Origin of the sequence: Flavobacterium sp. LS1P28, from assembly GCF_003970335.1 — a bacterium.
Taxonomy (GTDB): Bacteria; Bacteroidota; Bacteroidia; order Flavobacteriales; family Flavobacteriaceae; genus Flavobacterium.
The window spans coordinates 1-91,114 of record NZ_RYDI01000016.1 but is presented as its reverse complement, the minus strand read 5'-3'; the positions used below and the strand labels follow the sequence as shown (position 1 = coordinate 91,114).

81 protein-coding genes, 2 tRNA genes and 1 pseudogene are annotated in these 91,114 nt (G+C 35.6%); 26 read left to right on the top strand and 58 right to left on the bottom strand.

Going from position 1 to position 91,114, the window contains the following annotated elements; translation table 11 throughout:
• Positions 1-53 precede the first annotated feature (53 nt).
• The gene (locus EKL97_RS12365) at positions 54-1,433 is read left to right on the top strand and encodes a hypothetical protein (protein WP_126568986.1); all 1,380 of its coding nucleotides are present in this window, start codon (positions 54-56) and stop codon (positions 1,431-1,433) included.
• Between the two features lie 264 nt (positions 1,434-1,697).
• Here the strand turns inward: EKL97_RS12365 and EKL97_RS12360 are convergent, their stop codons facing one another.
• The 16 genes from EKL97_RS12360 to dnaE all read right to left on the bottom strand — a co-directional run bounded on the left by EKL97_RS12360 (position 1,698) and on the right by dnaE (position 16,537).
• Positions 1,698-1,961, bottom strand: a complete 264-nt coding sequence (locus EKL97_RS12360; RefSeq protein WP_126568985.1) for a hypothetical protein — start codon at positions 1,959-1,961, stop codon at positions 1,698-1,700.
• A gap of 57 nt (positions 1,962-2,018) precedes the next feature.
• Positions 2,019-3,002 carry a DUF3871 family protein gene (locus EKL97_RS12355; protein WP_126568984.1) on the bottom strand — a complete coding sequence of 328 codons (984 nt, stop codon included), beginning with the start codon at positions 3,000-3,002 and terminating at the stop codon, positions 2,019-2,021.
• Entirely contained in the window at positions 2,986-3,876 is an 891-nt protein-coding gene (locus tag EKL97_RS12350; RefSeq protein WP_126568983.1) for an AAA family ATPase, read from the bottom strand. Before EKL97_RS12350 ends, EKL97_RS12355 begins: the two co-directional genes overlap by 17 nt.
• A gap of 111 nt (positions 3,877-3,987) precedes the next feature.
• A complete protein-coding gene (locus tag EKL97_RS12345; RefSeq protein ID WP_233588583.1) occupies positions 3,988-4,332 on the bottom strand; it encodes a hypothetical protein in 345 nt (114 codons plus the stop codon).
• Positions 4,333-4,485: 153 nt separating this feature from the next.
• Positions 4,486-4,911: a hypothetical protein gene (locus EKL97_RS12340; RefSeq protein WP_126568981.1), complete on the bottom strand. Its 426-nt coding sequence runs from the start codon at positions 4,909-4,911 to the stop codon at positions 4,486-4,488.
• 55 nt (positions 4,912-4,966) lie between these two features.
• Complete coding sequence (locus EKL97_RS12335) at positions 4,967-5,338, bottom strand: hypothetical protein (protein WP_126568980.1); 372 nt, start codon at positions 5,336-5,338, stop codon at positions 4,967-4,969.
• A gap of 45 nt (positions 5,339-5,383) precedes the next feature.
• Positions 5,384-5,821, bottom strand: a complete 438-nt coding sequence (locus tag EKL97_RS12330) for a hypothetical protein (RefSeq protein ID WP_126568979.1) — start codon at positions 5,819-5,821, stop codon at positions 5,384-5,386.
• Positions 5,822-5,916: 95 nt separating this feature from the next.
• Complete coding sequence (locus tag EKL97_RS12325) at positions 5,917-6,126, bottom strand: hypothetical protein (protein WP_126568978.1); 210 nt, start codon at positions 6,124-6,126, stop codon at positions 5,917-5,919.
• Positions 6,127-6,193: 67 nt separating this feature from the next.
• Positions 6,194-6,514 (bottom strand): hypothetical protein, encoded by a 321-nt coding sequence (locus EKL97_RS12320; protein WP_126568977.1) that lies wholly within the window; start codon positions 6,512-6,514, stop codon positions 6,194-6,196.
• A gap of 28 nt (positions 6,515-6,542) precedes the next feature.
• Positions 6,543-6,932, bottom strand: coding sequence for a hypothetical protein (locus tag EKL97_RS12315; RefSeq protein WP_126568976.1), 390 nt, complete (start codon positions 6,930-6,932; stop codon positions 6,543-6,545).
• Between the two features lie 611 nt (positions 6,933-7,543).
• Entirely contained in the window at positions 7,544-8,752 is a 1,209-nt protein-coding gene (locus EKL97_RS12305) for a site-specific integrase (RefSeq protein ID WP_126568974.1), read from the bottom strand.
• Between the two features lie 288 nt (positions 8,753-9,040).
• Positions 9,041-9,114: transfer RNA gene (locus tag EKL97_RS12300), tRNA-Asp, on the bottom strand.
• An 86-nt stretch (positions 9,115-9,200) separates the two neighbouring features.
• The gene (locus EKL97_RS12295; protein WP_126568973.1) at positions 9,201-10,127 is read right to left on the bottom strand and encodes a DUF58 domain-containing protein; all 927 of its coding nucleotides are present in this window, start codon (positions 10,125-10,127) and stop codon (positions 9,201-9,203) included.
• Positions 10,128-10,290: 163 nt separating this feature from the next.
• A complete protein-coding gene (gene trxA / locus EKL97_RS12290) occupies positions 10,291-10,608 on the bottom strand; it encodes a thioredoxin (protein ID WP_126454285.1) in 318 nt (105 codons plus the stop codon).
• A 352-nt stretch (positions 10,609-10,960) separates the two neighbouring features.
• Positions 10,961-11,824, bottom strand: coding sequence for an outer membrane beta-barrel protein (locus tag EKL97_RS12285; protein ID WP_126568972.1), 864 nt, complete (start codon positions 11,822-11,824; stop codon positions 10,961-10,963).
• A 177-nt stretch (positions 11,825-12,001) separates the two neighbouring features.
• Positions 12,002-16,537 carry a DNA polymerase III subunit alpha gene (gene dnaE, locus EKL97_RS12280; RefSeq protein ID WP_126568971.1) on the bottom strand — a complete coding sequence of 1,512 codons (4,536 nt, stop codon included), beginning with the start codon at positions 16,535-16,537 and terminating at the stop codon, positions 12,002-12,004.
• Between the two features lie 639 nt (positions 16,538-17,176).
• On the opposite strand from dnaE, the gene leuC reads away from it, so the two are divergent.
• The 4 genes from leuC (at position 17,177) to leuB (ending at position 22,216) form a co-directional block, all read left to right on the top strand.
• A complete protein-coding gene (gene leuC, locus EKL97_RS12275; protein WP_126562146.1) occupies positions 17,177-18,571 on the top strand; it encodes a 3-isopropylmalate dehydratase large subunit in 1,395 nt (464 codons plus the stop codon).
• 180 nt (positions 18,572-18,751) lie between these two features.
• A complete protein-coding gene (leuD, locus tag EKL97_RS12270) occupies positions 18,752-19,348 on the top strand; it encodes a 3-isopropylmalate dehydratase small subunit (protein ID WP_126457513.1) in 597 nt (198 codons plus the stop codon).
• A 129-nt stretch (positions 19,349-19,477) separates the two neighbouring features.
• Complete coding sequence (locus EKL97_RS12265) at positions 19,478-21,058, top strand: alpha-isopropylmalate synthase regulatory domain-containing protein (protein WP_231507411.1); 1,581 nt, start codon at positions 19,478-19,480, stop codon at positions 21,056-21,058.
• A gap of 96 nt (positions 21,059-21,154) precedes the next feature.
• On the top strand, positions 21,155-22,216 hold the full coding sequence (gene leuB, locus EKL97_RS12260; protein ID WP_126454295.1) for a 3-isopropylmalate dehydrogenase: 1,062 nt from the start codon (positions 21,155-21,157) through the stop codon (positions 22,214-22,216).
• A gap of 97 nt (positions 22,217-22,313) precedes the next feature.
• On the opposite strand, the gene EKL97_RS12255 is transcribed toward leuB, so the two are convergent.
• Positions 22,314-22,676: an RNA recognition motif domain-containing protein gene (locus EKL97_RS12255; RefSeq protein ID WP_126454296.1), complete on the bottom strand. Its 363-nt coding sequence runs from the start codon at positions 22,674-22,676 to the stop codon at positions 22,314-22,316.
• A gap of 154 nt (positions 22,677-22,830) precedes the next feature.
• The gene (locus EKL97_RS12250; protein ID WP_126568970.1) at positions 22,831-23,307 is read right to left on the bottom strand and encodes a DUF6252 family protein; all 477 of its coding nucleotides are present in this window, start codon (positions 23,305-23,307) and stop codon (positions 22,831-22,833) included.
• Positions 23,308-23,507: 200 nt separating this feature from the next.
• On the opposite strand from EKL97_RS12250, the gene EKL97_RS12245 reads away from it, so the two are divergent.
• The 5 genes from EKL97_RS12245 to EKL97_RS12225 all read left to right on the top strand — a co-directional run bounded on the left by EKL97_RS12245 (position 23,508) and on the right by EKL97_RS12225 (position 27,812).
• Positions 23,508-24,062, top strand: a complete 555-nt coding sequence (locus EKL97_RS12245; protein WP_126454300.1) for a 30S ribosomal protein S16 — start codon at positions 23,508-23,510, stop codon at positions 24,060-24,062.
• A 15-nt stretch (positions 24,063-24,077) separates the two neighbouring features.
• Positions 24,078-24,602 (top strand): ribosome maturation factor RimM, encoded by a 525-nt coding sequence (gene rimM / locus EKL97_RS12240; RefSeq protein ID WP_126457515.1) that lies wholly within the window; start codon positions 24,078-24,080, stop codon positions 24,600-24,602.
• A 77-nt stretch (positions 24,603-24,679) separates the two neighbouring features.
• Positions 24,680-25,387 (top strand): tRNA1(Val) (adenine(37)-N6)-methyltransferase, encoded by a 708-nt coding sequence (locus EKL97_RS12235; protein ID WP_126454304.1) that lies wholly within the window; start codon positions 24,680-24,682, stop codon positions 25,385-25,387.
• Between the two features lie 372 nt (positions 25,388-25,759).
• Entirely contained in the window at positions 25,760-26,938 is a 1,179-nt protein-coding gene (locus tag EKL97_RS12230) for an acyl-CoA dehydrogenase family protein (protein ID WP_126568969.1), read from the top strand.
• A gap of 91 nt (positions 26,939-27,029) precedes the next feature.
• On the top strand, positions 27,030-27,812 hold the full coding sequence (locus EKL97_RS12225) for a DUF3050 domain-containing protein (RefSeq protein WP_126457517.1): 783 nt from the start codon (positions 27,030-27,032) through the stop codon (positions 27,810-27,812).
• Between the two features lie 85 nt (positions 27,813-27,897).
• Here EKL97_RS12225 and EKL97_RS12220 read toward each other — a convergent pair whose 3' ends face one another.
• The 7 genes from EKL97_RS12220 to EKL97_RS12190 all read right to left on the bottom strand — a co-directional run bounded on the left by EKL97_RS12220 (position 27,898) and on the right by EKL97_RS12190 (position 32,625).
• Complete coding sequence (locus EKL97_RS12220; protein WP_039110363.1) at positions 27,898-28,215, bottom strand: 2Fe-2S iron-sulfur cluster-binding protein; 318 nt, start codon at positions 28,213-28,215, stop codon at positions 27,898-27,900.
• A 174-nt stretch (positions 28,216-28,389) separates the two neighbouring features.
• Positions 28,390-28,629 (bottom strand): NifU family protein, encoded by a 240-nt coding sequence (locus EKL97_RS12215; RefSeq protein WP_126454312.1) that lies wholly within the window; start codon positions 28,627-28,629, stop codon positions 28,390-28,392.
• A 71-nt stretch (positions 28,630-28,700) separates the two neighbouring features.
• Positions 28,701-29,828, bottom strand: a complete 1,128-nt coding sequence (locus tag EKL97_RS12210; RefSeq protein ID WP_126454314.1) for an Mrp/NBP35 family ATP-binding protein — start codon at positions 29,826-29,828, stop codon at positions 28,701-28,703.
• A gap of 190 nt (positions 29,829-30,018) precedes the next feature.
• Complete coding sequence (locus EKL97_RS12205) at positions 30,019-30,348, bottom strand: MGMT family protein (protein ID WP_126568968.1); 330 nt, start codon at positions 30,346-30,348, stop codon at positions 30,019-30,021.
• Positions 30,349-30,397: 49 nt separating this feature from the next.
• Entirely contained in the window at positions 30,398-31,033 is a 636-nt protein-coding gene (locus tag EKL97_RS12200) for a LysE family transporter (protein WP_126457519.1), read from the bottom strand.
• Between the two features lie 45 nt (positions 31,034-31,078).
• On the bottom strand, positions 31,079-31,756 hold the full coding sequence (gene trmB / locus EKL97_RS12195; RefSeq protein ID WP_126568967.1) for a tRNA (guanosine(46)-N7)-methyltransferase TrmB: 678 nt from the start codon (positions 31,754-31,756) through the stop codon (positions 31,079-31,081).
• A gap of 359 nt (positions 31,757-32,115) precedes the next feature.
• Positions 32,116-32,625: a nuclear transport factor 2 family protein gene (locus EKL97_RS12190; protein ID WP_126568966.1), complete on the bottom strand. Its 510-nt coding sequence runs from the start codon at positions 32,623-32,625 to the stop codon at positions 32,116-32,118.
• Between the two features lie 582 nt (positions 32,626-33,207).
• On the opposite strand from EKL97_RS12190, the gene EKL97_RS12185 reads away from it, so the two are divergent.
• Positions 33,208-34,785 carry a murein L,D-transpeptidase gene (locus EKL97_RS12185; RefSeq protein ID WP_126568965.1) on the top strand — a complete coding sequence of 526 codons (1,578 nt, stop codon included), beginning with the start codon at positions 33,208-33,210 and terminating at the stop codon, positions 34,783-34,785.
• A 189-nt stretch (positions 34,786-34,974) separates the two neighbouring features.
• Here EKL97_RS12185 and EKL97_RS12180 read toward each other — a convergent pair whose 3' ends face one another.
• From EKL97_RS12180 to EKL97_RS12125, 12 genes are all read right to left on the bottom strand, one after another.
• Entirely contained in the window at positions 34,975-35,802 is an 828-nt protein-coding gene (locus tag EKL97_RS12180) for a Bro-N domain-containing protein (RefSeq protein ID WP_126568964.1), read from the bottom strand.
• Between the two features lie 189 nt (positions 35,803-35,991).
• Positions 35,992-36,306 (bottom strand): HPF/RaiA family ribosome-associated protein, encoded by a 315-nt coding sequence (locus EKL97_RS12175; RefSeq protein WP_126562155.1) that lies wholly within the window; start codon positions 36,304-36,306, stop codon positions 35,992-35,994.
• Positions 36,307-36,426: 120 nt separating this feature from the next.
• Positions 36,427-36,696 carry a hypothetical protein gene (locus tag EKL97_RS12170; protein WP_126457523.1) on the bottom strand — a complete coding sequence of 90 codons (270 nt, stop codon included), beginning with the start codon at positions 36,694-36,696 and terminating at the stop codon, positions 36,427-36,429.
• Between the two features lie 20 nt (positions 36,697-36,716).
• Positions 36,717-39,860 carry a DUF3427 domain-containing protein gene (locus EKL97_RS12165; protein WP_126457524.1) on the bottom strand — a complete coding sequence of 1,048 codons (3,144 nt, stop codon included), beginning with the start codon at positions 39,858-39,860 and terminating at the stop codon, positions 36,717-36,719.
• The gene (locus tag EKL97_RS12160) at positions 39,857-40,252 is read right to left on the bottom strand and encodes a (deoxy)nucleoside triphosphate pyrophosphohydrolase (RefSeq protein WP_231507410.1); all 396 of its coding nucleotides are present in this window, start codon (positions 40,250-40,252) and stop codon (positions 39,857-39,859) included. The genes EKL97_RS12165 and EKL97_RS12160 overlap by 4 nt, the downstream gene beginning before the upstream one ends.
• A gap of 333 nt (positions 40,253-40,585) precedes the next feature.
• Positions 40,586-42,688 carry a prolyl oligopeptidase family serine peptidase gene (locus EKL97_RS12155; protein ID WP_233588584.1) on the bottom strand — a complete coding sequence of 701 codons (2,103 nt, stop codon included), beginning with the start codon at positions 42,686-42,688 and terminating at the stop codon, positions 40,586-40,588.
• Between the two features lie 360 nt (positions 42,689-43,048).
• Positions 43,049-43,606, bottom strand: a complete 558-nt coding sequence (locus EKL97_RS12150) for a type 1 periplasmic binding fold superfamily protein (protein ID WP_126454339.1) — start codon at positions 43,604-43,606, stop codon at positions 43,049-43,051.
• 22 nt (positions 43,607-43,628) lie between these two features.
• Positions 43,629-46,013, bottom strand: coding sequence for a TonB-dependent receptor (locus tag EKL97_RS12145; protein ID WP_126568963.1), 2,385 nt, complete (start codon positions 46,011-46,013; stop codon positions 43,629-43,631).
• A 74-nt stretch (positions 46,014-46,087) separates the two neighbouring features.
• Positions 46,088-46,432, bottom strand: a complete 345-nt coding sequence (locus EKL97_RS12140; RefSeq protein WP_126457528.1) for a hypothetical protein — start codon at positions 46,430-46,432, stop codon at positions 46,088-46,090.
• Between the two features lie 156 nt (positions 46,433-46,588).
• Positions 46,589-47,578, bottom strand: a complete 990-nt coding sequence (locus EKL97_RS12135) for an aspartate-semialdehyde dehydrogenase (RefSeq protein WP_126457529.1) — start codon at positions 47,576-47,578, stop codon at positions 46,589-46,591.
• 365 nt (positions 47,579-47,943) lie between these two features.
• Complete coding sequence (gene mscL, locus EKL97_RS12130) at positions 47,944-48,360, bottom strand: large conductance mechanosensitive channel protein MscL (RefSeq protein ID WP_126457530.1); 417 nt, start codon at positions 48,358-48,360, stop codon at positions 47,944-47,946.
• 92 nt (positions 48,361-48,452) lie between these two features.
• Complete coding sequence (locus EKL97_RS12125; RefSeq protein ID WP_126568962.1) at positions 48,453-50,894, bottom strand: bifunctional UDP-N-acetylmuramoyl-tripeptide:D-alanyl-D-alanine ligase/alanine racemase; 2,442 nt, start codon at positions 50,892-50,894, stop codon at positions 48,453-48,455.
• Between the two features lie 223 nt (positions 50,895-51,117).
• Here EKL97_RS12125 and EKL97_RS12120 point away from each other — a divergent pair, with 223 nt between their 5' ends.
• On the top strand, positions 51,118-51,723 hold the full coding sequence (locus EKL97_RS12120) for a hypothetical protein (protein ID WP_126457532.1): 606 nt from the start codon (positions 51,118-51,120) through the stop codon (positions 51,721-51,723).
• On the opposite strand, the gene EKL97_RS12115 is transcribed toward EKL97_RS12120, so the two are convergent.
• The 6 genes from EKL97_RS12115 to EKL97_RS12085 all read right to left on the bottom strand — a co-directional run bounded on the left by EKL97_RS12115 (position 51,718) and on the right by EKL97_RS12085 (position 58,704).
• Positions 51,718-52,419 carry a porin family protein gene (locus tag EKL97_RS12115; protein ID WP_126454357.1) on the bottom strand — a complete coding sequence of 234 codons (702 nt, stop codon included), beginning with the start codon at positions 52,417-52,419 and terminating at the stop codon, positions 51,718-51,720. The two genes, EKL97_RS12120 and EKL97_RS12115, sit on opposite strands and share 6 nt — an antisense overlap.
• Positions 52,420-53,458: 1,039 nt before the next feature.
• Entirely contained in the window at positions 53,459-54,937 is a 1,479-nt protein-coding gene (locus tag EKL97_RS12105) for a Fic family protein (RefSeq protein WP_126553901.1), read from the bottom strand.
• A 617-nt stretch (positions 54,938-55,554) separates the two neighbouring features.
• Positions 55,555-55,642, bottom strand: a tRNA-Ser gene (locus tag EKL97_RS12100).
• A gap of 60 nt (positions 55,643-55,702) precedes the next feature.
• Positions 55,703-56,731 (bottom strand): asparaginase, encoded by a 1,029-nt coding sequence (locus EKL97_RS12095; protein WP_126553903.1) that lies wholly within the window; start codon positions 56,729-56,731, stop codon positions 55,703-55,705.
• Entirely contained in the window at positions 56,721-57,857 is a 1,137-nt protein-coding gene (locus EKL97_RS12090; RefSeq protein WP_126553905.1) for a 1-acyl-sn-glycerol-3-phosphate acyltransferase, read from the bottom strand. Before EKL97_RS12090 ends, EKL97_RS12095 begins: the two co-directional genes overlap by 11 nt.
• A gap of 67 nt (positions 57,858-57,924) precedes the next feature.
• A complete protein-coding gene (locus EKL97_RS12085) occupies positions 57,925-58,704 on the bottom strand; it encodes a TatD family hydrolase (RefSeq protein WP_126553907.1) in 780 nt (259 codons plus the stop codon).
• A gap of 155 nt (positions 58,705-58,859) precedes the next feature.
• Here EKL97_RS12085 and EKL97_RS12080 point away from each other — a divergent pair, with 155 nt between their 5' ends.
• Together EKL97_RS12080 and EKL97_RS12075 are read left to right on the top strand one after the other, a co-directional pair.
• Positions 58,860-59,297, top strand: a complete 438-nt coding sequence (locus tag EKL97_RS12080) for a retropepsin-like aspartic protease (protein WP_126457538.1) — start codon at positions 58,860-58,862, stop codon at positions 59,295-59,297.
• 28 nt (positions 59,298-59,325) lie between these two features.
• On the top strand, positions 59,326-60,081 hold the full coding sequence (locus EKL97_RS12075) for a hypothetical protein (protein ID WP_233588582.1): 756 nt from the start codon (positions 59,326-59,328) through the stop codon (positions 60,079-60,081).
• A gap of 55 nt (positions 60,082-60,136) precedes the next feature.
• Here the strand turns inward: EKL97_RS12075 and odhB are convergent, their stop codons facing one another.
• Together odhB and EKL97_RS12065 are read right to left on the bottom strand one after the other, a co-directional pair.
• On the bottom strand, positions 60,137-61,366 hold the full coding sequence (gene odhB / locus EKL97_RS12070; protein WP_126457539.1) for a 2-oxoglutarate dehydrogenase complex dihydrolipoyllysine-residue succinyltransferase: 1,230 nt from the start codon (positions 61,364-61,366) through the stop codon (positions 60,137-60,139).
• Between the two features lie 159 nt (positions 61,367-61,525).
• Positions 61,526-64,300: a 2-oxoglutarate dehydrogenase E1 component gene (locus EKL97_RS12065; protein WP_126568961.1), complete on the bottom strand. Its 2,775-nt coding sequence runs from the start codon at positions 64,298-64,300 to the stop codon at positions 61,526-61,528.
• Between the two features lie 120 nt (positions 64,301-64,420).
• Between EKL97_RS12065 and EKL97_RS12060 the strand changes: the two genes are divergently transcribed.
• Together EKL97_RS12060 and EKL97_RS12055 are read left to right on the top strand one after the other, a co-directional pair.
• The gene (locus EKL97_RS12060) at positions 64,421-64,963 is read left to right on the top strand and encodes a hypothetical protein (protein ID WP_126457541.1); all 543 of its coding nucleotides are present in this window, start codon (positions 64,421-64,423) and stop codon (positions 64,961-64,963) included.
• Between the two features lie 9 nt (positions 64,964-64,972).
• Positions 64,973-66,304 carry an alkaline phosphatase D family protein gene (locus EKL97_RS12055; protein WP_126568960.1) on the top strand — a complete coding sequence of 444 codons (1,332 nt, stop codon included), beginning with the start codon at positions 64,973-64,975 and terminating at the stop codon, positions 66,302-66,304.
• Here EKL97_RS12055 and EKL97_RS12050 read toward each other — a convergent pair whose 3' ends face one another.
• Both EKL97_RS12050 and EKL97_RS12045 read right to left on the bottom strand, forming a co-directional pair.
• The gene (locus EKL97_RS12050) at positions 66,305-66,655 is read right to left on the bottom strand and encodes a hypothetical protein (protein ID WP_126457543.1); all 351 of its coding nucleotides are present in this window, start codon (positions 66,653-66,655) and stop codon (positions 66,305-66,307) included.
• Between the two features lie 127 nt (positions 66,656-66,782).
• Positions 66,783-67,757 (bottom strand): polyprenyl synthetase family protein, encoded by a 975-nt coding sequence (locus EKL97_RS12045; protein ID WP_126568959.1) that lies wholly within the window; start codon positions 67,755-67,757, stop codon positions 66,783-66,785.
• Between the two features lie 201 nt (positions 67,758-67,958).
• Here EKL97_RS12045 and EKL97_RS12040 point away from each other — a divergent pair, with 201 nt between their 5' ends.
• The 4 genes from EKL97_RS12040 (at position 67,959) to EKL97_RS12025 (ending at position 74,245) form a co-directional block, all read left to right on the top strand.
• Positions 67,959-68,558, top strand: a complete 600-nt coding sequence (locus EKL97_RS12040) for a TetR/AcrR family transcriptional regulator (protein ID WP_126561481.1) — start codon at positions 67,959-67,961, stop codon at positions 68,556-68,558.
• Entirely contained in the window at positions 68,555-69,919 is a 1,365-nt protein-coding gene (locus EKL97_RS12035) for a TolC family protein (protein WP_126457546.1), read from the top strand. Before EKL97_RS12040 ends, EKL97_RS12035 begins: the two co-directional genes overlap by 4 nt.
• 5 nt (positions 69,920-69,924) lie before the next feature.
• The gene (locus EKL97_RS12030) at positions 69,925-70,992 is read left to right on the top strand and encodes an efflux RND transporter periplasmic adaptor subunit (RefSeq protein ID WP_126457547.1); all 1,068 of its coding nucleotides are present in this window, start codon (positions 69,925-69,927) and stop codon (positions 70,990-70,992) included.
• Positions 70,993-71,068: 76 nt separating this feature from the next.
• On the top strand, positions 71,069-74,245 hold the full coding sequence (locus tag EKL97_RS12025) for an efflux RND transporter permease subunit (RefSeq protein ID WP_126456161.1): 3,177 nt from the start codon (positions 71,069-71,071) through the stop codon (positions 74,243-74,245).
• 108 nt (positions 74,246-74,353) lie between these two features.
• Here the strand turns inward: EKL97_RS12025 and EKL97_RS12020 are convergent, their stop codons facing one another.
• Complete coding sequence (locus tag EKL97_RS12020) at positions 74,354-74,794, bottom strand: LexA family protein (protein ID WP_126561478.1); 441 nt, start codon at positions 74,792-74,794, stop codon at positions 74,354-74,356.
• Positions 74,785-76,059: a Y-family DNA polymerase gene (locus EKL97_RS12015; RefSeq protein ID WP_126457549.1), complete on the bottom strand. Its 1,275-nt coding sequence runs from the start codon at positions 76,057-76,059 to the stop codon at positions 74,785-74,787. Before EKL97_RS12015 ends, EKL97_RS12020 begins: the two co-directional genes overlap by 10 nt.
• A gap of 390 nt (positions 76,060-76,449) precedes the next feature.
• Between EKL97_RS12015 and EKL97_RS12010 the strand changes: the two genes are divergently transcribed.
• On the top strand, positions 76,450-77,121 hold the full coding sequence (locus EKL97_RS12010; protein ID WP_126568958.1) for a hypothetical protein: 672 nt from the start codon (positions 76,450-76,452) through the stop codon (positions 77,119-77,121).
• Between the two features lie 81 nt (positions 77,122-77,202).
• On the opposite strand, the gene EKL97_RS12005 is transcribed toward EKL97_RS12010, so the two are convergent.
• The 8 genes from EKL97_RS12005 to EKL97_RS11970 form a co-directional block, all read right to left on the bottom strand.
• Positions 77,203-78,186: a Gfo/Idh/MocA family protein gene (locus tag EKL97_RS12005; protein ID WP_126457551.1), complete on the bottom strand. Its 984-nt coding sequence runs from the start codon at positions 78,184-78,186 to the stop codon at positions 77,203-77,205.
• 138 nt (positions 78,187-78,324) lie between these two features.
• The gene (locus EKL97_RS12000) at positions 78,325-79,041 is read right to left on the bottom strand and encodes a DsbA family protein (RefSeq protein WP_126568957.1); all 717 of its coding nucleotides are present in this window, start codon (positions 79,039-79,041) and stop codon (positions 78,325-78,327) included.
• A 209-nt stretch (positions 79,042-79,250) separates the two neighbouring features.
• A complete protein-coding gene (locus EKL97_RS11995; protein WP_233588581.1) occupies positions 79,251-81,329 on the bottom strand; it encodes a TonB-dependent receptor in 2,079 nt (692 codons plus the stop codon).
• Positions 81,330-81,635: 306 nt separating this feature from the next.
• Entirely contained in the window at positions 81,636-82,040 is a 405-nt protein-coding gene (gene arfB, locus EKL97_RS11990) for an alternative ribosome rescue aminoacyl-tRNA hydrolase ArfB (protein WP_126457557.1), read from the bottom strand.
• A 13-nt stretch (positions 82,041-82,053) separates the two neighbouring features.
• Positions 82,054-84,174, bottom strand: a complete 2,121-nt coding sequence (locus tag EKL97_RS11985) for a DUF4301 family protein (RefSeq protein ID WP_126568955.1) — start codon at positions 84,172-84,174, stop codon at positions 82,054-82,056.
• Positions 84,129-84,758: a nicotinamide riboside transporter PnuC gene (gene pnuC / locus EKL97_RS11980; RefSeq protein WP_126561472.1), complete on the bottom strand. Its 630-nt coding sequence runs from the start codon at positions 84,756-84,758 to the stop codon at positions 84,129-84,131. Before pnuC ends, EKL97_RS11985 begins: the two co-directional genes overlap by 46 nt.
• Entirely contained in the window at positions 84,758-85,477 is a 720-nt protein-coding gene (locus EKL97_RS11975; protein ID WP_126553936.1) for a geranylgeranylglyceryl/heptaprenylglyceryl phosphate synthase, read from the bottom strand. The genes pnuC and EKL97_RS11975 overlap by 1 nt, the downstream gene beginning before the upstream one ends.
• Positions 85,478-85,625: 148 nt before the next feature.
• On the bottom strand, positions 85,626-86,255 hold the full coding sequence (locus EKL97_RS11970; RefSeq protein ID WP_126568954.1) for a 4'-phosphopantetheinyl transferase family protein: 630 nt from the start codon (positions 86,253-86,255) through the stop codon (positions 85,626-85,628).
• Positions 86,256-86,536: 281 nt separating this feature from the next.
• Here EKL97_RS11970 and ahcY point away from each other — a divergent pair, with 281 nt between their 5' ends.
• The 3 genes from ahcY to EKL97_RS11955 all read left to right on the top strand — a co-directional run bounded on the left by ahcY (position 86,537) and on the right by EKL97_RS11955 (position 89,710).
• Positions 86,537-87,853: an adenosylhomocysteinase gene (gene ahcY / locus EKL97_RS11965; RefSeq protein ID WP_126457562.1), complete on the top strand. Its 1,317-nt coding sequence runs from the start codon at positions 86,537-86,539 to the stop codon at positions 87,851-87,853.
• A gap of 96 nt (positions 87,854-87,949) precedes the next feature.
• The gene (locus EKL97_RS11960) at positions 87,950-88,519 is read left to right on the top strand and encodes a transposase (protein WP_255416344.1); all 570 of its coding nucleotides are present in this window, start codon (positions 87,950-87,952) and stop codon (positions 88,517-88,519) included.
• 126 nt (positions 88,520-88,645) lie between these two features.
• Positions 88,646-89,710 (top strand): serine hydrolase domain-containing protein, encoded by a 1,065-nt coding sequence (locus tag EKL97_RS11955; RefSeq protein ID WP_126553938.1) that lies wholly within the window; start codon positions 88,646-88,648, stop codon positions 89,708-89,710.
• 28 nt (positions 89,711-89,738) lie between these two features.
• Here EKL97_RS11955 and EKL97_RS11950 read toward each other — a convergent pair.
• A pseudogene (locus tag EKL97_RS11950) lies at positions 89,739-89,825 on the bottom strand (transposase); the annotation flags it as partial.
• A gap of 225 nt (positions 89,826-90,050) precedes the next feature.
• On the opposite strand from EKL97_RS11950, the gene EKL97_RS11945 reads away from it, so the two are divergent.
• Together EKL97_RS11945 and EKL97_RS11940 are read left to right on the top strand one after the other, a co-directional pair.
• Positions 90,051-90,389, top strand: a complete 339-nt coding sequence (locus EKL97_RS11945; protein WP_126553940.1) for a DoxX family protein — start codon at positions 90,051-90,053, stop codon at positions 90,387-90,389.
• A 7-nt stretch (positions 90,390-90,396) separates the two neighbouring features.
• Positions 90,397-90,735 carry a DoxX family protein gene (locus EKL97_RS11940; RefSeq protein ID WP_126457564.1) on the top strand — a complete coding sequence of 113 codons (339 nt, stop codon included), beginning with the start codon at positions 90,397-90,399 and terminating at the stop codon, positions 90,733-90,735.
• The last annotated feature ends 379 nt before the right edge of the window (positions 90,736-91,114 follow it).

Sequence of the window (91,114 nt, the reverse complement as noted above, 5' to 3'; positions counted from 1 at the left end):
CTATTGAAGAATTTAACAATCAAATTAATTACAAAAATGTAGCTTAACTTAATGTGCAGTTTTTATTTGCATATCCAAACACTAATATTGGAACTGCATTAATCTTAAATGAATTTAGTGCTGACGAAATCAAACAATTTTCAAAAAGATTTAGAAACAAACCTGATATTGAAATTGAGGTTGTTAATAAACCTTTTATTCCAAAAGGAAGTTCTGTAAATCTCTCCAATATTAATAAGCAACGAGAGTACATGAATGATACTCTCGAGTATCACAGAATGTCCTTAAACAACTCGGATTATAATTTTGATTTTGATTATTCCTATGACAAAGAGAACCAAGAATTAATCGCACCTATAGAATCTATTAATAGAATTTTAGACGTTTTTATAAGACAGGAGAGTCTGTTAATAGACAAAGCAATTGATTCTATTTTTTCAGCGGATGATCTAGCTGACCTTTTAAATGAATACGATGATATTGATGCGGAAGTTATTTCAGATTATACTGAAATTGACACTACCAAAATCAAGATGAATGACACTAATTGGGATACAAAAACTAAAGATTTAATTGAAGATTTCAGTAAAAATACTGATGCCTACATCTCTGCAATGCGCTCAAGAAACATTCAAGATTGGAGCTCTAGAAATAGAATTAAAAATTTAACACGAGAAGAATTAAGAAATGACATTCAATTTTCAATTCAAATCAGTAAAAACATAAAATCTGCTGTCTTTTTAAAAGAAATTTTACCTTTATTTTTGAAGTATAGAATCAACTTTAAAAACACTAAAGATTTTTTAAGCTATCTTAAAAACTCAAATTTTAAAACTCAAAGTATCTTACCCGTTACTCTATTACTAAATGAATTGTTTTTAGAATATTACGGGATTTCTGAGAATAAAGTGTTTTTAGGAAGTAAACATTTTTTGAAGTTAAAGGATACTAAGAACTTTATAAACTTATCGATTGAAGCCCAAGGACTATTGATATTAATTAAGAAGACTTTTGATTATTGTGTAGGTAAGAATAATATACAAATTAAAGATTTACGTGCGAATCTAGAACACGACAAAGAGGTTATTGAAGCAATTACTAAAATTGGAACTTTTTCTAAAATTGAATCCGACTTATTAAAGATAAACAAAAATTCATTTGAATTTTCCAATGACAATCTGGTCAAATCATTAGTTAATAGCATTTTCTTTGTAGAAACTAAACGTTTAGGGAAAGGGAAGATTGTAAGTTCTGTCTTTAAAAGCTCGTTGCCTTCTTTACATTCAAACGAAAAATTGAACTTAAGTAATCGTTCTGTTTTATTTTATGATGGAGAAAAACAAATTGAGATTGTTTTTGGAACTCTATCTCCAATTGAAGAAAACAACAAGTTTCTTAATAGTTATGATTTAATATTACAAGAACCAGAATAGAGATTTTTAAAAGCAGGGTGGACATTTTTATTGTTTTTAAATAACCCTATATATAAAGAAAAGACAATTGTGTACACCTAATTTTGTAATTCATTCATAATATTTTTTTTTAAATTGTAAGAGACAAGGAGAAGTAATAAAAAAACTTCTCCTAATCCTTACTGTTTTTGTATACTACGCTTTTTCAGTGGTTTTTTGATAAAGGAGAACCGTCTCAAAAGATTGGTTATTCAAAATTCAGCATAACTCCTTGTTTTATAATAGCTACTCTGTAAATTCCTCAATAAGGATTTCAAAAGAGTGGTAATGGTACGCATTCCCTTCTATAATAAAAATTGTTTTTAATTCTGTTGTTACTTTAACCTCGCTAACCCAAACTAATTGCCCTTTCCTTAGCAGTCCAACGTTGGATAAGACCTTGACTCTGAAAGGGCAAAAAAGTAATTTGAGCACATTGTAATAAGTAATTACATAAAGTTCCTTAGGCGAACTGTATTTTAACACATCTGCTAATTCATGGTCTTCCATAATTTCTTCTTTCTCTACCTCCCGTAAAGTATTCCTTACCTAACAAAAGAGCTATGATTAATAATGGAGGAACCAATTGGGAATGTTGTTTTGGATCGATTTACCTAGGTCGTTGATTAGTTGGTACGCGTTGACATTCCGCTCTAGATTATTATCGATGTAAGATGATTTATTAGCTTCGGTAAATAAGTTATAAAGATTCCAGAAACTTATCGAACCATCGGGACTTCTTGAGAAGTTGGGACACTGGTAATAGTCTTTCACAATGTTGTTTATCTGACTGTCATTCAGTGAAATTGGGAAGATTGATTTCTGTGTGTGCTTGTCTAAGTGCGTAAACATTCTGAATTTTCCAATTAAGTGTGCAAATTGCGTTTCAGACAACTTGTATTCAATCATTCGCTCCATCATTTTTAGATGATTGTCTCTCTTGTAATTAGAGAAAAGTTCAATCATTTTGTCTTCTAACTCATGTATAGAAGATATCCTTATTTCATTGGAAAAGCCATCAGTACTAATGCACAGGTTGGTACACACCTTATTTTTGAAACCAATAAAGACTTTAAATTTCTCCATTGATTTTTTGGAATAAAGGTTCTCCTGATTATAGGCTCGCACTCCGCCAATGCTCAATGTAAGCTCATTTCCGTTCACAATTTGCTTTGTCGAGGGTAAATCTATAATGAAGGCGCATCGTTCGTAATAAATGGTTTTTTCGTGTTCTTCAAGATCCTTTGCAGGTTTTCCGATTGCTGATGGAATTCTTCCTTTTACTACGTGGCTAACTCTAATATCAGGTGTTTTCTGAAGTACACCAGGCAGTAATTTTTGAATTATTTGTTGGCATTTATCTACAAACTGGAAATGGCTAATTGTAGACTCGTTATCCTTTGAGAATACAGGGATTATACAATCTTTTTCCAAATGGTCTAAACTGACTATTTCAGTATTGGCTTCAATAAAACTACTTGATGGTTTGTTTATTATCTCGTTCTCATCTACTAGATGCTCGTTGATGCTACTATTAAGTACTAATTCCATGGTTCTCTTCAATTAATGGTTTTACAATTTCTTTTTCGTCGATTAGGTGACTAGCGATGTTTTCTATCTGGTTTTTTCTATTCATAATGGCATTGTGAATCTGCTTTTGAAGCGAAGGATATTTTGAATACACATGCTTCAATCCCTCAAGATTCTCACAAGCATTGATTTCAGACATCGCTATTTCAACTGAAATCCCCAGATTACACCATTCAATAAGTTTCTTTCCGGTGGATGAATTAATAATGAATTCGGGTTTCCCAGAGAACAAACCAGTTCTATCTTTAGAAGCGGTAACAAGATGATTGTCATTTATAAGCTCAAAATTGACTGTCAGCTCATATTCGAAGCCGTCTCTTGTTATTTCCTTCGTACCTAGCTTCATTACTTTAGTCTTACCGTTGCCGTCTTTATCAAGACTGTAATCCGTTTTGCGTCGTACAGTAGTAATTACGTGGCAGTTTGAATTAAGAATTTTATCGATAAAGGCTTGATGACGCGGAGTTATTTTAGCCCAATCTTGGAATCTTCCTCCAAGTTGTTCATGTAGTTCTAAGCAACCTCCTTTGCCAGACCATTCGTGTGTAATGCTGTCAATTATTACTACTTCAATTTCTTCTTTCTCGCAAACCTCAATGGCCTGAATATAACGCTCTGGAGCGTATGGCTCATTCAACGACAATACGTTAAAATCTCCTAAATGAGAGTAGAGACTGGCACTGTTGTTTTCTGTATCGATTATAGCTATTTTAGTCCAATCGTTAGTGATTCCGTAAGCTAATAGTAATGCTGAATAAGATTTACCAAAGCCACTTGCTCCGCTTAAACCCAGTCTTAATTTCACTTGGTTTCTTTGTGCTTTTTGTAATTTCATACTGATATTATTTGATGTTGTTATTGGTCGTTATTCGACATAATAAAATTATTGTTATAAAAAAAAAGGAACTCCTTTTGAGAGTTCCTTAATTACTTATAGTGAGGTGTTTTAGTACACCATTTCATTTTTCAGCACGTTGCTTTCTACGATACTTTCTTCTTCTGAAAGATATTCGTATCGGTGCGACATTTTGATGATTTCACCCGTTTCTCGAATGGTAAATTCATAAGGGTCAACAGTTACCTTTTTTATCGTTCCGGGCATTTGAGTTCCTAGTAGTGCCTTACAGGCTGGTTCGTTAAACGTACACGGTACTTTAGTTGTTCGCGCTGTAAAGTACGTCTTTCCAGTTTCTTTACTTTTGACAGATTCAATTCCTCCTTGTACTTCAAGAGCATAAAAGGTTTCTCCATTCTCTCTTTGATATTTTTTGTAATCTACAATTGTAACCATAGTCTTTATAATTTTAAGATTAAACATTGACGGGCATATCCCAAATTATAAAATGAGTAAGGGGTGAAGTGTTGTTTGACTCGCGTGTGACTTTAAAAAAAAATTTATATAATTTTTGAAGAGGTTTAGACAGGAATAAATTATCAGTTTGTCTTAATAAGGTGTTTTTGATAAGTTTTTAAATACGTAAGTTGTAAAGTATTCTTTACCTTCTCTTGTAATTTTGTCTTGATTTATAATTGTTAGAGTTCCATTTGTCTTTAGTGAGTCTTCCAAAAAATAATGATTTTGTCCAGAGGTACCTTTATCCACGTAAGAAAGAAGACCATCATTTAGTTTGTTGATGAATTTTAGATCAAAACGCATCATACCATCTTCGACTTTTAAAAAGATATAATAGCTTTTAAAAAATGTATCGTATTCAACTGTTACATTTTTTCCCATTGGAATTTCTTTTAACAATTCGTGTTTATTATTGAAAATGTAACAAAATGCCTGTCCTTCATTGTAATTGATTTTATCTTGAGCGTAAGCGATTGTTGAAAAGAATAGTACTGCTGTAATAATTAGTTTATTCATTTTTAGATAGATATTTGTTTTGAATTTAAAATTGACTTTCAGATTAGAGATTAGTTTAATTGTTTTTTAGCCTTCTATTGTACTTTCGAACTCCTTTATTATAAAGTTTAGTTGCAGTATTAATATACCATTCAGCATCGTTTAAACTCATATCCTCATCTAATTTTGCTAGATACCGTCTTACTTCATAAATATTTTGTCTAAACTCATCGTCAACATTCAATTTTAGACTTTCAGTTGTTAGTTTTTCTAATTCTTCTATATTATTTGCAATTCGTTCTTGCTTTTGTTTCGCTAATGCTTTGTAGTAATTAGGATCAAGGTTAGGAGTAAATGTACCAGTAGAAACATTAGAATAGCGATTTGTTTGAGAATATCCGATTGTGGTAAATAAAACCAAAATCAAAAAAATAAATTTATTTTTCATTTTATTAGTGTTAATTTAAATTTTTATTTTTAAGAATATTTTAAATTATTGTTTTGGGTAAAACACTAAATTTCCAGAATAGTCTTCTTTGTAGGTTCCAAGTACATTTCCGTATTTATCTTTTTTCACAGTATTTCCAGAATAATCTTTAGAGTACGTATAAAGGACATTCCCGTACTGGTCTTTTTCTACTGTGTTTCCTGCATAATCTTTAGACTTTGTAGTTTGAGTATTCCCGTATTGATCCTTTGTCACGGTTCTACCTGAATAATCTTCTGATTCAGTTTTAATAACATTTCCGTATTTGTCTTTCCATACCAGTTTTCCTGAATAATCGGTTGAAGCAATAGCTATGACATTGCCATATTCATCTTTAGCAATAGTATTTCCGGAATAATCATTTGAGTAGGTAATCTTCTGATTTTGACAAAAACTTAAAGTTGTTACTAATAAAAAGGTCATTGTTAAAATTAATTTTTTCATCTTACTATAAATTGTTTCCTGCCTACTCTATACAGTTTTCAGCTCCCCTGTTCTTGAAATTGTTTTCTTTAATAATGAGGTTAAATAATCCGCAATTACTTATTAAACGTCTTAAGTATTCCATAGCCAACCGCACCAACCGCAATTAAAATAACTAAAGCACCAATACTCTCTCTAATACCTCCCATAAAGCTCTTACCATCCATCATTCCAGACAAACCCCATAGTGGTAATAAGAATAGTAATATGATTGCTATAACACCAATCTTTGCGCATCCGCTATTGTCTTTTTTTTCTTCTGCCATAATTCTTTTTAAGTATTTATTGAGTAATTCTTATATTTTAGTTTTATCAAAGTGACTTTAATTTATCTTAAAAGGGCATTACGCCTAAATACATTAGATTGTTGTTTTCTTTAACTACGATTGAAAGGAGGGGATATTTATGGGTATTGTCATAAAAGTTGTAATTAAGCACTTCTTTATCTGTGTCCAAAGTGGGCTGTTCTATTTTCAATGTAAGTTGTCCTTCCGAACTTTCATGAGCATGATTAAGCATTCCTTTAAAAAATTGATAGAAACCTTCCTTGTTAGGTGCTTCTGTCTCTACCTCCCCTGACATTAGAAAAGGTAAAAATGATTCCGGGTTATTATTGATGCATGATAAAATCAATTCAGCCTTAATTTTTTCCATTAATGTTGTTTCATTGTTTAGTTTTTAATTAAAACCTTAATTCATTCTGAAGCAGTAATTTTTTTCCGTCACTGAATATGAATATAGCAACTGGATTTAGTCCTTCGTAGTAGAACTTAAGTGCCACTCTTTCTTTAGTTCTTCTGTTTATTAATAAAAAGTAAATCAAATGAGTTCCAGTAGCGTCATTTGTGAATTCCTCACACGGACTTTCCGATTCGAAGTATGCTTCGTGATTGTTAATGATTAATTTTATATCACCGTAGTTAGGAGCATTTAGTACAATAAGGGTAGATTTATTTTCTTTGAAAAGTGTTTCGAATCTTGTATTTAATGACCGAGTGAAATTGTGTGTTCCAATTTGAGAGAACATCGAAGTTGATACTAGCATCACTAGTAATAATAATATTTTCTTCATAATTTGGGATTGTGTTAATTTATTTTGCTTAAAGGAATGGTCATTTGGAAACAAAGGAACACGTATTACTTCCTGCTCACAATACCCACTTTTAGTGATTTGTTAGCAAAGTAATTTGTTTTTAAATCATTCCATTACGGGTTTCCTCATTCTTTAAAATAAACCGCAATTCTTTTAGATTATTCATAAGGTCTTTCTTCCTCGCTTTTAGATTAGTGCATTATATCTTTCATGGATTTTCTATCAGTACACAAATCTAATTCAATTTTCGACTTATAAGTCGATAGGTGAAGAGAATTTTGATTTAGTCATTTGTTTTCTTTGTTCAATGCAGAAGCATCTAGAACAGATAGAATTTGAATTAGTCAAAAGGATATACAAAGAGTTCCTTGTAAAATTCGATGGGAATAAATCTGAGTTTGCCAGAGCTGCACTATGTTCAGAAACTACCGTAAGGAGAGTCTTTAGAAATGAACAACGAATGACTGTTGATTTACTATTGAGATTCTGTTTTGCTTTGGGTATAGATGTAAATAAAATTTTTGAAGGGATAAATATTTTAAATGAAAAATAAGCCTAAAGCGCATTAAATACCTTAGACTCATTTTATACTATTTCAATTTATCTTTTAGATTAGCCATTGCTTCACTAACTTTCTTCTGCACTACCTTCCCGTAACTTTCCTGTGTAATAACCATGTTAGAATGCCCCAGCAGTTCTGATACAATTTCCATTGGGACATCATTGTACAATAGGACAGTTGAGGCAAAGGTTTTTCTGGCAATGTGATGAGTAAGATTTTTTTCAATACCTACTATTGAAGCTACTTCTTTTAAATAAGCATTAAATTTAGGATTTGAAAGTCTAGGAAACACGTCTTCCCTAGATTCATTCTGATAAATCTCAATGATGTTTCTAGCCTGTTGAAGCAATGGAACTCTATAACATTTTTGGGTTTTATTTCGCCTTATATCAAGCCACAATACCCCATCGAATCCTTTAATTATATCAGATTTTTTAAGATTTGCCATTTCTGTAAAACCCAAACCTGTATAACAACAGAATATAAATAGATCCTTAATTTGTTGTACTCTTTTGATTTCAAAAAAATGATTTTCTAGTTTTTGCAATTCAATATTATCTAGATAAACAACCTCTTTTTTTTCTCTTTTAGCCTTGTATAACATAAAAGGATCTTTGGCTAAATAGTTTTGACTTATAGCAAATGTCAATACTTTTCTGAACCTTTGAATAGCCTTGTTTAAAGTGCTTAATTGTAATCTTTTTTCAGTTTTTAGATAGTACTCATACTCCGTTATAAAGTTGGAATGAATATCTTTTAATTTAATATCAGAAGACTTGAATTTCCATTTTACAAAATCATTCAAATGAGTGAGTGATTCTTCATACTTTTTGTAAGTTACTAGTTTTATCTCAATGTTAACAAGCTTTTTTATTCTTACTAAGTAAAGTTTATAGACTTCAATTAATCCTACCTCTTTTTTAAATGGTACTCCTTTGTATTGACTCATCAATTTATCAATCGTAAAGTCTGGACTGTTAACTTGTAGATACAAAAAAGCCTGATTAATTTTACTTTTAATCAGGCTTAATTGGGCATTAACAAATGTATTTTCTTCATTAGGTGGTTTGGCTTGTTGTAGCTTACTAAACCAGTGATTAGGGTTTATAAAAAACCCAGTTGCAAATTCGTAGCGTTCTTGGCTATAAGTAATCCTGCATCGTATAGAGCATTTTCCCGATTGATTTAATCTACTTTTTGCAATAAGAAAAAGTATTTTTATTTTAGTTGTATTCATAATTTTTTGAATTTTTTGTGTTGTTGAAGAATTGAATAGGATGCACACCTTTTTAAAAAAGGATGCACACCTAAAAGTGAGCCTTTTTCCTCTTAAGATTGAGGAAATTTAGCTATTTGAGAAATAGCCTTAAATCAAAAAAGCTATCCACAAAGTGGAAAGCTTTTCATTGGTCTAACTACTAAACCCGCTACGAGTTACAAATTCGCAGCAAACAACACAACTAACGTTAAAAACCTTTTAGGGGCAAAAAAGCCTTTCTGTTACGAAAGGCTTTCCCCAATATTGCGGTCTGGACGGGACTCGAACCCGCGACCCCATGCGTGACAGGCATGTATTCTAACCAACTGAACTACCAAACCTCTGCGTTATTGCGGTGGCAAAGATACAATAGATTTCCGTTTACGCAAGTGTTTTTTGAAAAAATAATTGATAAAAAACCGTACTATCACCCAAAGTTTTGTTTTTCAACCAAGTACGTCAGTACTATTTTTTCAAAACTTTCATTCACACTCACCGGAATGTACTTTATTCGGTTTTGAGAGCACGTTAAAGCCAACTTATTGAAGTACATTTCTACTTGTTTTTCATATTCCTCCTTCACATTATCGGCAAAAACTGCTACTTCCTCTCCTGTTTCTATATCAATAAACTTTCGCGGGGCGTTATCAAAGTCAAAATTAAGCTCTGTTTTATTGTCAACAACATGAAACAAAACCACTTTATGCTTGTTGTGTTTCAAATGTTGTAAGGCATCAAACAGCGCTTTTTCATTACCGGATTGAAACATATCGGTAAATACAATAATCATCGAACGGCGGTGGATTTTCTCGGCTATTTGATGCAAGAAAGTAATTGCATCCGTACTTTTAGTAGTCGCAGATTTCTCTAAAAGTCCTTCAAGCGCATTCAAAATCATTCGATGGTGGCGATCACTGCCTTTTTCAGGCGCGTAGTACTCGTAACTGTCCGAAAACACACTTAGTCCCACAGCATCACGTTGCTTCTTCAAGAGATTCATTAATACTGCCGAAGCCAAAACTGAAAAACCAATCTTATTCTCAAAAAAATTCTGATTCTCTTTCAATTTCGGATAATGCATCGATGAGGAATTATCAATGATAATATGACACCGCAAATTTGTCTCTTCTTCAAATCGCTTGACGTACAAGCGTTCCGTTTTGGCAAACAGCTTCCAATCAATATGTTTGGTACTTTCGCCTGCGTTATACACTTTATGCTCCGCAAATTCAGCCGAAAATCCATGAAACGGACTTTTATGCATTCCAGAAATAAATCCTTCCACCACTTGATGCGCCAGCAATTCCAGATGCTGGAAACTAGAAATTTTCTCTATTTGCGATTCGATCTTCATATCCCAAATATATTAAAAGATTGAACGATTTAAAAATTAAACTATTACAGAAACTCAATTTAGGAACTGAAATAAATTCAGCTTAAACAAAAAAAAGGCTTGACTCTCGCCAAACCTTTTCTCTGAATCCAGTACAGATCCTATATAAATCATAATCTACTGATTACAACAATGCGTCTAAACTATCCGCGTAGGTTTGCTTTGGAGCAACTCCTACTTGCTTTCCTACTACTTCTCCGTTGTGAAAAACCAAAACAGTTGGTATATTTCTTACTCCGTATTTGGCAGCAAATTCTTGATTTGCATCCACATCTACTTTTCCTATCACTACTTTTCCTTCGTATTCCGTACTCAATTCATCAATGATTGGTCCTACCATTCTACACGGCCCACACCAAGCAGCCCAAAAGTCCACCATTACCGGTTTGTCAGATTTCAAAACCAATTCTTCAAAATTCGCGTCTGTTATTGCTAATGCCATACTATTTTATTTAATGTTTATCTTTTGAATGTTTAAAATTTTAAACTAAAGTACAAATTTAGAAATTAAAAACAAATCAAACACTATTCCTGAATTAGTTTTGACTATTAACACATTGCCAATTCTTATTCAATACATTCAGTGTGCCTCCATTTATTACTTATTTGGAGCTATTTCCTGCTGTACGCTGTATTCCAGATTAACAAAAACTACGGCTAAAAAAGCCTTGTTTTTCTAAATCGGGAGATGCCGCTCCCATCAGGGCTAGGGGTTTCCTGAAAACTAGAATATTTATTCCTAAAAAAAGACCGTCATTTCAGATAGTCTTTTTAAAAAATCTAACTTTTTGTGTTTATAAACTGTATTTTACTCCAAGTGTTAATCCCAATCCGCTGATTCCGACATAAGAACTCAGCTCATCCGTAGGTCTGGAAGTATCCACGGTATTAAACTGAGCGTTATTAGAGTTACTGTCTAAACGGTCTGAATAATTCGAATGTATCTGAGATATTGTACGCGTATTCAATCGATCTACTCCATTAACCGTAAATTCCGTTGTTTCTTTATCTTTTCCATGAACAGTAAAGTTACGGTATTCCAATTCTGCAAAAGCCGAAAGGTTTTTGGCCAATTTATACGAAGTCCCTAACGCCGCTTGAAAACCTACTGTAGGATTTGGCTTGATGACATCCTTGCTAAATACATTTACACCAGCGCCAGCAACGGCATTTGTTTCAATCGTCAAATCCCCGTGAACAGGCACAATTACCCCAACTTTAGAGTAGGTTTCAAATCCTTTTACTTCTCCCAGAAAAAACACAATTGCAGGAGCTAAATCAAAAGCTCTAATTTGCCCAACGGATCGCAGTGTTGTAGCGCCATCATCGACTCTTTTGACCATTGTTTTATCCGTACTATTATAATAATTGATTCCCATTTCCAGACCCAAACGATCCGTAAAACGGTATCCAACACTGCCAGATGTGCGGAAGCCTTCTCCAAAAGACCCCGTAACACTCTCCTCTGAAACTAAATCGCCTCCTACATAAACTCTACTTAGTGCAGACTGGCCTCCAACAGTGGGGAATTCAGTTGCGGCTGTCTGAAGAAAATAGGATCCTCCTAATTTAAAATACCAACTTTCCTTTTTTTCCGTTTGCCCTATCACAATCATAGAACAAAACATAAATCCAAATAAAAATAAATTCTTTTTCATGATTATTGTTGTTTAATTCACACAAACATAATGTAAATTTACCCAACGATTCCGGGCTTTTTAGGCCGTAAAAAGCGCAAACAACAGTTCTGTCAAACGCCAAGCTAAATTTTTACTGTGCGCGCATAATTTTAACAAAAACAACACTAAAAAAAATTAAATTTAACTGTTAAAAAATCAGTTTAACTTAAAATTAATTTGCATTTTTTCCAGTTCAACCAACAATTCATTTGAAATTTTCACTTTCAATTTTCTGCTTGGCATGGTCAGTTTAGTCACTACTTTTATTTCTTCTACTTCAGTTGCCGTACTAATTTCGGGATTTCCTGATTCTAGAGAATCGGTTTCCTCATTTTCGTCTACAAAAACGGCTTCTTCATTTTCCGGAAGTACTACCACATTTTCTACTAATCGCTTTATTTTTTCCAACTCCATAATTTCAAAAGCTACAGTATTATCGCCTTTGTTTTCTTGAAAAATATGATTTAACTTATGGATAAATTCCGCCTCTAAATCATTAATATTCAATAGTAAAATTAGCTTTTTAGCAAATGTAGTCAGGACATCCTGCAGGTATTGCACCAGCACAAATTGTAATCTTGGATCCCCTTTTTTTCCAGTATCCCGATCCGTCCAGCCTTCCTTGACCATTACTTTCATGAACGTAAAATTATTCTGAATCAGAAAATGGCGAAACTTCAAATACTCCTCCCCAAAAATCCGAAACTCATAACTTTCATCGTACCCTTCTAATGTAAATATGCCCCAGCCTTTTCCGTTTTTGGCAACACGATGTTGTACATTATTGATAATCCCCCCAAAAGTCAAATTTTTACTGACATGCAATTCCATGTTCTTGAGTGCTTCTAACTTGGCATTGCAAAAATATTTCATTTCAAATTTGTAATCGTCCAGCGGATGCCCAGAAATATAAATCCCCACCACTTCTTTTTCTTTGGCTAATTTTTCCATTGTGCTCCAATCCTCACAAGGCGGAACAACAGGTTCTTCAATTTGCACATCACTACTTTCGCCAAACAAACTTACTTGAGCTGAATTTTCATTTTCCTGAAATTTAGCTCCGTACCGAATTGCTTTTTCGTAAAAGGTAATTCCATCGCCATCATCATGAAAATATTGTGCTCTAGTAGTTCCTAAAAACGAATCGAAACCACCCGCCAAAACCAGATTCTCCAATGCTTTTTTATTGGCCGCACGCAAATCAATCCGTTTGGTCAAATCAAAAATAGATTTGTATTTTCCGTCTTTTCTATTTTCCACAATCGTAGCCACAGCGCCAGAACCTACACCTTTTACAGCTCCCATCCCAAACCGAACCGCATAATCATCGTTTACCGTAAATTTATAAAACGATTCATTCACATCCGGTCCTAAAACCTGTAATCCCATGCGTTTGCATTCTTCCATAAAGAAAGAAACTTGCTTGATATCACTCATGTTATTGGACAAAACCGCAGCCATATATTCAGCCGGATAATTCGCCTTCAAAAATGCCGTTTGGTAGGCAATCCAGGCATAACAAGTCGAGTGTGATTTATTAAACGCATATTCTGCAAAGGCTTCCCAGTCTTTCCAGATTTTCTCCAGTTTATCTTCAGGATGCCCTTTGGCCGCAGCCTGACTGATAAATTTAGGTTTCATTTTATCCAAAACATCCTTTTGTTTTTTTCCCATCGCTTTACGCAAAACATCCGCATCCCCCTTTGAGAAATCCGCTAGTTTCTGGGACAAAAGCATTACTTGTTCTTGGTAAACGGTAATTCCGTAGGTGTCTTTTAGTAATTCTTCGCAGGCGTCAAGGTCATAAATAATTTCCTCTTCACCGTTTTTTCGCTTGACGAAACTTGGAATATAGGCAATTGGCCCCGGACGATACAAGGCATTCATGGCAATCAAATCGGGAAATACTGTAGGCTTTAATTCCTTCATGTATTTTTGCATTCCCGGACTCTCATATTGAAAAATTCCTACAGTTTCTCCACGCTGGAAAAGCTCGTAGGTTTTCAAATCATCAATAGGAAACTCATCCGGGTTCAGGTCAATTCCAGTTCTGTATTTTACTAATTTAACCGTATCTTTTATCAGAGTAAGGGTTTTCAAACCCAAAAAGTCCATCTTTAACAAACCGGCACTTTCCACCACCGAGTTATCAAACTGGGTCACATACAAATCCGAATCTTTGGCGGTTGCTACAGGAACAAAATCAGTAATATCACTTGGCGTAATAATGACACCACAGGCGTGAATTCCTGTATTTCTAAGATTCCCTTCTAAAACTTTGGCTTGCTGAATGGTTTCTCCGCCCAAATCATCTTCATTAGCAAGTCCTATTAATTCCTTTATTTTATCATACTCTTCGGGACGAACGGCCTTCTTAATTACATCGTCCTTTTCATTTAAAAAACGAGCTAAATTCCACTTAGAAGGCATCATTCCCGGAATCAATTTGGCTATTTTATCGGCTTCAAACAAAGGTAAATCCAATACACGAGCAGTATCTCGAATCGCTGATTTGGTAGCCATTTTACCATACGTGATAATTTGCGCCACCTGTTTCGAACCGTATTTACGGATCACATAATCCATTACGCTACTGCGTCCTTCATCATCAAAATCGATATCAATATCGGGCAAAGACACCCGATCCGGATTCAGGAAACGCTCAAAAAGCAGGTTGTACATCAAGGGGTCAATATTGGTAATCTTCAAACAATACGCCACCACCGATCCCGCCGCAGAACCCCTTCCCGGCCCTACAGAAACGCCCATGCTTCTCGCCTCAGCAATTAAATCCTGCACAATCAGGAAATATCCTGGATATCCTGAATTAGATATCGTCAACAATTCAAAATCAAGTCGTTCTTGAATTTCTTCGGTCATTACGGGATATCGTCTTGTTGCTCCTTCAAAAGTAAGGTGCCTCAAATACGCATTTTCTCCTCGCACCCCACCATCAACAGCATCTTCCGGATTATTAAATTCAACCGGAATTTCAAATTTTGGCAATAAAACTTCCCGTGCCAAATCGAAAATTTCAATTTTATCCACAATCTCCGAAATATTTGAAATTGCTTCGGGCAAATTTGCAAAAAGTTGTTTCATTTCGTCTCCCGACTTGAAATAATATTCCTGATTGGGCAATCCGTACCGATACCCTCGACCACGACCAATAGGAGTGGTTTGCTTTTCGCCATCACGCACACAAAGCAAAATATCGTGCGCATTCGAATTTTCCTTATCTATATAAAAGGTATTGTTTGTCGCTATAATCTTGACATCATGCTTTCTGGCCAATGAAATCAAAGACGCATTCACCCGATTTTCATCTTCCTGATTATGACGCATCACCTCAATGTAAAAATCTTCCTTGAATTCGTTTTTCCACCAAAGCAAAGCTTCTTCAGCTTGGTTTTCACCAATATTTAAAATCTTATTTGGAATTTCACCATAAAGATTTCCGGATAAAACAATAATATCTTCTTTGAATTCCTGAATGACTTTCCTATCGATTCTTGGCACATAATAAAAACCTTCGGTATACGCAATGGAAGACATTTTAGCCAAATTATGGTACCCTTTTTTGGTCTTCGCCAAAAGTACTATCTGGTAACCATTGTCTTTAATTTTTTTGTTTTTATGGTCCTCACATACAAAAAATTCACAACCTACAATAGGTTTCATCGGAACTTCAGTAGGTTCATCCCCATTTTCAATCGCCTCTTTATTCTTGGCTTCAGCCACTTTATTATGATATAAAATATCGCGGACAAAATGAAAAGCACCCATCAAATTCGCATGATCGGTCATGGCAACTGCCGGCATTTTTTGTTGTGCCGCCGCTTTTACCAATGCTGCAATACTGATCGTCGATTGCAATACCGAAAACTGCGTATGATTATGCAAATGCACGAAAGGCGCATCAATAAGTACTTTTTTATTCTCTGAAAGTTCTGCTTTCGAAACTGTCGGCGCTTGTTTTTCGCCAAACTGCTGACGAATTTTATCGGACGCTTCCTTTAGATTAATATGTTTTAAACCTATGAGTTTAATCTCACTTGGATTCTTGCTTTGAAAATCTTGAAAATAACTGCCCGGAACGTCGAGCTCCTCTTTTGTAAAAACATCACGACGAACTAACTCTAAGAAACAACGCGTAGTTGCCTCCACATCGGCAGTGGCGTTGTGCGCTTCACCGAAAGGTTTATTAAAAAGATACGAATGCAATTCCGTTAGCGTAGGCAGTTTAAATTTACCGCCACGGCCACCTGGTAATTTTAATAACGAAGCCGTAACTTCTGTACAAGTATCCAGAATTGGCATCGAGCTCATTTGGCTCTCCACTCCCATTCTGTAAAATTCGCACCCCATAATATTGATATCAAAACCTAAATTCTGACCCACTATAAATTTAGCTTTGCCTAAAACAGCATTGAACTTTTCTAGCACTTCTGCCAACGAAATCCCATCGGCTTCCGCCAATTCTGTAGAAATACCGTGAATTCGTTCGGCATCAAACGGAATATTAAACCCTTCGGGCTTGATCAAATAATCCTGATGCTCAATCAGTTTACCCATATCGTCGTGCAACTGCCACGCGATTTGAATACATCGTGGCCAATTATCCGTATCTGAAATGGGTGCGCCCCAACGTTTTGGTAATCCTGTGGTTTCGGTATCGAATATTAAGTACATAGCTGGATTTGAAGAGTTTGTGATTTTAAAAAATCGCGAAAAATGAATTTCAAATTTAGTTTTTTTAGAGTAGAATAGAAGTAAATTATCAACAAAAAACAAAATTATTTTCTAAGGCTATTCTCCTATTAAAACTACGATCACTTTCAACAAATCAGTTTGATTGCATCTTATTAAAAGATAAAAAGACGACATATTGCTTTTTTGGATGTCGTAGTATTTCATCAAAAAAAAACAATGAAATACCGCTAAAAAAAATGTTGTTTACTACGAAAACCATTTTAAAAAACAACTGTCACAAAAGTGAATTAGTGAATTTAAAATTAAAAAAAAGTTGCTTTTCATACCATTTAATTAAATATTCGTAAATATAACTGCATTTAAGAAGCCTAATTTAACGATTCAATAAACATCAAAAAACTCAACAAATTGATTTTTTATTAGATCTAAATAAAAAACTACCGTACAAAAAAAAAGTAAAAAGACAAAAATCAACAAAGAAATATCCGAATGGGATTTTGGGTATCGTATATAATGGAATATTGATACGTAAAGCCTTGATTGTTTTTTTAGCTTTGTCTTTATTGTTATCATCTTAGCCTTTTGGGCTATAAACAAAACACATTAAAACATATTAAAATGAGTACTACATTATTTGACAAAGTATGGGATTCGCACGTGGTGCGCAAAATTAAAGACGGACCAGACGTATTTTTTATTGACCGTCATTTCATCCATGAAGTTACTAGTCCTGTAGCTTTTTTAGGTTTAAAAGAACGAGGCATTTCAGTATTATACCCAGAGCGCACTTTTGCTACTGCAGATCACAACACACCAACTATAAATCAACATTTACCGGTTGAAGACGCATTGTCTGCCAATCAACTCAAAGCATTAGAAGAAAATGCTGCTGAATACGGCATTAGCCATTGGGGTTTAGGAAATCAAAAAAATGGAATTGTTCATGTGGTGGGTCCTGAAAACGGAATTACCTTACCCGGAGCAACCATTGTTTGTGGTGATTCACATACATCAACTCACGGAGCTTTTGGCGCCATCGCTTTCGGAATTGGGACGTCTGAGGTTGAGATGGTACTTTCTACCCAATGCATTATGCAACCTAAACCTAAAAAAATGCGCATTAATGTTGCCGGTAATCTTCAATTTGGGGTTACTCCCAAAGATGTGGCACTTTATATTATATCTAAATTATCGACTTCAGGGGCTACCGGCTATTTTGTGGAATATGCAGGTGAAGTTTTTGAACACATGACCATGGAAGGCCGTATGACCGTTTGTAATTTAAGTATCGAAATGGGTGCTCGTGGCGGAATGATCGCTCCAGACCAAACTACTTTTGATTATTTAGAAGGACGTTTGTATACTCCAAAAGGGGATGATTGGAATAAAGCAGTAGCCTATTGGAAAACATTGAAAACAGATACTGATGCCAAATTTGATGAAGAAATCAACTTTGAAGCATCGGATATTGAGCCTATGATTACCTACGGAACAAACCCAGGAATGGGATTGGGAATTTCTAAAAGCATTCCAAACTCAAAAGACGTTGCCGAAGGAGAAGAAACATATGCAAAATCTTTAGGATACATGGGATTTCATCAAGGAGAAGCCATGATTGGAAAACAAATTGATTATGTTTTCTTAGGAAGTTGTACCAATGGTCGAATTGAAGATTTCAGAGCTTTTGCCTCCATTGTAAAAGGACGCCAAAAAGCGGATAATGTTACCGCTTGGCTGGTTCCAGGATCACATGTCGTAGAAGCACAAATTAAAGAAGAAGGAATTCTTGAGGTATTAACCCAAGCTGGTTTTGTTTTGCGTCAGCCAGGATGTTCCGCTTGTTTAGCAATGAATGACGATAAAGTTCCTGCCGGAAAATATGCGGTAAGTACTTCCAACAGAAACTTTGAAGGACGTCAAGGACCTGGCTCAAGAACGTTGTTAGCAAGTCCGTTTATGGCTGCTGCTGCCGCTGTAACTGGAGTTTTGACAGATCCTAGAGAACTTCTTTAAAAGAATTCAGATTGAAGATTAACGATTTTTGATTGCAGATTTCGTTAGTGTCAAAATCCAATTTGGATTTTTAAAATCAAGATTAAAATAGTAAAAAAATAAAAACAGTAGCGATTAAAGATTTATTTTCAAAACAGGAAATCAAAAATCTAAAATCGTTAATCAAAAATCAAAAATCAAATGGCTTACGATAAATTTAATATTCTTACCAGTAGCGCAGTTCCGCTTTCTATCGAAAATGTAGATACGGATCAAATTATTCCCGCTCGATTTCTAAAAGCAACCGAACGTGTTGGTTTTGGCGACAACCTTTTCCGTGACTGGAGATACAATAATGACGGAACTCCGAAAGCTGATTTTGTACTGAATAATCCAATCTACAGCGGAAAAATTCTTGTTGGAGGCAGAAATTTTGGTTCGGGTTCCTCAAGAGAACACGCTGCTTGGGCGGTTTACGATTATGGTTTTAGATGTGTGGTTTCTAGTTTTTTTGCTGATATTTTTAGAAATAACTGCCTGAATGTTGGTGTCTTACCAGTTCAGGTTAGTGCTGGATTTGCAGAAAAAATATTTAAAACTATCGAAGAAGATCCAAAAACGGAACTAGAAATTAATCTTCCAGAACAAACCATTACCATTAAAGCAACTGGCGAAAAAGAATTTTTTGATATTTCGGGTTATAAAAAAGACAATATGATCAATGGTTTTGACGATATTGATTATTTGCAAAATATAAAATCAGAAGTGGTGGAATTTGCCAATCAACTTCCTTACTAAACATAATCCGAAAAGGTATTGGCTAAAGATTTTCTTTGGGTTCTCCCCGAAGCAACTGTTTTTAGTTTTTGATAAAAACAAGATATCCCGATTTCTGATTCATGAAATCGAAATCGAATCCCATTTATAATGAAAAAAAGAAAAATTGAAATAATGGATACGACGCTCCGTGATGGTGAACAAACCTCCGGAGTCTCCTTTTCTGCTGCAGAAAAATTAACCATTGCACAATTATTACTGGAAGAGCTTCATATTGACCGAATCGAAGTTGCTTCGGCTCGTGTAAGCGAGGGTGAATTTCAAGGAGTGAAAGGAATTATGGCTTGGGCCGAAACAAAGGGATACAGCAGCCGAATCGAAGTTTTAACTTTTGTTGACGGCGGCCTTTCTATTGAATGGATGAAAAATACCGGAGCTAAAGTTCAGAATTTACTAACCAAAGGATCGCTCAACCACTTAACCCACCAGTTAAAAAAAACACCCGAACAACATTTTTCTGAAATTGCGCAAGCCATAGCCTTAGCTCAGGAAAATAATATTGAGACCAATGTATATCTGGAAGACTGGAGTAACGGAATGCGTAATTCCCCTGAATATGTATTTCAATATTTAGACTTTCTAACTAAGCAACCGGTCAAAAGAATCTTATTACCGGACACTTTAGGGGTTTTAATCCCTTCTGAAACTTTTGAATTTATTGCAAAAATTATAACGAAATACCCTGATACTCATTTTGATTTTCATGCGCACAACGACTACGATTTAAGTATCGCCAATGTAATGGAAGCCGTAAAAGCTGGTATTCAAGGGCTTCACGTAACTGTTAACGGGATGGGAGAACGGGCTGGAAATGCACCCCTTGAAAGCACTGTTGCGGTAATCAATGATTTCTTACCCGAAATAGAAATTGGCGTAAAAGAATCTTCGTTATATTCTGTTAGCAAATTAGTAGAAACGTTTACCGGATACAGAATCCCTGCAAACAAACCTATTGTGGGCGACAATGTATTTACACAAACTGCTGGTATTCATGCCGATGGTGATAATAAAAACAACCTGTATTTTAACGATTTACTACCGGAGCGTTTTGGCAGAAAAAGAAAGTATGCCCTTGGTAAAACCTCTGGAAAAGCCAATATCGAGAAAAATCTTCAAGAATTAGGCCTTCAATTAAACCCTGAGGATTTAAAGTTAGTTACCCAAAGAATCATTGAATTAGGAGATAAAAAAGAAACCGTTACTAAAGAAGACTTACCCTATATTATCTCTGATGTTTTGGACAGCCAAACCTATCAGGAAAAAATTGTTGTTGAGTCCTATATATTATCTCATGCAAAAGGCATGCGTCCATCGACTACTTTATCTTTAAAAATAGATGGTGAAATCATTGAAGAGCACGCACAAGGAGACGGACAATTTGATGCTTTCATGAATGCATTGGCAAAAATATATAAAAGCAAAAACTTAGAATTGCCAAAACTGATTGATTATGCCGTACGAATTCCACCAGGAAGCAGTTCTGACGCCTTATGCGAAACCATAATCACCTGGACAAATAATGAAAAAGAATTCAAAACCAGAGGGCTGGACTCTGACCAAACAGTTGCCGCAATTATAGCAACCCAAAAAATGCTGAATGTAATCCCAGCCCCAGCCCTCCACGAAGGCGAGGGAGCCAAGCCGAAATTGGAGCTTGAAAATTTGAAATAAAATTAAAGAAATACAACACAAACTACAAACCCAATCCTTCAACACCCAGTCTCCCTTTCCTTTGGAGGGGGCTGGGAGGAGGAAAACACAATTAATATGAAATTAAAAATAGCCCTTTTAGCCGGAGACGGAATTGGACCAGAAGTAATCCATGAAGCCGTAAAAGTTTCGGATGCGATCGCTAAAAAATTCAACCATGAAATCATCTGGACTCCTGCACTTACAGGAGCTTGTGCCATTGACGCCGTAGGAGTTCCTTATCCTGATGAGACTCACGAAATTTGTATGGCTGCTGATGCTGTTTTATTTGGAGCCATTGGCCATCCAAAATACGATAATGATCCAAGCGCTCCGGTTCGTCCAGAACAAGGTTTGTTATTAATGCGTAAAAAACTAGGGCTGTTTGCTAATGTTCGCCCAACATTTACATTCCCCTCTTTGATTGACAATTCTCCTTTAAAAAGAGAGCGTATTGAAGGAACTGATTTAATCTTTTTAAGGGAACTTACCGGCGGAATTTATTTTGGAGAAAAGGGAAGAAAAGACGGTGGTGAAACAGCGTTTGACACTTGTACCTATACCAGATCAGAGGTAAAACGTTTAGCTAAAAAAGGTTTTGAACTAGCAATGACTCGTACTAAAAAACTATGTTGTGTAGACAAAGCCAACGTAATGGAAACTTCTCGTTTGTGGAGAGAAACCGTACAAGCAATGGAAAAAGACTATCCCGAAGTTACGGTAAGTTATGAATTTGTGGATGCCGTAGCGATGCGTTTAGTACAATGGCCAAATTCATATGATGTCTTGATTACAGAAAATTTATTTGGAGATATTTTGACTGATGAAGCTTCAGTGATATCCGGATCAATGGGATTAATGCCTTCTGCATCCGTTGGAGAACATACTTCATTGTACGAACCCATTCACGGATCCTATCCACAGGCCACAGGCCTAAATATTGCCAATCCATTAGCGACCGTATTATCTGCTGCAATGATGTTTGAAGATGCCTTCGGCTTAAAAGAAGAAGCGGCTGCGATTAGAGCTGTAGTCAACAAATCACTCGAACAAGGAATTGTAACTGAAGATTTAGTTGCTAAAGGGGCTAAGGCATACAAAACTAGCGAAGTAGGTGACTGGTTAGTTGCTAATTTGTAAAATCCAACCCCTTTCCTCTGGGAGAGGGCTGGGGTGAGGAAACAAAAAAGGTGTCAATTTACATTGACACCTTTTTTTATAGTTGTAGAGAAAAATATTAATATCCACCTCTGTTTCCACCACCACGGTTTTCTCCACCACGGCTGTTTCCACCACCATAACCACCGCGAGATTCTCCACCACGACTGTTATTGTTAAAACTTCTTCTTTCACCTTCTGGTTTAGGCTCCGATTTGTTTACAACGATTGCACGTCCTTGAACAGTAGCACCATTCAATTCATCAATAGCCTTTTGAGCTTCTTCATCATTTGGCATTTCAACAAAACCAAATCCTTTACTTCTTCCAGTGAATTTATCAGTAATAATTTTAACTGAATCAACTGCTCCATAAGCCTCGAAAGACTCTCTTAAATCTGCTTCCTCAATACTGAATGGAAGACTTCCAACAAAAATATTCATATGTTCTTATTTAAATAATAAAACAAATGTACTGCTATTTTTTTTGCAATCTACTATAGATTAGCTTATTTATGTTTTTATTTTAAATTCAAAAAGAAAATGAAGCTACTAAAATACCCAACTCCTGCAATTTAAGAATCTTAACCGTGTGAATTTAGGGAACCCGCAGACTTACCGGAACCTTATAAAATACGCCTTGCTGAAAATTTAAAGCAGCGCCTGTTGACGGATTGCTACTTGTATTTTCGGCTCTAAATTTAAAAGTACCTGTAACCGTAAGACCCTTCTCATCATAATCAGTAATTACTATTTGCCCGCTACCCATGTCAATACCTGTTGCAAATGAAACATCGCTTCCTCCAGTCAATACGTAAACAGCTGTCTTGGAATTACTGGTTCCCAATGGATACACTTGAGGTGATATGGAGGTTGTCTTCAAAGTCAAAACCTCATTTCCAGTAAACCCTTCAATTACTAGTGAACCATCAGAAGCTAAAGTCGCTTTGGAAGCTGTCGCTCTCCAAAACACATTGTCTTTCCTTCCTTGTAAAGAAGGAGTATTAAAACTCACCTCTTCCGCACATGAAATCATTAAAAAAAGTACCCCTAGAAATATCAAATATTTTTTCATAAAACCTTCTTTTACTAACAAAAATAGGGCATTAATGCTAAAAAAAAACATAACAGGACAAAAAAACACGAATCAAAACCACCTACAGTGCACTGCCACAGATTAAAACCACAATCCAATTAGTATTTATCAATAAAAAAGGTATCTTTGCACCTCTTAATTAACAGAGGTCGAGTACCTCAAAATTTAATCACAAGATTATGTCAGTAAAAATTAGATTACAAAGACACGGTAAAAAAGGAAAACCTTTTTACTGGGTTGTAGCTGCAGATGCGCGCTCAAAAAGAGATGGTAAATACCTAGAAAAAATTGGTACTTACAATCCAAACACAAACCCAGCAACTATCGACTTAAACCTTGATAGTGCAGTAAAATGGTTGCACAATGGTGCTCAACCAACAGATACTGCTAAAGCGATTCTTTCTTACAAAGGAGCTTTATTGAAACATCACCTTGACGGTGGTATCCGTAAAGGAGCCTTAACTCAAGAACAAGCGGATGCTAAATTAAATGCTTGGTTAGAGGCAAAAACTGGAAAAGTAGATGCTAAAAAAGACGGCTTAACAAAAGTGCAAGCGGATGCTAAAGCTAAAGCTTTCAAAGCAGAACAAGATGTGAATGCAAAACGTTTAGCTGCAGCTGCTCAAGCAGAAGCTGACGCTATCGCTGCTGCAACTCCAGCTGTTGAAGAAGAAGTTGCTGAAGCTGAAGAAGCTCCTGCCGCAGAAGAAAATAACGAAACAACTGAAGCATAATTTTAGAAGGCGACTATGCGTAAAGAAGATTGTTTCTATTTAGGTAAAATCGCTAAAAAATTTAGTTTCAAAGGGGAAATTCTAGCCTATTTAGACACGGACGAACCTGAGTTATATGAAAACTTGGAATCAGTGTTTGTTGAATGTAACAAACACTTGGTTCCTTTTTTTATTGAAAGTAGTTCGCTGCACAAAAACGATTTACTTAGAATTCGTTTTGAAGACATGACTACCGAAGAAGAGGCAGACGCCATTATAGGCAATGCCATCTACCTTCCTTTGAAGATGTTGCCGAAACTTAGCGGCAATAAATTCTATTTCCACGAAGTAATTGGTTTTGAAGTTGAAGACAAACGTCTTGGTGTTGTTGGAAAGATCGAATCCATTAATGATACTACTGCCCAACCCCTTTTTGAAGTCCTCAACGGTGATGTTGAGATTCTTATCCCCATGATTGATCTTTTCTTGGTTAAAATTGACCGTGAAAACAAAAAAGTTATCATGGATCTACCAGAAGGACTTATTGAAATGTACCTTTAAATTAGTGTTCAGTATTCAGTTTTTAGTGTTCAATTCCTCAAAAATCGTTAATCTACAATCTGAAATCAAAATTCCCTATGTTTAGTTTCAAACAATTCTCAATCCAGCAAGATCGTTGCGCCATGAAAATTGGAACCGATGGCGTTTTACTTGGTGCATGGACTCCTATTGAAAACAATCCTATTAGTATTTTAGATATTGGAGCCGGAACAGGAGTAATCGCACTAATGCTGGCACAAAGAAGTAACGCGGAACAAATTGACGCTTTGGAAATAGACGAAGAAGCGTATGAACAATCCGTAGATAATTTTGAAAACTCCCCTTGGAGTGATCGCTTATTTTGTTTTCATGCCGGTTTAGATGAATTCGTCGAAGAACCGGAAGACGAGTATGATTTAATTGTTTCCAATCCTCCATTTTATACTGATGATTACAAATCTGATAACGAACAACGTGATTTAGCCCGTTTTGCTGACGCGATGCCTTTTGAGGATTTAATCGAGGCTGCTGATTTATTGCTTTCAGAAAACGGAATATTCACAGTTATAATTCCTTTCAAAGAAGAAGAAAATTTCTTGGCTCTTGCCAAAGAATACGAATTGTATCCAATTAAAATTACACACGTAAAAGGAACTCCAACTACCGAAATTAAACGCAGTTTATTGGCCTTTAGCCGAGAAGAAAGCTCGAACTATCCCGTTGACGAATTGATTATCGAAACTGCAAGACACATTTATACTCCCGAATACATTGCATTGACTAAAGAGTTTTATATGAAGATGTAAGTCCAAAATGATTCTAAATAACACCTAAACCATTCCGTAATCTTATTTAAAACACCTTTGATCTCTGCTAAAGTTAATTTTTATTGTAATTTAGAGGAAAATACCTTTTTTAATAAAATCTCGTATATAAAAGGACTTATTTGTTAAAAAATAAGCTAAGTAATAACCATGGTATAATGTCGTATTTTAAAATCAGGATAAAATCATGTAAAAATCTGATTTAAAACTGTTTTACTTAAAGTTAATTCTTTTGACTTTACGACTTTTAAACTTTCGGCTTACTTATTTCTATTTCAAATAAAAAAATATAACATTTGTTAATGCTTTTGTTATATTTCTTTCTGTAAATTTGTTCCATAAAAATTAATAACCATGAGACCAGACTTATTTCAAGCTCCAGATTACTACAACCTTGACGATTTACTAACAGAAGAACACAAACTAGTACGTGACTCTGCTCGTGCTTGGGTAAAACGTGAAGTATCACCTATTATAGAAGAATATGCTCAAAAAGCCGAATTCCCAAAACAAATCATTAAAGGTTTGGGCGAAATAGGCGGTTTTGGTCCTTACATCCCAGAAGAATACGGCGGTGCGGGTCTAGACCAAATATCTTATGGTTTGATCATGCAAGAAATAGAACGCGGTGATTCTGGAGTTCGTTCCACTTCATCTGTACAATCTTCTTTGGTAATGTATCCTATTTGGAAGTACGGAAATGAAGAACAACGCGTAAAATATTTACCTAAGTTAGCCACTGGAGAATACATGGGCTGTTTTGGTTTAACGGAACCTAACTATGGTTCAGATCCAGGAAGTATGATTACCAACTTCAAAGATATGGGCGACCATTATTTATTGAATGGTGCCAAAATGTGGATTTCAAATGCTCCGTTTGCTGATATTGCCATTGTTTGGGCAAAAAATGAAGAAGGAAGAATTCACGGTTTAATTGTAGAACGCGGAATGGAAGGTTTTACCACTCCGGAAACGCACAACAAATGGTCGCTTCGTGCCTCATCAACTGGAGAATTGATTTTTGACAATGTGAAAGTTCCGAAAGAAAATTTATTACCCAATAAATCTGGATTAGGAGCGCCACTTGGTTGTCTGGATTCAGCACGTTACGGAATTGCCTGGGGCGCTATTGGTGCTGCCATGGATTGTTACGATACGGCTTTGCGTTATGCCAAAGAAAGAATTCAGTTTGACAAACCCATTGCAGGAACCCAATTACAACAAAAGAAATTAGCCGAAATGATTACTGAAATCACAAAAGCGCAATTATTAACATGGAGATTAGGTGTTTTAAGAAATGAAGGTAAAGCGACAACGGCCCAGATCTCAATGGCCAAAAGAAATAATGTAATGATGGCTGTGGAAATTGCCCGAGAAGCCAGACAAATACTAGGCGGAATGGGAATTACTGGAGAATATTCGATCATGCGTCACATGATGAACCTGGAATCTGTAATCACCTATGAAGGGACGCACGATATACACTTGTTAATTACCGGTATGGACATCACTGGAATTCCTGCTTTCAAGTAGTGGTAAACAGTTATTAAACTATTAATAAAATTGATAATAAAAGCTTCTTGATACCAAGAAGCTTTTTTATATTTACACAAAAATACTCTTTATGAATATCCAAACCATCAACAATAGTATTCAGCCTCAAAAAGAACTGTTGTTACACCATCCTTTATATAAAAAAGTAAAAACTATTGAGGATTTACAATGTTTTCTAGAAAATCATATTTATGCTGTTTGGGATTTCATGTCTTTATTAAAAGCATTACAATCCAAATTAACTTGTACAACAACACCCTGGTTTGCAACGGAAAATCCACAAACCAGATATTTAATAAACGAAATTGTCCTTGCTGAAGAATCTGACTTAACATTAGACGGACGCCGTTTGAGTCATTATGAAATGTATATTGAAGCCATGCAATCCTGTGGAGCAAATACTGAAGGTATTGAACATTTTTTAACTGAAGTAGATTCCCTTCAAAACATATTTGTCGCTATAAAAACCAGCACTTTACACCCCAATATTAAAGCATTCCTGGATTTCACATTCAGGGTTATTGAGGAAGGGAAATCCCATGAAATTGCAGCGGCTTTTACTTTTGGAAGAGAAGATTTGATACCGAGTATGTTTACCGCTATTTTGAAAAATTTTCAGGAGAATTTCCCTGAAACGGATTTGAGCAAACTGATTTATTATTTTGAAAGACACATCGAATTGGATGCGGATGAACATGGGCCAATGGCGATGAAAATGATAACAGAACTTTGCGGTACAGATGCTCAAAAATGGTCTGATGTTGAGGAAGTATCAAAATTAGCTTTAGAGAAACGCATTGGTCTTTGGGACGCCATCGAAGAAACTATCCTAATGAATGTTGAATTGGCATAAAACTAATACTTTCAAATAACGCAACACTTCTTTAGAAAATACCCTTAAAAAAAGCATCTTGTTTTAGTAACAAGATGCTTTTTTATTAATTTTCAGGAGCCAATTCGAGTTCTAATCCCTCGAGGCTTTCGGTAATTGGGATCTGACAGCCCAAACGACTGTTTGCTTTTACATAAAAGGCTTCTGAAAGCATTGCTTCTTCATCATCGCCCATTTCTGGCAAGGCAACATCATTAAGAACATAACATTGACAGGAAGCACACATGGCCATACCGCCGCAGGTTCCTTCTACAGGAAGCTCATAGGCTTTGCATAATTCCATGATATTCATGGCCATATCCGTGGGAGCCTGTAACTCATGCACGACTCCTTCTCGATCTTTTATTTTTATTAATACATCCATATGATTGTGGGTGTTTGGTTTTAGGCAATCGGTGTTGGTTATTAAATACGGACTGCGTGAGGGATAGAAGCTGGCTACCGAAGTAGCGCGGATAGCCCGACCGTTTTAAGAAAAAAGGCCTATACCCGTTAAAACAAGTAGCCTTTTTTCTTAAAAGGGGCACGCCCTGTTAATTTATAGGATATTTACAACAGTTTCTATTTGTGGTGCAAACTTTTTGATGGTTGTTTCTACTCCGGCACGCAATGTCATTTGATTTACGCTGCAACTGGTACAGGCTCCTTCGAGACGCACTTTTACGTGTTTCCCGTCCTCTATGGAAATAAGGGTAATGTCACCACCATCTGAATTCAAAAAAGGTCTTATTTCTTCTAGCGCTTTTTGAACTTCTAGGGTTAATTGTTCTGTTGTCATTGTCTTTGTTTAAAGATTCAAAAGATTAGAAAATTGAACGATTGAAAATTATTTTCATGCGTTCTAATTTTTTATTTTTTTACTGCGGAACAACCTGCCATAGTTGTAATTTTCACAGCTTCGGTAGCAGGTAAATTTTTATTTCTGTTGACGGTTTCCTGCACTACATTTTTTGTGATTTCCTCAAAAACTGTTTCGATAACTGAACCGGTTTGCATGGCTGCAGGACGACCGTAATCACCTGCTTCCCGAATCGATTGTACGATGGGCACTTCACCAAGGAATGGAACATCTAAGTCTTCGGCAAGATTCCTGGCCCCTTCTTTTCCAAAGATATAGTATTTGTTTTCAGGCAATTCTTCCGGTGTAAAATACGCCATGTTTTCTATAATTCCTAAAACTGGTACATTTATAGCTTCTGAGAGGAACATTGAAACTCCTTTTTTGGCATCGGCCAAAGCTACGGCCTGAGGAGTACTTACGATGACAACTCCTGTAATTGGCAAGGATTGCACGATAGAAAGGTGGATATCTCCTGTTCCTGGTGGCAAATCGACTAACATAAAATCTAATTCCCCCCAATCTGCATCAAATATCATTTGGTTCAAGGCTTTAGAAGCCATGGGCCCTCGCCATATTACTGCTTGACTTGGTGCTGTAAAAAATCCTATCGAAAGAATTTTTACCTCATAACTTTCTACGGGCTTCATTTTTGATTTTCCGTCAACCATGACAGAAATGGGCTTTTCACTTTCTACGTCGAACATAATAGGCATGGACGGACCATAAATATCCGCATCTAGAATCCCTACTGAAAATCCCATTTTAGCTAATGATACTGCAAGATTTGCAGTAACGGTAGATTTACCTACACCGCCTTTACCAGAGGCTACTCCGATAATATTTTTTATACCTGGAATTTGTTTCCCTTTGATTTCCGGTTTGTCCGGCACTTCCACTTTACTATTAATTTTGATTTTAGCCTCCGGAGATACTAATTCAAGAATTGTTTTTCTGATGTCGTCTTCCGCACGTTTTTTGATGTGCATTGCTGGGGTATGTAATACTAGATCTACCACTACTTCATCGCCAAAAGTGACTACGTTTGCAATTGCTCCGCTTTCAACCATATTTTTCCCTTCTCCGGCTATAGTAATTGTTTCTAAGGCTTTAAGAATTTCTTTTCTTTCTAATTTCATTTTTAGTTTACTGTTTCTATTGGCTTATACCACCAGAATATTATCTTTATTTAAACTGATTTCAGATTACAAAGATACTATGAAAAGTTCTTATTATAAAGGATTTGCATCGCATTTATTGATGCACAGATTGCTGGTCGTTATTGGGTATTTGTTGAGATTAGAACCCCGGAATCTGAACTATTATAAATCATTCTGTCCTGACTTCCGGTTGCCAAAAATATTTTTCTAAATCTACAATTTGATTGTTGGTCACGATTATCCCCTCGCTTTCCAATAATTGCTGCATCAGATTGGTGCCGTCAAAATGTAATTTCCCCGTGAGCAAACCGTTCCTGTTGACTACACGGTGTGCCGGAACATCCTCAAAACCATGGGAGGCATTCATTGCCCAGCCTACCATTCTGGCAGAGCGTGCCGTTCCTAAGGCCTTTGCAATAGCGCCATACGAAGTAACCTTACCGTATGGAATTTGCCTGACGATGTCATACACGCGTTCAAAAAAAGTATCGTTTGACATGATTTTAAATCTAGTGAAAAAAGGTTTTATGGGAGACCCGGTGAGCCAATTACCCCATATAATAACGGACAATATTAATCAAAGTAACTAATGATATAAACCCGGTTATGCTACCAATAATTGTATTCATGTTTCGCATAATATAATCCGACTTCTCTTGTATTTTTTGAAAAAAAGTAATATACAAATAAAACCCCAAAAAAGAGCCCAACACCACTCCTGTCACAAAAACAAAAACATTTGAAAAATCAAACAGAAACAAATTATAAGAAGCCAAAGTAATGCTTGCAAAAACATAATAAGGGATAGGGAAAAAGTTAAGAGAGGAGAGCAAAACTCCTAAGAAAAAACGAGTGGAAGTACTCTTCTTTTTTATTTTGCCTTTTTTAATTTTGGGGGTTTTAGCAACCAACAAAAAAAAAATAGTCAACGCAGTAAAGATGACAAATCCTACTTCTCGCAATAAAACAATCACATCCGGGCGCACTTCGATAAATTGTGCAAATAAAATAGCGAGATAGGCTTGTACAAAAATTACGATTACTGCTCCCAAAACAAACCAAAAAGCGCTTTTCTTCCCTTCTTTCAGATTTACTTTAGCAGCTGTCATATTGAGAAGTCCCGGGGGAGTAATCCCCACAAAGGCAGTAACAAAACCCAAAAACAAGGAAGTGATTAAATTCATAAGCAAACGGTACCAGTATTCAAAAAAACAATCCCAAATATAAAACTATTCTTTAATTTTAAATCGAATATACGTAATTGCTTTATTAACTTCCAAATATTGTTTTTCATAAAATGTCTGAAAAGCAGTTACTTCCTCGGGACTTCCTTCATTTACATACACATTATGATTGGCATATAAAACTTCGTGCCCTTCGCCATGCAGCAAACCTAAGGTATATCCATGCATGAATTCACTGTCTGTTTTAAGATTTACAATACCGTCTTTTTTAAGTACTTTTTTATACAATTGCAAAAACTCGGAATTTGTCATTCTGTGTTTGGTCCGTTTGTATTTTATTTGGGGATCGGGAAAAGTAATCCAGATTTCGTCTACTTCATTTTCATCAAAAATATGATTGATCAATTCGATCTGAGTTCTAATGAAAGCCACATTATGCAATCCGGTATCCACAGCCGTTTTAGCACCACGCCAGAAACGCGCGCCTTTGATATCAATTCCGATAAAGTTTTTATTGGGATACCTTTCTGCCAGTCCTACTGAATATTCTCCTTTCCCACAGCCTAGTTCCAGCACCAATGGATTTTCATTTTTGAAAAATTCTGTATTCCATTTCCCTTTCAACGAAAATAAATCACCTACTACTTCTTCCCTCGTTGGTTGAAAAACGTTGTTGAATGTCTCGTTTTCCTTGAATCTTTTTAATTTGTTTTTGCTTCCCACTTTTTTAGAATATTTCGGCAAAATTAAGGAAATATATCAGACGGAGCGAACTAGGGACCAAAAAATGAAAAACGATTTAAAAACAACATTTAATGCACCCTTTAAACTATTATTTAATTAAAGATGGCTTTTAAACAACAGTACATTTTATGAAGAAATTTCAAACTAAGTAATGACTAAAATTTAATGTCATATTTTAATAAAGCACTAAATTTCTTTGCCACAGATTAGCACAGATTAATTCGTTATGTAATTTTAAAAATCTTTTTAATCCTTACAATCTGTGGCAAAAACTCTTTTTAATAATTGCGACAATATATCTTTCTTGCTACTTAAGAATAAAACAAGAGCTAAAAATTTTATTGCTTTGCTTGTAATTTTTTGATCATCGCATCTTCGATAAAAGTTTTAACTTTAATCACTTCACCTGAATTATCATTTGGGATTGTCATAGACAAAACGTATTGCTTTATTTTCCATTTTTGCCCTATTTTGACTAACACGCCTGAGCCGCGACAAATTTTCATTTGAGTATTCAGTAATTCATCAAACCAAGCTATTTTACCTGTTTTGTCAAAATGAATATGACGTTCTAAAGCTGTAAAACTCCATGCTTTTCCTTTATCGAAATGTGGTTTTGCATAGGCCTGAAAAGCTGTTTTATTCCAAATCTCTGTTGCATCAGTACCTATAAAAATTGCATCATCTGACATCAAGCCGAAGTATGCGTCATAATTAGCATCTGCAGCAGCTTTATGCCAAGTATCTAATGTAACATTGATTTCGTTTTTCGAATCGCTTTGTTTTACCATCACACTTTTACAACTAGACATGGTTATTACTATCAAAAAAGCTAGTAGTTTTTTCATTTCATTCGGTATTTATTTATGGTTTTTTATTCCATCTTATTTTTATTTTTCGATCAACAGCTACTGGTCTCCTCGTAGTCCTTTTCTGTTTGAATTACAAGGTAGCATAAAAACATCCGATATAGCAATGAATAGCTCGAAACTAATTATTCAAACAACTGAAAGTCATTTGAGATCCAAACCACAAGGCCCAAAATACGTAAAGCAATAGCTCTATTTTTTGTAAAGTGGTTTTGTTGATTCATAGAACGCAGCCGAAAGAAATAATTTAGACTAAATATCACAAAAATACACCTTTACCCTTTTGAAATAAAACTTAGAATATTTCCTTAATTCCTTTCATAATTTTTGGATTTTGACAATCCTATTTGATTTCAACTTTAGTTTTAGAAACAAAAAAAATACCGTAACCAATTGATTAAAAGATTATTGAATATAATTTATTTTTAATCTAGACACTTCAATTACAAATCTGATTTCAAACTAAAAAGAACCGCCCAACCCAAGGCGGTATTACACATCGAGTTTTGACGTATTTTTGTATTGTTTAGACAGTAAAATGTAAGATTTAAAGTTAAGATTATGAGAAAGTTAAGCACCTCCATACTACTTATTATTTTTGCACTACTATTTACCCTCGTTTCCTGTAAAAAGAAAGATGTAAATGACACTAAAAAGGAAACGAGTTTAAATACCGTTGCAGTTGCTTTTGACAGTACACAAATCAAAACGTTTTTTGAAAAATATCCTAAACTGCAGCCTTACCAAACAGACGTAGAAAAGTTATACCGCAAGCATCAGTTTCATTACATCTGGTTTGACAAGGATGGCCTATATGAATTTGCAGGTTTATTATACAACAAAGTGAATAATCTGACGCAGGAAGGAATTGAAACTGCGATTCCGTACAAGGAAAAACTAGATGACATTTATGACAATCCAGAAGACAATCAAAAAGCAAGTATCGATACTGAGTTGTTGAGTTCTGCGTTATACTTCTTTTATGCGGATAAAGTATATGATGGGATCGATACTCAAAAATCGAAGGATTTAGAGTGGTTTTTGCCTCGAAAAAAACAATCGTATGGCGATTATCTGGATTCACTATTGATCAATCCATCGTTAATTCACAAAGACGAAAAAGGCGTATTGAAACAGTATTACCTCCTTAAAGCTGTACTGCAGGAATACCGCAAAATAGAAACTAAAGGTGGATGGAAAACCACTGAATTAGACCCAAGTGTAAAATCCTATAAACCCGGAGACAGTGCCACTGCCATTGCACAAATCAGAACACGTTTGTTTGTCACGGATGATCTTGCCAGAGATTCTAAAAGTGCCGTATATGATGCTGAATTAGCGGCTGGAGTATTGAAATTCAAAAAGAGAAGTGGCAATCTACTGAACAAAACGATACTTCCGGAACACATCCGCTACATGAATGTATCTGTTGCAGACCGCATCAAAACTGTGATGGTCAATATGGAACGCTGCCGATGGATTTCGAATAATATTACCAAATCCAAGGAATTAATCGTGGTGAATATTCCGGCCTATGAACTGACTTTTTTAAGAGATGGGAAACCAGAATTACGCTCCAAGGTTGTGGTAGGAAAAGCCATGCATAAAACCGTAATTTTTAGTGCGCCAATGCAGTACATTGTATTCAGACCGTATTGGAACGTGCCGGCAAGTATTCTCAAAAAAGAGATTCTTCCTGCCATTGAAAAGAATCCCAATTACTTGGCCGAGCACGACATGGAATGGAAAGACAATTACGTGAGACAAAGACCCGGACCGGAGAACTCCTTGGGATTAGTCAAGTTTTTATTTCCCAATTCGAATGCGATTTATTTGCATGATACGCCATCCAAAAGTTTATTTGGGAAGGAAGACCGCGCGTTCAGCCACGGATGCATACGTGTGGCCAAGCCAAAAGAACTTGCTGCGATGATTATGAAGAACGATAAAAAATGGAATCCTGCAAAGATAGAAACCGCGATGAATGGCGAAGAGGAATACTGGTACACGCTTAAAAACAAAATCCCAGTATACATTGGTTATTTCACCGCTTGGGTTGATGCGGAAGGTGTGGTTCATTTTTATGAGGATGTGTATAAAAGAGACGAAGCTTTAGCAAACTTACTGTTTGATAAGTAAAATTTATTTTGTTTTAAATAATCTTAAACCCACAAATGCGCAAATTAAACATGTCGAATCTGTATCAATAATTTGCGAAGTTGTGGTAAATGTTTTTAAAAACCGAAAGTGAAATACACTAAAAAAATCGTTTAAAACTAAATTTGAGACTAACTTAGAACTAGTATTTTATCCTGTCTATTGTTTGAACTATTCTTTTAATTTATTCTTTTCCTCTTTTAAAACTTTAGCATTTTGTGAGCTAACAATTTTTTTGCCCGTTTGTGCTTCTATTTGCTTTCTGGTATCGCCGGCAATTTCACCACCTTTTCGGGCAATTTTTTTATTATCTGCAAAGGTTTTATGATTGTTTTCTTTGCTAATTTCTGTTGTGGTTGCTTCTGCTAACATATTTAATACCAATTCTAAATTGGTCATATTATCTCTTAGATTTTCTTTTTTCAAACCTTTTAAATCCTTGTATTGTTTTACCGTGTTCCCACTCCAAGCTTGCGTAATTATATCGGTAAGTGAAGCAAATTGCTGTCCTTTCTTAACACCTCTATTTTCCCATTCATCGGTGAGTTCTTTTCTAACTTCGATGCTTTTCAGCCGCTGATTAATCCAGGCAGTGCTGTACCCTAGTGTCAAATAATTTTCCATAGCACGATCAATCGCCTTTTCAGGATCTTGACTTTCTTCTATCCGTTCGTAGCCTATTTTAGCTAGCCATTGTTTAAAAGGCTCTGCTTTTGGCGAAGGAATAGATTGAATCAAACGGAATAGTTGCTCTGTATCTGCCACATCCGTTTGTCTCATTTTGCCATCAGGAGCTACCATTTTCAAACCGTTACAATTTGTAACGGTTTCATTTCCTTCAGCCAAAAGTCGTTTTTTTAAAACTCGCCAATACACTTGTGGATTATTACTATCTGTTAAAGCGGCAATAATATCTACAATCGAAAAAAACCACTTCTCTTGTTCGTTATCCCAAGAGGAACGGATTTTTTGGCTTTCAAATAATTTTATGTTTTCCATTATTTTATTCTATAAATTTCATTTTCTCAAATTGCAACTTTTCAACGCCTTTCGGTATTAAATTGAAAGTACTAATTTACTGCTAAAATTATTAAAACCACTATCCAAATTCTAAAGAATCTCAACCAAAAAAAAGGACACTATCCTATAGAGACAGTGTCCTTTTTTTGTTTGCCAAATGGCAACTATTTAATGAGTTTTCTTTTTTTCGAAAGTTGTTTCCAACACTTTTTTAATTTTGTCTAAGGCACCATGAAATGCTTTTTCGGTAGTATCAGCATGATTGGTAACTGCTACAGGCTGCATATTTATAGGTCGGGCTTCAATCAAGCATCGTTTGTCGTTGAAACCACCTTTATCACTGTTCTCGTCACCAAGGTGTACTTCTAAACGGGTTACTTTATCTTCAAAACGCACCAAAGCCGTTCCCAATTCCTCGGTAATATACGCTTTCAAACGTGCGTGTCCTTCTACATTGTTGTCTGTGTTGATTTGTACTGTCATGTTTTTATTAATTTAATGTTGTCTTTCAAATTTACCCATTGCAGTATGAAAAAACGAACCAATTAATAAAACATTGTGAAAAGAAAAAAGTGAAATTGTGGAGTTAAGGAAGGGAATGGATTATCCATTTTCTAAATAATCATAAATAAAGTCATTCTCGGTTTCAGACTCTGAATCAAATTTCATTACAAACCTAGAAGTTAGTTTTTCTATCCAATTTTCAATTTCTTGTTTTGAATTTAGAGTATCCAAAAAAAGCAACTGTGAATTTTCTTCAGAAAAATTATCATCAAAGAACATAGTAATGTCAGCTTTGAAAGTGTCAGCATAATTCTCTTCTGTTTGATTGAGAAGTTGCTCTAAGTATTCGATTTTTGCAAGTAGTGTCATTACTATAAAATTTAAATTAATTATCCAATTGACATTTTTGCAGATTCTTTCCAAAGATAATTTGGCATTGGCTCACTAAGTTCCCATTTAATACTCATTGGTTTTGAACCTTCGGTTTCTATAAAATTTGCTTCTCCAATAAAAACATAACCAAGAGTATTTCCGTTTATGTCATTTGATTTTTCTCGTACAAAGAGTAATATCTTTTTATTCAATTCACCATGATTTATATATGACAATCCTTTGCCTGTTTCAGGACCATAAGCGTTGTGTGATTGCCAGTGAAATAAAGTTTCACTGATTGCATAATCATCATACATTGTTGTTGGAGAAAAATTTTCTTCTGATTTAATTAAATTTATAAAGAGAATTTCGGTATTTAACTTCTTATTTTCGGCCGCTCCTTCTCTATTAGATGACTTTTTATCAAATGAACTTAAACCGAAAGCTACTAATATTTGATCTCTTGTATAACGCGCGTGTAATTTTAATGGTTGATTATAAGGTAATTCAATATCAATTTCTTTAAAACCAATTTTATCAATCAATATTTCTAAAACTTCAATAATCTCTTTTACTAAAACTTTATTATTGTTAATCGCTTTAATACTTTTTTCTAAAGATTCAAAACCTCCAGCACTTTGCCAAACATCATAATGTAGCATTAACAACATAGCTTTTCCATTCTCATCGAAATCATTACAATTAATTTCAAATCCTTGCTTGGCTATTTTAAGGATAAAATTAAAATAACTTGTTGAGTTTGTAGAAAGCCACTTATTGCTTATTGCAGAATAAATTTGTTTTTCATTAATGTTCTCAAAATCTTCAATTACTCCGGCTCTTTGACATAATCTTAACCAAGTTTCTTTTTTAGAGTAAATTGTTTCAATTGGAATGTGATAAAATTCTACGAAATTCTTTAAAGTTAAGTCTAAATTAGCGTGATGCTGAAAATTTATAATTTTATTGACTAACTGTTTTACATTTAATGATGTTGCTTTTTTTATGTTTTCAAGAATATTTTCTTTTGTTTTCTTCTCTAAAACTATTGAACATCCCAAAGGTAAATGTGGAAAATCATCTTCTATTTCTTTTTGAACCGAGGTTGTTGTTTTTCCAATTAACGCCCTAAACTTACTTTCAAAATCATATTCAGGTCTAGAATTTCCAACAAAATCTAGAACTGTCAAACAATCTTTTCCTTCTGATAAACGCAATCCACGTCCTAATTGTTGAAGAAAAACCGTCAAACTTTCCGTTGGTCTTAGAAACAAAACTGTATCAATTTCAGGAATATCAACACCTTCATTAAAAATATCAACAACAAATAAATAATTGAATTCTTTTTTCTTGAATTGCTCCCTAATTCTATCACGTTCACTTGAGTTTTTAGCCGTTAAACATTCTGCTTTTAATCCTGCTAAATTAAATTTTTCAGCCATAAATGAGGCATGTTCAATTGTTACACAAAATCCAATTGCACGAACTTCATTTAAATCATTTGTATACTTATCAAGGTTGCTAATTATCTCTCCAACTCGAATATTGTTTTTAGTATATAAACTAGTCAATTCACTTGCTACATACTTCCCTTTCTCCCATTTCACATTTGTTAAATCTATACTGTCTGTGATTCCAAAATACTGAAATGGGCTTAATAATTTTTTGTTTAATGCTTCTGGAAGTCTAATTTCAGCAGCGATACGATTACAGAAATCTTCTAATATGTTTTCATTATCCATTCTTTCAGGAGTTGCTGTCAATCCCAATAAAACTTTTGGTCTGAAATAATTTATTATTGGTCTATAAGTCGATGCCGAAATATGATGCACTTCATCAACAATTATAAAGTCATAATATTCGGGAGTTAGAGTAATATCTTTTAATCTGTTATTTAAAGTTTGAACCGAAGCAAAAACATATTCATTAGAACTTGGTTCCATTCCATCAACCCATAAATCTCCAAAATTATTATCTTTTAAAACTCCTTGAAATGTGGCTTTTGCTTGTTGCAAAATTTCTTTTCTATGAGCCACAAAAAGCAACTTTGATGATTTATTATTACTTCTAAAGTTTTTATAATCAAATGCAGAAACAACTGTTTTTCCAGTTCCTGTAGCGGCAACTAAAAGATTTCTATATCTATTATGAACCGTTCTTTCAACTTCTAATTTTTCAAGTATTTCACTCTGATAATGAAACGGTTTAATATCAAAATACGATGTTGTAAAAGTATATTCTTTTGAAAACTTTCCTTGTTTTAAAGCTTCGACTAATTTAACAGAATGAATATTTTGATCATATAATTCAAATTCTGAATTTTGCCAATATGCTTCAAATGTTTTCTTAAACTTGTCAATAATATGCCCTACTTCTTTCGTTGTTACTTTTAAATTCCATTCTAAACCATCAGTTAAAGCCGAACGGGAAAAATTAGAAGAACCGATATATGCTGTATGAAAACCCGTATTTCTTCGAAACAAATAGGCTTTTGCATGTAATCTTTCATTACCCGTATTGTATGAAACTTTTACTTCTGTATTTTCTAAAGAAGCTAAAAACTCTACCGCTTTAGCATCTGTAGCTCCAATGTACGTAGTTGTAATCACTCTTAATTTCCCGCCTCTTTCTGTAAATTCTCTAAGTTCACTCTCTAGAATTCTAATTCCTTTCCATTTGATAAAAGAAACTAATAAGTCAATTCTATCTGAAGATAAAATCTCTTTTCTCAATTCGCTTTCAAGAGTTGTTCCTGAATTTCCACCTGTAAAAAGTTCACTATGAATCAATCTTGTGTAAGGAGTAATTTCTTTTAAATGCAAATCCAAATCAGTGAAATGAGCATCCACTTTTGTAAAAACAGCTTTTAGAATTTTACCTTCTGTTTCTATTAAATCATCCTCAAACTCTTCTTTTTTTAATTCTTCTTTCAGAAATAAAATAATTTTATTAGCAATCTCTATTTGTGTCTCTACAACATCATCACCCTTAATTAAAGTAAAAGCATGTTTAATTGTTTTACCGATATGTTGCGATAATAATTGAGCGGCTTCGGCTTTATCTATTGAAGTTTTCTTAACCTGAAAAGTATCTTTATCTAATTCGTTTATTTTATAGTTGATTAGCTTAGTAACTAATTCCTCATACAGTCCTTGGTTCATAATTCGAGTTTTAAAAATTCTTCAACGATTGGCAAATCTGCTTCTGCCCAATCAAGACTTAATAGTTCTACTTTTTCTAATAACTTGTAATCTTTATGCTCTGCCAATCTAATTTCACCATGAATATATTTTGCTATAAAAGGAATTAAATTAATTTTAAAAGCTCCATAATCATAAATACTACTGGAAAGCTTTTTTACAACTTCAATATCTATGTTTATCTCCTCTTTAATTTCTCTTTTAACACAATTTATTTCAGTCTCGTTTTCTTCTAACTTTCCTCCTGGAAATTCCCATTTCAAAGGCAATTTCATTTTATCACTGCGCTGAGCAACTAAAATTTTATTCTCAATTAAGATAATAGCACAAGTGACGTTTATGATGTTTAACATTTTATGAATAATTAACAAGAGTAATGTTTAATTTGTACGAAAGATAGTTAGTTTTTATATCACTATTTTAAAATAAAAGCTAACTGATAAAAAAACGCTACTCTTTCGAGTAGCGTTTTTTGAACTTCTTATAATTTGTGATGTGATTGCTTTTCCGCGTGCCTCGCAACTCCTCGTAATGACAATTATCTAAGGAATCGAATGCCCTAGCCCTGATGGGAACGGCATCCTTTTCCTTCCGCCACTTTCGGCGGAGGAAAAGATACAGTGTACAGCAGGAATAAGCTCCTCCCTTCGACTGCGCTCAGGGTAAAATCGGTATCACAATTGTTATTATTCCAATTCTGGCAATAACACCACTCCCATGTTGTACAACGTGAAGGCCTGAAGATCTACATTTTCCTGGATGGTTGCCGCTACGGATTTTCCGGCGCCGTGTCCTGCATTGATGTCAATACGGATTAGTGTCGGGTTTGTTCCGGTTTGTTTTTCCTGTAATTCAGCAGCAAACTTAAAACTGTGCGCCGGTACTACTCTATCATCGTGATCCCCTGTAGTGACCATGGTTGCTGGATATTGAATCCCTTTTTGTATGTTGTGTACTGGAGAATAGCCTTTGATGTAGCTGAACATTTCCTTACTGTCCTGCGCCGTTCCGTAATCATACGCCCAACCTGCTCCTGCAGTAAAGGTGTGGTAGCGCAACATGTCCATTACGCCCACTGCTGGTAATGCAACTCGCATTAAATCAGGACGTTGCGTCATGGTAGCTCCCACTAGCAATCCTCCGTTTGACCCACCACGAATGGCAAGATATTGTGAAGATGTATATTTTTGAGCAATCAGATATTCAGCCGCTGCGATGAAATCATCAAATACGTTTTGCTTTTGCATTTTGGTTCCCGCATCGTGCCATTTTTTCCCGTACTCGCCACCACCACGTAAATTGGGTACGGCATAAACGCCTCCGTTTTCCATCCAAACGGCATTGGCAATACTGAAACTTGGTGTCAAACTCACGTTAAATCCTCCGTAACCGTAAAGCATTGTTGGATTTGTCCCGTCAAGTTTCAATCCTTTTTTGTGGGTGATAATCATCGGGATTTTGGTTCCGTCTTTGGAAGTGTAAAACACTTGTTTGGACTCGTATTGCTCGCTGTTGAAATCTACTTTTGGTTTTTCATACACTGCCGAAGTTCCGGTTGCTGGCTCGAATGAAAAAGTAGAACCCGGAGTAATATAATTCGTGAAGGAATAATACACCGTTTTTTCTTTTTTCTTTCCGCCAAAACCACCTGCAGTTCCTACGCCTGGCAATTTAATTTCACGAACTAGTTTTCCGGAATAATCATATTGTTTCACCACCGAAACGGCATCTTTCATATAATTAGCAAAGAAATACCCGCCACCTGTTGAAGGAGACAACACATTCTCCGTCTCAGCAATAAAATCTTTCCAGTTTTCCGGTTTCGGGTTTTTTACGTCTACGGTAACAATGCGTTTGTTGGGCGCATTTAAGTCAGTTTCTATGAATAGTTTTCCGCCTTCGTTTTCAATAATGTTGTTGTCGCTCTTGAAATTATCCACTATAGTCACAATAGGACTGTTTGACTTTGTCAAATCTTTGATGTACAATTCGTTTCCGTAGGTAGAATTAGACGCTGTGATTACCAGATAATGGTCATCTTCCGTAACTCCACCACCTACATAACGTCGTTTTTGGTCGGCACCAAAAATCACTTGATCCTGTTTTTGTGCAGTCCCTAATTTATGGAAATACAGTTTATGCTGGTCAGTTTTTGCAGACAATTCGCTTCCTTTTGGTTTGTCATAACTGGAATAGTAAAAACCTTCATTTCCTCTCCAAGACACACCGCTAAATTTTACATCGACAATAGTGTCTTCAATTATTTTTTGAGAAATGGCATCCATGATAATGACTTTTCTCCAGTCGCTTCCGCCTTCTGAAATGGCATAGGCAACTTTAGAACCGTCTTTAGAGAAATCTAATCCGCCAAGCGAAGTTGTTCCGTCTTTAGAAAACGTATTGGGATCCAAGAATACGGTTTCAGTTCCTTTGGCGTCTTTTCTGTACAACACTGATTGGTTTTGTAAGCCGTTATTTTTATAGTAATACGTGAAATTTCCTTCTTTGAAAGGCGCTCCTATTTTTTCGTAATTCCACAGTTTTTCCATTCTTGATTTCAAGACATCGCGAAACGGAATTTGCGCCAAATACCCGTAGGTCACTTCATTTTGGGCTTTTACCCAGGCACCCGTTTCCGCTGATTTGTCATCTTCGAGCCAGCGGTATGGATCCGGAAGTTTAGTGTCGAAGTACACATCCACGGTTTCCCCTTTACTTGTAGTGGGATAGGTTAGCGGTTTTGGATTTGGGTTTTGGCCGAAAGTCGCCATTGCAGAAGTTACAGCCATTATTAAAAAAGTGTTTTTCATTAGATTCTGTTTTAGGTTATTACAAAAATAAGAAATTAGTTAGTTTAGTAGTAGTGGGGAAGTCTTAAATAAAACCAAAAAAACGCTACTCTTTCGATTAGGATTTACTTTCAATAAGAAAACCACTGCTTCTTATATGTTGATAAAATTAAACATATAAGTCATGTAAGTTAAAAAAGCTTGATTAATAAATAATTGGTTTTAACGACAATACAACAACTACTTATATGACTTATATGTTAAATAATTAAATACTTAGGTCATGTAAGTTAAAAACCAAAAAAAACGCGACTCTTTCGAATAGCGTTTTCTAGAATGGTTGACATCAGAATGAGGTGCTTATTTGACCTGAACTGGGTATGTAATTTGTGCATCTGTTGCACCTCCTGCATTTGCAATGTTACCGGATGCAACACCTTCAGCATTTTTAATTGGCTCATGTCTCAAGATGACCACTATATTTCCTGTTGTTGCTGTAGTACCTGTCTTTAATGTAAAAGTCAACCCAATAGGCTTCCCATTAACATCGGCATCAGTATATGTAAATGCTCCAATGGCTGTTGGTGCCTGAAAGAATAGTTGGTGTTCATCCCCTTCTTCTTTTATTTCCAATGTAATGTCATCAACTGGTGACACGGACTCGTTTTGGAAACTAACAGCCCCTGTATAGGTTGTATTTACCACTAAATCCCCGGACACTGTTATCACTGGCGCGTTTGGTCCGTCGCCGTCAAGATCTCTCGAAATCATCGTAACTGTCTGGCTTCCTGATGTCAGAGTTGTAGTCACCGTTGTGATTACTTCTTCCTCATTTACTGCAATTGGATCATCATTGCTACAAGATGAAAAGATGGATATTGATATTAATGCGATTGCTAGAATTTTTGAATTTTTCATTTTATTGTTTTTTGTTTACTTTTTAATAATTGAATTTTAATTGAATTTGAAAGTTTCTACCCATTTCATCGGCAAAAAAACGTTGCCTGTTAAGATAGTCCCTGTACTTAGTGTTTAAAATATTTTGAATGGAAAACGCAATCGTTGCATTGGTTTTTCCAAAAGTCTTGAAGTTCATTTCCGAATAAAAATGCAACAATTGATACCCTGGCGGAGGTGTACTGATGTCTACCAGAACCGGAGCCAACTCATTATCTACCACAATGTTTGTTGTGAAATTATTGTTAGGAAACTGATTTTGATGCAGTACGATTTCACTTTTTAACTCGAGTTTCAAATCATGCCATTCTCTCTTTGAAAACTGAATTTTGTTACTCAGATTCAAGGGCGGAATATCTATTAAGGACTCCTTGTTTGTGATGTCTTTACCATTGACATAGGCCAAGGTGAAATCATGTTGCCATTGTTTGCTTATTTTCCAATGGGTTTGCACGTCAACTCCTGCCAATCTCGCATTGGTCTGCTGGTATTCCCACACAGGAAAAGCACCACGAATGGTCGTCTCAAAACCAACAGGACGCAAAAACATAAAATTATGGATACTATTGATAAAAGGATTCACCTCAACCGAGAAAGCAGTCCATTTTTTCTGTAATGTTGTCGATAGTTTGATTGCCTGTTCTTTGTCTAACGCTAAATCACCCAACTCGATAACCCCGGTGGAATGATGCAAACCGTCACTGAAAAACTCGGATGGATTTGGGTTTCTTGTCGCAAGGCTGATATTGGCATACCAATCCAGGTCTGCCTCAAATTCCTTGTGAAACCCTGCACTGGCTGAAATATTATGAAAAGTAAAACTAGGCTTTGTCAACCATTGATTGCCTTGTTCTCCCACTATAAAATTATCAAATTCAGGAGTATAGCCTCTTTCCTCCCATCGTGATTTCAAAAAAAACTTGGTGGCATCCACACGGGAATAATCATATCGCAATCCTGAATCTACCGAAAAACTATCCGCTAAATCATAACTGACAATACCATAGCCCCCAAATTCAACCCGATCAAAATTAGGAATCAGCGGCTTTATTCCTGTAGCCGGATTTGCAAAATTATTCTGAATAGAAGAACTAAATCCAGTTTTCAAGCTCCAGTCGTGCAATGATTTTTTATAATCAACATTAACGGCATGCGTGGTCAAATCCAAGTCTAAAGCGGCTACATCATTAAAATCTCCCCTGCGCACATCAAATTCCAATCTTTTATTAAACTGAAAAGAGTACTGTACCGCCAAAGAAGCCGTTTCATCAAAATAGTAATTGTAGTTCATTTTAGCCAAATGATGCTGTACCTTCTGCTTCGGATTTCTAATGGTGTACGTAAAATCATTGACAACTGAAGGAATTTTATTGGTAATGGAATTGTACAAATCGTTTACATTCCCGGTATGTGATGCACTTAAAATACCAATAGTCGTATTGTAAAAACTGTAGTACCCGGAAATATCATATTTTTTTCCTGTAAATTTTACATCGCCGGAAAAATTAGCTTCCCGATTCCCAGAATTAGACAACACATAATCCGGTGCTTCTCTGTCGCCTGAATACTTGAATGTTCCCAGTGCATTCCAACTCCATCCTTTATCATTTCCTTTGTGCAGACTCGAACTAATAGAACCGCCCCTGCCATTAGACGCCAAATTCAGAATAGTTTTGCCAAACAGCGTATCTTTTTTGACTGAAACTGGCTCTATAACCACTAAACCACCGACGGCATCACCGCCAAATTGAAGTCCAGAAGCCCCTTTGATCACCGTGATTTTCCCTGCAGCGTTTATATCAAAATTAGGCGCATGTTCCGTTCCCCATTCTTGATCTTCCATGCGGACATTGTTATTGATTACCGGAACTCTACTTCCAAACAAACCATTAATAACTGGTTTCACCACAGAACTTCCTGTCTTTAGACTGGAAACACCTACTATTTCTTTCAAAATATCTCCAAGCGTCTGATTGCTGAATTTTTCAATCGTTTCCGTTTTGATCTTTTGTTCCAAAATCGATTTATTCAGCGTATTGGCTTTTTGTCTGATGACTACTTCCTGCAGTTGGGCAGTGTTTTGTTTTAGAGAAAATTTCAAAATTTGGTCACCCGCTAAATTTACCAGCGTATCAACAGACTGAAAACCAACATATGACACAAATACCTTGACGGTCCCGGAAGGCAATCTCTTTATAAGATAATTACCGGAAACATCCGAAGATACCGTTTTTGTCCCAATGTGTACGTGGCTCCCGGAAAGCGGCATGCCCTCCTGAGTAGTAATTTTTCCACTAACTGTATTTTGCGAAAAACCTACGGTGCAAAACAAACAGAAGCAGAAAACAATATAAATTTTTGTTTGCATTTTCCTCGTTCAAAATATATAAACATATGAATCACTTCCAATATTTGAAATGATGTATTGATGTGGATATTATTTTAAACCTGAGGAGGAGCTCGAAGCGCAAAAAGGCTTCCTTTAAAGAATTGTGTAATTTGTTTTGAGATAGCCGAAGAATTACTTGAATTCATCTCTATTTTATATAACTCAAAAGACTTTACATCCGAAGATGTGAAACTGCTAATTGTAAAATTACATAAATAACAGCTGTCAAATTTATGATGTTGATGTGTAATTTCTGCGGCAGAAGTATATTTATGCTCACATTTTTTTTCAGAAAATTGCTTTACTATATGCTCATAACTATGTAGGGATTGAATCAGTATTGAAAACAATACCGCAATCATTAATACAAGGTTTACTATAGAAAATTTCTTTTTCATGCAAGGCAAATATAGGCATCCTAATATAAAAATCCATTTGTTTTTCACAAAATATAGCTTTTGTTGAAACAAATGGATTTAAAATTGACTTACTATAAACATTTTTCTCATCCTCGAGCAGGAGAAAACAAGTCGCTATCTTGGATCTAAAAAGTATTATACCAATTTGGCTGCGATCAAATATTCAGCAATCTGGATGGTATTTGTCGCTGCTCCTTTTCTCAAGTTGTCCGCAACAATCCACATATTTAAAGTATTTTCTTGGCTTTCGTCCCGGCGAATTCTACCTACAAAAACGTCATCTTTTCCTTGCGCATACATTGGCATTGGGTACGTGTAGGTGTCATTATTGTCCTGTACGACTACGCCATCGGTATGATGCAAAATGTTTCGTACTTCGTTTACATCAAAATCGTTCGTGAATTCTACGTTTACCGCTTCACTGTGTCCGCCTACAATTGGCACCCGTACCGCAGTCGCTGTAACAGCAATTGTATTATCGCTTAATATTTTTTTGGTTTCACGTACCAATTTCATCTCTTCTTTCGTGTACCCATTTTCTTCAAAAGAATCACATTGTGGAATCGCATTTCTGTGAATTGGATATTTGTAGGCCATCTCACCCTGAACGCCTGCGTATTCATTTTCCAATTGTTGCACTGCTTTTACGCCTGTTCCAGTGATGGATTGGTAGGTAGAAACAATGACCCGTTTGATGTTGTATTTTCTGTGCAACGGAGCCAGAACCAATACCATTTGAATGGTAGAGCAATTTGGATTTGCAATGATTTTATCTGCGGCGGTCAATTCTGTTGCATTGATTTCCGGAACGATTAATTTTTTAGTCGGATCCATTCGCCAAGCCGATGAATTATCGATAACGGTTGTTCCTGCTGCTGCAAATTTTGGAGCCCACTCCAGTGAAGTGTCGCCTCCTGCAGAAAACAAAGCAATATCTGCTTTCATATCTACTGCAGTTTGCATGCCTACCACTTTATATTTTTTGCCCTTGTATTCAATTTCTTTACCCACTGAGCGCTGTGAAGCAACGGGAATTAACTCGGTTACAGGGAAATTTCTTTCTGCCAAAACTTTCAACATTACTTCGCCAACCATTCCGGTAGCTCCTACAACTGCTATTCTCATAGTATATTTTTAGTATTACTTCGTCCGTTCGCCTTTCAGGCTCGGGTGAATATTAAATTTGAAGTACAAAAGTAAGTAATATTGAAATCAAAACAAGGAGGTTAACAAAAAATAACAAAATGTTATATTTTCAACAAATTAAAAGACAACCTCAAATTTCCCATTAAAAAATCTGCTCTTTTTTAATCGCAAACCTATAAATAGTATTTTAAACCATTAAGAGATTAAGAAAACTAAGTTGTAAAGTATTTCTCCCGGCACCTTATTATGTTAAGGATGAAAATCATCTTGTTTTATATAACCTTTTGAATAAAGAAAAAAAGGCCTCTTTTCCAGAGTGGTTTATCTAGATACTGTAGTCGAAATTACTTTTTCAATAAATCTCTAATCTCAGTCAGCAATTGTTCCTGTGTTGGCCCAGCTGGAGCAGCGACGGCAACAACTTCCTTTTTCTTGGCCTTTTCAGCAGCTCTTAAAACCACAAAAATAAAGAATGCAATTATTATGAAGTTGATAATGGCTTGGACCAAATTACCGTAGGTGATCACGGCGGCACCTGCAGCTTTTGCAGCAGCCAGGGTTTCGTAACTATTTCCGTCTAAGGTGATAAATTTTTGGGTAAAATCAATTCCTCCGGTTAACAAACCAACAACTGGCATTATGACATCATCAACAGCTGAGCCTACAATTTTGCCAAATGCTCCAGCAATAACAACCGCAGTTGCTAAACTTAAAACGTCTCCCTTCATCAAAGAGGCTTTGAAATCACTAAAAAATCCCATAATTTATTTTTTTAGGTTAAAATTTACTTCTGACAAACGAATTTAATAAAAATTTTAAAAGTAGTAACAGCCCTTTCTTCTAAATTTAATCGCTACCTATAAAACACGCGTTTCACCCGTTGCGAAATACTGGTCAAAATTTCATAGGGAATTGTATTTAATTTCTGGGCTATAAAAGAAACCGTTGGATTTTCGCCAAAAATAAGTATTGAATCACCTTCTTTGCATTCAATGCCGGTGACATCAACCATCAGCATGTCCATACAAATACTCCCAACGATATAGGCTTTGGTATTTTTTACCATAACAAATCCCAAACCATCTCCCCAGCCTCTGGAAATCCCATCAGCATATCCTATGGGAATTGTAGCAATTTTTGTTGGTTTTTCGGCTACAAATCGGCGGCCATAGCCTACGCTTTCTCCAGCAGCAATCGTTCTTATTTGTGAGATCACGGATTTTAGTGTCCCCACATTTTCGAGTTGCTTTTGTTCTTGGGCATCATTTGAAACTCCATAAAGACCAATTCCTAGCCGAACCATATCGTATTGCGAATCCAGAAAATTGCTTATTCCAGAGGTGTTCAGGATGTGACGCAAGGGTTTTATTTGCAATTCAGACATCAATTTAGAGGATACTTTCTCGAACAAATTAATTTGGGAATGAGCAAAATCCATGTGTTCAAGATCATCGCTCGTAGCCAAGTGTGATAAAATACTTTTTATTTGCACGGTACTGTTTCCTCTTAGCGCAGCTATCAGTTCATCGAGGGTATTTTCTTCAAAGCCCAATCGATGCATGCCGGTATCGAATTTAATATGAATTGGAAAATGCTTTAAATTTTTTTGTTTTGCTATTTTCAAGAACGCATATAAACCTTTTAAACAGTAAATTTCCGGTTCCAACTGATGTTGAATAATAGCCGAAAAACTAGTATTCTCTGGATTAAGGACCATAATAGGCAAATTAATGCCCCCGTTTTTTAATGAAATTCCTTCATCGGCAAAAGCCACGCCCAAATAATCTACTTTATGATGTTCCAGTAATTTAGCAATTTCGAGTCCGCCGTTTCCGTACCCGAATGCTTTTACCATAACCATAATTTTTACTTTTGGTAGCAACTTTGATTTAAAAAAATTCAGGTTGTAACTAATAGCATTCAGGTTGATTTCTAGGACCGTTTCATGTGTCTTCTCCTCTAATAAATATACAATTTCTTCAAACTGGAACGATCTCGCCCCTTTTATCAAAATGGTTTCATTACCAAAGTCCAAGTTTTCAAAATCAGCGACAAATGCAGCTGTGTTTTGGAAAGTACTGCAGTTAGCAAACTTGTTTTTAAATGCTGAAATGGTTTCGCCAATACCAATTACCCGCGTAATCCGGTTGGAAACAATTAGCTCAGCCACCTTCGAGTACAACACATCGTTAGGCAAACCGCTTTGAAAAATATCAGATAGAATGACTGTTTTCTTTTTATACTGTTTTTGACTTTCAAGAAAATCCAACGCAATTTTTAAGGATTGAAAATCAGAACTGTAACTGTCATCAATAATACTGCTATTGTTGATTCCGTTTTTGACTTTCAATCGCATTTCTACCGGATACAACAACTCCATGCGGTTTTGAATCGTTCTGTCATCGTATTTAAAATACAACAAAACCATCAAACAGGAAATTGCATTTTCTATCGACGCCTCATCCTGAAATGGTATTTTTATGTCAAACTTGTTGTTGTTTTGTAGCACCGTCAAAACGGTCTTGTCTAAAACTCCCTTTTTAGTAATCAGAACCGAAGCCTTAGCATCGTTATAACTCCAGCAAAAAACGGCGGTATCGGGACGGATCAACAAATCAATTGTTGGATTTTTATGATAAATAATGACTTGGACATCCTGGAAAAGTTTCAATTTTTCTTTGATTTTGTCACTGATATCAGCAAAACCTTCGTCATGTGCCGTCCCTATATTCGTGAGAATTCCAATCGTAGGTTTAATGATTTTTTCGAGTTTTTCCATTTCTGAAACCGTAGAAATACCGGCTTCAAAAATTCCTAAATTGTGTTTTTCATTTATCGCAATCACAGACAGCGGAACACCAATTTGAGAGTTGTAACTCTTTGGACTTCGGATAACGTTATAATCCGGACTTAATAAAAAATTAAGCCATTCTTTGACTATCGTTTTACCGTTACTTCCCGTGAGCCCAATGACAGGAAAATCAAAGAAACTGCGATATGCTGCGGCAAATTGTTGCAAAGCCAACAAGGTATTGGTCACTACATAAAAATTAGCTTTCCCTTCACAATCTTCAGGAATATGGGTAACTACAAAATTCTGGACGCCACTTGCAATTAAATTTTTGAGATAAAGGTGCGCATCCGTATTGGCTCCAACCAATGCAAAAAACAGCGTTTTCGGGCCATTTTGCAAAGAACGACTGTCTATAGAAATAGAATCAATAGCCATCGTACTGCTGGTTCCAATAAACTTTGCGGGGATATTTTGTATGCTATTTAGAATTTTTTTGCTCATGGAATAAAAAAAAGATTGAGGTGAATTTCTTTTTTGAAAATGATACTTTCAACAGGCTGTTTATTTGCAAAACTTCCTCAAAAATAGCACTTCTTTTCAAAACGAAGCGACAGATATACGATAATTATGAGCAATTTCGTTTATTAAAAACAAGAAACTCTTTTGATATGCTTTACTAATTTTGACAGATTACCTATATTTGTTTGATACAAAATCAAAACTATTGAAAAAAACCCTTCCCCTTTTCTCTTATATTTTCCATCCAATATTCATTCCGGCAATGGCAACATTGTTCTACCTTTTTTTTAATGGATCTGATTTTGTGAGTCAAGAAAAGATATTCATTTTTTTTCAGGTGTTGATTGTGACGGTGTTAATTCCTGTTTTGGCCTTTTTTCTCTTACGCGCTACAGGAAATATAGATTCCATAATGGTTTCTAAAATATCCCAGCGTAAAATACCCTTAATACTTCATTGTTTCTTGATCATCTTATTAGTTCGAAAAAGTATCACTATTGATTCCTATCCAGAGTTGCATTTTTTTTTATTGGGGGGACTTTTGAGTTCATTATTAGCTCTAATCCTATTATTTCTGCAGATAAAAGCAAGCCTGCACATGATAGCTTTCAGCTCTTTGACTGTATTTATCATTGGATTAAGCCTGCACCTTCAAATTCAAAACATTTTTACCATTGCATTACTACTACTGTTGAATGGCGTGGTCGCGACTTCTAGACTGGAAATGAAAGCGCATACCATTAAAGAACTCCTTTTAGGTTTTGTTCTGGGAATTATTCCACAATTGCTTCTATTGGTTTTATGGCTATAAAATATAAAATACTATGCCAATATTTAATGCTTTCATGGTAATTGACTTGTCTTCTATTTTTGCCGATTTGAATATTGAATTTAAACCATAATAGGCATACAAATTAATTGTATTGTATCCTGCAGAGACATAAGCCCCGTATTGTAATTTATTAAAATCTTTATTTCCTGTAACCACCACTTTGCCTTGAGCACTATCAAAAACGGACTTGTCGTAGAGCAAATAACTAAACTTTATTCCTGTATAAATGCGCCAAAATTTATGGCTTTCATAAGTAGAGGTTCGCCATCTAAACTCAACAGGAACATCAACCGAAAGTAGGGAAAACTTATTTTTATTATAATCCCTATTGGCATCAATCAGGGCATAAACTGGCATACCGTCTGTTGCAGAAATGGCTATGTTTTGATTGTAATTATTATATGTAAATCCAATACCGGAAGCTATTGCAACGGTTCTCTTTTTATTTAAAGGCATATCCCGCAAAAAACCACCTGACAAACCCGACGAAAATTTGCTTTGTGACAACCCCGAAGGGCCGTCCGTCAATATATTGTAAGTGATCCCAAAATAGAACTGATCCTCACGATACAAGGAATCCACTTTCATAATTAGAGTATCTTGTGATGGTGTATTTTCCTGAGAAAAAACAGTAGCAACCATTAGCAGCAGAAAACAACTAAGAAAAATTCGCATAATTTTTTGGTTTTAAATCGCTCAATGATTCTATCAAACACCCTTGGCTTCCAATTCTCATTAAAACGATACAAATATACCCTTTTGATCGTTTTGTGATAAATAACAACCACAAATAATCCTTTTTAAGACCTTTAAAGATAAAAACGCTCTACAGTTCTTGCAGCCACGGAATTCTATTTGACAGAAAGGACTGAACTACCCTTGTTGACCTAAAGGAAGGACGGCTCACAAAAAATTAATACTGGTATTGCCTGCTGATCTTTTTTTGTTTACTCTCTTGACAAACTAAAAAATTGACCACGCCCTAAAACAAAAAATGCTCCCCTTTTAGGAAGCATTATTTCATCGCAGAGAGGAAGGAGTTGTTTGTTTTTATAAAGTGTCTTAAAATAAGGCTTTGCAAAGCTTTTATTTTAAGTGACACCTCAACTGACACCTCTCAATATGTTAGCAAATTGTTCTAAATTTCAATTATTCAAATATAAGGATTTTTTTGCTGGAATTAATGATTAATTATAATAATTTGAACTGGTTAGACAATATTTTTTGAACTGGTAAAGTTCAAAATTTAGTTGCCTAAAATTTAATTTCTATCCAATTATCAAGGGTTCAAATTGTTCAATTTTTAGGCTGGTGTATTGGCAAAATTCCTCAATAGATACAAACTCATTTTGGAGCTTATTGAGCTCTTGTCTGATTTTTTGAAGCAGTCTAATACTTTGACGATAACTTTTTCCTGTTATGCGTTGTATGTCTTTCGGGTAGATACACAATCTCTTGTTTTCGGTTCTCATACTCTATCTATAGCTTTGATTGGGCGTTGCCTAACTTGAAACCTCTATGATTCAAGTTCTGGCACTCAATAAAAATAGTAAATAATTCCTTTCGTTCAGAAGCGGCAATTTACTTCTATTTATGATGAGTATTTCTGCCATTTATGTCACAAAGTGACACATGGAATAGTGATGTCTTTTTTATGTGGTTTAATTGACTAAAATTTGTTTCATAATCAATCGAAAGGATTGCCCGTGTCTTTTTATACGATAATCTTTAATTTGGCTTCGTCGTGTTCTTTGAAAGCGTTACTTGAGTTTAATTGCAATTCTAAATCTTCCATAGTATCTGCTTTTAATGTTGCACTAAAATCTTGTGCTCGTTGTAGCATTTTTATATAGGCTAATGGATCTTGTTGCCTTGTTAATCTTCGTAAAGCTCCTAAATAATCATCACGATATACTGTTGGAATTATTATTCTTGTTTGTTCAGCTTTGACCAATTCGGCATTCATCATTACTCTTGCAATTCTTCCGTTACCGTCCAAAAATGGGTGTATTTCACTTACCATAAACATAATGTAAGCTGCTTTTGCAAATGGGTCTGTTAGTACTTTGTAGAAATCAAACCCTTTTATTAATGTGCCTTTTACTAATTCGAAATCGACAAAAAATGTTTCTCCAGCACGATTGTTTTTATCTTTAAATACGCCTGGCATTTTTGATATTCTTGCTTCCAAAAGTAATCGATGTCTGTATTGAAGAATGCTAATGAACTCTTCCGGAGAAGTTGGCGTAACATTCATTTCGATTTTATTACTGACCAATTTATACGTTCCTAATATGTCGTGTGAATCTTCATCACGATTGAACATTGGGGTATCGGTTTCGATAATGTTTTTTGCTTCAATCACTTCAAATCGAGTTCCTTCAATATAATTTGAAAAATAGGCTTCAAAAAAAGCGAAATTTTGAAAAGCTGTATTAGTTGTATTTCTATCTATCGCATTTTTGAATTCTCTTTGCTTTAACTCTAAAAATAATATCTCAAACAAATCTATTCTTGATTGGTCATAAGGATTTCCAAATGCTCGTGCAATGGCTCGTGGAGACGATAATATTTTGGAAGGCTGTGTAGATAATAAGGCACTAATTAGTTTGTTTAATTTCTCAAACTCACTTTGCATTCTTAATTTATCGGCGATTACTTTTGCGCTATCTCTAATTTGATTTAGTCCTTCTTCGCCTTTAACTTGTACTATTTTCTCTAGTTTGTTTTCGAGTTCAGCAATTGAAATAGTTTTAGATTCTGGACCCGATTTTCTGGACGGTTGTAGGTTTTCTAAAAATGCTCTTTCTTGTTGTGAAACAAATAACTCCCCCGAAAATGAATTGTCACCTTCAATTGCTCCAATACCTTCCATAAAACGAATGGTTATTCCAGGCAACTCTATTTTTTTGGTGTAGGTATAGGTAACAAATATTTGTCCTGTTGCAGTTGGTTTGAATTCTATTGCGGAACGGTGGCTTAATAATGCACCGGGATATAAATTGCCCAGAATAGAAAAAATATTTCTTTTGATAATAACCTCGTCCGTATCAATAAAATTGGAAGTAAAGATACGAGGAGCAATTTTTTTAATTTTACCTGTACTTTCAAGCAAAGCAATTTGTTTTCTTACTTTTTTATCGCTCGATGAATAAATAATTTCTTGAAGGTGTGTTGGGACAAAATTTTCCATTAGTGGTGCTTTATTGAAGCAAAACTATACTTTATTTTCCACTAAAAAGTATTTATCGGGCTTTTTTTTCCATTATAAACGAATGTTGGGGTAGGAATGGGTGTTTTTTTCCAGTAATAATTATAGTTTTTCTAAACCAGTTAGCCAAGTTTGTAATTCTTCAACAACTAAATCAGTTTGTGGAGTATTAGCTGGAAATAGAACATCAATAAAACGATGCAAATATGTTAATCTTACTGTATTATGTAAATTTATAAATTCCCATATTGTACGGTGACACGTACATAAATAGGGCAGATGCCATCATTATTGACTTTTGATCTCTTTATATAAAAGAGAACGGATACGGCTATGTTCATGGTTGGTGACCTTTTAGTTATTATTAAATTTAAACTTTGTAATTCTTCCAAACAAGATGTTCAAATAGTGAAAAGGTATTTGAACAAATGTTGAACTGGTATCTTTTGAGATAGGTGTCACTTAAAAAATATAATTTCAGTGACACCTCAAAAGACACCTAAGTTTTGAGATTTAATGAATAATTTGATTTACCGTAAATGAAAAAACCCCACTAAATCCTAGAATTTAGTGGGGTTTGCTTCTTTTTGTATTTCTACTGGCAGAGAGGAAGGGATTCGAACCCTCGATATGTTGCCATATACACGCTTTCCAAGCGTGCGCCTTCAGCCACTCGGCCACCTCTCTATTTCATTACGGCTGCAAAGAACACGAAAAAAAACGAGTTAGAAAAGTAAAATCTAAATATTATGTCATTTCTCCTCGTAAAGAAGTTTCAAAAATAGTTTTGAAGTCTTTTGGGGCTATTTTTTTGCTCAATAAATACATCAATTTTGTGATTCCCGCCTCGGTGGTGATGTCTTTTCCGGAAATCACACCAATTTCTTTCAGTCCGGTACTGGTTTCGTATTGCCCCATACTGACACTCCCGCCAGAACATTGGGTAACGTTAACAATATGTAACCCGCCGGCAATCGCTTTTTTCAAGAGGTTTAAAAACCAATCCTCTGTAGGTGCATTCCCAGCTCCGTAGGTTTCTAAAACAACACCTTTAAGATTCGGAATATTTAAAATAGCGGATAAAACTGCTTCACTGATTCCAGGAAACATCTTGATAATGGCAACATTATTGTCTAAATTTTTATGCACTTTGAATTCCTCCGTTCCTTTTTTAGGCAAAAACAATTCAGGATTCAACTTTAAATGCACCCCAGACTCCACCAATTCCGGATAATTTGGAGACGTAAATGCTTTAAAATGTTCTGCATTAATCTTTGTAGTTCTATTGCCTCGGTATAATTTGTATTCAAAATAAAGACACACTTCACTGATAACCGGATGATTATTATTTTGCAGAGAAGCTATTTGAATGGCTGTAATCAGGTTTTCTTTAGCATCGGTACGCAAATCCCCTATGGGTAATTGTGAACCGGTAAAAATAACTGGTTTTGACAAATTTTCAAGCATAAAACTCAGCGCTGAAGCAGAATACGACATAGTATCGGATCCATGAAGCACAACAAATCCATCAAATGAAGTATAATTATCTGCAATAATTATAGCCATTTTTGCCCATTTTTCAGGATTCATGTTCGAGGAATCTATAGGATTTTCAAAAGAAACGGTTTCGATCTCACAATCCAATTGTTTCAATTCTGGAATTCGCTGTAACAATTTACTAAAATTGAATGCCTTAAGGGCTCCTGTTTCAAAATCTTTTCGCATACCAATAGTTCCTCCGGTATATATTAAAAGTATTTTGGCTTTATACAACATCGTGGTATTTTAATTTGTTCACAACTGGATTTGCATACATGGCCAAAAAACTTTCAAGAGCCACTGGATTGTCATGATCAATTCGCATTTCCAGTCTGCGCTCGAACAATGATTTTTCATTTTCAGTATACAAATGGGAATATCTATCGGTCTTATTTACAATATCAAAAGCAATAAAATTCGTTGGCCATAATTTGTAATTACTCAATATGGCATTATCAATTACTTGTGCCAAAGCTACTATTTGCTTATTTGAGTTCTCGTTTTCTGCAATAATGGCATCAATTTCAATATCTAAAACTTTCCCAACATGAATGTGTATTCTCTTCTTTTGCCCTAGAGCACCACTCAGAATCGTCATGAAATCTTCATTCTTTTCCTTGACATACACTTCATTATTGGCTTCAGCCATCAATTGTGGCATTTTCAGAGCATCAGTAGGATCATACTCGTACGAAATAGATACGGGTACAATTTTAATTTTCTTGAAATAATCCATTAAATTCTTTTCATCAGAACCCATACCCACCATTTTCAAAACACCCGGATTGGTCTCATCCTTGCCGTCTTTCGTTCTTCCTTCTCGCTGTGCTATCCATACAGAACGGTTTTCATGAAGCAATAAATTCCCTATATATTCCGACAATAGTTTTGAACTCTGCAGCATTTCTCTTGGAGTCAATCCCCGTTGTACTAAAAAATTACGGTTCAGTTTTGCCAAGGTATTCAGAAACGATTTTTTTACTAAATTATCCCCAATCGCTGAGGCTGTCATCACTAACCCATGTTCAAATAAAGCTGTGTTTAATAACGTAGTATCCAAAAGGATGTCCCGATGATTTGAGACAAACAAATAAGAAGTGTTTTTCTTTAACTTTTCAAAACCGGAAGTGGTCATTCCTTCTGAACTTTTTTCTAGTATTCTTTGAACCGATTGGTATATAAAATTACATTGAAAATCCCGAATGGAGTGCGTTTTCCTGAGTTGTTCTTTCCAAACTTCGTCAGCAGCACCCGGAAAAGTAAAGTTCATCAATGCTTTCATCATTGGGTGATTAATCACATCTTGAAGTGCTTCGTTTATTTCGGAATCATAAAATGGCCGAATAGCGTCAAATTTCTGCATTGTTGATTTTTCTATATTTGTGTGGGCAAATGAACAAAAAAAAAGTCAAAATAAAGTGAATTCTACTTTAAATCCCAAAAATAGCTTTAGAATTCTCGGTGGTTCGCATTGCTATTTCATGTGTTGAAAGGCCATAAATCTGGGCTAACTTATCGACTACGCTGACTATATAACTACTTTCATTCCTTTTTCCACGAAAAGGAATTGGGGCTAAATATGGGGAATCTGTTTCTAAAACAAGATGCTTTATATCGATCTGTTTCAAAAATTGATCGATTTTTCCGTTTTTGAAAGTAACAACCCCGCCTATTCCAAGCTTCATATTATACGAAATTGCCCTTAAAGCTTGTTCATACGTTCCAGAAAAACAATGAAAAATACCAAATAAATCATCCGATTTTTCTTGTTCCAGAATTTCGAAAATTTCATCAAATGCATCCCGACAATGAATCACAATAGGTAACTTATATTCTTTAGCCAATTGAATCTGCTTTTTGAAAGCAATTTGTTGCTGAGGCAAATGGGTTTTATCCCAATACAAATCGATCCCAATTTCACCAACAGCGTAGAATTTTCTTTTCGCCAGTTCGTTTTCCACATGCTGTAATTCTTTCAGATAATTCTCTTTCACATACGTGGGATGCAAGCCCATCATCAAGAATACGTTTTCAGGATACTTTTTTTCTAAAGTATACATGGATTCCGTGCACGTCGAATCGATTGCCGGAATAAAAAAACGCGAAACCCCCGCTTCAATGGCGCGTTGGATCATTTCATCTCGGTCTTGATTGAATTCCTCAGAATATAAATGAGTATGGGTATCGGTAATTATTACTTTTGTTTCCAAGTGTCGTCTTTTAAGAATACAAAATTACAAGAATTAAACTAGTCAAAAAAATGGTTTAACAAAGATTGCGACAGAAAAAAGATTCCAAAACTGCATACAACAACTTGTATCTTTGTAAAAGGGACACTATAATTCCGAAAACAAATTCTGCCTAGATGAAAAACCTCCACAAAATCCTTAAAAAAGAAAACTACAAAAAAGTAAAATTTAAGATTACTAAAACCCAACACCTTTTGATTAAAGCCAAAATCAACGGTATCAAAGGAAATTTCATTTTAGATACAGGTGCTTCAAGTAGTTGTATCGGATTTGAATGTGTTGATTTGTTTCTATTGGAAGCTAAAAAATCAAAAACTAAAGCTTCAGGAGCTGGAGCTTCCGGAATGTTGACACAAATAGCTACAAAAAATCAATTGCAACTAGGCACTTGGAAAGACAGTGCTTTTGACGTCGTAATTTTCGATTTATCTCATATAAACGAAGCTTTAACACAACACAAATCAAAACCCGTTCATGGAATCATAGGAGCCGATGTTTTAATGAAAGGAAAAGGAATCGTGGACTATTTTAATTATTGCTTATATTTACAATAGAAAAACGACCTTAAAACCTTAAAGAAACATGAAAAATATTTTCAAAAAATTATTGGTATTTATGGGACTACTTTTATTTTCTTGTTCTCCCGCCGACTTAACTAACGAAGATGAAACAATAACTAATTCAGATTCCAACAATCTCAGTATTTTAAAAACCAGCTATTCAAAAATTTGGGACTTCGATAATTTAACGGAATGGGAAGATGCTACTCAAGTTGGCAATCCAAATTACTGGATTGAAAATGGGAATTTACGTATTTTCACAAATCCAAATACGTGGGAAAGATCAAAAGTAAAAACGATTTCAAGTTTTGCCGCTGGAACCTATAGCTGGAATGTTTATATCCCCGAAATGGGCGTTGGTGACATGGCTAGCATTGGAGCTTTTTTATATAATAATGACACACACGAACTCGATTTTGAGATTGGCTATGGATCACAAGCCATTCGAAATCAATTAGCAGCAGAACCAGACGATCTTATCGTATACATGATCTCACAGGGCTATCCGTTCCAATCTGTTCAAAGGAAAATCAAAAGAAGACAATGGTATAATCTTACACTACAATTATCCCTTACTTCTAATGGGCGATACAATGTAAGTTGGAAAATCAATGATGCAATTATGGCAAGTGTCCGACTTAATTATGGTAAAAACACCAAATTTAACATCTATTGCAGTGTCGAAAATTTACAATTTATAGGCGACCACATTCCGAAAAGCCAAAATTACGCACTTTTTGATGTTGTGGAATTCAAAGGAATTTTAATAAAAAAATAAAAAATCCGTTTAGTTTTAGAACTAAACGGATTTTTTATTTTACGAATTAATTCAATTACAATTCTAATGCTTTTTTAGGATTGTTCTCTAACAATAATTCCATTGGGTTTTCTAAGGCTTCTTTTACGGCCACCAAGAAACCAACAGACTCACGACCATCAATAATTCTATGGTCATAAGACAACGCCACATACATCATTGGGTGAATTTCTACTTTTCCGTTTACGGCAATTGGGCGCTCGATAATGTTGTGCATTCCAAGAATTCCTGACTGTGGCGGATTGATAATTGGCGTACTCAACATACTTCCAAAAACACCACCGTTAGTAATCGTAAACGTTCCACCAGTCATATCATCCACTGTGATTTGTCCGTCACGCGCTTTAAGGGCTAATCTTTTAATGTCGGCTTCAACTCCACGGAAAGTCAAGTTCTCCGCATTACGAACTACAGGAACCATTAATCCTTTTGGTCCTGAAACTGCGATAGAAATGTCGCAAAAATCGAAAGCGATCTTATGATCCCCATCCATCATTGAGTTTACATCTGGAAATAATTTTAATGCTCTGGTCACTGCTTTAGTAAAAAAAGACATGTACCCTAAACCAATTCCGCCATGTTTTGCTTTGAATGCGTCTTTGTATTCATTCCGAATCAAGTTGATTGGCGTCATGTTTACTTCATTAAAAGTAGTTAACATGGCTGTTTCGTTTTTAGCAGCCACTAATCGTTCTGCCACTTTACGACGTAACATTGATAATTTTGAACGTTCTGATCCACGAGACCCACCGGTAGGCGTCCCCATTGAAGGCGCCGCATGTACGGCATCGTCTTTAGTGATTCTTCCGTCTTTTCCAGTTCCTGTTACTGAAGTTGTTGCTATATTTTTTTCGTCTAATATTTTTCGTGCTGCTGGAGATGGAGTTCCTGAAGCGTAAGTTGCTGCTGCTACTGGAGCGGCTTTTGGCGCTTCTGTTTTAGTTTCCACTTTTGGCGCTTCAACTGTTTTTGTAGCTTCAGCAACTGGCGCATCGCCTGCTGGTTTTACGCCGTCCGTATCAATGTGACAAACTACTGCTCCTACTGCAACTGCATCTCCTTCTTCCGCTTTCAAAGTAATTATTCCGCTCGCTTCTGCTGGCAATTCTAATGTTGCTTTATCAGAATCAACCTCAGCAATGGCTTGGTCTTTCTCTACATAATCTCCGTCTTTTACCAACCAAGTTGCGATTTCAACTTCCTTTATAGATTCCCCTGGTGATGGGACTTTCATTTCTAAAATCATGTTCTATTATTTTAAATTATGAATTTTAAGTTTTAAATTGTTCTTGAACAACTTATGTGTGTTAGATGTATTGTTTTTTAGCCCTGATGGCAGCGACATCCTTTTTCTAGCTTCTTTAGCTAGGAAAAGATATAGCGTACAGCAGGAAATAGCTCCTTATTATCGGTATAAATTTTTATCAAAAACCATTCGCAAGGCATCAGCCTGACGGCGTTTTGCTCTTGTATAACTTCCTGAGGCCGGTGCCGCATACGCTTTTAGTGAAGCCAATCTCCATTTTACTAAATCAAAATTCATTAGCATAAAGCTGTAAGCTCCCATGTTTTTTGGTTCTTCTTGTGCCCAAACATAATCATCTGCATTAGGGTATTTAGCGATAATGGCTTTTAATTGTTCTACCGGTAATGGGAACAATTGCTCGATTCTAACTACAGCCACATCATTTCTGTCCAGAATTTCTCTTTCGGCAGTAATGTCATAATAGAATTTTCCGGTACAGAAAACCAGCGTTTTCACATGCGCTTTATTCACTGTTTCATCATCAAATGTTTCTTGAAAACTCCCTGTTGCAAATTCTTCAACGGTAGATACTACCCTTGTATCCCGCAACAAACTTTTAGGCGTAAACACAACAAGTGGTTTACGAAACGTTGTTTTCATTTGTCTTCTCAAAAGGTGAAAGAAGTTGGCTGGTGTAGTACAATCTGCCACATACATATTGTGTCTGGCACAAAGTTGTAAGTATCGCTCCATTCTGGCTGATGAATGCTCCGCTCCTTGTCCTTCGTATCCGTGCGGCAATAATAAAACAATTCCGTTTTGATTGTTCCATTTATCTTCGCCACAAGAAATATACTGATCAATTATAATTTGGGCACCGTTACTAAAATCACCAAACTGTGCTTCCCAGATGGTTAATGTATTTGGGTTGGCTAAAGCGTACCCATAATCAAACCCTAAAACAGCATATTCAGACAACAGCGAATTGAAGATATTGAATTTTCCTGTTGCTCCTTCTAAAGTACTCAACAAAATCACTTCTTCTTCTGAATCCTCTACTTTTACAACGGCATGACGGTGAGAGAACGTGCCTCGCTCTACATCTTGCCCCGAAATACGAACATCATATCCTTCTTTTAAAAGTGACCCATAGGCTAAGTGCTCTGCCATGGCCCAATCCAGCTTGTTTGTTTCAAAAAACATTGTTTTTCTATCGTTGACAAGTTTTTGTATTTTGCTGATAAATTTTTTGTCTGCAGGTAAGTTACAAATTACGTTTGCAACCTCAGTAAGTCCGGCTACTGGAAAAGTAGTGTCTACTTTTTTGAGCATTTCAACATCCGAAACCTGTTCAAAACCTTTCCATTCGTTTTTCATGAATGGCGTTATAATAGTCAAATCTTTTTTACGGGAGGCTTCTAAATTCACCTCTAGATTTGATTTGTATTCTTTTTCTAATCCTTTTACAAAAGTACTGTCAACAACTCCTTCGGCAAGCAATTTCTCCATGTAGATGTCTCTTGGATTTTTATGCTTTGCAATGATTTTGTACAATACGGGTTGGGTAAAACGAGGCTCATCGCCTTCATTATGTCCATATTTTCTATATCCCAATAAATCAATAAACACATCCCTACCAAATTCCATTCTGAAATCCAATGCAAAGGACATCGCGTGAACTACTGCTTCAGCATCATCTGCATTGACATGCAAAACGGGCGAAAGGGTAACTTTAGCAACATCAGTACAATAGGTAGAGGAACGAGCATCCAGATAATTGGTGGTAAAACCTACTTGATTATTGATAACAATATGTATAGTTCCTCCAGTTTTATAACCATCCAATTGTGCCATTTGCACAATTTCATACAAAATTCCCTGACCCGCAATTGCAGCATCTCCGTGAACGGCGATTGGCAATACTTTTGAGAAATCGTTAGGGAAATATTTATCTTGTTTGGCTCTTGTGATTCCTTCGATTACTGCACCTACTGTTTCAAGGTGCGACGGATTAGGAGCTAAATTTATATTAATTTTTTTACCGGTACTGGTCACTTTATCCGCTGTAAGTCCTAAATGGTATTTTACATCGCCGTCAAAATATTCTTGATCGTAATCTTTACCGTCAAACTCTCCAAAGATGTCTTGGGTCGATTTGCCAAAAATATTTGCCAACACATTCAAACGACCACGATGTGCCATTCCCATAACAAATTGCTCAACTCCTTTTTCAGCTGCTTTCTCGATTAAAGCATCTAATGCAGGAATAATTGATTCCCCACCTTCTAGAGAAAAGCGTTTTTGACCTACATATTTAGTGTGCAAAAAATTCTCAAAAGAAACGGCTTGGTTTAATTTATTAAGAATGGATTTTTTTTCGTCCAATGAAAATTTAGGCTGATTGTCATTGTAGCCTAATTTTTTCTGAATCCACTCCACTACTTCCGGTTTACGGATATACATATATTCCACCCCGATGTGCTGGCAGTATATTGTATCAAGATGCGTTATGATTTCCTGAAGCGTACAAGGCTGTATTTCCATAACCTTGGCTGCATCAAAAACAGTATTTAAGTCTGCTGATGAAAGTCCAAAATTTGTGATTTCTAGAGTTGGTGATGATACTCGTCTTTCTCGAACCGGATTTGTTTTAGTAAACAAATGACCGCGAGAGCGGTATCCATCTATTAATTTTAATACATTGAACTCCTTTTGAAGCTTGTCAGAAACCAAGCTAATATCTGTATTATTAGCCGCAAAATTTGCAATTTGCTCGACTTTATGATCCTCGCCGTAAGAACTCATCCCAAAGTCAAAACCTTGAAAGAAACTTCTCCAACTAGGCTCAACGCTGTCTGGATTTTCTATATATTGATCGTATAATTGAGCGAAAAATTCTGTATGTGCTGCGTTTAAAAATGAAAACCTATCCATAATATTTAGTGAATATACCTTTTTGATTAAAATAGTTTGGCAAAAGTACAATAATACAATAAATTTATAATTTATTTTAAGATACTTTTACATCTTAAATTGTTAAAAATCTAGAAACTTATGGCAAAAAAGCGCTTTTTCGAGGTTACCAAATCGTTTTTAGTACTTATTGCCTTGTTTTTTGCAAGTGCTCTGTTTGCACAACAAAATACAATGTATACCACTATGCCAAACCAGTTTTGGAGAAATGTACAATTTGGAGGTGGACTGGGTTTAGGCTTTGGTTCCGGCTACACGGACATTTCGTTAGCGCCAAGTGCCATTTATAATTTTAATGAATATGTGGCTTTGGGACTGGGAGTGCAGTATAAATATTTGAAGCAACGCGATTTTTTTGCTTCTCATTTGTATGGCGGTAGTGTTATAGGATTATTTAATCCAATCCCCGAAATCCAACTTTCGACGGAACTGGAACAATTAAGAGTCAATGTAAATCTGGATGGATCCAATAGCAATTCTCAAAACTACTGGAATACAGGTTTATTCATCGGCCTTGGTTACAGATCTGGAAACGCCACTATTGGTGGGCGATATAATGTTTTGACTGACAAAAACAACATTTACGGCAGTGCCTTTATGCCTTTTATTAGAGTGTATTTTTAATTATCTGCGATGAAAAAAACTTTTCAATTATGCTGTATTTTATTTATAAGTTACAGTTTTGCTCAAAACAATATTTTACAATCTGGGCCCATGGTGGGGTATTGCGAAATGACCGAAGCGATGATTTGGTTGCAAACCAACAAAAAAGCTTCGGTGAAAATAGCTTATTTTGCCCTTGACAATCCTACTAATATATTCTACTCCGACGTGTATTCATCTTCAAAAGAAGTTGGCTTCACGCATCATATTATTTTAGATCAATTAGAACCCGGAAAAAAATATACGTATGCTGTTTTCATAAATGACAAAAAAATCATCTTGCCCTACGAGACTTGTTTTTCATCAAAGAAACTTTGGGAATGGCGCGAAGATGCTCCTGATTTCACAGTAGCCATTGGAAGTTGTTCCTATTTTAATGAAACTCCGCTGGACAGACCGGGAAAAGCTTATGGAAGTGAGTTTGGGATTTTTGAAAGTATTGCCAAAAAAAATCCAGAAATTATGATATGGAGTGGCGACAATATTTATCTCAGAGAAGCGGACTGGGATAGTAAAACCGGGATTTATCATCGGTATACGCATTCAAGGTCGGTAAAAGAAATTCAGCCTTTGCTGGCAAAAACTCAAAATTTTGCCATTTGGGATGACCATGATTTTGGTCCGGATGATAGCGATGGCAGTTTTTACAACAAATTTCTAACTCAAAAAGCGTTTAAAGATTTCTGGGCAAATAAAAGCTACGGTATGAATGCTGAACAAAACGAGGGTATTTATTCTACCTTTAGCTGGAGTGATGCACAGTTTTTTTTATTGGACGATCGGTTTTTCAAGACTCCAAATAACAGAATTACGGGCGAAAGAACGGTTTTAGGAAATACCCAATTAGAATGGCTGATTAACGCACTAAGTTCCTCTAAAGCCAGTTTTAAAATAATTGTAATGGGCGTACAAGTATTAAATTCCGTAGCGGAAAAGGAAAACTACAGCAACTACCCCAAAGAGAAAGAAAAATTGCTAAAAGAAATTCTTGATAATAAAATTAAGGGCGTTTTATTCCTAAGCGGTGATAGGCATTTTACTGAATTTTCCGAAGTTCCCCGCGAGAATGCCTACTCTCTATTTGACTGGACCGTTTCACCGCTAACTTCCGGTGTTGCCGCTGAAGGGGCATTAAAGGAAAACAATATTTACAGATCCAAAGGCAGTTTGATTACGCAACATAATTTTGGTATGATTTCATTCTTGGGTTCAAAGGAAAACCGCCAAATGAAACTAACTGTTTTTGATACTGCGGGAACTGAATTATGGAATAAAACAATCTTAAAAAAAGACTTACAATAACTAATACTTATTCCGGAACCACACTTTTTGCCATTCTCTTTTTAGGATCAAAAAAGCGACTTGTTCTGCCAGAACTACTAAATCAGATCCGTCTAGTTTTTTTATTTCTTCTTCGGAAACATCAATTATGTATAATAAATTGAGGTATTCAGCAAATTTGTATTGAATAAGTCGATATATTTTTTCGTGAAGCTGCAACTTCAATTCACTGGGAGAAATACCCAACGGAAAATCAATTGCTTCGTTAGCGAGATTGAAATCCTTATTCATTTGTTCGATTAATTTCAAATATAAGTTTTCACCCGCGGCTTCAGCAAGTAGTAAATCGGTATTTTTTGGAACTATAAACATATCTTTAAATATCAATGGCAATATGAATGTCAATTTTCAATATTGTTATTATTATACACTATACTTCTTGTTAAATTTTAAATATAAACTTTCAAAGTCAATGTTGAAATTGATTATTGAAATTGAATTACACTTTTCTGCCCATTAAATTCTCCCCAAAAGATTTCAACATTGCTTTTTTATCGGCGCTAATATTCATTTTATCCAAGGTCTGAAACGCCTTAAAAGTAAAATCTTGTATTGCTTCCTGTGTTGCCGTAGCCGCACCAGAACTATTAAAAAGTGCTTTCACCGTCTCTATTTTATCCGTACTATTTTCCGGCTGAACAGAAAACAAATACCGCAATTCTTTAGCTTCCTCTTCTTTTGAAAAAGCTACTGCTTTTAGATACAAATACGTTTTTTTATTTTCTATAATATCACCGCCTACTTGTTTTCCAAAGGTTTCTGGATCCCCAAAAGCGTCCAAGAAATCATCCTGTAATTGAAAAGCCAAGCCTAAATTGAGGCCGAAATCATAAATCAGATTTGCGTTTTCCTCGGTAGTTTCTGCAATAATCGCTCCCATTTTCATGGCTGCTGCTACCAAAACAGCCGTTTTGTATTGAATCATCATCAGGTATTCTGGAATGGTAACATCATTGCGTTCTTCAAAATCGACATCCCATTGCTGCCCTTCGCAAACTTCAAGCGCTGTTTTGCTGAACAACTTGGCCAAATCCCGAAAAATAACGGGCTCATATTGTTCAAAATATTGATAGGCTAAAATCAGCATCGCATCCCCAGATAAAATTCCGGTGTTTATATTCCATTTCTCATGAACCGTTGCTTTTCCTCTTCGTAGTGGCGCATCATCCATAATATCATCGTGAACCAACGAAAAGTTATGAAAAACTTCAACGGCTAATGCGGCAGGCAATGCTTTTTGATACGGTGCATCAAAAATTTCGGCACTCATTAAGGTCAGTACCGGACGAATTCTTTTTCCGCCAAGGTCTAAAATATACCGGATGGGCTCGTACAAATTTCTTGGTTCTTTGGTTTCATATTGTGCCTGCAAATACTCCGAAAGAAACCCCTGATATTGATAAATGGAATGCATAAAATAAATTTTTGGCTAATTTACTCTATTCAAATTGTATTACAAACATCGTTTTACCTTCAAATGTTAAATAAACCAAAATACATCGGAAACTATTTTGGTGTTTAAAGTTTCCGTCTTATATTCGCACTCGAAATTAATCGTTCAAATCAACAAATTTGAATTTAATTAAAAAATACTGAAACCATTTCAGCCTTAAAAATGAAAGAAAAAATTATAACTAAAGCAAGCGAGATGTTTTTAAAACTAGGTTTTAAGAGCATCACCATGGATGATATTGCAGGAGAAATGTGTATTTCTAAAAAAACGATTTATAAATATTTTTGCAATAAAGAATTACTTATTGAGGAAAGCACCACTGCAATTCACAAACAAATCCATCAAATTATTGACCGTATTATTGCCCAGAATTATAATGCTATCGCAGAAAATTTTGAAATACGAAAAATGTTTAAAGAAATGTTTCAATCCTCAGACGACTCCCCCATTTACCAATTAAAAAAACATTATCCTGAAATTTATGAGAAAGTGATGACAAGAGAAATCAATGAATGCAACACCACTTTTGAACAAAACATAAAAAAAGGAATCGAACAAGGTTTTTACCGCGAGAATATAAATATTGAAAGTTACACGCGATTTTATTATTATTTAATTTTCAGTATAAAGGGCTGTACCAGTTCCGAAAAAGAAGCTCAAAAGATAGAACTTGAGATTTTAGAATACCATACCAGAGCTATGGCAACTCCCAGCGGGATAATTGAACTTGAAAAACATTTACTTAACTATACTACAAAATGAAAACTATAATTTTACTAGCCATCCTGACCTTTGGTATTTCGGCTCAATCACAAAACTCAGGCAACCCAGGTACAAGTCCCGTACAAACACTTACGCTAAAAGAAGCCGTCAACTATGCTCTAGAAAACAAAGCAGATGCCAAAAAAGCAAAATTACAAGTAGAGAACAGTGAATACCAAATTCAGGAAATACGCTCCAGAGCTTTGCCTCAAATTTCAGCTAATGGCAATTTGACGTACAATCCTGTAATACAAACAACCGTTATTGACGGAGCAGGATTTGGCGCTCCGGGAACTACCATCCAAGCCGCTTTTGGCCAACCATGGATTTCTACTGCCGGAGTTTCTCTGACACAGGCTATCTTTGACCAAACTGTTTTTACCGGCCTAAAAGCAGCAAAATCTACCAGAGAATTTTACCAGATCAACAATCAACTAACAGAAGAGCAAGTAATTGAGCGTGTGGCCAATAATTATTACCAAGTCTATGTGCAGCGACAAAAACTAACGGTGATTGACAGCACTTTAAGAAATACCACCAAAGTAAGAAACATCATCAAAGGACAATATGACAATGGTCTAGCCAAGAAAATTGATTTGGATCGAATTATAGTAAAAATTTCAAACATCAATACACAACGTCAACAGGTACTGAATGCCGTACAAATACAAGAAAATACCTTGAAATTTTATATGGGAATGCCCATAGAAACCCAAATCGAGATTCCACAAACTGCCTTTGAAGTAGGGCCACAAGCATTGTCTGAAATTCCAAATACGGCAAACAGAACGGAATACTTGCTTTTGAAAAAACAAGAACAACTATTATTTTATCAAAAAAAGGCTATTGAAGCTGCTTATTACCCAACATTATCACTGAATGCCGGGTACAATTATATTGGTCAGGGTCCTGTAATGCCTTTGGGCGGAAAACCTTCTAAAGGAGTGTACTGGTCTGATTTCTCTTCGATTGGCTTGAATTTGAAAGTACCGATATTTACTGGATTTGGCACTCGTGCAAAAGTGAGACAAGCCGATGTTGACCTACGAACTATCCACGAAGAGTTGGTTGATACCAAGTTGTCACTTGACCTGGCTTTTGCCAATGCAAAAACGCAAATTGACAACAGCTTAACCACAATCAACAATCAGAAAGAAAATGCCCAATTAGCCAAAGAGGTTTTAAATAACACCCGAAACAACTATATACAAGGATTAACCACACTGACTGATTTACTGGATGCTGAAAACTCATTGACCGAAGCTCAAAACAACTACACATCAGCTATATTAGAGTACAAACTGGCAGAAATACAATTAGTCAAATCCAAAGGGGAATTAAAAACACTAACCAATAAATAATCAAAATGAAAAAAATAATAATAACAGTAGTAGTAATTGTAGCATCCTTAGGACTAATTGCCTACGTGTTAACCAATAATAAAAAAGAAAACGAAGCCAAAACAACTATTGTTGCGGAGAAAAACGCCTCCGTTTCTGTTAGAGTTGAAACCGTAAAAACCGAAGCTGTTTCATTAGATTTCTCATCCAATGGAAATTTTGAACCCATACAAGAATTAAAATTTTCTGCTGAAAAATCAGGTAAAATAACAAAGATACTTGTAAAAGAAGGCGATTATGTTTCAGTAGGACAAACACTTGCCATTGTACGAAGCGATGTTATAAACGTAAATGCGCAAAACGCTAATGCGGTGTATCAAAATGCGGTGGCTGATTACACCCGATTTGAAAATGCATACAAAACAGGCGGCGTAACTAAACAACAAGTAGATCAGGTAAAACTAGCAATGGTAAATGCTAAATTCCAGTTAACACAAGCAAATATCAATGTTGGAGATACAAGAATCAAAGCGCCAATTAGTGGGTTTATCAATAAGAAATACATCGAGGTTGGATCGATCATTTCTGCTACACCTGCTACGGAATTGTTTGATATTGTAAATGTTTCCAAACTAAAACTAAAAGTTAACGTTAACGAAAGCCAAGTGGCCAGTTTAAAAGTAGGTACCGTCACAAAAGTTGTAGCAAGCGTTTATCCAGACCAAATTTTCTCAGGGAAAATCACTTTTATCGCCTCAAAAGCGGACGAAATTTTAAATTTCCCCATCGAGATTGAAATTACAAACAACGCTTCCAACGGTTTAAAAGCGGGTATGTACGGAACCGCTGAATTTGCATCGAAACAACAAAAACAATCGTTGATGATTGTTCCTAGAGATGCTTTTGTAGGAGGTGTAAGCAGCAATCAGGTTTTTGTAATTGAAAGCGGAACTGCCAAATTGAAAACAGTTACAGCTGGAAGAATTCTTGGGGACAAAGTAGAAATTCTAAACGGACTCTCAAATGGCGAAACTGTAATTGTCACAGGTCAAATCAACCTTCAGGACGGATCTAAAGTGGATGTCATTAAATAGTCGAAAGTTGTAAAGCCAAAGGTCAAAAGCAGAAAACGGCATGACCTTATACGTTAAGACCTAAAAATATAAATATATGAAATTAGCAGAAATATCCATAAAACGTCCTTCGTTAGTAATTGTATTGTTTACGATTCTAACACTTGGTGGACTGTTCAGTTACAGCCAATTGGGTTACGAATTGATTCCAAAATTCGAAACCAATGTAATTACTGTTGCCACTATTTATCCGGGTGCGTCACCAAGTGAGGTAGAAAATACGGTTACCAAAAAAATTGAAGATGCCATTGCATCCTTAGAAAATATTAAAAAAATAGACTCGAAGTCCTACGAAAGTTTATCAACAGTGTCCATTACATTAACGTCTTCGGCTGATGTTAATATTTCCATGAACGATGCGCAGCGTAAAATAAATGCTATTCTTAGTGATTTGCCTGATGATGTTGAAACGCCTTCATTGACTAAATTTTCTTTAAGCGATTTACCAATTATGACTATTGGTGCCAACGGAAAAATGGATGAAGTTGCTTTTTACGACTTAATTGATAAAAAATTAGCACCCGTTATTTCTCGAGTAGAAGGTGTAGCACAAGTAAATATTATTGGCGGACAAGAAAGAGAAATTCAAGTAAATCTTGATGCGGTAAAAATGCAAGCCTACGGACTTTCGATTCCGCAAGTGCAACAAACTATTTTATCTTCTAATTTGGATTTTCCAACAGGAAACATTCAAACTCGTGAGCAGAAAATACTAATTCGTTTAGCCGGAAAATATAAAACTGTTGATGAATTAAGAAACTTAATTGTATCTTCTAAAAACGGAATACAAGTTCGTTTAGATGCTATTGCTGATGTTCAGGATACTCAAAAAATTCCTGAAAAAATAGCGCGTGTCAATCAAAAAAGTGCTATTATTTTACAAATCATCAAACAATCGGATGCCAATGCGGTTGCGGTAAGTGAAGAGTTAGTTAAAACAATTGCTAAACTGGAAACGGATTATAAAGCAAACGGATTAAAACTTGAAATAGCAAAAGACAGTACTATTTTCACATTAGAAGCTGCCGATGCTGTTGTGCATGATTTACTAATTGCGGTACTTTTAGTGGCTCTTGTGATGTTATTTTTCTTGCACAGCATTAGAAACTCATTGATTGTAATGGTTTCTATTCCTGCTTCATTAATTGCTACGTTCATTGGAATTTATTTGATGGGGTATACCTTAAACTTAATGAGTTTATTAGGACTTTCTCTTGTGGTGGGTATTCTTGTGGATGACGCCATTGTAGTTCTCGAGAATATTTACAGGCACATGGAAATGGGTAAAAATAAAGTTCGAGCTGCTTATGATGGAACTGCAGAAATTGGTGGAACTGTTGTATCGATTACTTTAGTAATTGTAGTAGTGTTTCTACCAATTGCAATGAGTACCGGATTGGTTTCTAACATTATTACACAATTCTGTGTAACTGTTATTATTTCAACATTGCTGTCATTAGTCGCTTCATTTACAATCATTCCATGGTTATCTTCACGATACGGGAAATTAGAACACATTCAAGGTAAAAATCTTTTTGGAAGAATCATCCTTGGATTTGAAAGCTATTTAACACGATTTACAAATTGGGTCTCCAGATTATTAGAATGGTGTTTGGATCATTATTTTAAAACACTAGCTATCGTTTTAGTACTCTTTTTTGGATCGATGATTAGTTTATTTGGCGGTGGATTTATTGGTGGGGAATTCTTTGCCGCGTCTGATAGTGGTGAGTTTTTAGTTCAGATAGAAATGCCAAAAGATGCTTCATTAGAGCAAACCAATTTCATGACGCAAAAAGCAGAAGCATTCTTGCAGAAAGAAGAGTATGTTTTTAGTCAAATTACAACGATTGGTCAAACCAGTGAAGGTCTTGGTGCTTCGCAAGCCACTGCTTACAAATCGGAGATAAACGTAAAAATGGTTGGATTAGACAAACGTAATGAACCTGCAAATGTGTATGCTGCAAAAACCAAACGCAAATTAGAAAAAATACTAGTTGGTGCCAAAGTAAAAACAGTTCCAGTTGGTATTTTAGGAACTGCAGAAGATGCTACTTTAGGATTAATTGTAACGGGGCCAAATGTAGAAAGCGCCATGCAATTTGCAAAAGCAGCAGAAAAAGAATTACGTACCATTCCTGGAGCAACAGAAATCGAATTGTCTGTAGAAGATGGAAATCCAGAAGTAAACGTAAAAGTCGATAGAGATAAAATGGCCGCTTTAGGATTGAGTTTGCAAACAGTAGGTATGACCATGCAAACTGCTTTTAGCGGAAATACTGATGGTAGATTTAGAGCTGGTGAATACGAATATGACATCAACATTAAATACAATGCATTCGACAGAAAAAGTATCGCAGATGTCAGAAACTTAATTTTCATAAACGATAGTGGTCAACAAATAAAACTGAATCAATTTGCAACCGTAACCGAAGGTTCCGGTCCAAGTGAATTAGAACGAAGAGACAAATCAGCATCGGTAACTGTAAAAGGCCAAAATGTGGGTGTGGCTTCAGGAACTATTGTAACACAATGGCAAGAAAAAATTGAAAAATTAAAAAAACCAACCGGTGTAAATTATATTTGGGGTGGTGATCAGGAAAACCAGTCCGAAGGTTTTGGTACATTAGGAATTGCGCTATTAGCTGCGATTGTCTTGGTTTACCTGGTAATGGTTTCGTTATACGACAGTTTTGTACATCCATTTGTGGTATTGTTTGCCATCCCGCTTTCCTTTATTGGTGCAATGTTGGCTTTGGCTTTAACCAATAATACACTGAATATATTTACCATTTTAGGTATCATCATGCTTATTGGTCTGGTGTGTAAAAATGCGATTATGCTTGTAGATTATACCAATCAAAGGCGTAAAGCTGGCGAAACGGTCAGAACAGCATTAATCCAAGCAAATCATGCGCGTCTTCGTCCAATTTTGATGACCACTATCGCGATGGTATTTGGTATGTTCCCCATTGCGCTAGCCTCTGGAGCTGGAGCGGAATGGAAAAACGGTTTGGCTTGGGTAATTATTGGGGGATTAATTTCCTCATTATTCTTGACTTTAGTAGTAGTTCCGGTAATTTACCAAATTATGGAAAAAGCCATCAGTAGACTTTCGAAAGGAGAAAAAGTTGATTATGAAGCTGAGATGGTTGCCGATTATGAGCATAAAGAACTAAGTGAAGATGGATTTAATCCAAAACATACCGTTTAAAATCTGAATTTATTATAAAAGATAAAACCTGTTCATTAGTTTGAACAGGTTTTTTTATGGCTAAAAATCCATTAAGAATTCAATTTTAACAATAGCAACAACTGGCTTTTACACCTTCTTAATCACATAGGTCACAATTCCCCAGATGATTAATTGATTTTCTTCCGTGACTTTTATCGGAGCATAATTGGGATTTTCAGGCATCAGATAAAAACAGTCTTTCTCCAGTTGTATGCGTTTCACCGTAAATTCTCCATCGATAAAGCAAATTGCAATTTTATTGTTCTGTGGCTCCAAGCTTCTATCCACAACAAGAACATCTTTATCATTGATTCCAGCATCAATCATAGAATTTCCTTTGACTCTGATGTAAAAAGTAGCTAATGGGTTTTCACTCAATTGCTTGTTCAAATCAATGCTCATTTCCATAAAATCTGCGGCCGGTGATGGAAATCCAGCCGAAACCCCTTCGTTTATGAAAGGAATTCGCAATTCACTTTCAAAATCAGGTAGAAAGAACATTAGTTTTTGTCCGTTATTTATTGGCATTTGATTTCGAGTATGTCTTTAAAATTAGTGGTGTATCCGGGTGACAAATGGTTCTGATTCATGTTCCAGGTCAGACTTAAATTTTGGGTAGCCAACTTTACTTTCTTGTCACCAATTTTGTTATTGAGACCATCCATCACTTTCATCAGCAGCAAATGTTTTGGGTTTTCTTCGTCAAACAGCTGCAATTGTTTCTTGTTTTGATCAATCAATTCCGTGACGATCACGCCCGCTTTCTTGAATTTCAAATGTTCATTTCCTTGGTGCAGTTTCTTCAACATTGCGATAGCAACATTAGAAATTGTCAATGTAGAATTTGACGCATACGGCAATGTAATCGCCATATTAAAATAATATTTTGAGGTTTGTACCGTATGTTTATCCACCACTAACATTACAATAATGGTATGACAGCAGGAATTTTGTTTGCGTAATTTCTCTGCACAAACCGCGGCAAAAGTTGCTACACGTTCGCGCAGCAAATCAAAATCAGCAATTTGTTTTGGGAAACTTCTGGTCGTAGCAATACTTTTCTTTTGGTCAACAATGGGCTCTAAATCCAATACTGATTTTCCTTCGAGTTCATATTTTAAACGCATCCCAATCACACCCATTTCTTTTTTGATCCAAGCTTCGTGTTGTGGTGCCGTAAAATCCAGAGCGGTCACAATATTTTTAGCTTTCATCTTTTTATTCATCCGGTAACCAATGCCCCAGACATCTTCAATCTTTGTCCATTTCAAGGCTTTGATGCGTTTTTCTTCGGTATCAATAACATACACTCCTTGCGTTCTGTCTTGGAATTTCTTGGCAATTTTATTGGCTACTTTAGACAATGCTTTGGTTTCGGCAAAGCCAATGCAAACCGGAATCCCTACCCATTTTCGTATCCGAGTTTTCATTTGGATTCCATACTCATGATAATCGGAAATCGTCAAACCATCAAAATTCAGGAAGGCTTCATCAATGCTGTAAATTTCTAGATTTGGTGTAAACTGCCCTAAAATAGCCATCACCCGATTGCTCAAGTCTCCATACAGTGCATAATTGGATGAAAATAATGTTATATTTTTCTCTTTTACCAATTCCTTAATCTGAAATGCCGGCGCACCCATAAGAATCCCGGCCGCTTTTGCTTCATTGCTTCTGGAAATCACGCAACCGTCGTTATTTGATAATATTGCAACCGGCTTTCCGTTGAATTTCGGCTGAAAAACACGTTCGCAGGAAGCGTAAAAATTGTTACAATCAACTAAAGCATACATGTTGCAAAATTACTCAATATCAGTTGAAGCGAGTTCGTAACAACAGTTAATTTTAAGCACTGTTGATAAGTAGTTTTTGTAGTGAAAAGGATTTAAAAGTAGCTAATGCTCCTTTACTGGCATTCTTCTTTTATGAAAAACATCAACAGGTACAGTAATTTTATGAAAAAAAATCATAATAATTGCTTTTCAATAAAATTATTTTTTGTCCTTCACTCAAATTAAAGTACTGATTTTAAGTGGATTAAGTCTACAAAATCAGGCCGTACTTTAAAGACACAACCCCTTGATTAAAAATTTTGGCATGCTCCTTGAATATCCCTTATCAAATAACACAAAAAGCGAAAGCCGAAAAGCTCAAGAGTAGGCAAAATTCAAAAGAACTGTATCATGAAAAAAATTACCTTTTTAGTAGCTAGTATCTTCATATTGGGAGGTAGTATAGCGAATGCCACAGAAAAAATCGATTTTTCTGTAGAAAGAAGATCTCCAGTAGATTTTAGAGATGCCGACCCAATTGTATTCACAGAAAGAGGAATTGAGTTTTTTATTTTCCCTGACGGACAATTAGATTTTAATACACGTCCTACAATTGGACGGGATATCTATTATAAGTCAAGCCGAAAAAATGGGGTAAACAAAACCTATGGTGCGCCAGGCAATGTGCGAAACGGGAATTATGGGGTAAAAGTAGCACACGATAATATGGGGAGAGTAAGACAAGTAGGAAATGTGTTTATCAACTATGATTCAAATGACCGCATCAAACGAGTGGGTTCCGTGTATATGACCTACAACCGATTTGCATTGGAACGCGTAGGAGGTTTAGAAATAATTTACAACCGTCATGGCCAGATTGTTGAAACTGTTGGCGCTGTAAAAGGTGGTAGAAGTTACCAATACGGTCAAAACAGAAATGATCGTGATGACGACAATGATTTTGGTGGCAACCAAAACTCAGAGGACGACGACTCTTACTATTACAGAACAAATGGCCCCAAAGCAAAAATTGAAAAAACGAAAGGAACCGGTCGCGTAGCCATCGTAATCAATAGAAGATAGTTTGTTAGTTATAAATGGTTTGTTTGAAAAATCCCGTTGGTATTCGTATCAACGGGATTTTTGTTTGAACAATTGAAAACACTACAAATTCCCCATAATTTGGTCCATAACCCAACTCGTATGTGTTGCTGTCAAACCTGTAGAAGGGTGTGTACTGTGCCCAAGAAGGTCTTCTCGCATTTGCTGCACATGATACAACTGAATATTTTCAGGATGGTCAATGAGTACTTCTGTTTGTCCTTGTGCGTTCGAAAGCACTACAGGATCATTTTCAAATACAGAAAACGTTATTTTTCCTTTGCTTCCATAAATGACCACTTTATCTTCCCGTTCATAGCACCCAAAATTCCAGCTTCCGGTACCTGTAATTCCAGATTCATGCAACCAACAGGCAGTCGCGGCATCTTTAGCAGCGTACAATCCCTGTTGATTAATACTAAGCCCCGAAACTTCTTTTATATTTCCCAGTAAATGCGTGAATAAATCCAGGCCGTGACTTGCTAAATCATCAAAATAACCGCCTGCAGCAATCAACGCATCAGTTCGCCAATTGTATTCGCCTGATAAATCCGTAGAACTTGCAGGTTTACTCAAATGCCATCTTATGTGTCTGATGTCACCAATGCTATTGGTATCAAGCCACGCTTTTATTTGTTCAAAACGAGGTAATGTTCGGCGATAATAGGCTACAAACAACGGAATTTTTTTTGCTGCGAAAGCAGTACAAATCGAGAGACTGTCTTGATAATTTGGAGACAAAGGTTTTTCGATACAACATATTTTACCGGCTGCAGCCACCATGAGTCCATACAATTTATGCACATCCGGAGGCGTGGCAATATAAATCGCATCAATCTCAGGATCATTAATCAAATCATCGGCATTTGTGTAATATTTGCTGATTCCGTGTCTTTTAGCATAATCCGCAGCCTTAACCGCATCTCTTCGCATTACTGCTACCACTTGAAAACCATCCGTTTTCTGGTACGCAGGACCACTTTTCAGTTCGGTAACATCGCCACAGCCTAATATTCCCCAGCGGATTACTTTTGTAGGTTCACTCATAATGATAATTTTTCATTGCCTCAGACGATTGTGCGCTACTGCGACTGTTTTGCGTAATAGTTAACCAGAAAGAAATTATGCTTCTTGTAGATACAACGCTGGATGGAACTTAATTGCTTATCGTTTGAAATTCTCGTTTTACTCACAACCATCAATTCCACAACTGTCTCCATCGGTGGTATTCAATACCGTGACTTTCGAATCAAATTTGCCTTCCTCCCATACTTTTTCAAGTGTTTTCACAAAGGTTTCCACATGTTGCGCACCCGAAACTGCATATTTATTATCGAAAACAAAAAAAGGAACTCCTTGAACCCCGACAGATTGCGCCTCATTTATATCCTGCTGCACTTCATTTGCGTAAGCATCAGAATTTAGCACTTCATCAATAGCTTCGCCATTCAGTCCTACTTCCAGTCCTAACGCTTTCAATGTATCCAAATCATTAATATTCTTACCATCCGTTAAATAGGCTTTGAACAGTAATTCTTCTAAGTCATTTGCCAAATCATATTTTTTAGCCAAATGCAACAAGCGATGTGCATGCAGCGAATTGGCCATAACCGCTTTTTCAAAATTGAAATCCAATCCTGCATTTTTAGCATTTTCAGTCATATTATTCAGCATCTCTTGTGCCCAATCTTTATCTTTTCTATATTTTTCGGCCAAATGCTCAACCATATTATCCTCTGGAGAAGCAACAAAGCCGGCGTCTAACTGAAAACTTTTCCATTCAATTTCAACTGCATCTTTATGCTCAAAATTCTGTAAAGCACCTTCTATTCTTCTTTTTCCAATATAACAAAACGGACACATGATATCCGACCAGATTTGTATTTTTAATGTATTTCCCATTTTCCTTTAATTAAATTCAAAAATTAATTTTATAATACAAAATTAATCAATTCAGTTTTGAGCTTTTGGGGTTTTAGTGTTTAATTATAGATACTGGAATAGTAAATATTTATTTGAATCAGAAAGTCAGAAAAGTAATCCTTTATAATAGAACCAAAAAAACCATCAAAATTGCTCGTGATGGTTTTTTGTCAACTATAATCATTATACTAAAACTTCAACGTTAATCCCGCTAAGAAATTAATTCCTGCTTGTGGATAATAATACGGATAGATGTCATACATGTATCCGTTAGAAACGTATTTCTTGTCTAAAAAGTTATTCACTAAACCGGTCAATACGATTTCTTTGAAGATGTTTTTAGGTTTAAAAGTGTAAGCAACATTCAAATCATTCACAAAATAATCCGCCAACTTTGCAGCCGGTAATTCGATGTTGTTCATGTATTGTTCCCCAACGAATTTTTGCAACCATGAAATATGAAGATTTTCAATGGGCGTATAAACCAAAATATTTCCCGCAATTATTGATGGTGAATACGCAATTTCAGTAGTTCCGTAATCCTTTCCTTCAACAGCTAAATCAATATTTTTATTGGCACTCAAGGTAAAATTTGGACGAATAATCAATTGGTCTGTCAACGCTATTGTAGCATCTATTTCCAGTCCTAAGCGGTAACTTTTTTCGCTGTTCGAACGTATCGGAGCACCTACATCGTCTAAACTCCCTGTCAAAATCAATTGGTCTTTATAGGCCATATAATACACATTCGAGTTAAATTGTACTTTTTCCGCAACATATCTCCACCCCAATTCAAAGTCATTTAGTTTCTCTGGCTTAACGTTTCCGCCTTCATAATCACTTCTATTTGGTTCGCGATTGGCTCTGGCATAAGACAAATACACGGAATTTCCGGAATTGATCGTATAAGTTAATCCCGTTTTAGGGTTAAAGAAATTAAACGTATCATCCACAAGTGTTGGTTGAACACCATTAGCCTTGTAATTCACTGAACGATATTGCAAATCTCCAAATAAACTTAGCTGTTCTGTGATTTGGTAATTGGCTTTCACAAAAATATTCCCGTCCGTTTTATTGGCATAATCATCGTAATAGCGATCTCCTAACTCACTCTGAGAAGCATTTCGTGCCCAGATCACTTTTCCAAAATGGTCGCCTTCATACTTATTCCATCCACCACCAAAAATCACATCCAGATTTTCATCCTTATAATTAGCAGAAAAAGTAGTTCCGTAGAAATCATTTTCCAACCATTTTTGACGCACTAAATCCGTTGTTGAAACTCCACCAGTAGGCTCTAATCCATAATCCCTATAATCAGCGTCTTCCTTATAATTTTCAAAAAAACCTTCTCCTCTCGTGTAATGCAATGCAAAATTAGTGCTCCATCTTTCAGATATTTTTTCGTTCCAATGCAATTGAGAATGATCTTGCTGGTAATTATCCGTTTCATTATCATAAAAACGAGCATTTCCTTGCTCGTCCGTAAAAGCACCTGATGAATTAAACGTTCGGTCATTCTGCAGCGTTTCTGCATCTATTCCGTTCCAAGACTGGTACGTTTTTTCAGTACCTCCAAAAACCAATGCTTTTATCAAAGTCGTTTTGCCGACATACGTTCCCTGTAGAAAATAGGATTTCAAATCAGAAGCGCCACGATCTACAAACCCGTCAGACTTGATGGCTGATAACCTTCCTGCGATTTCAAAATGGTCGTTCATCAAACCCGTACTGAATTTTACGGTGTGTTTTCTGGTATTAAAACTACCCACAGAGTTCGATATTTCACCAGAGCTTTCTTTGGAAAAATTGTCCGTCAACATGTTTAAGCTCGCCCCAAAAACACCCGCTCCATTCGTAGACGTTCCTACGCCACGTTGCAATTGCAAACTTTCTAATGATGAAGCAAAATCTGGCATATTTACCCAAAAGGTTCCCTGACTTTCAGAATCATTGTAAGGAATTCCGTTGATAGTGACATTCACTCTTGTTGCATCGCTACCACGTACGCGAATTCCGGTATACCCTACTCCATTTCCCGCATCAGAAGTCGTCACAACTGACGGCAAATAATTCATTAAAATAGGAATATCCTGTCCTAAGTTTCGGAATTTGATTTCCTTTTTGTCCAAATTACTGAAACTTACCGGCGTTTTAGTAGTGACCCGCACCGCCGAAACCAAGACTTCATCAAGTTGGTTTACTTTCGTAGTGTCTTTAACTTGAGAAAAAGAGATAAATGATGTAAAGAGAAAGACAGAAGACATAAAATATGTCAGATTCTTGGACTTTGAAACTTTAAGACTTTGAGACTTTGAGACTAAAATAGTATTCATCCGTAAATAAGATTACGAATAAAAGGGGGAATTATTCCTTTTGTTAAATTAATAAATGATTGTTTCCTATGACAAATAGATAGTGTGCACGCTATTTTCTTTGTCATTTTTTCCCTTAGCGACATTACTCGCCCAGGTTCGTTGGGTATGATCTCAGCTCGTTATTTAGAGCACCCCTTTGAGACAGCGCAAAAGTAGTTTTTTTTGTTCGAATTTTAGAAAATAAAAAATAAAATCTTATTCTAAATTTGGTTTTCTCCTGTTTTTCTTGACTTCAGAAATAGTCTTTTTATCCTTTATTCTTTTTCTAATGACTGATTTAGGGATTCTGGTGGGTTTTCTTTCTTTTGGAACAAGCAATGCATTTTTTATTAATTCCAAAAATCGTTTGATTACGAGTTCTTTGTTTCTAAATTGACTTCGGTCTTCCTCACAATTTAAAATTAAAACAGCATCAGTGGTAAGTCTGGACGATAATTTAGTTGCAATCAAAAGTTTTTCTTCGTCCGTTAAAGCCAGAGAATGGTGCAGATCAAAAGTCAACACCACTTTAGAGGATACTTTATTTACGTTCTGACCGCCGGCTCCACTGCTCCGGACTGCTTTAAAACTTAATTCGGATACGATTTTTTCTATTTCCATTGATGCGTAAATTTTAGAACTGATGTGCCGGTTTCAACAAATCATTCACCGTTTTGACCGGATTAAAAGTAATCAAAGGCACCTCAACAAACACAGTCAGCCATTTAGCCATTGCGCCGTTCCATAAACCAGGCAATTCATACCCTTTGATGTTTTTGCCCGCTACATTTTTTTCCACAATAAAACCACTACTATAATCCACAAACTGAGTGAGATCAAATTTCTCTTTTTTATAATTTTTTAGGCTACAGACTAAATCAACCGGATTAAAATGGGTAGCAGCATCCAGAATTGCCTTTTGATTGTCGTTTGCCAAATCGACTTGGAAACCTTCTACGATTTGCAATGAAATTCCTCCTTGATGATCCCGGACCCAAAACGGCCCTCCTCCGGGTTCACCCTCGTTTTTTACCATTCCGCATACGCGAATCGGCCTATTTAAAATCGCTTTTATTTCCTTGACTTTATTGTCCAGACTGTCCGTATGAGAACCGTCCTTCATTGTAGTATTCAATTTTTCCTTCAAAAAAAGAATAATTTCATCTACAAACGCGGACTCAATTGCCACAGTATCCAAGGCGTTTAAATACCTGAAAACCTGCTGCTGTATTGCTAGCAAAATGCCCGCCAACCCTTTTTTGTACAAAGAAATTTTCTCTAAATTGTTTTGAATTACATTGTCAATGTTTTTGATAAATACTATATCAGCCTCTAAATCATTCAAATTGGCAATCAAAGCACCGTGTCCTCCGGGCCTGAAAACTAATTGTCCCTTTTCATCTCGGAACGGCTTGTTTTTCATAGTAACCGCAAGTGTATCAGTCCGCTTGCTTTGATAGGAAAAACTAACCTGTATTGTTACACCCGATTGCTTTTCAATTTTAGATTTAATTGCATCAATGCGGCTTTCAAACTTTTTTTGATGGGATTCTGACACTGTAAAATGCAAATAAGAACAGTTATTAGTGCTCGTATAATGCGTACATTCCTGTAAATGCTCTTCCACAGGAGTTGCAATATGGGTTTTGTATTTATGAAAAGGAAGAGTCCCTTTTGGCTGATTTGCAAAGTCAAAATAATCAGATGATAAAATGAATTTTATAAAATAATAATTTTTCAAACTTGGATCTAAAGTATCAAAAGCGGCATACTCGGCTCTGAGTCGTTTATCGATTGCTTCAAAAAAGGGAAGTTTTTCCATTCCCACGATAAAAACAGCAAGTTTATTTGCTTTTTTTCGGTTGATATAGGAATTAATTGATTCATTTTCAACATCAAATTCATTTATAAATTCCGCCAAAAACTTAAACATTCTGCTGGCTGCTCCGGAAGCAGGCACAAATTTCTGTAATTTTAAATTTGATTTATGGGTATCAAAAAAAAGGGATTTTTCTTGAAAATCTTTTTCAGATAGCTTTAAAATACCATTAGACACTGTTGCCGGACGAACCAAATCTGCTTTGGGGATACCGTTTTTAAAAAAATTCAATTGCTTTTGAATGTCTTTCATTGAGATTCCATACTCCTGAATATACAGAAAATCATCCGAGGAAAACCCGAGTTCCCTTGCTAAAGTTAAGTCATCAACACTTGCAATTGCCTTTTTGAGACGCAAATCCTGGTCTCCGGAAAGGGTTATAAATGGTTTATTATTATCGATTAAAGATTGTTTAAACACGGCAAAAACAGATTCTCTTCCTTCTGCTTTGTCTCGCAAATCATCTTTTTCCCAGGGTACATCAATATCTGTCAGAAAAAACAAATCGTATTCATGTGCGCGAGCTGCTTCATGCAACAAAGGATCACAATAGTTGTAATACACCTCCGAAAAAACTTTGGTCACCATTAGATTCGTATCACAAAAAAGATATTTATTGGCAATCAGCGTTCGTTCATTTTCTAATTTAGCTTGACCGTAAGCAATGGGCAGCATATCATCAACGGTACATATTTGCTGACTTGAATCCCACTTTTCTTGCAGGTAATCACGTGTAAACTCCGGAACCCATTCCGTTTTATAATAGTCTGCAAGCTGTCTGGCCAAGGTAGTTTTGCCAGTGCTTTCAGGACCAAATAAAGCTATTTTAATTATTTTTGTAACTCCGTTTGAGAGCTGTCTGAGATTTTCTTCCATTCTAAATAGCCAAAAATGGCAACTATTGTAAATACTATGTATTGAAAACTGGTAAAGGTATAGCCTTTGGCAAAATACAACGGAATGGAAATTACATCTCCAATAATCCAAAATACCCAATTCTCGACTTTCCTTTTGGCCATGAGCCACATTCCCACAAAGAAAATCCCTGTAATAAATGTATCTACATAGGCATACCAAGTGGTAAATTTACCAAAATAGTGATATACTGAAACCACAAAAGCGACCGTAAATATAAAAAGAATTATCGCAATTCGTTTTTCAGAACTTGAAATTTTTGAAATTGGGAATTCTTCCGTATCGCCTTTTTTTCGGGTCCAATGGTACCAGCCATAAATACTCATTACAAAATAATAGCCATTAATCATCATGTCACCCCACAAGGTCCATTTCCAGAGCAAATACACAAATATGGACGTACTCACTAATCCGGTTGGAAAAACCAGAATATTGTCTTTTTTGGCGTACCAAACACTCCATAGTCCAAAAATGACAGCTATAATTTCCAAGATAATATCTAATGTTGAATACTCGCTGTACTGCGAAAAAAAATAGTCTATCATTAATTAAGGTTAAAAAAATTAATATCCTTTTCAAAAGCGGTTCCTATAATTACTAGATCGGCTCCGGCAGCATACGCGTTTTGAATTCCCTGCAAATCTACAATACCACCACCAACAAGTAACGGAATTTCAATATTTTGCGTAACTAATGCAATCATTTCTAACGGAACAGCTTGTTTAGCGCCACTTCCCGCTTCGAGATAAATCAGTTTATTACCTAACATTTCTCCCGCTAGTGCCGTAGCCAATGCTAAATCCAGATTATTTCTATCTAAAGGCTTTGTTTTACTAATGCGTTCTACTGCGGTTTCAGTGCCGCTTTCAATCAAAATATAACCGGTAGAAATGATCTCGAGTTGGGTTTGTTTTAAAATGGGTGCCACTTTTACTTGGTGTTCGATTAAAAAATCAGGATTGCGACCAGAAATTAAAGACAAAAATAAAATTGCATCGGCTTTATCTGAAATCTGAGATGGGTTTCCAGGAAATAAAACGATAGGCAATGTGCTACTTTTTTTTATTTCTATAATTAATTCGTCTAAAATGTTGTTTTCAACCTGGCTTCCGCCAATGAAAATATGTGTTGCGGGTGATTGATTGATTTTTGAAATTAAACTAGGTAAATTCTCCAGAACTATTTTATCAGGATCCAGAAGAATCGCCAGGAGCTTTTGACATTCGACTTTAGATTGGATGATTTCGTTATAAATGTTTGTCATTTTTGGTACGCAGATAACGTGGATTTTGTGGATTTAAACGGATTTAAACGGATTTCTGATACTTCATATTGTTGCTTATTAATTGTCTTTTCATTGCTTAACCAGTACGGGCAAAGCAATGACAAACTGCGCGATGAAATACTGTGTACTATTTTTCGAAAGCATAAACTAACGTAAAATCCTCTATTTCTTCAAAATGAATATTGAAATTCTTCAATACATTATTAAAATGAAGTTTAGCTTTATTTTGTTTAGTATTTAATTCAAATGAATGAACGTTTATATGGTCTTTGAAACTGATTCTTTTTTCGTTTCTAATTTTGAAAATAGCCTCTTTGGCACCCCAAATAACCGTTAATTTTCGGATATATTCTTCACTATCCATATCCAAGAATTGAAACTCGCTGTCACAAAATTTATGTGCTATTTTGATGATTTTATTTCGTTGCAATTCAATGTCGATTCCCACGGTTTCAGTACTGATTATAATGGCCGAAAACTCATGAGAATGTGTGATGGAAATGTGCTTTCCATCGTGTAAATGGGGCTTTCCGAAGGTGTCATAATACAAATCAAAATCAGTATATCCGGCTTGTTGCAATGCCTTACGAACGCTCAAGAAGGCGCGTTGGTGCATTTCGGATTTCATTCCGTCCAGTCGATTTTGATTATTTACATTAAGAACAATCTGCTGGTTTAATTCGGAGAAAGGTTCCGTTATTTTCCAAATTAAAATTTGGGTGGCGGCATTAGGACGTATGATTTTATAAAGCGGCATCGTGTTGTGATCTTGATTTTTAGCCCCGGTAGCAGCGACATCCTTTTTTCACGCTTTTTTGCGTGTAAAAAGATATAGCGAATAACGGGAAATAGCTCCAGAAACTGAAACAAGTTCAGCTTAAAGAAATTATTTAGTTAATGTTCAAAAGATTAGCGAATTAAACAATTCATAAATCTTCTAGAAAACCGTAAAATTCTAAAGTTATTGCGTAAATTTGCAAAAAATTTTCACCCGAGCCTGAAAGGCGAACGGACGAAGTAATTACAAATATACTATAAATGAGTACTACAACTATGCCTTTTGTGGCTTTCAAAGTAAAAGACATTTCCCTGGCGGCTTGGGGAAGAAAAGAAATTGAATTAGCAGAAGCTGAAATGCCAGGTTTAATGGCGCTTCGTGCGGAATACAAAAACGAACAACCACTTGCTGGTGCTCGTATTGCGGGATGTTTGCACATGACAATCCAGACTGCGGTTTTGATTGAAACGTTGATCGCTCTTGGTGCTGAGGTGACTTGGAGTTCTTGTAACATTTTCTCTACACAAGATCAGGCTGCTGCAGCGATTGCTGCTGCTGGAATTCAGGTATATGCTTGGAAAGGGTTGAACGAACCTGATTTTGACTGGTGTATTGAGCAAACATTATTTTTTGGTGAAGACAGAAAACCATTGAACATGATTCTTGATGACGGTGGGGATTTGACCAATATGGTTATAGACCGTTACCCGGAATTAGTTGCAGGAATCAAAGGATTATCCGAAGAAACTACCACTGGAGTACACAGATTATACGAAAGAGTAAAAGCAGGAACATTGCCAATGCCGGCAATCAACGTGAATGACTCGGTTACTAAATCGAAATTTGACAACAAATACGGTTGTAAAGAATCAGCAGTTGATGCAGTTCGTCGTGCAACTGACTTGATGCTTGCTGCAAAAAGAGTAATCGTTTGTGGATACGGTGACGTAGGTAAAGGGACAGCAGCTTCTTTTAGAGGTGCTGGTTCTATTGTTACAGTTACTGAAATTGACCCAATTTGTGCGCTTCAAGCAGCAATGGACGGTTTTGAAGTAAAAAAATTAGATACGGTTATTGCAACTGCTGATATTATCATTACCACTACTGGAAATAAAGATATTGTTTTGGGTTCTCATTTTGAGAAAATGAAAGACAAAACTATCGTTTGTAATATTGGACATTTTGACAACGAAATTGATATGGCTTGGTTGAACACTAACCACGGTGCATCAAAAATCGAAATCAAACCTCAAGTTGATAAATACACTATTGCTGGAAATGATATTATTGTTTTGGCTGAAGGCCGTCTGGTAAATCTTGGTTGTGCTACAGGTCACCCAAGTTTTGTAATGAGTAACTCCTTTACTAACCAAACACTGGCTCAAATCGAATTATGGAAAAACAGTGCGGCATACAACAATGATGTCTACATGTTACCAAAACATCTTGATGAGAAAGTAGCCATGTTACACTTAGCTAAATTGGGTGTTGAATTAGAAACGTTACGTACTGATCAAGCGGATTACATTGGCGTTCCTGTTGAAGGCCCGTTCAAACCAGAATATTACAGATACTAGTCGAGTCATTGCGAGGAAACGAAGCAATTCTCACTATTATAATACAAACCCTTGCAGTTCCGAAGTTTCGGGAGCAAGGGTTTTTTGTTTTTGGGCGTGACCCTTCGCAAAAACTACGGGTCGGATACTTATACGTGCCCTGCCAATGAAACCCTAATGACCAATGGAAATTGGTACGCCAAAAAGAACGGCACGTCAATAAGCCAGATGAAGCATTATAAATCTAGTGCTTGTCTGAGTTGTGAACTTTTTAAAAAATGTACTAAAAACGCCAAAGGCAGACTCATTGAACGCTCCCAATACGCCGATTTTATTTATCAAAATAAAGTCAGAATCCAAAATAATTATGAAATATACCGCAGACGACAAGCTATCGTCGAACATCCGGCAGCCTGTCCCGCTCTTTGCAAGAGAGTAATAAAGCGGCAATGGGATTTTTACTATATCATGACAAAGAAAACCATAAAACGTGCCGCAGCTGATGTTGGATTGATTTTTACAGCCTACAACCTGCGCCGAATCTTCAACCTGATTGATCACAATCTACTAAAACAGTATCTAAGAATACTGGCGTTGTATTTTGTGATGTTAAGAGCAATTTTAACCCTTTATACGGACTGTTTTATTTTAATAATCATCAGCGACTTTTGCCAGAATGAATTTTAATTGTAGTTTAAATAACATATATTTACTCAATGATTAACAAAATACAGTTCGTTTAAAGGTTTTTAGACAAACTGACGTTAGCGGGAATTGCACCCACTATAAACGTAAAATCAAACAAAAGAAAACATGAAAAAAACATTGCTTTTAATCGCTCTTTTAACGGTTTTTAATAATACTTATTCACAAGAAGACAAAGTCGATCTTGCAATAAAAGAACTTATTCAAAAAAATAAAATTGTCGGTTTACAATTATCGGTTATTAAAGAAAATGTTATTGTAAAAACAAGTCATTATGGATTCGCCAATATTCAAGATTCAATTGCTGTAAATAGTCAAACCGTTTTTAGCATTAATTCTATTACCAAAGCATTCACAGGAGTTGCAATCATGCAATTAGTAGAAAACGGAAAATTAAATCTAGAAGAACCTATTTCAAATTATTTAGATAAATTACCCCAAACTTGGCAAAAAATTACCGTAGAACAGCTTGCAACCCATAAATCGGGACTTCCTGATGTTTGGGATTCACAAGGCAATATGCTTTCCGAGGATGGTAATATTTTGTTCGAAAACGTCAAAAAGCTACCCCTTGCTTTTGAACCTGGAAAACATGTGAGAGAAGGCTTGGCAAATTACATGCTTCTAGGAATGCTTATAGAAAAAATTAGTGGACAGTCGTTTGAAAAATTTATTATGGAAAACCAATTCAAAAAAGCAGGAATGAAAAACGCCATGAAGGCAGGAATTGGGGATTTTTATAACATTATTAATAACTCATCAAGACCATATACTTATTTTAGAAATAATGTTCTAACTAATGTTTATCAACCAATGCCTTCAAATTTATTGCCTGCAGGTGGGATATATGCAACAGCAACCGAAATGGCACAATGGGTAATTGCATTACAAACTAATCAATTAATTAATGCTGAAAATCTTAAAATTCTTTTAAAACCTATTGAATTAGAAAACGGAAAACCATATGAAGAGAATGGTTTGCTCGACAGAACTTCAATTGGTTTTTCATTAAGTTCAAGAGCTGAAAATCCAATAATTGCTTCAATGGGTGGTGCAAGAAATGCATTATTTATTTATCCTAATAAAAATGTTTCAATAGTAATTTTGACAAATTTAATGGGTTCTCATCCTCAAGCTTTTATAGAAGAAATTGCTAAATTATACATTAACTAAAAATAACAACTGCTGCTAACAGCTAGGGCTTACAAGTGCTACTTAAAAAACCATAATGCCGGATTTTGACAAAACGTTTAGGCAAAATATGCAACGCAAAATGCCTGATAAATTCTGATGCATTTTTGAACCAAAAAAACCAACCTGTTTTAGTTTCAAATTGAGAGCTAATCCGATAAAATAATAAAGAAACCTCTCGATTTACAAATAAATCAATTCGGTAATCCTTATAATAATATAAGTTTATGGTATCTTTGAATAACATAAATTCTAAGAGACATACAGCTGCTAATTAATTTGTATATCACAACAAAAGATAAAACCCTTTAATTATAAAACCATGAATACTTATTCTATTATCGCTCAGCTTGTAATCGCAGTGTCCGTAGGTTACGTATGGATTTTTAGGTTTGATAACATTGTTAACGAATTTAAACAATACGGCATATCGGATTTGACAAGAAATGTTGTTGGAGCCACAAAAATAGCCTTATCAACCTTGTTAATAACAGGAATTTGGTATCCTGAATTAGTATTTATACCGGCACTTATAATGGCCTTTCTAATGATAAGCGCACAATTTTTTCATTTTAAAGCAAAAAACCCATGGTCTAAACACCTTCCTTCTTTATTCCTTTTGGCATTATCTCTTTTTGTTGCATTATGCGCTTCCAAATAATCAAAACATGAATTTATTGCATTTACTTATTTTATTTTCGGCAACCTCCTTTCTTATCTATGGAATGGCGTATTTTGCCTCGTCGAATATGAAAAATGAATTTAAACGCTTTGGACTTGAAAAATTTGGACCATTAATTGCTGTTTTAGAATTGGCAGGGGCTATCGGTTTATTTATTGGGCTTCAAAATCATACTGTTTTAGTTCTTGCTTCCGGAGGCCTAGCTTTGCTTATGCTTCTTGGTACAGGGGTAAGAATAAAGATGAAAGATTCTTTATTGGTTTCTACTCCTGCTTTTTTTTACTTTGTGTTGAATCTCTATATTTTATGCAGAACCTTAGAATAAATCAACACTAAGTTGTTTTTAATATTTACCACCAAACAGTTCACTATTTGTTCTAATTTTAAATTAAAACAAAATACCCATTCCAATAATAATTGAAATGGGTACTAAGTAATAACCATGGTATAATGTCGTATTTTAAAATCAAGATAAAATTACATAACAATCTGATTTAAAGCTGCTTTACTTAAAGTTAATTCTTTTGACTTTACGACTTTTAAACTTTCGACTTATTTATAATAATTGAGAAAATCAATAATGCTTCAGCATAACGCTTTTATCACATTTTGAAATTATTCAATAATAATTTTATTGAGGTGTTCATTTATTTACTTATTATAATATCTTGATATAAAACCTTTTGAGTTTTCATCATTCTATT

What these genes read in the sequence shown, in the direction of transcription:
- EKL97_RS12360 (WP_126568985.1), bottom strand. Translation starts at nt 1,961, where the DNA reads ATGGAAGACCATGAATTAGCAGATGTGTTAAAATACAGTTCGCCTAAG.
- EKL97_RS12355 (WP_126568984.1), bottom strand. Translation starts at nt 3,002, where the DNA reads ATGGAATTAGTACTTAATAGTAGCATCAACGAGCATCTAGTAGATGAG.
- EKL97_RS12350 (WP_126568983.1), bottom strand. Translation starts at nt 3,876, where the DNA reads ATGAAATTACAAAAAGCACAAAGAAACCAAGTGAAATTAAGACTGGGT.
- EKL97_RS12345 (WP_233588583.1), bottom strand. Translation starts at nt 4,332, where the DNA reads ATGGTTACAATTGTAGATTACAAAAAATATCAAAGAGAGAATGGAGAA.
- EKL97_RS12340 (WP_126568981.1), bottom strand. Translation starts at nt 4,911, where the DNA reads ATGAATAAACTAATTATTACAGCAGTACTATTCTTTTCAACAATCGCT.
- EKL97_RS12335 (WP_126568980.1), bottom strand. Translation starts at nt 5,338, where the DNA reads ATGAAAAATAAATTTATTTTTTTGATTTTGGTTTTATTTACCACAATC.
- EKL97_RS12330 (WP_126568979.1), bottom strand. Translation starts at nt 5,821, where the DNA reads ATGAAAAAATTAATTTTAACAATGACCTTTTTATTAGTAACAACTTTA.
- EKL97_RS12325 (WP_126568978.1), bottom strand. Translation starts at nt 6,126, where the DNA reads ATGGCAGAAGAAAAAAAAGACAATAGCGGATGCGCAAAGATTGGTGTT.
- EKL97_RS12320 (WP_126568977.1), bottom strand. Translation starts at nt 6,514, where the DNA reads ATGGAAAAAATTAAGGCTGAATTGATTTTATCATGCATCAATAATAAC.
- EKL97_RS12315 (WP_126568976.1), bottom strand. Translation starts at nt 6,932, where the DNA reads ATGAAGAAAATATTATTATTACTAGTGATGCTAGTATCAACTTCGATG.
- EKL97_RS12305 (WP_126568974.1), bottom strand. Translation starts at nt 8,752, where the DNA reads ATGAATACAACTAAAATAAAAATACTTTTTCTTATTGCAAAAAGTAGA.
- EKL97_RS12295 (WP_126568973.1), bottom strand. Translation starts at nt 10,127, where the DNA reads ATGAAGATCGAATCGCAAATAGAGAAAATTTCTAGTTTCCAGCATCTG.
- trxA (WP_126454285.1), bottom strand. Translation starts at nt 10,608, where the DNA reads ATGGCATTAGCAATAACAGACGCGAATTTTGAAGAATTGGTTTTGAAA.
- EKL97_RS12285 (WP_126568972.1), bottom strand. Translation starts at nt 11,824, where the DNA reads ATGAAAAAGAATTTATTTTTATTTGGATTTATGTTTTGTTCTATGATT.
- dnaE (WP_126568971.1), bottom strand. Translation starts at nt 16,537, where the DNA reads ATGTACTTAATATTCGATACCGAAACCACAGGATTACCAAAACGTTGG.
- leuC (WP_126562146.1), top strand. Translation starts at nt 17,177, where the DNA reads ATGAGTACTACATTATTTGACAAAGTATGGGATTCGCACGTGGTGCGC.
- leuD (WP_126457513.1), top strand. Translation starts at nt 18,752, where the DNA reads ATGGCTTACGATAAATTTAATATTCTTACCAGTAGCGCAGTTCCGCTT.
- EKL97_RS12265 (WP_231507411.1), top strand. Translation starts at nt 19,478, where the DNA reads ATGAAAAAAAGAAAAATTGAAATAATGGATACGACGCTCCGTGATGGT.
- leuB (WP_126454295.1), top strand. Translation starts at nt 21,155, where the DNA reads ATGAAATTAAAAATAGCCCTTTTAGCCGGAGACGGAATTGGACCAGAA.
- EKL97_RS12255 (WP_126454296.1), bottom strand. Translation starts at nt 22,676, where the DNA reads ATGAATATTTTTGTTGGAAGTCTTCCATTCAGTATTGAGGAAGCAGAT.
- EKL97_RS12250 (WP_126568970.1), bottom strand. Translation starts at nt 23,307, where the DNA reads ATGAAAAAATATTTGATATTTCTAGGGGTACTTTTTTTAATGATTTCA.
- EKL97_RS12245 (WP_126454300.1), top strand. Translation starts at nt 23,508, where the DNA reads ATGTCAGTAAAAATTAGATTACAAAGACACGGTAAAAAAGGAAAACCT.
- rimM (WP_126457515.1), top strand. Translation starts at nt 24,078, where the DNA reads ATGCGTAAAGAAGATTGTTTCTATTTAGGTAAAATCGCTAAAAAATTT.
- EKL97_RS12235 (WP_126454304.1), top strand. Translation starts at nt 24,680, where the DNA reads ATGTTTAGTTTCAAACAATTCTCAATCCAGCAAGATCGTTGCGCCATG.
- EKL97_RS12230 (WP_126568969.1), top strand. Translation starts at nt 25,760, where the DNA reads ATGAGACCAGACTTATTTCAAGCTCCAGATTACTACAACCTTGACGAT.
- EKL97_RS12225 (WP_126457517.1), top strand. Translation starts at nt 27,030, where the DNA reads ATGAATATCCAAACCATCAACAATAGTATTCAGCCTCAAAAAGAACTG.
- EKL97_RS12220 (WP_039110363.1), bottom strand. Translation starts at nt 28,215, where the DNA reads ATGGATGTATTAATAAAAATAAAAGATCGAGAAGGAGTCGTGCATGAG.
- EKL97_RS12215 (WP_126454312.1), bottom strand. Translation starts at nt 28,629, where the DNA reads ATGACAACAGAACAATTAACCCTAGAAGTTCAAAAAGCGCTAGAAGAA.
- EKL97_RS12210 (WP_126454314.1), bottom strand. Translation starts at nt 29,828, where the DNA reads ATGAAATTAGAAAGAAAAGAAATTCTTAAAGCCTTAGAAACAATTACT.
- EKL97_RS12205 (WP_126568968.1), bottom strand. Translation starts at nt 30,348, where the DNA reads ATGTCAAACGATACTTTTTTTGAACGCGTGTATGACATCGTCAGGCAA.
- EKL97_RS12200 (WP_126457519.1), bottom strand. Translation starts at nt 31,033, where the DNA reads ATGAATTTAATCACTTCCTTGTTTTTGGGTTTTGTTACTGCCTTTGTG.
- EKL97_RS12190 (WP_126568966.1), bottom strand. Translation starts at nt 32,625, where the DNA reads ATGAAAAAACTACTAGCTTTTTTGATAGTAATAACCATGTCTAGTTGT.
- EKL97_RS12185 (WP_126568965.1), top strand. Translation starts at nt 33,208, where the DNA reads ATGAGAAAGTTAAGCACCTCCATACTACTTATTATTTTTGCACTACTA.
- EKL97_RS12180 (WP_126568964.1), bottom strand. Translation starts at nt 35,802, where the DNA reads ATGGAAAACATAAAATTATTTGAAAGCCAAAAAATCCGTTCCTCTTGG.
- EKL97_RS12175 (WP_126562155.1), bottom strand. Translation starts at nt 36,306, where the DNA reads ATGACAGTACAAATCAACACAGACAACAATGTAGAAGGACACGCACGT.
- EKL97_RS12170 (WP_126457523.1), bottom strand. Translation starts at nt 36,696, where the DNA reads ATGACACTACTTGCAAAAATCGAATACTTAGAGCAACTTCTCAATCAA.
- EKL97_RS12165 (WP_126457524.1), bottom strand. Translation starts at nt 39,860, where the DNA reads ATGAACCAAGGACTGTATGAGGAATTAGTTACTAAGCTAATCAACTAT.
- EKL97_RS12160 (WP_231507410.1), bottom strand. Translation starts at nt 40,252, where the DNA reads ATGTTAAACATCATAAACGTCACTTGTGCTATTATCTTAATTGAGAAT.
- EKL97_RS12155 (WP_233588584.1), bottom strand. Translation starts at nt 42,688, where the DNA reads ATGGCTGTAACTTCTGCAATGGCGACTTTCGGCCAAAACCCAAATCCA.
- EKL97_RS12150 (WP_126454339.1), bottom strand. Translation starts at nt 43,606, where the DNA reads ATGAAAAATTCAAAAATTCTAGCAATCGCATTAATATCAATATCCATC.
- EKL97_RS12145 (WP_126568963.1), bottom strand. Translation starts at nt 46,013, where the DNA reads ATGCAAACAAAAATTTATATTGTTTTCTGCTTCTGTTTGTTTTGCACC.
- EKL97_RS12140 (WP_126457528.1), bottom strand. Translation starts at nt 46,432, where the DNA reads ATGAAAAAGAAATTTTCTATAGTAAACCTTGTATTAATGATTGCGGTA.
- EKL97_RS12135 (WP_126457529.1), bottom strand. Translation starts at nt 47,578, where the DNA reads ATGAGAATAGCAGTTGTAGGAGCTACCGGAATGGTTGGCGAAGTAATG.
- mscL (WP_126457530.1), bottom strand. Translation starts at nt 48,360, where the DNA reads ATGGGATTTTTTAGTGATTTCAAAGCCTCTTTGATGAAGGGAGACGTT.
- EKL97_RS12125 (WP_126568962.1), bottom strand. Translation starts at nt 50,894, where the DNA reads ATGAGCAAAAAAATTCTAAATAGCATACAAAATATCCCCGCAAAGTTT.
- EKL97_RS12115 (WP_126454357.1), bottom strand. Translation starts at nt 52,419, where the DNA reads ATGCGAATTTTTCTTAGTTGTTTTCTGCTGCTAATGGTTGCTACTGTT.
- EKL97_RS12105 (WP_126553901.1), bottom strand. Translation starts at nt 54,937, where the DNA reads ATGGAAAATTTTGTCCCAACACACCTTCAAGAAATTATTTATTCATCG.
- EKL97_RS12095 (WP_126553903.1), bottom strand. Translation starts at nt 56,731, where the DNA reads ATGTTGTATAAAGCCAAAATACTTTTAATATATACCGGAGGAACTATT.
- EKL97_RS12090 (WP_126553905.1), bottom strand. Translation starts at nt 57,857, where the DNA reads ATGCAGAAATTTGACGCTATTCGGCCATTTTATGATTCCGAAATAAAC.
- EKL97_RS12080 (WP_126457538.1), top strand. Translation starts at nt 58,860, where the DNA reads ATGAAAAACCTCCACAAAATCCTTAAAAAAGAAAACTACAAAAAAGTA.
- EKL97_RS12075 (WP_233588582.1), top strand. Translation starts at nt 59,326, where the DNA reads ATGAAAAATATTTTCAAAAAATTATTGGTATTTATGGGACTACTTTTA.
- odhB (WP_126457539.1), bottom strand. Translation starts at nt 61,366, where the DNA reads ATGATTTTAGAAATGAAAGTCCCATCACCAGGGGAATCTATAAAGGAA.
- EKL97_RS12065 (WP_126568961.1), bottom strand. Translation starts at nt 64,300, where the DNA reads ATGGATAGGTTTTCATTTTTAAACGCAGCACATACAGAATTTTTCGCT.
- EKL97_RS12060 (WP_126457541.1), top strand. Translation starts at nt 64,421, where the DNA reads ATGGCAAAAAAGCGCTTTTTCGAGGTTACCAAATCGTTTTTAGTACTT.
- EKL97_RS12055 (WP_126568960.1), top strand. Translation starts at nt 64,973, where the DNA reads ATGAAAAAAACTTTTCAATTATGCTGTATTTTATTTATAAGTTACAGT.
- EKL97_RS12050 (WP_126457543.1), bottom strand. Translation starts at nt 66,655, where the DNA reads ATGTTTATAGTTCCAAAAAATACCGATTTACTACTTGCTGAAGCCGCG.
- EKL97_RS12045 (WP_126568959.1), bottom strand. Translation starts at nt 67,757, where the DNA reads ATGCATTCCATTTATCAATATCAGGGGTTTCTTTCGGAGTATTTGCAG.
- EKL97_RS12040 (WP_126561481.1), top strand. Translation starts at nt 67,959, where the DNA reads ATGAAAGAAAAAATTATAACTAAAGCAAGCGAGATGTTTTTAAAACTA.
- EKL97_RS12035 (WP_126457546.1), top strand. Translation starts at nt 68,555, where the DNA reads ATGAAAACTATAATTTTACTAGCCATCCTGACCTTTGGTATTTCGGCT.
- EKL97_RS12030 (WP_126457547.1), top strand. Translation starts at nt 69,925, where the DNA reads ATGAAAAAAATAATAATAACAGTAGTAGTAATTGTAGCATCCTTAGGA.
- EKL97_RS12025 (WP_126456161.1), top strand. Translation starts at nt 71,069, where the DNA reads ATGAAATTAGCAGAAATATCCATAAAACGTCCTTCGTTAGTAATTGTA.
- EKL97_RS12020 (WP_126561478.1), bottom strand. Translation starts at nt 74,794, where the DNA reads ATGCCAATAAATAACGGACAAAAACTAATGTTCTTTCTACCTGATTTT.
- EKL97_RS12015 (WP_126457549.1), bottom strand. Translation starts at nt 76,059, where the DNA reads ATGTATGCTTTAGTTGATTGTAACAATTTTTACGCTTCCTGCGAACGT.
- EKL97_RS12010 (WP_126568958.1), top strand. Translation starts at nt 76,450, where the DNA reads ATGAAAAAAATTACCTTTTTAGTAGCTAGTATCTTCATATTGGGAGGT.
- EKL97_RS12005 (WP_126457551.1), bottom strand. Translation starts at nt 78,186, where the DNA reads ATGAGTGAACCTACAAAAGTAATCCGCTGGGGAATATTAGGCTGTGGC.
- EKL97_RS12000 (WP_126568957.1), bottom strand. Translation starts at nt 79,041, where the DNA reads ATGGGAAATACATTAAAAATACAAATCTGGTCGGATATCATGTGTCCG.
- EKL97_RS11995 (WP_233588581.1), bottom strand. Translation starts at nt 81,329, where the DNA reads ATGTCTTCTGTCTTTCTCTTTACATCATTTATCTCTTTTTCTCAAGTT.
- arfB (WP_126457557.1), bottom strand. Translation starts at nt 82,040, where the DNA reads ATGGAAATAGAAAAAATCGTATCCGAATTAAGTTTTAAAGCAGTCCGG.
- EKL97_RS11985 (WP_126568955.1), bottom strand. Translation starts at nt 84,174, where the DNA reads ATGGAAGAAAATCTCAGACAGCTCTCAAACGGAGTTACAAAAATAATT.
- pnuC (WP_126561472.1), bottom strand. Translation starts at nt 84,758, where the DNA reads ATGATAGACTATTTTTTTTCGCAGTACAGCGAGTATTCAACATTAGAT.
- EKL97_RS11975 (WP_126553936.1), bottom strand. Translation starts at nt 85,477, where the DNA reads ATGACAAACATTTATAACGAAATCATCCAATCTAAAGTCGAATGTCAA.
- EKL97_RS11970 (WP_126568954.1), bottom strand. Translation starts at nt 86,255, where the DNA reads ATGCCGCTTTATAAAATCATACGTCCTAATGCCGCCACCCAAATTTTA.
- ahcY (WP_126457562.1), top strand. Translation starts at nt 86,537, where the DNA reads ATGAGTACTACAACTATGCCTTTTGTGGCTTTCAAAGTAAAAGACATT.
- EKL97_RS11955 (WP_126553938.1), top strand. Translation starts at nt 88,646, where the DNA reads ATGAAAAAAACATTGCTTTTAATCGCTCTTTTAACGGTTTTTAATAAT.
- EKL97_RS11945 (WP_126553940.1), top strand. Translation starts at nt 90,051, where the DNA reads ATGAATACTTATTCTATTATCGCTCAGCTTGTAATCGCAGTGTCCGTA.
- EKL97_RS11940 (WP_126457564.1), top strand. Translation starts at nt 90,397, where the DNA reads ATGAATTTATTGCATTTACTTATTTTATTTTCGGCAACCTCCTTTCTT.